Source organism: Amycolatopsis sp. NPDC003861 (assembly GCF_053605405.1).
The window spans coordinates 1-113870 of record NZ_JBSGJD010000003.1; the positions used below are offsets into that span (position 1 = coordinate 1).

Below are 113870 nucleotides of genomic sequence, written 5' to 3' on the forward strand. Positions count from 1 at the left end.
CGCCCCGGCCGCGGCACCGGCCACCGCGGCACCGGCCACCGCGGCACCGGCCACCGCGGCACCGGCCACCGTGGCCGCCGCCCCCACCGCCGCGCAGCTGCTCGCCAAGACCAACAGCTGCAAGCAGATCTCGAACGGCAAATACAAGACCGACGAAGACGTTTCGAGCAAAACGGTCGCCGTCTGCGATGCCAACGGGGCCGTCTTCTGGAAAGCCGACATGGACATCGACTGCGACGGGCAGCGCACCTCGCAGTGCAACGAGGACACCGACTGCTGCTTCCAGGACGACACCGCGTTCCACCAGTCCGACGGCAAGCCGCTCAACGCCGCGAAGCTGCCCTACATCGTCGTGCCGAGCTCGAGCAGCATCTGGAAGTACTCCTCCTCCGGCCTCAAGGGCGGCGGCTCCTGCGCGGTGATCTACAACGGCAAGGTCGAGTACACCGTCATCGGCGACACCGGCCCGTCGCAGATCATCGGTGAAGCCTCCTACGCCACGGCGAAGGACCTCGGCATCAACCCCGACCCGTCCAACGGCGGCACCGACTCCGGCGTCACCTACATCTGCTTCAAGAACTCGACCGTCTCGCCGATCGAGAACCACGCCAACGCGGTGAGCAAGGGAGAAAGCCTCGCCACCACGTTCGTGAACAACAACTGACGCAACCTATTCACGATCCGGCGGCGAACCGTGGGCGTAGTCCACCGTTCGCCGCCGGATCGAGACGCAATTCTCACTCGGATCCCTTGCGTCTCACCGCCATCTCACGCCGTCCCCCGTTCGCCGCGTCCGCGGTAACGATCCAGGGGCGCCCGCCGACCAACTTGAGGGTCGCGCGGAATAGCGGAGGTTTTGGCGTGGAGATCAGTGTCTTCGGGCTCGGTTACGTCGGCTGTGTCTCCGCCGCGTGCCTGGCGGGGCAGGGACACCGGGTGGTCGGCGTGGACGTCAACCCGGTGAAGATCGACCTGATCACCCAGGGCAACGCCCCGGTGGTCGAGGAGCGGATCGGCGAGCTGACCGCCGAGGTGGTCGCGAGCGGTGCGCTGAGAGCCACCACCGACGTCGCGGAAGCCGTCGCCGACAGCGAGATCTCGCTGGTCTGCGTCGGGACGCCGTCGGCGCCGAACGGCAGCCTCTCCACCGTCTACCTCGAGCGTGTCGCCGAGGAAATCGGGGAAGCGCTCGCCAAGAAGAGCACGCGGCACACCGTCGTCTTCCGCAGCACCATGCTGCCGGGCACCTGCCTCGACCTGCTGGTCCCGATCTTGGAGAAGGCCTCGGGCCGCACGGCAGGGGTCGATTTCGGCGTCGCGGTGAACCCGGAGTTCCTGCGCGAAGGCACCAGCGTCCGCGACTTCTTCGACCCGCCGAAGACGGTCATCGGCGAGATCGACGAAGCCAGCGGCGACGCCGTCGCGGCGTTGTACGAGGGCCTGCCCGGCCCGGTTTTCCGGGTGCCGATCCCGGTCGCGGAAATGACGAAGTACGCCGACAACTCCTTCCACGGCCTGAAGATCGGGTTCGCGAACGAGCTCGGCGCGATCTGCCGGGCGCTGGGCCTCGACTCGCACCAGGTGATCGACGTCTTCCTCGCCGACACCAAGCTCAACATCAGCCCCGCCTACCTCAAGCCCGGGTTCGCCTTCGGCGGCTCGTGCCTGCCGAAGGACCTGCGCGGGCTCGTCTACGCCGCGCACCGGGCCGACGTCAGCGTGCCGATCCTGTCGCACGTGCTCGCGTCGAACGACGAACACCTGCAGCGGGCCTTCGACCTGGTCGCGCGCACCGGCAAGCGCAAGGTCGGGCTGTTCGGCCTGTCGTTCAAGCCGGGCACCGACGACCTGCGCGAGTCGCCGCTGGTGGAGCTGGCCGAGAAGCTGCTCGGCAAGGGCTACGACCTGAAGATCTACGACGCCAACGTCAGCCTCTCCCGGCTGATGGGCGCCAACCGCGAGTACATCGAGAGCCGGCTCCCGCACCTCGGCCAGCTGCTCGCCGGGTCCGTCGACGAGGTCGTGAACCACGCCGACGTCCTGCTCGTGGGCACCAAGGACCCGGACGTGCTGGCGGCCCTGCCGCACGGGGGCGACCGGGCCCTGATCGACCTCGTCCGCCTGCCCGACGCCGCTGAGCGTCGCCTTGAAGAGGGATACGCCGGCCTTGCCTGGTAAAGCGCTCATCCTCGTCGAAAACCTCTCCGTCCCCTTCGACCGGCGGGTCTGGCAGGAGTCCACGACCCTGCGCGACGCCGGGTGGGAAGTCCACGTGATCTGCCCGCAGGGCACGAAACGCGACACCGAGGCCGAAGCCGTCGTCGACGGCGTCCACATCCACCGCTACCCGCTCCGGGCGGCGACCGGCGGCCCCGCCGGCTACCTGCAGGAGTACGGCACCGCGCTGTGGCACACCCTGCGGCTGGCCCGCAAGGTCGGGCCGGTCGACGTCGTGCACGCCTGCAACCCGCCCGACCTGCTCTACCTGGTCGCGAAGGTGCTGAAGCGGCAGGGCGCGAGGTTCATCTTCGACCAGCACGACCTGTGCCCCGAGCTGTACCTGTCACGGTTCGACCGCGGGCAGGACCTGCTCTACCGCGGGGTCTGCGCGCTCGAACGCGCCACCTACCGCGCCGCCGACGTCGTCATCTCGACGAACGAGAGTTACAAGCAGGTCGCCCGGATCCGCGGCGGCAAGAAGCCCGAGGACGTCTTCGTGGTGCGCAGCGCCCCCGTCGTCGAGCGGTTCCACGAGGTGCCGGCCGAGCCCGAGCTGAAGAAGGGCAAGCCGCACCTGCTCGCCTACCTCGGCGTGATGGGCCCGCAGGACGGCGTCGACTACGCCCTGCGCGCGCTCGCGAAGCTGCGTGACGAGGTCGGCCGCACCGACTGGCACGCCGTGTTCGTCGGCTCCGGCGACGCGTTCGACGACATGGTCGCGCTGTCGGCGAAGCTCGGGCTGGCCAACCAGGTCGAGTTCACCGGCCGGATCTCCGACGAGGACCTGGTCCGTTACCTCTCCACCGCCGACGTCTGCCTGTCGCCGGACCCGCTGAACCCGCTCAACGACGTCTCCACGATGAACAAGGTCATGGAGTACATGGCGATGAGCAAGCCGATCGTCTCGTTCGAGCTGCGGGAAGCCCGGGTCTCCGCCGGCGACGCGGCCGTCTACGCCCCGGCGAACGACGAGTCGGCCTTCGCGAAGCTCGTCGCCCAGCTGCTCGACGACCCCGAGGAGCGGGCCCGGATGGGTAAGCTCGGCCAGGCCAGGGTGGCGGGTCCGCTCTCCTGGGAGAACTCCGCGAAGGCTCTGCTCGCCGCGTATGAGCACGCTGTGAAGTCCTGATCGCCGTTCGGTCAAGAAGTCACCCGCACGTGTAACCAATGCTCCCGGTCTTACGACGGTTCGGGTAACCGGCCGATCAACTGAACCCGTTCGGCGTACCCGGCTCAGGAATGGAGACCCCGCCGTTGACTGACGACACGGTGCGCCTGGCCCTGGTCGGGCAGGTCCTGCGACGGCGATGGCGGCTACTGGCCGTTCTCGCCGTCTTGGGCGCGCTGGTCGGCGCGGGAGCGTCGATCCTCTTCTCGCCCGGCTACAAGACCACCTCGGGCGTCCTGCTCCAGGGCCCCCGCCAAGCGGACGAGCTGCTCACCCAGGCCGACATCGCGAAGGCTTCGGTCGTGCTCGACCGCACCGCGGCCATGCTGCCGTGGCACCCCAGCGGTGCCGACCTGAAGGACCAGGTCAGCACGTCGGTGGCGCAGAGCAACGTCGTGACGATCACCGTCTCCGCCGACACCGCCGAGCACGCCCAGCAGCTCGCCGACCAGGTCGCCCAGCAGTACGTCAAGTTCTCCACGCAGCTGGCGACCAACTCCGCCGACGCCTCGGTGCAGCTCGCCCAGGAACAACGCGAGTCGCTGCGCCAGCAGGTGAAGCTGACGACCGAGCGGATCAGCGACCTCGCCAAGAACGTCGGCGGCGACCTGACCGTGGAGAGCGTGCAGGTCCGCACGCAGCTCGAGGGGCTGAAGACGTCGCTCGAGCAGGCGATCAACGACCTCAACCAGGCCGACCTGGCCACCGGCGTCGGCAACACCGTGGTGCTCGGGCCGTCCCAGCGCCCGACCTCGCCGGCCGCCCCGACGATGACGCAGCTCGTCGCCGGGGGCGCGGTGCTGTTCTTCCTCTTCGGGGTGTTCGGCCACCTGTTCACCGCCCGCACCGACCGGCGGCTGCGGGGCGAGCCGCAGATCGCGTCCGCGCTCGGCGCGCCGATCCTGGCCGGCGTCGACGTCGCCACCCCGGAGGGCGACCGCGTCCCGGCCACCGGCTTCCTCGGCAAGGTGCGGCACCTGCTCGGCGGGGACCGCCCGTGGGTGCAGCCCCCGGTCGCGACCTCGGCCGACGAGGTCAACCGCGACATCCGCTTCCGCCGGGTGCTGGCCCGGCTGGCCACCGGCCCGGCCGACATCCTGCTGCTGGTGGCCGACGACGACGAGACCGGCCGCCGGGCCGCCGCCCAGCTCGCCGAGCTGGCCGACCGGCAGTCCCTGCCGCTGCGGGTCTTCGAGTTCTCGCCCGACCGGCCCACCGTGCCGGACGCCACGGCGAGTTCCGGGGTCCTGGTCGTGCTCGGCGCCGGCACGCGCACCGCGTGGCAGCTCGTCCGGCTCGCCGAGGCCTGCGCCGACGGGGGCCAGGAGATCGTCGGGGCCGTCCTCACCCACCCCGTCCGGCCGAGCGCGCCGGAGAAACCCGGACCCGCGGCGGAAGCCCCCGAGAAAGCCCTGGCAGGTTCGGCGTGACGACTCCTCCCGAAACCCCCGCCGCGCCGCTCGTCGACCTCCAGCGGCTGTTCATCGCGATCCGCCGCCGCAAGCGCATCTGGCTGGCCACGGCGCTGCTCGGGCTCATCGCCGGGGCGGCGCTCGCGGTCGTGCTGCCCGCGCCGCCGACCGCGGTCGCCAAGGTGATCGTGGTCCACCAGGACGACTCGCCGACCGACAGCGGCACGCTGATGCGCACCGACGTCGCCGTGCTGCAGACGGCCCCGATCGCCACGGGCGCGCTGAAGAAGGTCGGCAGCACCGACTCGCCCGAAGACTTCATGAAGAACTACGCGGGTCTCGGCCTCACGAACAACATCCTGCAGATCACCGTCAAGGCCAAGAGCAACGAAGACGCCGTGGCGAAGGCCCAGGCGCTGGCCGAAACGTTCATCGCCGACCACGTCAAGCGCAGCCAGGCGGCCGCGGCCGCCCAGTCGCAGGCCATCCTCGACCAGCGGAAGAACGCCCAGGACGAGCTGGGCAAGGTTGAGCAGCAGATCGTCGAGGAGGAGGGCAAGGGCCGCCAGGCCAGCCAGCCCACCCTCGAGAACCTCTACAGCCGCCGCGCCGCGCTGACCGCGCAGATCTCGGACTTCACCTCGCGCGCCCAGCAGGCCGGCATCGGCAGCCCGCAGGTCGCCGCGGGCACCCAGGTCGTCGACGCGGCCCGCGCGCTGCCCAAGGCGTTCCTCAAAACCACCGCGACCAACGCCGGCATCGGCTTCGCGCTCGGCCTGGCCCTCGGGCTCGCGCTGGTCGCCATCGGCGCCGTCTCACGCGACAAGCCGGTCTTGCGCCGCGAGATCTCGACGCACCTGGGTGCGTCCGTGATCGCGCAGTTGCCGTCGAAGCTACGCGGGCCGGCCCGGCTATGGCGGCGCTCGCGGGCGGTTTCGGAACGCCGGCGCGTCGCCACGACGCTGGCCAGGCTGATCAAGAAGGACCCGCGCACGGTGTCGCTGCTGGAGCTCGGCGCGCCGAAGGTCGCGGCCGCGCTCAGCCTGGACGTCGCCGCCGAGCTCGCCGAGGACGGTGCCGCGAGCGTCGTCGACGACCTCCCGCGCGAAGACGTCCGCAAGCTCGCGCAGGAGACCAAGAGCGACATCTCGGTGGTCGGGGCCGGCGACCCGCCCGGGAAGCCGGAGGAGCGCCGCGTCGGCGTCGGCACGGTGTCGCCGGGCACGGCGTGGACCGACCTGGAGCACCTCGGCAAGGAGACCGTACTGGTCGTGAAGGCCGGGCACGCGAACACGCTGTGGCTGCACACGGTCGCGCGGCAGCTGGCCGATCAGGAGATCCCGATCCTCGGCGTCGTGCTGGTCGACCCGGACCCGCGCGACAAGTCCGACGGCACGCTGTGGGACGGCCTGCACACGGCCCTGCGCGGCCGCGGCCGCCCGGCAGCGCCCGCCGCGGCTCCGGCCACGGCTTCGGCTTCGGCCGAGCGGGAGGACCGCCTCGACGAACTGGTCGCCCGCGTCGCCGAGCGCGTCGCCACAGAGCAGCCGACGCGCCGGTTCTCCCCGGTCCGGCCGGTGCTCCAGCCGCCGCACACCGCCTCGCGGCCCCCGGCGTCGCCGCTGCCGCCGCCGGGCGGGGTGAGCGTCCCGGACCACCTGAACGCGCCGACGAAGAAGTTCGCCCCGGTCAAGCCCCAGAAGCGGCCGACACCGTTCAAGCGCGACCACGGAGAACCGAACCACAAGGGCGATCTCGAACCCGACCTCGAACCCGAAAAGAGCACTGTGACAACCGGGGCTTCGCCCCAGGCCGGGGGCTCCGCCACCCAGACCCCCGAAAAGAGTGCGTGAGTCTCCTGACCCGCGCCGCGACCGAAGGGGAACGCACCCGATGTGCGGCATCGCAGGCACCTACCTCTGGCCGGACGGCGGGCCGCTCACCGACCGGCTGACCAAGACGCTGGCCCACCGCGGCCCGGACGGCTCCGGCCGCTACGAGCACCGGGCCGGGCCCGGCCAAGTCCACTTGGGACACCGGCGGCTCTCGATCATCGACCTGTCCGAGACCGGCGCGCAGCCGATGGTCCTCGACGGGCTCGCGCTGAGCTACAACGGCGAGCTGTACAACGCGCCCGAGCTGCGGGCCGAGCTGGCCGCGGCCGGCGTGCGGTTCCGCGGGACGTCGGACACCGAGGTGCTGCTGCAGGCGTGGCGGCGCTGGGGCACCGACTGCCTGCCCAAGCTGCGCGGCATGTTCGCCTTCGCGCTGTTCGAAGAGGGCACCGGCGAGCTGTTCCTGGTCCGCGACCAGCTGGGCATCAAGCCGCTGTTCTTCGTCCAGCGCAACGGCGGGGTCGCGTTCGCCTCGGAACTCAAGGCGCTCGCGGGTGAGCTCGGCGGGTCGCTGCAGGTCGACAACGCGGCCCTGATCGCGTCGCTGCTCTACTACTGGGTGCCGGACAGCCGGTGCGCCTACCAGGGCGCGGAGAAGCTGCAGCCGGGCACGTGGCTGCGCTGCCGCCCGGACGGCCAGGTCGATCGCGGCCGGTTCTGGTCGCTGCGGGAGGTCGCCGAGGAGGGCGCGGCCTTCGACGGCGAGGTCGACCTGCACGAGGTGATCGCCGAGTCGACGGCCAAGCACCTGCTCTCGGACGTCCCGGTGGCGACCTTCCTGTCGGGCGGGCTGGACTCCAGCTACCTGACGGCGCTCGCCGCGCGGTCCCAGCCCGGGATTTCGGCCTACACCATCGGGTTCCGGGCCGAGGACGCCAAGTTCGAGGCCATGCCGGACGACCTGAAGTACGCCCGGATCGTCGCGGAGCAGTTCGGCGTCGACCTGCACGAGATCGAGATCGCGCCGCAGGTGCTCGACCTGCTGCCGAAGATGACCTACCACCTCGACGAGCCGATCGGCGACCCGGCGGCGATCAACTCGTTCCTGATCTGCTCGGCCGCGCGCGAGGCCGGCGTCAAGGTGATGCTGTCCGGGATGGGCGCCGACGAGCTGTTCGCCGGCTACCGCAAGCACCTCGCGAACCTGATCGCGCTGCGCTACCACAAGGTGCCGAGCGCGGTCCGGCGCCCGGTCGAGTCCATTGTGGACAGGCTGCCGGTGGCGTCGGCCAAGCGCGGCTACCGGTCGGTGCGGTTCGCCAAGCGGTTCCTGTCCTTCGCGGGCCTGCCCGAGGAAACGGCGTTCCGGCGCAGCTACACGATGTACGACCGCGCCGAGCTGCTCGGGCTGGTCAACCCGGACCTGGCGGCTTCCGTCGACGACGTCCTGACCGAGCACGCGGACACGTACCACGACCAGGCCTTGGACGACTTCGTCAACCGGATGTGCCTGGCCGATTCGCGGATGTTCCTGCCCGGGCTGAACCTGACCTACACCGACCGTTCGACGATGGCGGCGTCCACCGAGGTGCGGACCCCGTTCGTCGACGTCGAGGTCGTGCGGGCGGCGTTCAAGATCCCGGGGAACCGGAAGATCGTCGGCCGCGCCGGGAAGATGGCGCTGAAGAAGGCCGCCGAGAACATCCTGCCCGGCGAGATCGTGCACCGGCCGAAGGGCCTGTTCAGCGCGCCGCTGCGGGCCTGGATGAGCCGCGACCTGGCGCCGCTGGTGCGCGAAGTCGTCAACGAAGGCGTGCTCGTTTCGTCGGGCTTCCTGCAGCGGGAGGCGTTGCAGCGCATGGTCGCCGAGGACGCCGCCGGTCAGGAAGACCGCGGCAAGCACCTCTGGCACGTCTTGACCCTCGAGTATTGGTACCGGAACGCGATGTCTGGAGCGGGAGCGAAGTGAAGCAGGTAGTCCAGAACTACAAGAGCGGGGAACTGGCGCTCCTCGACGTGCCCGAGCCGGCCTGCAAGCCGGGCGGTGTGCTGGTGCGGACGGTGTACTCGCTGATCTCGACCGGCACCGAGATGATGAAGGTGTCCGAGGCCAGCATGTCCCTGGTGGGCAAGGCGAAGGCCCGCCCCGACCAGGTCGCGAAGGTCATGCAGAGCGTGGCCACCAACGGCCTTTCGGCGACCTACCGCAAGGTGACGTCCAAACTGGACTCCTACACCCCGCTCGGCTACTCGCTGTGCGGTGTCGTCGAGCAGGTCGGCGACGGCATCACCGACGTGAAGGTCGGCGACCTGGTGGCCTGCGCGGGCAACGAGCACGCCCTGCACGCCGAGCTGAACTGGGTGCCCAAGAACCTCTACTCGCCGGTGCCCGCCGGCGTCGACCCGCGGCACGCGGCGTTCGGCACCGTCGGATCGATCGCCATGCAGGGCGTCCGCCGCGGCGAGCCGCAGATCGGCGACGTCGCCCTGGTCATCGGCCTCGGCCTGATCGGCCAGCTGGTCGTGCAGCTGCTGGCGTCGTCCGGCGTGCGCGTGGTCGGCGTGGACCCGGACCCGGAGCGCTGCAAGCTCGCCGAGAGCCTCGGCGCGCTGACCTGCGCGCACCCGGCGTCCGGCATCGTGGACACGGCGGTGGACGAGCTGACCCACGGCGCGGGCGTCGACCAGACGTACCTCGCGGCGGGCGGCAACACGAACGACCCGGTGGAGCTGGCCGCGAAGCTGTCGCGCGACCGCGGCCGCGTGATCGACATCGGCAAATGCAAGCTCGACCTGCCGTGGAACGCCTACTACGAGAAGGAACTGGACGTCCGGTTCTCGCGGTCGTACGGGCCGGGCCGCTACGACCCGTCCTACGAACTGGAGGGGCGTGACTACCCGATCGGCCAGGTCCGCTGGACCGAGCGCCGCAACCTCGAGTGCGTCCTCGACCTGATCGCGCGTGACCGGCTGGACGTCGAGCCGCTGATCACGCACGTCTCGGACTTCTCCGACGCCGTCTCGACGTACCAGTCGCTGAACGAGGGCGCGTTGAAGGCCGTGGCGGTGCTGTTCCGCTATCCGGACGGGGTCGCCCGGACGGACCCGGTCGTGACGTCGGCGCGCGTCGGCGTGGCATCGGCGCCGGCGGCTGCGTTGCCGGCCGGCCAGCCGGTGCGCCTAGGCTTCATCGGGGCGGGCAACTACGCGTCGTCGATGCTCCTGCCGCACCTGGTCGAGCGCCCGGACGTGCAGCTCAAGCACGTCGCGACGACGTCCGCGCTTTCGGGCGCCAACGCCCGCCGCAAGTTCGGCTTCGCGGCGGCGTCGACGGACATCGACGACGTCCTCGGCGACTCGTCGATCGACGCGGTGTTCGTCGTGACCCGGCACAGCTCGCACGCGGAGCTGACCCGCCAGGCGCTGCTGGCGGGCAAGACGGTGTTCGTCGAGAAGCCGCTGGCGCTGTCTCCCGAAGAGTTGCAGAAGGTCCTCGACGCGATCGAGGAGTCCGGCAACGACCGCCTCCAGGTGGGCTTCAACCGCCGGTTCGCCCCGCTGCTGCACGAGGCCCGCGACCAGTTCGGTCCGCGCGTCGGCCCGGCGAGCGTCCGCTACCTGGTGAACGCGGGCCGCCTCGACCACGGCAGCTGGTACAACCAGACGGATTCGGAAGGATCCCGCTTCGCCGGCGAGGGCGGCCACTTCATCGACACGGTGAGCTGGCTCCTCGACGCCGACCCGGTCTCGGTGTACGCCACGGGAGACCTCCAGGTGACCCTCGGCTACGCGGACGGCTCGACGGCGGTGATCACATACGCCGAGACGGGCTCGTCGGGCTTCCCGAAGGAGACCCTGGACCTGGTCGCGGACGGCAAGGTCCTGAAGTTCGACGACTTCGTGCGAGCGTCGGTGTACTCGCGCAAGAAGTGGGCCAGTTCCCGCATCCCGAAGGGCCGCGACAAGGGCCAGGCCGCGGAGGTCGAGGCGTTCCTGACGGCGGTCCGGACGGGCGCGCCGATGCCGATCTCGATCGCCTCGCTGGCGGCAACGACCCTGGCGACGCTGGCGGCCCAGACGAGCGCGGCGAACGCGGCACCGGTGCGGATCGAGCTGCCGCAGAAGACAGGCGCCCCGGCATGACGAGCGACGCCCTGATCCGGGAAGTGGCGCGGTCGACCAGGTCGGATGTCGCCTCGGGCCGGACCGTGGCCCTGCCCGAAGCAGGTGTCCGCCGGTGATGGGGCCTGGCTGGTACCTGCGCCGGCTCTCGCGGATGGGGCCGGCGGAGGTCGTCGGCCGTGCGCGGCATGCCGTTGTCCAGCGGCAGTGGCGGTCCGCGCTGCCCACTCCGCCGGACTGGCCGTCGCACCCGCGCTTCACCGCGACGCTGCCCGCCGGGGTGCTCGGCAAGGTGTCCGGCGAAGCCGTCGCGCGACTGGTGGCCACCGCCGACGAGATGATGGCGGGCCGCGCGGAGTACTTCGGCGTCGAACGGGCGGATTTCGAGGCACCCGACTGGTTCCTCGACCCCAAGACCGGGCGTCGCGCGCCCTCGGACGTGTACGCGTTCGATGTGCCGTACCGGTCGGAAGACACGGTCGGCGACATCAAGCAGATCTGGGAACCGTCGCGGCACCAGCACCTCACCGTGCTGGCCGCGGCGTACGCCCTGACCGGGTCCTCCGCCTACGCCGAGCGCGCGGCGGAGCACCTGCGTTCGTGGTGGGCCGCCAACCCGCCGTTGCGCGGGCCGCATTGGGTGAGCGGGATCGAGCTGGGCATCCGGCTGCTGTCGTGGGTCTGGACGCGTCGGCTGCTCGACGGCTGGCCGGGCGCCGCAGAGCTGTTCGAGCAGAACCCGGACTTCCAGCTCCAGCTGTGGCACCACCAGAACTGGCTCGCGACCCTGCGCAGCCACGGTTCGTCGGCGAACAACCACGTGATCGCCGAGGACGCCGGGCTGCTGGCCGCCGCCTGCGCGTTCGGCTGGTTCCCGGAGTCGGCGAGCTGGCGAACCGCGGCGATGCGCTCGCTGGACGTCCACCTGGGGCGCAACACCTTCGCGTCCGGCCTCAACGCGGAACTGGCCTCCGAGTACCACGGCTTGGTGCTGGAGCTCGGCCTGGCGGCGGCGGTCGAGGCCGACGCCGCCGGCACGCCGGTGCCGGATTCGACCTGGGACGTCCTGCTCCGGATGACCGACGCCTTGGCGTCCATTGTGGACACCACGCTGCGCCCGCCCCGCCAGGGCGACGCCGACGACGGCTTCGGCCTGATCGTCGACGGCACGGCGACCGACCGCTGGGCGTCGCTGCTGGCTTCCGGCGAGGCGTTGTTCGGCCGTCTCGCTTGGTGGCCGGCGGTCCCCGGCGACGACGTCCGCACGGCGCTGCTCGCCTCTCTCGCTTCGCGCACTCCGCGCGCTTCGGGCGTCCGCCCGGGCAGGCGTCCGGCGCACCTGCGGGACGCGGGCATGACGATCCTGCGCTCGGGCCCGGTGTGGGTCCGCTGCGACGGAGGCCCCCACGGGTTCCTGTCGATCGCGGCCCACGCCCACGCCGACGCGCTGTCGCTGGAAGTCCGCCACGACGGTGTCGACGTGCTCGCCGACCCGGGCACGTTCTGCTACCACGGCGAGCCGCAGTGGCGGTCGTACTTCCGGTCGACGCTCGGCCACAACACGCTCGAGCTGGCCGGCCGCGACCAGTCGGTGTCGGGCGGGCCGTTCCTGTGGACCCGGCACGCGGTGACGAAGGTCCTCGACGTCCAAACCCCGGACGACGGGCCCTCCCGCTGGTCGGCCGCCCACGACGGCTACGCCCCGGCGCTCCACCGGCGCACGGTCGAGCTGGACGGCGACGTGCTCAAGATCGACGACGAGGTGCTGGGCGAGGGCGCCCCCGGACCCGCGCGGCTGGCGTTCCACTTCGGGCCGTCGGTGACGGTCATGCTCGACGGCACCACCGCTCGCCTCCGCTGGACGGCGGAGGACGCGAGGGCGTCCGATGCCGCCGCCGATCCGCTGGTCGGGCGGGTCTCCGGTTCCCTCGGCGGTGCCGTGCGCATCGCCGTGATGGAGTTGCCGACCGAACTTGCGTGGACCGTGCACCGGGGTGATGCCGAGCCGCCGCTCGGGTGGTACTCCGCGGGGTTCGGACGCAAGGAACCCGCCACCACCCTCGTCGGCTCCGGGTCGCCCGGACACCTCACCACCCTGCTCCGCTTCAGTTAGGACCCGCCCGTGACAGCCCGCCGCTTCCGACTCCGCCGTGCCGCTCCGCTGCTCGGTGTCCTGCTCACGGTCGCGGCGTGCTCGGGCGGGCCGGACACCGACGGCGGCCCGGCCCAGGCCACCGCGGCTCCCAGCGGGTCGGTCGCCGCGGTGTGCGACAAGCAGCCGGCCGGCCCCGCGGCCGCCCCGGCCGGGGCCGTCGTCGTCGACCCCGCCGTGCCGGGGGACCTGGCGGCGAAGACCCGCTCGGCCGGCTCCGGCACGACGTTCTGGCTCAAGCCCGGCAAGCACATCCTCGGCGACGACAAGTACGACCAGGTGTCGCCCAAGGACGGGGACGTCTACCTCGGCGCCCCCGGCGCTGTGCTCGACGGCCGGAAGATCAACCAGTACGCCTTCACAGGGCACGCCACCAATGTCAAGATCAACTACCTGACCGTGCAGGGCTTCGTCGCTCCGCACGACGAAGGCGTCGTCAACCACGACTCCGGCGACGGCTGGGTGATTGAGCACTCGACCATCCAGGACAACGACGGCGCCGGGCTCATGGCGGGCGCGCGCCAGCAGGTGCGCGGCAACTGCCTGCGCCGCAACGGCCAGTACGGCATGAACGCCTACTCCGGCGGCACGCCGCTCACCGCGCTGGTCGTCGAGGGCAACGAGATCGCCGGCAACAACACCGGCGACTGGGAAGCGAAGATCGAAGGCTGCGGCTGCAGCGGCGGGGTCAAGTTCTGGGACGTCAACGGCGCCGACGTGCGCGGCAACTGGGTGCACGACAACCACGGCACCGGGCTGTGGGCCGACACGAACAACAACGACTTCCTGATCGAGGGCAACCTCATCGAGAACAACGACAGCGCCGCGCTCATCTACGAGATCAGCTACAACGCCGTCATCCGGGACAACACGATCCGCAAGAACAACTGGGCCGACGGCCGCCGGTACGCCGACAAGAGCGACAACTTCCCGACGTCGGCGATCTACATCTCCGAGTCCGGCGGCGAGCCGCGGATCAAGGCACGCACCGCGAAGATCGAGATCTCCCGCAACTACCTGGAGAACAACTGGTCCGGGATCACGCTGTGGGAGAACGCCGACCGGTTCTGCAACAGCCCGGCCAACACCTCCTCGGGCGACTGCACCAAGCTGGTGCCGGCGGTCAAGCAGTGCGCGGCCCCGGCGATCACCAGCGGCGCGCTGCTGGCCGACTGCCGCTGGAAGACCCAGCACGTCGACATCCACGACAACAAGTTCGTCCTCGACCAGGCGGTCGTGGGCTGCCAGGCCTCGTGCGGCCGGATGGGCCTGCTGTCGAACTTCGGCAGCTACCCGGACTGGTCGCCGTACCGCGGCGACGACGTCCAGGAAGCGATCACGTTCAAGCAGGACAACCGCTGGCACGACAACAGCTACGCCGGCCCCTGGACGTTCATCGCCTACTCCGCCGACCGCGTCCTCGAGATCGGCGAGTGGGAAGGTGCGCCGTACTCGCAGGACAGCGGGAGCACCTTCACCGCCCAGGGCGGAGGCTGACATGACCGCGCACACCGGACTGTCCGGCCTCCGCGGCGACACCGCGCCCGAACCCGCGTCCTCGACGCCGAAGTGGGCGGGCCTCGCGTGGGCGCTCCTGATCCTCAACACGCTCGGCTCGACCGGCGCCAAGACGGTCCTCCCGCTGCCGCGGTCGGTCAGCCAGCTGGTCACCATGGGCTCGCTGATGACGGCCTTCGTGATCGCGCTGGCCCTGAACAAGCACCTGCGGATCCGCCCGAGCGCGTACCTGACGCTGCTGACGGCCCTGCTGGGCGCCAGCATCCTCTCCAGCGCCGACCTGCAGGAGGGCTTCGGCGCGCTGTTCCGGTGCTTCCGGCTCACCGTGTTCGTCTCCACGCTCTGGTTGCTGACCCGCTGGTGGGACGGCGGGTTCAGCTTCGTCCGGTACCACATCCGCACGTACGCGGTCGTGCTCGCGTCGGTGGCGATCGGCCTGGTGATCTCGCCCGGCAACGCGATGCCGGAGGAGTACGGCGGCCGGCTTTCGGGCGCGGTCTGGCCGCTGACCCCGCCGCAGATCGGCCAGTACGCGGCGGTCATCTCCGGGCTCACGCTCCTCCTCTGGTTCGGGCGCCGCACAACCTGGCGCAGCGCGCTGATGATCGTGGTGCCGGTGCTGGGCCTGCTGATGCTCACCCACACCCGCACGGCGACGCTCGGTCTCGTCGCCGGTCTCGCGGTGGCCTTCCTGTCGATGGTGCTGACCAGTGCCCGCGCGAGGAAGGTGTTCGCGTGGACGGTCGGCGTTGGCGGGGTGGCCGGCGTGGTGCTCGCGGGCGCGCTGCAGACGTGGTTCCTCCGCGGGCAGAGTGCGGACAACTTCTCCAGCCTGACCGGCCGCGCGAAGGTGTGGGACGCGCTGCTGGAGGCCCCGCGGACGACGGCCGAGTACATCTTCGGCGTCGGCCTGACCGACAAGTCCTACGACGGCCTCCCGATCGACAACAGCTGGCTCGCGATCTACCACGAGCAGGGTTTCGTCGGGATCGCGCTGGTGGCGGGCTTCCTCCTCACCTTGGTCGTGGTGGCCGTGCTGCGGCCACCGTCGCTGGCTCGCGCATGCGCGATCTTCCTGATCACCTATTGCATTTCGGCCTCCTACACCGAAGCGGGTCTCGGCGACGCGTCGCCGTACTTGCTGCACTTGGCGGTCGCCGCGTCGCTGCTGGTCCGCGGGGTGCCGCAGTCCGACGAACAAGCATTCATCCCGGCGAAGGGGGCAGACGTGCGAGGTGCAGGCGCGTGAAGGTGCTCGTGGTGCACAACCGGTACCGCTCCGAGCAGCCGAGCGGGGAGAACAACGTCGTCGACGCCGAGGTGACGCTGCTCGCCGAGGGCGGGCACCAGGTGTCGCTGTTCGAACGCCGCAGCGACGACATCGCGGCGATGCCGTTGCCCCGCAAGGCCGCGGTGCCGCTGATGGTGCCGTGGAACCCGGCCGTGCGGAAGGAGCTCGCCGCCCGGCTGCGGGCCTCGCGCCCGGACGTCGTGCACATCCACAACACGTTCCCGCTGCTGTCGCCGTCGGTGTTCGCCGCGTGCGCGGACGCGGGGGTGCCCGCGGTCGCGACGCTGCACAACTACACGATGGTCTGCCCACCCGGCACGCTCCACCGCGACGGCCGCATCTGCACCGAGTGCGTCGGCGGCTCACCGCTGCCGGCGGTCAAGCACGGCTGCTACCGCGGTTCGACCGCGGCCACGCTCCCGATGGCGGCGAGCATGGTCGCGAACCGGCGCCGGTGGTGGACGGGCATCTCCCGGTTCTTCTGCATTTCGGCGGCTCAACGTGACCTCCTGGTGTCGGCCGGGATGCCCGGCGAGCGGATGGCGGTGAAGCACAACTTCGTCACCGACCCCGGCGTCCGCCGCACCGGCGCCGGCCAGCACGTGCTGTTCCTCGGCCGCGTCACCGAGGAAAAGGGGGTCGGCCTGTTGATGCGGGCCTGGGAGCGTCTCGACGGCGCCCTTGGTGTCCCGCTGGTCATCGCAGGCACCGGCCCGATGCAGGACGAGGTCGCGGCCTGGGCGGCCGGCCGCCCCGACGTCTCCTACGTCGGCCTCCAGAACAAGGCGGAATGCCGTGCCCTGACCGCCGACGCGGTCGCGGTGGTCGCGCCCTCGACGTGGCTCGAGGCCTTCGGCCTGGTCGTGGTCGAGGCGATGGCCGCCGGCGTGCCGACGGTCGCTGCCGCGCACGGGGCGTTCCCCGAGCTGGTCGACGACGGCGTGACCGGCCTCCTGCACGTCCCGAACGACGCAGCCTCCCTCGCGGACCGCCTGCGCGCCGTCGCCGGCGACCGCAACGCAGACATGGGCGACGCGGCCCGCGTCCGGTACGAGAAGGACTTCACGCCCGCGGTCGGGCTCGACCGCTTGATCGCCGGGTACGAGGCGGCGATCGAGGCGTGAGGCAGCTGGTCCGGACGGCGCCCGCGGCCCTGCCGGCCGTGCTGCGCACCCCGCTGGCGATGACGGCTGCCTTGGCGACGGCGGTGCTCGTCGCGCTCGGCATCCTCCACTTCCACGATTCCGGCCTGACCGGCATCGACGCGGCCGTTCTGCCGTCGCTCTACCCGGTCCAGCCGCCGTGGCGGTACGTCGCCCTGGCCGTCGACTTCGGGGGCGAGCCGGTGGGATCGGTGATCCTGATCGGTCTCCTTTCGGTGGTGTGCTGGCTGGTCCGCCGGGTCCGGACGGCCGTGCTGACGGTGGTGGGTGTCGTGGTCACGGTGGCGGTGACGACGGTGCTGAAGCCGGTGGTCGGCCGCACCATCCACGGCGAGTTCCTGTCGTACCCGAGCGGGCACACGGCCTTGGCGACGGCACTCGCGCTCGTCATAGCGCTGTTGCTCACCGAGCGACTGGGACTGGGGCGCGCGGCCGGGCTCGCGCTTGTGCTGGGCCTGGCGCTGGTGGCCGGCCTGGTGATGGGGTGGGCCGAGGTCGCGTTGGGCGCGCACTACCCCACGGACGCCCTCGGGGGGTTCTGTGCCGCGTTGGCCGCGGTTCCGGCGACGGCTTGGGTGCTGGACCGGGTGGCCGACCGGCTCTGAGAACAAGGTCGGCTGCTTCTTTGACGCGCGCTGAGGACGTGCGCTCGCGGGGAGGCTGATCCGGGGAACAGCGAGTGGTGTTCACCGTGCTGGTAAGGGTGGGCTGAGGAATTCGTCCACTGTGGACGCGGTGTTCGGCTGAGGCGGTCATGTCTCCGACGGTACCGAACAGGCGTGCGAACGCCAGTCGCTGAAACGGGTGAACCGACGCGTCCGAAATTCTCCGCTCGCGACTTTTCCCTTGTGGCACAGGGGAAAAGTCGGTCCGCGGCGCAAGGCGTTGTGGAAATTGTCGGACCCGGTCGGCAAGCTCGTGATCAGCAGCCGGCGGGCCCACCGCCGAACGAAGAGCACCCGTCCTGCGAGTAGGGCTTTGCCTGCCAGCCCGCAGCGTCGACCGTCCTGGAGGTGTCATGTGCCACGAAAGTCCACGGCCCGGAGTACACATTGTCGTGCCACCGGTTGGCCTGCCGGAAGGTGATGGCCTCTTCGATCACCGTTCCCTTGTAGGGCGACCAGTCCGGGAATGTCCCGAAGTTCGACAACAGGGCCATCCGCCCGCACAGGCTCGTGCAGCCGACGCGGCCGGCGTCGAACTCGAAGGTGTTGCCGTGGATCTCCACCCGCTGCGTCTTCCAGCGGCAGTCGTCGTAGGCCGGGGCCTTCTCGATCGTGCCCGCGGCGCACGAAGACTTTGCCGCCGGCTTGGTGCAGTAGCCCGTGGACGTGTTCGCCGGGCTGTTGCAGAAGCGGTCGGCGTTCTCCCACAACGTGATCCCGGCCCAGTTGTCCTCGAACGTGTTGCCGCTGATGTCGACGGCGGACGTCCGGGCCGGCACGCGTGGATCGCCGCCCGATTCCGACAGGTACACCGTCGCCACCGGGAAGTTGTCGCCGCGCGCCGCGAACGCGCGGCCCTGCACCAGGGTGTTGCGGCGGAACGTGTTGCCGCGCAGCACCAGGTTGTAGCTGGTCTCGTAGAACAGCGCCTCGGCGTCGTTGGCCTCGAACAAGTTGTCCTCGACGAGGAAGTCGTTGTTGTTCGTGTCCGCCCACAGCCCGGCGCCGTGGTTGCCGTGGACCCAGTTGCCGCGGATGTCGGCGCCGTTCACGGCCCAGAACTTGGCGCCGCCGCTGCAGCCGCAGCCCGGCACCTTGGCCTCCCAGTCGCCGGTGTTGTTGCCGGTGATCTCGTTGCCCTCCAGCACGAGTCCGGTGATGCCGTCGCCCGCCTGGTAGGCGTTGAGCCCGTACTGGCCGTTGTTGCGCAGGCAGCTGTGCCGCACGACCTGTCCGGCGCCGGCCATCAGCCCCGCGCCCGCGTTGGCCTCGATGGTGGTGTTCTCGATGAGCCAGCCGTCGCCGGAGTCGTGGTTGACCACGCCCTGGTCCTGCAGCGCGGCGAACCCGCGGATGGTGAGGCTGCGGAGCTGGACGTCGCGGGCCCGCTGGGTGAAGGCCGCCCGGTTGACGCCGCGGCCGTCCACGACCGCGCCCGGTGCGCCGAGGTACACGTCGCCGTCCTTGGGAGCGACCTGGCCGAACTCGTCCTTGCCGAGCGTGTGGGTGCCGGGCCGGAGCCAGAACGTCGTGCCCGCCGGGTGCGCCGCCGTCTTGGCCGCGAGGTCACCGTCGACGGCCGGGTCGACGGGGATGGCCCCGGAGGGTGGCCGGCCGTACTCGGCGGGTTGGTGGTCGCACACTGGCTGCGGTCCGTCGGCGGCTCCCGCGATCGCCGGGCACGCCACGGCGATCAGGAGCGAGCAAGCAGCGACGAAAACCGCACGAGATCTGCCCATGGCAGGAAGTTACGCACGAACGGGCCGGAAAACAGTCACCCTCAAGTGTCCTCATCGGACCCAACGGGTGAATCCGGCCCGTCCGTGCGGCAATCAGGCGAACTTGCGGAACACGGGCTGCACCGGGCGCCCGCCCATCCACGGCGCCGGGTCGTTCGCGTCGAGGGCCTTCCGGTACACCGTGCAGGCCTGGGCGACGACGTCGATGGTCTTGTCGATGTCGGCTTCGGTGAGCGCGGCGCTGACCACGAAGGACGGTCCGAGCACGCCGCCGCCGATCAGCTCGCGCAGGAACAGCGTCCGGTACGGCTGGGACGGCTTGCCCTGCTCGTCGAGCGTGCCGAAGACCAGGTTGCTGGCCCGGCCGCGGACGACCACGTGGTCTTCGACGCCGATGCCGGCCGCCACCTCGCGGACGCCGGCGGCGAGCCGGTCGCCGAGGGCGTGCAGGCGGCCGATGACGTCTTCGTCGCGGTAGACGTCCATGACCGCCATCGCGGCGGCCAGCGAGTGGGTCTCGGCGCCGTGCGTGGTGGAGAGCAGGAACACCCGCTCCTGGTCGGTGCGCAGGCCGCCGATCTCCATCAGCTCGCGCTTGCCCGCCAGCGCCGACACCGCGAAGCCGTTGCCGAGCGCCTTGCCGAACGTCGAGAGGTCGGGCGTGACGCCGTAGAGGCCCTGCGCGCCCTGGGCGGACCACCGGAAGCCGGTGATCATCTCGTCGAAGACCAGGACGACGCCGTGCCGGGTGGTGAGTTCGCGCAGGCCCTGCAGGTACCCCGGCGGCGGTTCGACCGCCGCGGCCGCCTCCAGGATCATGCACGCGATCTCGCCCTCGTGGCGCTGCAGCAGCTCCTCCGCGGCCTGCAGGTCGCCGTACGGAAAGGACACCACCGCTTCCGTCGTCTCGTCCGGGATGCCCGCGTTCATCGGCGTGGTGCCGATGAACCAGTCGTCGGTGGAGAAGAAGGCGTGGTCGGCGCACTTGGCGACGAGCTTGCGGCCGGTGGCCGCGCGGGCCAGCCGGACCGCCGCGGTCGTCGCGTCCGAGCCGTTCTTGGTGAACTTCACCATGTCGGCCGTCGGCACGTTCTCGAGGAACCGCTCGGCGGCCTCGGCCTCGATGATCGACGGCCGGATGAAGTTGCTGCCCTTCTCCAGCTCGCCGCGCACCGCTTCGATCACCCGCGGGTGGGCGTGGCCCAGGCTGACCGCTCTCAGCCCGGCGCCGTACTCGATGTAGGAGTTGCCGTCGACGTCCCAGACGTGACCGCCGCGGCCGTGCGAGATGACCGGGGCCATCCCTTCGGGATACTGGTCCGAGCCCTTGGCGTAAGTGTGCGCACCGCCCGGGATGACCCGGTGCAGCCGCTCGTTCGCCGACGTGGAGCGGGGCAGGTTCGTTCCCATGTCGTGGTTCACCTCGTTGGTTTCAACGCCTCTCCGAGAGAGGGCGCCCGTTCATCCCGGTCACTGACCATTGTGACCGACAGTGGCCACGAAATGTCCAATTCAGGGTCTTTGTACGAAATCGTAATGTCCTCTTCAGGATCGTGCGCCCGATCGATACGGTACGAAACGTCAGAGGGATCGGTGAGTGACTGGAATCCGTGCGCGCAGCCCGCGGGGATGTACAAAGAAACCTGGGTATCACCGGAGAGTTCGAAGGTTTTCACATTCCGGAACGTCGGCGAATCCGGTCGGAGATCCACGACGACGTCGAAGATGGCGCCGTGTGAACACCGCACCAGCTTCGCCTCGCCGGCCCCACCACGCAGGTGCATTCCGCGGACCACGCCCTTGCGCGAACGGGAAAGACTGTCCTGGACGAAGCCGTCCGGGTCGATTCCCACCGACGCGACGACGTCGCGGTCGAACGTCCGGCTGAAGAAGCCGCGCTGGTCCGCGTGCGGGGTGGGCTCGAACAGGTACGCACCGTCGATCTCGGGCACCGGAATCGCCTTCATCGCGCACCCCCGAAGAGGGCCGCCGAAAGGGCGGCGAACTGGTCCTTGAGCCGCTGGGCGTTCATCTCGTTCCGTTCCTGGAGCGTCTGGCGCAGTTCGGCCGAGCGGTTCTCGAGTTCGGTGAACTGCTCGACGAGCCGGTCGAAGGCGACGGTCTTCGCCCGCTGGGTGAAGCCGTCGAGGCCCATCTCCGCCATGAGGACGTCGTTCTTCGGTGCGTAGCCGATCGCCACGGTCGGTTTCGCGACCTTCAGGGCGCAGAGCACGTTGTGGTAGCGCGTGGCCACCACGCTGTCCACCGCGGCCATCTCGTGCATCAGCTCGTCCAGGGTCTCCGCCGGAGCCGCCGTCACCAGCGGGGAAGCGGTCTTCTCGATGATCTCGTCGACGACCTGCCGGTCGATCTGATCACCGATGAACAGCCGGACGGGTCTGCCCTGGTCAACGAGCCAGGCGACGAAACGGTTCATCGTGTCCACGTAGTGGCGGTAGATGCGGTCGGCCTCGGCGCGGTCGTCGTTGCCGCCGTAGTAGGCCATCACCCCGACGCCGACGGTGCCCGGCTTGCCGCCGGCGGCCGGGGTGGGGAGGGAGAACGCTAGGTCGGGGTAGACCTGGTCGGCACTCGTGTCGACGCCCATGGCGCGCATGGCGTCGCGGGAGATGTCGTCGCGGTAGGAGCGGTACGCGGCCAGCCGGCCGGACCAGCGGACCAGCGTCCGGGTCGCCCGCGCGCTGATGTGGTTCGCGCCCACGCAGACGAGGGCCACCTTGGTGCCGAAGAGGCGCCCGGTGGCGGAGAGGAGGAAGAGCGAATACGGGAAACCCCACGGACGCAGCGGAAGCGTCGCTTCGAGGACACCCATGCCGGGCACGATGACGACGTCCTGCTTGCGGACCCAGGCGGCCGTGCGGCCGATGTCGACCAGCTTGCCGAGTCCCTTGAGGACGATCGACCGGAGGCCGGACGCCGTCTCGTACTCGGCCTGGTTCCAGTGCAGCGGCGTGGTGTCGACGCCGTACCGCGCGCGGACGATGTCCGGGCCGCCCACCAGGCCGGTCAGGACCGCGTCCGGGTACTCGGCGCGCAGGTAGCCGAGCACGGCTTCGAGGGAACCGTCGTTGCCGAGGTTCCCCGAGCCGAGCAGGCCGAACACGCCGACGCGGGGCGGACGCTTCACGCGAGCCTGCCTTCCCGGCCGGCCACGATCTCGTTGACCGTGGCGACGTCCGAGGCGGTCGGCGCGCGGTCCTCGACGCGCTCGCCGTGGCCGGAGCGGGCCCGGTTGGTCAGCCAGGCGCCGAGGTGGCCGAAGCACTCGCGCTTGTCGGCCGCCGAGATCGGCGCGCGGCGGATCAGGTCCGCGAACCCGTACACGTACTCGCCGAGCAGGCGGACGGTGGGATTCCGGAGCCGGTTCGCGCGCCGCGGGTCCAGATTCGCGCACCGGCTCCGGATGGTCGGGTTGGCCCGTTCCGCGCGGCCGGGGTGGTCGCGGCGGAAGTAGAGCAGCTCGGGCACCTGGTGGAACGGGCCGTGCAGGGCCATCTCGGCCGAGTACGTCCGGTCGGCGTGGTGGTAGCTGTCGAGCGGCTTGACGCGGCGGAGGACGTCGGCGCGGATGACGCCGTAGAAGTCGTCGCCACCCGGCTCGAACAGGATGCTGCGGAAGCGGTCCGGCGCGTGCGGGGACGCCGTGTTCAGCGTGTACTGCAGCGGCTGGACGATGCGGCCGTCGCCGTCGATGATCGCCTGGTCGCAGTGGGCCAGGATGATGTCCGGGCGCTCGTCGAGGGCCTCGATGCACCGCTTGAGCAGGTCGCGGGCATACAGGTCGTCGTGGGAGACCCACTTGAAGAGCTCGGTGCGGGAGACGTCGAACACGAAGTTGTGGTTCGGTGTCGCGCCGATGTTCTTCGGCTGGCGGACGTAGCGGATCCGCGAGTCCTTCTCGGCGTAGCGGCGGCAGATCTCGTCGGTGCCGTCGGTGGAGGCGTTGTCCGAGATGATCAGCTCGAAGTCTTCGTAGGTCTGGCCGAGCAGGGCGTCCAGCGACTCGGCGAGGTACTCCTCGCCGTTGTACACCGGGAGGCCGAGGCTCAGCCGCGGGACGGTGGTCATGGAGTCCTCATTCCTTGATCGGCTCTTTGATCGGCTCGAACACCACGGTGGGCTCGTCGGCGCCCGGCGGCACGTACTCGCGCAGCCCGGCCCGCAGCTGGAACCACCAGATGACGGATCCGCTGAGGGTGGCCGTCGCGACGCCCCACGCGGACCCGGACGCGCCGCCGAGGAACGCGCCGGCGATGCCGAAGGTGACGTAGAACAGGGACGCGACCAGCTGCGAGCGCAGGCTCCGCTTGGCCGCGCCGAGGGCGCGCAGGCCGGCGGCCGCGCCCGTGGCGAAGCTCGCGCCGACGACGGCGAGGGTCACCGGGAGGATCAGCGGGGACGAGGAGTCCCAGACCGAGCCCATCACCCAGCGGCCGGCGTTGTCGGGCACGAGGAGGAGCAGGCCGAGGCCCCAGCACAGGGCGGCGCCTGCTTGGCCGCCGCCGAGGATCATGCAGAAGTGCTTCAGCCGGTGCGGCGCCCGCTGAAGCACCCGCGCGCCCTCGGCGACGGTGACCAGGGACAGCCCCATGAGCAGGGCCAGGAACGGGCCGAGGAGCTGCTCGGCGCCGCGGACCGCGCCGACGGCCGTGATCCCGGCGATGGCGCCGAGGCCGTACGCGCGCAGCTGCGACGCACCGCTGTTGCTGACGTTCTCGACGAGGTACCGGACGCTGAGGTCGCGCTGCGTCCGGAGCCAGCCGAGCATCTCGCGCGGGTGCGGGAGGATCCTCGTCTGGAACCCGCCGTACAGGGCCGCGACCGCGCCGGACAGGCCCCAGGCCAGCACGAACGCGACCACCGTGTGGATCTGGGCAGCGACGTAGAGCGCCGGGATCAGGGCGACGCCCCACACGCAGTCGTTGACGAACGCTTTCTTGCCCGCGCCGCGGGCGAAGAACGCGAAGCGCCAGGCGTCCTGCAGGAGCAGGCCGGGCAGGACCACGGCGAGGGCGACGAACGCGTTGCCGAGCGGGCCGCCCGCGGCCAGGCCGGCCACGAGACTTACCAGGCCGGTCGCGCAGCCGACGCCGATCGCGGTGCCGGACGCGCTCGCCACTCCGACCCGCCACCGGTCCCCCGGGACGGCGCTGAAGCGCACCATCAGGGGGTCGGTGGCCAGGCCGCGGGAGACGTTGAGCACCACGCCGTAGGTGACCCAGGCGAGGCTGAAGATGCCGAACGCGAACGTGCCGAGCGAGCGGGCCACGTACAGCCCGACGGCGAAGTTGGTCAGGCTGGACACGGCCTGGTCGCCGAGGCCCCAGCTCAACCGTCCGGCCATCGCGCGAACCGCGCCCGACCGGAAGATCGAGCGCGGGGTGCGGCGATGGTTGGCCACGTCGCTCACTCCTTGACGAGGCCGGCGTCGTGGAGCGCCCGGGCCGCGACGTCGACGATGTCGAAGGGCAGGCCGGCGCGCTCGGCGATGTCGAGCAGGCTGTGCGAACCGTCGGAGAGGTTGAGCACCCACAGCATCGCCATCTGGGCCTGCTTGGCGTCGCTGCGGCCGCCGAGCGAGTCGTACAGCCCGCGCTTGCCGAGCTGGGGCTCGCCGTACGGGCTCAGATTCACGTACCGGCGGTTGCGGTCCAGGACGCCGAAGGCGTCGAGAAGCGCGCCGAGCGTGTCCTCCATAGCCGCAGGCGACACGAAGCTCGGGTCGTCGGCCGAGGTGTGGTACTCCGGGTAGCCCGCGTACGGCGTGCGCGTCAGGGAGCCGACGCCGAGGTTGAAGCCCGGCGAGCAGAACTGGCGCTCGTCGTAGCCGTACGGCGAGAAGTCGACGACCCGGTGCTCCCGCGACCGGAGCACGTGCTGCATGACGCGGTCGATCTCGGCGTCGTCGCGGCGGGACTTCTTGTACGTCAGCGATCCCGGGTCGCCCGCGCACGCCAGCACGAGGCCGTGACGGACCTTGTCGATCCGGGAAGCGTTGCGCGCCAGCCAGGTGATCGAGCCGATCGTGCCCGGCATGAACAGGAACCGGTAGGTGTAGTGGGGCTGGGCGAGCGCCAGCTGCTGGGCCAGCGAGATGGCCACCGCGATGCCGGCCAGGTTGTCGTTCGCCAGCGACGGGTGGCACACGTGGCAGGACACGATGACCTCGTCGGTGACGCGGCCGGGCACGACGTGCTCGGCGTAGGTCAGCGAACCATCGGCCAGCGTCGAGTCGATGACGACGTCGTACTCGCCGTCGGGGAGCGCGTCGAGCTTCTCCTGCGCGAGGCAGAATCCCCAGGCCGGAGCGTAGTAGCTGGTCCGGTAGGGCACCCACGACGGCTGGTCGGGCAGCGTGTGCAGGTGCTCCCGCAGCTCGCTCAGCGGCATCCGCCGGGACACCGGGACGCTGTACCCGACGACGTGCAGGTTCAGCTCCTGGAAGTCGATCACGCGCTCGCCCGAAGGCGCGGCGACGTAAGCGTCCCGGATGTTCCACTCCTGCGGGATCGTCCAGTCCAGCACCGCGGTGCCGGTCGGGACCTCGTGCCGCTCCAGGGCGATGTGCTCGCCGATGACGTCCAGGGTCTGCCGCACGCCGTCGCCGGTGATGCTGCGGCAGATCGGGTACAGCCGCTCGACCAGGGCGTGCAGCTCTGCCCCGGTCCGCAGCTGCGGGCCCGCCACTACTTCCGCCGCAGGGTGGTGTCGACGCGGCCGGCTTCGCCCTCGCTCTTCAGCCAGGCCAGCCGGGTGAACAGCTGCTGGAACGACTCGCGGGTCAGCCCGAACTTGCGGTAGGCCTCGATGAGCTCGACGGCGCCGTCCTTGACCGACCAGTCGCAGGCGAAGCCGGGGATCGCCGCGCGGAAGCGCGAGAAGTCGACCCGGTAGGAGCGCGGGTCGGCGCCGGCCTCGCCGGTGATGTTCAGCGTCGAGCCCGGCACGGCCTCGACGACCTCCTGGGCGATCTCGGCGACCGTGACGTTGTTCTCCTCGGTGCCGATGTTGAACGCCTTGTTGTGCACGGCCTCCTTCGGCGCCGTCAGGGCCGCCGTGAACGCGCGGGCGATGTCCTGGGCGTGCACCAGCGGGCGCCACGGCGTGCCGTCCGAGAGCACCAGCACCTCACCGGACAGGTGGGCGTGCGCGGTCAGGTTGTTCAGCACGATGTCGCCGCGCAGGCGGGGCGAGTAGCCGAACGCGGTCGCGTTGCGCATGTACACCGGCGTGAAGTCGTCGTCGGCGAGCTCGTGGACGTCGGCCTCGACGCGCACCTTCGACTCCGCGTACGGCGTCACCGGGCGCAGCGGGGCGTCCTCGTCGACGAGGTTGTCGCCGCCCGCGCCGTACACCGAGCAGGTCGACGCGTAGAGGTACCGCTTGACGCCCGCGTCCTTCGCCAGCTTCGCGAGCTTCACCGACGCGTGGTGGTTGATGTCGTAGGTCAGCTCCGGTGCGAGCGAGCCCAGCGGGTCGTTCGACAGCGCGGCCAGGTGGATGACCGCGTCGAACCCGGTGACGTGCTCAAGCGTGACGTCCCGCAGGTCGACGACGTGCCCGGCCGGGTCGGCGGGGGCGGGCCCGAGCAGGCAGTCCTCGAACAGCCCGGAGTCCAGGCCGGTGACTTCGTGGCCGGCGGCGGCGAGCACCGGGGCCATCACCGTCCCCAGGTAGCCCTTGTGCCCCGTCAGCAACACCCGCATCGGATTCAGCCCTTCAGATCGAGAGTGAGTTTCTTGACGAAAAACGCTTCGGCGTACTTCGCGGCGGCTTCGATCCCGCGGATCCGGGCCAGCCCGAGGAACGCCTCGCGGTCGTACCAGGGCCGGTGCCGCTGCGAGGCGTAGTGCGCCTGCAGCAGCCGGACCTTCTCTTCCGCGAGCTCGTCGGTCAGCGGCTGGTACACCGACGGGCGGCCGAGGTCGCCGTCCCACTTGACGATCTCGTAACCGAGCGTCAGGTGATCGCGGAACGCCGTCGGCACCAGCTTCGCCAGCCCGCGGTGGTCCTGGTGCGCGTCGTCGGTGCGCGGCGCCAGGATGACGTCCGGGTCGGTCCGCCGCCGCAGGTCTTCGAGGGCGTTCTTGGCCTCTTCCCAGTGGGCCGGGAAGCGCCCGTCCCGCAGCTTCAGCACCGTGACGTCGACGTCCGCGCCGGGGCAGAACGCCGCCAGCGCGGCCCGCTCCTCGTCCTCGCGGTCGGTGCCGCCGCCGGAGAGGACCAGGGCGTCGACCCGCAGGCCGGGCCGGGTGGAACACAACGTCAGCAGCGTGCCGCCGGCGCCGATCGCGATGTCGTCGCAGTGCGCACCGAGGGCGACGACGCTGCCGAGCCGATCCGGTCGGAGCCCGATCACGCGGTGCTCGCGGCCGGGCGCTCCCACAGCGCCCAGGGACGGTCGCCGTGGCTGTAGGCGTAGTCCAGCGCCGCCCGCTCCTTGACCGTGTCGGTCGGCTTCCAGAACCCGCGGTACGGGTAGGCGAGCAGGCGGCCTTGCTTGGCCAGCTCGGCGCAGCCGTCGGCGACCAGGTCGCCGTTCTCGGGAATGTGGTCGAACACGTCCTGCCGCAGCACGAAGTAGCCGCCGTTCTCCCACAGCGGCATTTCGCTCACCGCGGTGATCGAGCCGACCATGCCGCCTTCGTCCATTTCGACGCAGTGGAACGACGACTGCGGCGGGACGACCATCATCGACGCGCCCGCGTCCGACTTCTCGAAGCGCTCGATCATCTCGGGCAGCGGCACGTCGGACAGGACGTCGGCGTAGTTCGCGAGGAACATCTCGTCGCCGTCGAGGTGTTCCCGCACCCGCCGCAGCCGCTCGCCGATCGGCGACTCGATCCCGGTCTGCACGAAGGTGATCGTCCAGTCCGCGATGTCGGTCGAGAGCAGCTCGGCCTTGCCGCCCCGGAGGACGAAATCGTTCGAAATCGTTTCCTCGTAGGACAGGAAGAAGTTCTTGATGTGCGCCGCGCCGTAGCCGAGGCACAGGATGAATTCGGTGTGGCCGAAATGCGCGTAGTACCGCATGACGTGCCAGATGAGCGGTCTCGGACCGACCATCGCCATCGGCTTCGGGACGTCGTCGGCAGCGCCGTTGCGCATCCGCATCCCGTAACCACCGCAGAAGAGGACGACCTTCACTTCACTGCACCTCGACGATTTCCAGGTGGGGGATCGGGAACACGAGCTTGCCGCCCCAGGACCCGATGTGGGAGAGCTGTTCGGTCAGTTCCTCCCGGAGGTTCCACGGGAGGACGAGCACGTAGTCCGGCCGGTCCGCGTCGATCCGCTCCGGGGGCAGCACCGGGATGCGCGTGCCCGGGGTGAACCGCCCGTGCTTGTACGGGTTGCGGTCGACCGTGTACTGCAGCAGGTCCGTCCGGATGCCGCAGTGGTTCAGCAGGGTGTTGCCCTTGCCCGGGGCGCCGTAGCCGACGACGGTCTTCCCGTCGTTGCGCGCCTCGATGAGGAACTTCAGCAGGTCCAGCCGCACGCGGGTGACGCGCTCGGCGAACTCGGTGTACCCGGACAGCTCGTGCAGCCCGGCGGCCTTTTCGCGCTCCAGCACGTCGGTCATCCGCTCGCTGGGCTCGCCCGCGACACCGTCGGGACGCGCCCACAGCCGGATCGACCCGCCGTGCGTCGGCAGCAGCTCGACGTCGACCACGGTCAGCCCGCCGGTCGCGAGGGCGCGGCGCGCGGATTCGACCGTGTAGTACTGGAAGTGCTCGTGGTAGATCGTGTCGTACTGGTTCTTTTCGATCAGCGTGAGCAGGTGCTGGACCTCGATGGAGACCCAGCCGTCGTCGGCGACGAGCGCCCGCAGGCCCTTCGTGAAGCCGAGGACGTCGGGGATGTGCGCGTAGACGTTGTTCGCGGCGACGAGGTCGGCCGGCCCGTGCTCCTCGCGCACCTTCAGGCCGGTTTCCTCGGAGAGGAAGGCCGTCAGGGTGGGCACGCCGGCGTCGCGCGCCGCCTGCCCGACGTTCACCGAAGGTTCCACGCCCAGACACCGGATCCCGTGCCCGACGACGTGCTGGAGCAGGTACCCGTCGTTGCTCGCCACCTCGACGACGAACGACTTCTCGCCGAGCCCGAGCCGCTCGACCGCGCCGTCGACGAACCGCTTCGCGTGCTCGACCCACGACGTCGAGAAGGACGAGAAGTACGCGTACTCGGTGAAGGTGTCGTCGGGGTCGATCAGCGGCGGGATCTGGGCGAGCCAGCAGTCGGTGCAGACCTTCAGGTGCAGCGGGAAGGTGGCTTCCGGTTCGTCGAGCTGCTCCGCCGGCAAAAATCGCTCACACGGGGGAGTCGCGCCGAGGTCGACGACACTGGCCGTGTTTGTCGAACCGCAGAGTCGACATGTGGTCATCTACCAGGCTCCTTGGCTCGCGGTCGCGATGTGCACCCAACACGTCGACCGGCGCCGGGAGGTCGTTACAGCGACGCGGGAGCCGCTGGTGGACCGATTCGGAACCGCAACCTGAACGGCCGGACTGTGGCCGGAATCACGAACCGTACCCGGCCGGACCCGTAACGTCCACAGTGGACGTGCTCCTAGGCTGGCCGGATGACATCGGAGTCCACCCCGCGCCTGAGCGGGTTCACGGGCGTGGTGCTGACGGCCCGCTTCCTCACCGAGCTGATGCTGCTGGGCGGGCTGGCCCTGGCGGGCACGCAGCTCGGGAGCGGGGTGGCACTGGCGATCGTCGACGCCGTGCTGCTGCCGGTGGCGGCCGCCGCGCTCTGGGGTCTCTTCCTGGCGCCACGGGCGCGCCGCCGCCTGCCGGAACCGGCCCGGTTCCTGCTGGAATTCGCCCTCTTCGGGGTCACCGGCGTGGTGCTCGCGCTGGTGGGCTGGCTGATCACCGGGATCGTGGTCGCGGTGGCCGGGATCGGCGTCGCGGCCCTCACCCGGGTCGTCGCCAAGGACGGCTGAGCCCTCCCCGCCGGGTGGCGGAGAGGGCTCCGGACGACGTTCAGGAGATCTTCGCCGCCGCCGGGATGACGTCGGTGGCGAACTTCTCCAGGATCGCCGGCTTGTGGACGTGCGGGACCATGCCCAGCGCCACGTGGATGCCCAGGCCGTTCAGCCGTTCCAGCTCGGCCAGCAGCTCGCCGGATTTCTCACCGTTCTCGCCGATGTCGAGGATGTGGTAGACGGTCTTGGTGATCGAGTCGTAGTCGCGGCCCTCGTTCTCGCAGTGCTGCCGCAGCACGTCGAGCTTGCGCTCCAGCTCCGGCCCGTTGAACAGGTTGCACTGGTCGGCGTACTTGGCGACCAGCCGCAGCGTCTTCTTCTCCCCGCCGCCGCCGATCATGATCGGCGGCCGCGGCTCCGACAGCACCTGGGGCACGTTCAGCAGCCGTTCGGCGTCGAAGTGCTTGCTCTTGAACGGCGCGTCACCGTCGGCCCACATCTGCAGCACGTACTGGAGGTTCTCCTCCAGCAGCTCGAAGCGCTCGGCCACGGACGGGAACGGGAAGCCGAGCCCGCGGGACTCCTCCTCGTTCCAGCCCGCGCCGATGCCGAGGATCGCGCGGCCGCCGGAGAGCACGTCCAGCGTCGTGATCGCCTTGGCGAGCAGGCCGGGGTGCCGGTAGAGGACCCCGGTGACGACGGTGAGCAACTTGGCGCGCTCGGTGTGCGCCGCGATGAAGCCGAGGGTCGTGTACGCCTCGAGCATGTCGTTTTCGGTCGGGCCGACGCCGCCGATCTGGAAGAAGTGGTCCATCACCGCGATGGAGCCGAAGCCGGCCCGGTCGGCGGCGCGGACGACGGCGGCCAGATCGGCGCCCAGCGCGGACGCCCCGTTCGGCCAGGTGAAGTCGGGGATCTGCAGTCCGAGTTCCATGTCCGCCGACCGTATACCTGGAGTTGCCCCAGGTGGCGGTCAGAAGTCGCGGACCAGGAAGAGGCGCCCGTGCAGGGGGTCGGTGACCCACACGGTGCGTGACCGCTGGTCGACCGCGACGTCGCCGGGGTTGACGCCCAGTGACAGCTCGCCGCTCAGCGTGCCCGCCGTGCCGTCGACGCGGGTGAGCCCGTTCTGGCCGCCGTTCGTGTACACCGTGTTCGTGCCCTGGTGCACGGCCAGCGCGGAGGATTCGCTGCGCAGCAGCACGGTCTTGCGCTCGGTGCGCGTCGCTGCGTCCACAATGGACATGTGGTGGATGCCGGAGTTCGCGACGTAGACCGTGCCGCTCGCCTGGTGCACGGCGACGCCGGTCGGGTTGCGCCCGACTTTCACCGAGGCGACGAACCGCCCGCTGTCGATCGAGAAGACCTCGACGGAATCGGAGGCGGTGCTCGCGCAGTAGGCCAGCTTGCGGCCGGAGTCGACGCCGATCCCGGCGAAGCCCGGCTTCGGGCCCGGCACCAGCGCGGCGAGCGTGCAGCTGACGCCGTCGAGCACGGCGAGCGTGCCGGTGGTGCCGCTGGCCGCGTAGACGCGGTTGGCCTCCTCGTCGACCGCCAGCGCCGACGCACCGGCGCCCGCGCCGATCACGCTCACCAGGTCGTGCGTCCGGCCGTCCAGCACCACGACCGTGCCCGCCGGCGGGTTCGCGACGTAAATCCTTCCCGCCTCCGGATCGGCCGCGACGTCGCCGGGCTCGCCGCCGACGTGGATCACGTCGACGACCGACACCCGCCGCGGATCCACCACGGAGACCGTCCCGGCCTGGGCGTCGGTGACGTACCCGAGGCCGGTGACCGGGTTCACCGCGACCCCGGCCGGCGCCCCGCCGAGGTCGAGCGACCGGACGTCCTCCGCGCGGGCCGTCCCGGGCAGCACGAGGGCGCCGGCACCCGCCGTGACCAGGGCGAACAGGGTTCGCCGGGATAGCCGCGCACCGCCCATCGGCGCCTCCGCTCCTGATCATCTCGCCGTGCGAGCGTAACCCGCGAGATCGCCACGTGAAGGAACTTCGCGTCCCCCGATCGCGTTGTTTCCACTGGGTAACCCACTTCCACAGCGGACGGAGGCGAGCGGACGTGCACGGGCACCAGAACGGACTCAAGACGGCAATGCTGCTCGGCCTGCTGTCGGCGATCATCGTCGCGCTCAGCGGGTTCTTCGGCCGGGGCGCGCTGGTCATCGGGCTGGTCGTGGCCCTCGGGATGAACGCGTTCGCCTACTTCAGCTCCGACAAGCTGGCGCTGCGCGCGATGCGGGCGCGGCCGGTGTCCGAGGTCGAGCAGCCCGCGATGTACCGGATCGTGCGCGAGCTCGCGCAGGTCGCCCGGCAGCCGATGCCGCAGCTCTACATCAGCCCGACGGTCGCGCCGAACGCGTTCGCGACCGGCCGCAACCCCCGGCACGCGGCGGTGTGCTGCACCACCGGCATCCTCGAGCTGCTCGACGAGCGCGAGCTGCGGGCGGTGCTCGGCCACGAGCTCTCGCACGTCTACAACCGCGACATCCTGATCTCGTGCGTGGCCGGCGCGCTGGCCAGCGTGATCAGCGTGCTCGCGAACATCGCGCTGTTCTTCGGCGGCAACAACCGCGACGGGAACCCCCTGCTCAGCCTCCTGCTGATCTTCGTCGGCCCGATCGCGGCGGCCGTCATACGGATGGGTGTCAGCCGGTCGAGGGAATACCAGGCCGACGCGTCCGGCGCCCGGCTGACCGGTGACCCGCTGGGCCTGGCCTCGGCGCTGCGGAAGCTGGACGCCGGCACCCGGGCGCGGCCGCTGGTGGCCGAGCCGCAGCTGGTGTCGCAGTCGCACCTGATGATCGCCAACCCGTTCCGCCCGGGCGAGGGGCTGAGCAAGCTGTTCTCGACGCACCCGCCGATCGCCGACCGGATCGCGCGGCTGGAGGAGATGGCGCGCCGCCCGTTCTGAGCCCTCCGTCCTTTATAGACTGAAGACGGCGAGTAGCGCTTCGGCTCACCAGCAATCGCGACGGTGCTTCGGTGGTGCGAGCCCGGCTAGACCGACGCTCCCGCCGCTACGGCGACTGCCTTGACGTAGTCGCCGTAGCCGGACTTCGCCAGCTTCGCCCCCAGCGCGTAGCACTCGTCGGCGTCGATGAAGCCCATGCGCAGCGCGATCTCCTCGAGGCAGGCGATGCGCACGCCCGTCCGGTGCTCCAGCACCTGCACGAACTGGCCGGCTTCGAGCAGCGAGTCGTGCGTGCCGGTGTCGAGCCAGGCGAAGCCGCGGCTGAGCTCGACCAGCGTGGCGCGGTCCTTCCGCAGGTAGGTCAGGTTGACGTCGGTGATTTCGAGCTCACCGCGCGCCGACGGCTTGAGCGCGCGGGCGATGTCGACGACCTCGTTGTCGTAGAAGTACAGGCCGGTGATCGCCTGGTTGGAGCGCGGCTTCAGCGGCTTCTCCTCGATGGTGATCAGCTTGCCCGCGTCGTCGACTTCGCCGACGCCGTAGCGCTCGGGGTCCTTGACCGGGTAGCCGAACAGGACGCAGCCGTCGAGCTCGCGCACGGCCTGCTGCAGGCGGCTGGAGAAGCCCTGGCCGTAGAAGATGTTGTCGCCGAGGACCAGCGCCACGTCGTCGTCGCCGATGAAGTCCGCGCCGATCACGAAGGCCTCGGCCAGGCCGTTCGGGCTCGGCTGCTCGGCGTAGGAGAAGGAGACGCCGAACTGGTCGCCGTTGCCCAGCAGCCTGCGGAACATCGGCAGGTCGGTGGGGGTGGAGATGACGAGGATCTCGCGGATCCCGGCCAGCATCAGCACCGAGATGGGGTAGTAGACCATCGGCTTGTCGTAGACCGGCAGCAGCTGCTTGGACACCGCCTGGGTGATCGGGTGCAGACGTGTCCCGCTGCCTCCGGCCAGCACGATCCCCTTCATGGACTGCCTCCCTTTCCCCGTGGCCGCGACCCGACCACCCTACGGGCCGTCGCTAGAAGGCGGATCCTTTACCGAAGTAGGCCTTGCAGCCGGCGTTGTCCTCGGTGGCGATTTCCAGCACGTTCCGGTCGTCGTCGACCGGCAGCAGCGTCGAGGAGTAGTTGGGGCAGAAGTTGTTCCAGATCCTGCTGATGTGCACGGGAGCGGGCAGTTCGTACCAGTGACCAGCGCCGAAGTCGTCGTTGGCCAGCAGGACCTGGCCGTTCTGCGGCTGCGGCACGCCCTTGGCGTTCGTGTAGATCTGCCCGACCATGACGATCCTCACGCCGTTCGGGCCGCCGGGGAACAGCGTGATGGTTTGCGCATGCTGGAAGTAATTGCCGGTGGCGGTGTCGACGCGGGTGCCCGGATCGGCGGGGTCGCCCCAGTTGGCGCCGTCGGCGGAGATCTTGAAGTACGGGTCGCAGTAGCGGTCGCGGAAGTTGCAGATCTCGTAGGCGAAGTAGTAGCGGCCGTCGGGCAGCCGCCGGATGATCGGCATGCCCGGGCGGACGCGGTCGGGCGGGATCGCCATGGTGAGCTGCTTGGTGCCCCAGTTCACGCCGTCGGTCGAGGCGACCCGGTTGAGCACCTGGGCGTACTTCGGCGCCTGCGTCTCGTCGGCGAAGTGGAGCCAGAGCGTGCCGCCGGCGTCGACGGTGAACTCGGGCTCCCAGATGCCGTCGATGTTGTGCGAGCGCGCGGCCTCGGACAGGAAGCTCCACGAGCGGCCGCCGTCCTTGCTGGCCCAGACGCGGATCCCGATCCGGCGCTGCGGCCCGGCGTCCTGCCGGTAGGAGGCGGCCCACAGCAGCGTGCCCGCGCGGAGCCGGCCGACGCGCTCGGGCAGTTCGTAGACGGTGCCGCAGCACATGCCGGACCGGCCGTCGGGGTCGTGGATGGCGCCGATCTCGTGGAACGACTCGCCCTCGTCGGTGCTCTCCAGCACGGGCGTGTACTTGCCGTCGGCGTCTTCGCTGGTCAGGGTGGCGATGATGTGCCCGTTCCCGAGCCGGATCAGCCGCGGGTAGGCGCCGAAGCCGGGGACGAGCTGCCGGCGTTCGGCGGCGCTCGCGGGCGTCAGCAGCGAGGCGACGGCGGCGAGCGTCAGCAGGAAGACCAGCGAACGGCGCAACTCGACCCCCTCCACGCGGTGACCGCGCGATTACAACACGGGTGGGCGACGGTCACCCGGCGCATTCACGCGATCGGGTAACGCTCCCGTGCCCGGGGCCGAAAGATCACCGGAGGGGGAAACATGAAGATCCGGCTGGGTGTGCTGCTGTTGTTGGCGCTGACGTCGGCGTGCGCGCCGGCGACCGGCTACGGCGAGATCGTCGATCCGGCGGCTTCCGCGCCGTCTCCTGCGCCGTCGTCCACTGCGCCCGCGGAGCCGCGTGACGTGCCGCCGGAGACGCACACGGGCACCGAGAGCGGCGAGTTCGAGACGACGTGGCCGGCGGACCAGGTGGGCTTCTTCACGTTCGAGTGCCCGAAGTGCACGTCCAACGTGATCGTCGACACCGACGGCGGCGACCACGGCCTGGTCAACGCGATCGGCGCGTACAAAGGCACGAAGTGGATGAACACGGACCCGCGCACCCCGGTGAAGCGCGTGACGGTCCACGCGAACGCCCCCTGGACGGCGACGATCGCGGACCACCGGAGCGTGCCGACGGCGGAGGCGGGCAAGGAGACACCGGGCAAGGGCGACGCGGTGGTCCGCTTGCCGGCGGGCGTGGCTCACGTGCGGTTCACGGCGAAGACGCGCGGCGCCATCGGGCTGTGGGTGATGTCGCCGGAGGACCGCGACCTGATCTTGAACCAGATCGGCGACCTGCAGGTGGAGCGCGACGTCCGCGGGCCGGCGTACCTGCAGGTGGAGGGCTACGAGGCGAGCTGGACGCTGACGCCGTCCTGAGCGGGCACCCGGCGACCGGGTGCCCGCGGCGGCGTCACCGGTAGTTGGTGAACTGCAGCGCGATCTCGAAGTCCTTGCCCTTCAGCAAGGCGATCACGTCCTGCAGCTGGTCCTTCTTCTTGCCCGACACCCGCAACTGGTCGCCCTGGATCTGGGCCTGGACGCCCTTGGGGCCTTCGTCGCGGATGAACTTGGCGATCTGCTTCGCTTTGTCCGAGGCAATGCCCTGGAGGATCTTGCCGGAGATCTTGTAGATCTTGCCCGACAGCGCCGGCTCGCCGGCTTCGAAGGCCTTCAGGGAGATGCTGCGCTTGATCAGCTTCTCCTTGAACACCTCGACCGCGGCCAGGGCGCGCTCCTCGGTCTCGGACTCGATCGTGAGCGCCTCCTCGCCGGCCCAGTTGATCGTCGTGCCGGTGCCGCGGAAGTCGAACCGGGTGCCCAGCTCCTTGCTCGCCTGGTTGAGCGCGTTGTCCACCTCCTGGCGGTCGACCTTGCTCACGACGTCGAAAGAGGGATCCGCCACGTGTCCTCACACCTCGTACTCGCTTGTCAGGGGCCACCCAGCCTAGCCCCTGTCACCCGACGGGTATCCCGGTTGACCCCTGCTCGGAGGCGTTCGGTAAGCTTTCCCCCGGCCGGTGCGACCGGCCTGGGCGGGTTACCCGAGTGGCCAAAGGGGACTGGCTGTAAACCAGTTGGCATTGCCTACGGGGGTTCGAATCCCTCACCCGCCACACCAGCGAAGAAGCCCCGTGACCACGGCGTATGCCGGGCGCGGGGCTTCTTCGCGTGTGCGGCCGTGTGCAGCCATCCGTGGGCAGCGCGTGGGACGTGCCGCTTGCTGAGTGCGCCGGGCAACGGCCCGAAGTCGCGTTCGATGGCGTCTCGTCACGGATAAACGCCCCGATCTGGTCGACCTGGACCTGATGCACCAGGGTGGTTGGTTCGCGGCACCGTCCGTGCGGCATGCGGGCTGATGATCACGTTCGTGCAGTTCCACAATGGATGGTCATCCGGTAGCGGTTCGGGCTCGGTGACATTCGAAGCGGCGCGCAGGCGGTCCGATTGCAGCTCCGCCACAAGCGCGTCCGTGACCACAATTTGCCCGCGACCGGCGTTTACGAGAAGGGCCCCATCGTCCATTGCGGCAAGGAAATCCTTATCGACAAGGCCATGCGTCTTGTCGATAATAGGTGCAGTGACGATCTCCAATTCATGACTTGATTTAACCCAGGTGTGCGCATCCTGAAAGCGCACCAAGGGGGCGCTCGCCAATGTGACATCCGATGGCACCTCGGCAATCCACTTGTCGACGCCCGCGGACGGTAGCTGAACCATCTTCAGGTTGGGAAGCTGCGGGATAAGAGGTAGGCCGCGATGTGTTCCCCGATGCCCGTGGTTGGGGACGTGACAGCGCGGCAGCAGCAGACGGGCTACGCGATGCCGCCGCCTCTCGCCGCCGCCGTCCTGAAAGATGTCATGTGCAGGCTGCCGAAGTTCACGCTCAGGATTTCTGCGGTCTTGTTCGCCGGTATCGGAACCACTGTACGACTGACGACAGCGCCAGAATGGCAGCCATCGGCCACATCTCCCATGCCCACCGGCTCGACGTCATGGCAGCGAGAGCGCAGATGGCGGCTCCGATACCCCCGACGATCACCGATGTCAGAACGAACGCTCTCTGGCCTTTGGTCAGTACTTCTGGACGGCCGTTTCCCCCGTGATTCACGCGCTCAGTCTGCCACCCCACCGGACACCGCACCTACGTCCGAACGGAGTCACCGATCATGACCACGCCCCGGCCGCTGGCCGCCGTGCCGACACGCCCGCCCGCCGCACCCGGTGGACCGACGCGGAGCTGATGCGAGAGGAGTCCCGCCGCCGAAGTGGGCCGTTCCCGGCCTCCTGGCGGAAGGGCTGAACCTGCTGGCCGGTGCGCCGAAGCCGGGCAAGTCGTGGTTTTCGCTCGGCACGGGCGCCGCGATCGCCAACGGAGACCGGTGTTGGGGTCGATCGAGGTGGAGCGCGGCCCGGTCCCGTACTGCGCGCTGGAGGACACCGGCCGGCGGCCGCGCCCCTGCTCGCCCTCGAGACCGCGTGCCCCACCATGACCGCCGGCGGGACGCCGTACTGGTCGGGTGGCCGGAGGAGAACCCGCACGCCTGGCTGGTCATCATCGACACCTTCGAGAAGATGCGCGGCACCGACGCGGCCGGGTCGTCGGCCTACAGCGCCGACTACGCCGCGGCCGGGCGGTTCAAGCAGCTGGCCGACCACTACAGCGTCCCGTTCTTGCTCATCCCCCACGTCCGCAAGCAGTCTGGGACAGCTGCACAAGACGCCCGGCGGCACCTACAGCGCCCGAGGCGCCGGGGACAACGGGGACACCCCCGAGGAGCTGGTCCGGGTACAGTACGCCGAACCCGCGCTCGACACGCGGCCCGGCGACTTCCGGATCACCGCGTGCGACCAGTCGCCGGCCATGGTCGACGCCGTCGGGGCTCGGGCGGGCGGCGAAGTCGAACTCTCCGTCGGGGACATCCAGGAGATGCCGTTCGCCGATCGGTGGTTCGACGTCGTTCTCGCGATGGGCGTGCTCGAGTACACCGATGCCGCCCGGGCTCTGCGCGAAGTCGCCCGGGTGACCCGGCCCGGCGGGCCCTCCTGCCGCATCCTCGGCGCGCTGGAACGCGCCGTCGGCGTCCCGCCGTCGAGACGGCACGGCGCCCGCCGGACCGGGATCGTCGCCCTCACGCCGAGGCGGGTCCGGGAGGTGCTATGGCGGGCCGGCCTGCAGCCCGGCGACGTCATCGCCTACGACGTCACCGCGTCGGTGCCGCCGGTCGATCGGCTGGTCCGGCGGCGGGACCGGTCGTGGCGGGACCGTCCGGAAACGACGGTCCCGCGTGAAGCGAAGCGCTGGCTACCTCGTCGCCGCGCGGAAGGGCGCCGCGTAGGGGAACGGCCGGTTTCCCTTGGGGGAGAGGGAAACCGGCCGTCCGGGGGTGGCGGCGCTCGGGGTTACGCCGCCTGGGAAACCGGCGTCGAAGCCGGGGTCAGGGCGAGGTCGAGGACCTCGCGGACGTTCGCCACCGCGTGCACGTCGAGCTGCGAGAGCACCTCGGCCGGGACGTCGTCCAGGTCCGGCTCGTTGCGCTGGGGGATGATCACCGTCTTCATCCCGGCCCGGTGTGCGGCCAGCAGCTTCTGCTTCACGCCGCCGATCGGCAGGACGCGCCCGGTCAGGGACACCTCGCCGGTCATCGCCACGTCCGCGCGGACCACGCGACCCGAGAGCAGCGAGGCCAGGGCCGTCGTCATCGTGATGCCCGCCGACGGGCCGTCCTTCGGCACCGCGCCCGCCGGGACGTGGACGTGGATGCCGCGGTTGCGGAGGTCGCCCACCGGCAGCTCCAGCTCCGCGCCGTGCGAGCGGAGGTAGGACAGTGCGATCTGCACCGACTCCTTCATCACGTCGCCGAGCTGACCGGTCAGCTGCAGCCCGGACGCGCCGGACTCCTGGTCCGCCAGCGACGCCTCGATGTACAGGACGTCACCGCCGGCGCCGGTCACCGCCAGGCCGGTCGCCACGCCCGGGGTTGCCGTGCGCTGGGTCGACGCCGGGAGCGACGACTCCGGGATGTGCCGCGGGCGGCCCAGGTAGGTCTCCAGGTCGGACGCGTCCAGGGAAACCGGCAGCGCGACCTCGTCCAGGGCCACCTTGGTCGCGATTTTCCGCAGCACCTTGGCGATCGTCCGGTTCGCGTCGCGCACGCCCGCCTCGCGGGTGTACTCGGCGGCGATCCGGCTGAACGCGGCGTCCGTCAGCGTGACGTCCGCGGTGCCCAGGCCGGCCCGCTCCAGCTCGCGCGGGAGCAGGTGGTCGCGGGCGATGGTGACCTTCTCGTGCTCGGTGTAGCCGTCCAGCGTGACGAGCTCCATGCGGTCCAGCAGCGGGCCGGGGATGGTCTCCAGCGCGTTGGCCGTGGCCAGGAACACGACGTCGGACAGGTCCAGCTCGACCTCGAGGTAGTGGTCGCGGAACGTGTGGTTCTGCTCCGGGTCCAGCACTTCGAGCAGGGCCGCGGTCGGGTCGCCGCGGTAGTCGGCGCCGACCTTGTCGATCTCGTCGAGCAGCACGACCGGGTTCATCGAGCCGGCTTCCTTGATGGCGCGGACGATCCGGCCGGGCAGTGCGCCGACGTAGGTGCGGCGGTGGCCGCGGATCTCCGCCTCGTCCCGGATGCCGCCGAGCGCCACGCGGACGAACTTGCGGCCCATGGCCTTCGCCACGGACTCGCCCAGCGACGTCTTGCCGACCCCGGGAGGGCCCGCGAGGGCGAGCACCGCGCCCGAACGACGACCGCCGACCGGGCCGAGACCCGATTCCGCGCGCCGCTTGCGGACGGCCAAGTACTCGATGATGCGTTCCTTGACGTCGTCGAGGCCCGCGTGGTCGGCGTCGAGCACCGCACGCGCGGCCGCGATGTCGTAGACGTCGTCGGTGCGCTCGTTCCAGGGCAGCTCCAGGACGGTGTCCAGCCAGGTGCGGATCCACCCGCCCTCGGGGGACTGCTCGGACGTGCGGTCCAGCTTGTCCACTTCGGCCAGTGCGGCCTTCTTGACGGCGTCGGGCAGCTCGGCACCTTCGACGCGGGCGCGGTAGTCCGTCTCGTCGGCGGTGCCGTCGAGCTCGCCGAGTTCCTTGCGGATCGCTTCGAGCTGGCGGCGCAGCAGGAATTCCTTCTGCTGCTTCTCCATGCCCTCGGCGACGTCCTTGCGGATCGTATCGGTCACCTCGAGCTCGGCCAGGTGCTCCTTGCTCCACTCGAGGGCCTTCTCCAGGCGCGCGGTGACGTCCAAAGTGGACAGCAGCTCGAGCTTCTGCTCGGTGGACAGGTACGGCGCGTTCCCGGACAGGTCGGCGACCGCGGAGGCGTCCTCGACCTGCTGGACGGCGTCGATCAGCTGCCAGCCGCCGCGCTGCTGGAGGATCGAGATGACGACGGCCTTGTACTCGGCCGCGAGCTTGGCGGTCTGGTCGGTCGTGGTCTCGGGGGCGTCCTCGGCGTGCACCCAGCGGGCGGCGCCGGGACCGTCGGCGATCCGGCCGACGACCGCGCGGGCCGTGCCGCGCAGCAGGACGGCGGCCTTGCCGCCGGGCACGCGGCCGATGCGCTCGACCGTCGCGACGGTGCCGAATTCGGCGTATTCGCCGTGGACGCGCGGGACGATGAGGACTTCGGCCTTGGCGGGCGCGGCCGAGCGGATGCCGGGGAAGGACGCCTGGCTCGGCGTCTTGGCCTGGGCGGACTCCACCGCGGCCCGCGTCTCGGTGTCGGTCAGGTCGAGCGGGACGACCATGCCCGGCAGCACGACGTCGTCATCGAGCGGGAGCACGGGCAGGAGGCGGGTGTCGGACATGTGCACTCCTCGGATAGTTGAGTCTGCCTAGCTCAACTCTCCGATGGGTGTGTTTGTTTCCGATGGTGCGTTCGCCCACAGCGATCGCGGAAACCGCAGGTCAGCGGCCTGGCTTCGCCGCCACGGCGCACCAAGCGAAGGGCCGGGCCTCCGCTTCCAGGGCATTGATCTTCCGGTCCGGCCGCCAGTCCGGCAGGTGCACGATGCCCGGCTCCAGCAGCGGCCAGCCGCCGAACAGGGGCTCGATCTCGTCGCGGTTGCGCAACCAGACCGGGTTGCTCGTCTTGCGGTACTGCTCGACGAACCAGCGCAGCCCCTCCAGGTACGGGCCGTCGCCATCGCCTTCGCTCATCTGGGAGATCGCCAGCCAGCTGCCCGGCGCGAGCGCGTCGCGGTACGCCGCCAGGAGCCCCTCCGGGTCGTCGTCCGGGCCGACGAAGTGCAGCACCGCCGCCATGATCAGGCAGACCGGCTGCGAAAAGTCGATCAGCCGGCGCGTCTCTTCGGAGCGCAGGACGGACTTCGCGTTCCGCATGTCGGCCTGGACGATGCCGGCCCAGTCGGTCGCCATGCCCTCTTCGAGGATCAGCGTCGCGTGGGCGACGGCGACCGGCTCGTAATCGACGTACACGACCTTCGCGTCGTGGTCCTCCGGCAGCTCCGCCTCGACGACCTCGTGCACGTTGCCCGCCGTCGGCACGCCCGAGCCGAGGTCGATGAACTGCCGGATGCCGGCCCGCAGCGCCGCCCGGACCGCGCGGTTCATGAACTCGCGGTTCTGCTTCGACCCCGGGCGCACCAGCGGCCACTGCTGCTCCATGCGCCGGCCGAACTCGCGGTCCACGGCCCAGTTCTGGGTACCGCCCAGGTACCAGTCGTAGATCCGGGCCGCGGACGGCTTCTCGGTGTCGACACCCTCGGGCGCTCTCGGCGCGGAATCCCGCTGGTCGGTCACTTCAGGCTCCCCTCGCTGGCGGCGAGGGCAAGCCTATAAGCCCCGGCCGGCCCGGGTAATCCACCAGTAGTTCACCGAACAGCCGGTCGACGCTGCCAGTACGTCCACAGCGGGCGGTAGCCCTGCGCGTACCAGAACGGCGTCGACAGCGGGTTGGCCGCGGCGTGGTGCAGCAGGACGACGTCGGCGCCTTCCTCGTCCAGGACGTGGTGGGCGTGCGTCGCCAGCGCCGTGCCGACGCCGGACGACCGCGCGGCCTCCGCCACGGCCAGGGAGGACAGGTAGCCGACCCGGGACGCGGCGACCCGGCCGCTGATCCAGCCGGTCTCGCCCGGGTGCTGGACGCTCACCATGCCGAGCGGACGGCCGTACAGCTCGGCGATCCACAACGGCGGCTCCGGCCGCTTCAGCTGCTCGGCGAGGTCCTTGGCCAGGATCTCCTCGACTCCCGTACGCCAGTTCACCGTGCCGTACTGGGCGTCGTAGGAGTGCAGCTCCATGCCGAGCGCGACGGCGGTCTCGAGGTCGTCGGGCTCGGCGCGGCGGATCTTGACCCCGGGCGTCCCGAGCGGCGTCGCCGGGACCAGCCGCTGCGAGGGGCGGACCGCGATCACCCGCAGCGGGGCGAACCCGTGGTGCAGCATCTCCCGGGCGCCGGCGGCGTCGCGGCTCGCGCGCGGGACGATCGCCGCCGTCTCGGTGTCGCCGCGCTCGGCGACCGCGCGCAGATGTTCATCCCATCGGGTGAGCAGGGCGTCGAGGACGGCCGCCGGCTGAGGGCCGGCCAGCTGGAGGTCGAGGCGGTGTTCGGTCAGCGCGCGCCAGGGGGCGTTCGGGGCGTCGCGGTCGACCTGGACGCGGGACGCCAGCCCGGACGCGGCGGAGCCGCCCGTCGCCACCTCCAGGACCACCGCGTTTTCCGCTGCTTCGAAGGGGGTCGAGCCGGGGAGGAGGGGATCCACCGCCGCGAGCCGCGCCGCGTGCTCGGTGGCAATCACATCGCTGTGCATGGAGCCATTGAAGCGCTCCCCGGCTTTTGGTGCGTAGGGAACTGGGCAGAGTTCGGACATCCGGCGTTTCACCCTCTGGTCCACGCAGGTCAGCGCGTTCGAGGCATTGTTAACCCTGGGGTGATCTCTTACTGTCTCGAAAGGGACACGGGTACGCCCTACGGGGTACGGTATGGCCCTTGTCCACACCCGAAGTCACGGATCAGCACCGGTGGACAAGCCGGGAGGGAAGGTCGGATGCCGGACACCAACGCCCACGGTGACGCCGTCGCGCAGGCGCAGCCCGGGCCGGGAGCCGCTTCCGGGACACCACCCGTCTCCGCCGAAGCCCGCACCGACGAACGCCGGTTCCGCGTCTACACCTTCGCCGTCCTGAGCCTCGGGCTCGTCGCCGCGTTCGCGGTCGGCTCGTGGCTGCCGTTCGAGTGGAACGACCGGCTGCTGTGGATCGCGCCGGTGCTCGCGGTCGCCTTCCTGCTCGCCGAACAGCTCGGCATCAACGTCGACGTCCGCAGCGGCATCTCCTGGACGATCTCGTTCACCGAGATCCCGCTCGTCATCGGGTTCTTCGTCGCGCCCTTCGAAGTCGTGCTGGCCGCGCACCTCGTCGCCGGCATCGGCACGCTGCTCGCGCGCAAGGTCGCCGGCCGCGTCCTCTACAACGCGGGCGCCTTCCTGCTCGAGATCACCGGCGCCTTCGCGGTCGCCGGGCTGGTCAAGCACGCCGTCGGCACCGGCGACAAGATCCCGTGGGTCGCCGCGCTGGCGGGCACGCTGACCGCGCCGCTGGTGAGCACGCTGCTCGCCCTGGCCGCGGTCCGCGTGCTGCGGCGCCGCATGCGGGTCAGCACCGCCGTCCGGCTCACCGGGCGGATCCTGGTCGTCGGCTTCGTCAACGCGTCCGTCGGCCTCTCCGGCTACCTCGTCATCTCCAGCACGCCCCAGGCGTGGCCGCTGGTGCTCGCCGTCTTCCTCGGCCTGACCGCGCTGTACTGGGCGTACTCCGACCTGCTGCGCGAGCAGCGGGACATGGAGGCGCTCTCCGACGTCAGCCTGATGGTGGCCCGCTCGGGCCAGCAGGCCGCTGCGCGCCCGGCCAGCCGCGCCGACGAGCTCGTCGGCGGCGTCGACGTCCGCGAGTGGGCGACCATCGCCGAGCGCATCAAGGACCAGCTCGCCGCCGGCCGCGTCGTGCTGCGGCTGCGGCTGGAACCGAAGGACACCATGCGGGTCGTGGTCGCGGGCGACGACCTGCCGGCCGCCGACCCCGCCGCCGACGACCCGCTGCTGCGCCTGCCCGGCGCGCACGTCCGGCACTTCCGGATCACCGAGGCCAACCCCGACGTCCGCGCGGCGCTGCTCGACCGCGGCGCGCAGGAGGCACTGGTCGTCCCGCTGCGCAGCGCGAACCGGCTGCTCGGGGTCGTCGAGGCGCACGACCGGCTGTCCCGCTGGCGCGGCTTCGGCAAGTACGACGTCCAGCTGCTCGGCACGATGGCCAGCCACCTCGCGACGTCGCTGGACAACCGGCGCCTGCTGGCGACGCTGCGCCACGACGCCTACCACGACCCGCTCACCGGGCACCTCAACCGGCCGGGCTTCCGGCAGGTGGCCAAGGAACCGTTGCGGGACTTCGCCAACGCCGTGGTGCTGCGGATCGACCTCGACGTCTTCTCCACGGTCAGCGACGCGCTCGGCTACGCCTGGGCCGATCGGATGGTCGTCGCCGCGGGCCGCCGCATCCGCGACGCGCTCGGCCCCGACGTCCCGCTCGCCCGGCTCGAAGGCGCGTCCTTCGCGGCGCTGCTCGTCGGTTGCCCGCCGGAAGACGCCCACCACGCGGCGGAACGGCTGCGCGAAGAGCTGTCGGCGCCGTACCCGGTCGACCGGCTTTCGGTCGAGGCGAACGCGATGATCGGCTACGCGACGACGTCCGCGGAGGAGCCGGGTGACGTCGTCGACATCGAAGGCCTGCTGCAGCGGGCGGACGTGGCGGTCCGCGCGACGAAGGGCGGCGAAGAGGTCCGCGGCTACGTGCCGAGCATGGGCCAGATCTTCCTGCGCCGCTTCCAGATGGTCACGCAGTTCCGGCAGTCCCTCGAGGACGGCCAGGTCAGCGTCCACTACCAGCCGAAGATCACCCTGCCGAACCGGCAGGTGCAGGGCGTCGAGGCGCTGGTCCGCTGGGTGCACCCGGAGTTCGGCCGGCTCGGCCCGGACGAGTTCGTCCCGGCCATCGAGGCGGCCGGCCTGATCGGCGTCCTGACCGGTTTCGTGCTCGGCGAGGCGCTCAAGCGCTGCCGCAAGTGGCTCGACGAGGGCCTGCGGATCTCGGTGGCGGTCAACTTGTCGGTGCGCAACCTGGCCGACGAGGACTTCCCGAACAAGGTCGCCCGCGAGCTGGAGCACCACGGCATCCCGCCCGAGCTGCTGACGTTCGAGCTGACCGAGTCCGGCGTGATGTCCGACCCGCAGAAGGCGCTGCCGATCCTGCGCGAGCTGCACTCGCTGGGCATCACGCTCGCCGTGGACGACTTCGGGACCGGGTACTCGTCGCTGGCGTACCTGCGGCAGCTGCCGGTCGACCAGGTGAAGATCGACAAGAGCTTCGTCCTCGGGATGGGGACCGACCTGGGCGACCTCGCGGTGGTCCGGTCGATCGTCGAGCTGGGGCACTCGCTCGGGCTGACGGTGGTGGCCGAGGGCGTCGAGGAGGACGTGGCGCGCGACCAGCTCGAGGCGATGGGCTGTGACGTCGCCCAGGGCTACCTGATCTCGCGGCCGCTGCCGGAGGACCGCCTGGAGGCATGGCTGCAGGCCCGGACCGCGCGCTCGCCGGGGCGGCACTCGGAGACCGTGCTGACCCTGCTGACCTGAGGTTTTGCGGTTTGGGGACCCCGGTTGCACGGCCGGGTGACGGGGGTTGCTAATCTTTCCAAGTCCTCGCGAGAGGCCAGGCCCCTTTAGCTCAGTCGGCAGAGCGTCTCCATGGTAAGGAGAAGGTCTACGGTTCGATTCCGTAAAGGGGCTCCGCGAGTGGGCGAGCTATGCTCGGGAAAAACCCGAGCCTAGCTCGCTTCGCGGTGTCCTTTGGGGGCCGAGCCCCCAAACCCCCGCCGGGGGCATGCCCCCGCACCCCCGGGGTGGGCACGATAGGGCGGTGTAGCTCAGTTGGCAGAGCAAGCGGCTCATAATCGCTGTGTCGCCGGTTCAAGTCCGGCCACCGCTACGCGGTAACGACGGGGCTGGCCCCCGGACCTGAGAGAGAAGGAAACGCTGTGGCTGCCACCGACGTGCGACCCAAGATCACGCTGGCGTGCGAAGAGTGCAAGCACCGCAACTACATCACCAAGAAGAACCGGCGCAACAACCCGGATCGCCTGGAGATGAAGAAGTTCTGCCCGAACTGCGGTACGCACCGGACGCACAAGGAAACCCGCTGACGCGTACGCGTTCACCAGCTTCGAAGAGCCGCCCTGGATCCCCCGGGGCGGCTCTTTGCTGTTGGTAGCCTCTCCGGGTGCCCTTGGACCAGTCGTTCACCGGGCGGAGCTATCCGCCGCAGACCAGTTACGAAGTGAGCCGGGAGAAGATCCGGGAGTTCGCCGACGCGATCGGTGACGCGAACCCGGTCTACCGCGACCCGGAGGCGGCCCGCGAGGCCGGTCACCCCGACGTGATCGCCCCGCCGACGTTCCTCACGATCATCAACCTCGCCTCGATCAACGCGATCGTCGCCGACCCCGAGCTCGGCCTCGACTACTCGCGGATGGTGCACGGCGACCAGGGCTTCACCTACACGCGCCCGGTGTTCGCCGGTGACGTGCTCGAGGTGACCACCCACATCGACGCCATCATGGCCCGTGCCGGCAACGACTTCATCAACCTGCGTGCCGACATCACCGACGCCGCCGGCCAGAAGGTCTGCACCACCCGCGCTCAGCTGGTGGTCCGAGGGGAGAGCGCGTGAACACCGGCGACGAACTGCCCGCCCTCGAAGTCCGGATCACCCGCGAGCAGCTGGTGCGCTACGCCGGCGCGGCGCTGGACTTCAACCCGATCCACTGGAACGAGGCGTTCGCGAAGGACGTCGGCCTGCCGGACGTGATCGCGCACGGGATGCTGACGATGGCGATCGCGGGCCGCGTGGTCACGGACTGGCTCGGCGACCCGGCACGGCTGATCGACTTCAGCGCCCGCTTCACGCGGCCGGTCGTGGTGCCGAACACCCCCGAGGGGGCGGTGGTCGAGGTGACCGGGAAGGTCGCGGACGTCAAGGACGACGGGATCGCCCGGATCGACCTCGTGGTGAAGTTCGACGGCAAGACCGTGCTCGGGAAGCCGCAGGCCCTGGTCCGCCGCTAAGGCAGCTTCAGGACCGAAAGGACCGCGTCGGCCATGCCCTGCTCACCCCGCGCGTTGGGGTGCAGCGGGGCGGCCGGCGAGGCGGGCAGCAGCCCCTCGATCCAGCGCTTGTCCGACGCCGCGCACACGTCGTGGCCCTTGCCCGGGGTCGCCGTGTCGGCGTAGCCCGCGCGGTGGGCGTCCGCCTGGTCCTCCAGCATCTTGTTCAGCTTGCCCAGCGCGCCGCGGAAGTACTCGATGTCGCCCGCGCCGAACGGCAGGGACGGCCAGCAGCCGTTGCCGTCCGGCAGCACCGCCGGGTAGCCGACCACCACCACCTTGGCCTTCGGGGCCTTCTGGTGGATGCGGTCGAGCACCGCGGCGACCTTCGGGGCGGTGGCGTCGATCCGCTCGGCCAGCTCGTCGCGGCCGCCGGCGGTCAGGCGGTCGCGGCACGGGGACGCGTTCTCGTTCGTCGTCGCGCAGCCCGAGGCGTAGGAGAAGAACCCCACGTCGTTGCCGCCGATGCCGACCGTGACCAGCGTCGTCTCCGCCGTCACCGCGTCCAGCTGCGGCGGGTTCGTGCCGTTGCCGGTCTTCTGCGCCGCGCTGAGGTTCGCCGTCGTCGCGCCGCTGCAGCTGGCGTCGACGAACTGGGCCGGCTTCAGCTTCGCCGAGACCAGGTGCGGGTAGTTGCCGACCGACCGGTCGCAGCCCGCCGGAGTGCCCGCCTGGCGGCCGGTCCGCGGCGCGGACGTGTACGAATCCCCGAGGGCGACGTAGCGGCCGGAGCCGCCGCCGGTGTCCACGCCTTCCGGTGGCGCCGACGACGAACCGTGCTGCCACTTGTAGTACCCGAAGGCCAGCAACCCGACCACGAGCACGACCACCAGGCAGCCACCGCCGCCGCTCTTCTTCGCCACTTATTCGTTTCTACCCAAGCGGCCGCGCCGGCGGCCTAGTCAATCCGGGTGATCCGTTGCGCGAGCAGGTCGTTGACCAGCCCGGCCCCGGTTTCCGGGTCGTCCACGCTCACCAGCACCGTCCGGCCGTTCTCCAGGGCGAGCGCCAGCGCCGGCCCGCCGCGGACCTTGTACGCCGTCGTGCCGGTGACCGGGTTGAAGCGCAGGCCCAGCCCGCCGTCGCCGAACGTCGACAGCTCGCGCGCGGTCGCTTCCCGGATGCTCGCCAGCGCCAGGTGCCGCCACGGGACGCCGAGGAGGCCGAAGCGGATCGTCACGCCCTTGGCGTCCACGGACGCCGAGAGCCGGTACGTCAGCGCCGTCACGACCAGGCCGACCAGGGCGATCCAGGCGGCCGTCGCCCACGGCAGCCCGGTGGGCACGAGGGCGATCGCCACCGGGATCAGCGCCAGCGCCCAGAGCATCCCCGGGTTCGCCGCCCGGCCCGACCAGAACGCGCGCTGCCCGGGCCGCAGGCCGACGCTCGGCAGGCGCGCGGTCTCCTCCTGCACCGGCGCCGACGGCAGCCCGCCGACCAGCGCCGCCACGACGCCGACGGCCGCCGCGCCCAGCATGAAGAGCACGATGCCGGCGCCGCCGCGGGCCGCCTGCCAGTCCGGGACGTCGAGGTTCGCCACGAGCACCGAGAGCAGGACCGCGGCCGGCAGCGCGGCGAACCCGGCGCCCACCCCGACGGTCGGGCGTGGCAGCGGCCGCCCGCGGCGCAGCGCGGTGACCGCCGAAGCGGCCAGGAGCAGGACGGCGACGGTGCCGAGCCCCAGCGTCACGCCGGTGAACGTGCTGAGTGGCGTGTGTCCGTTCGGCGCGCTGCTCCAGTGCGTCGCGACCGGGTCGGGCAGCCGGCCCGCCCACACGTTCTCCAGCGCACCCGCGACGGCGAGCGCGGCGCCCGGCAGCACGGCCGTGGCGACCAGGACCCGGATCAGCTTGGTCATGAGTACTTCTCCTTCAACACCCCGGTGAGCTCGTCGAGGCCGACGCCCGCGCGCTTCGCCTCGCGGACCAGGTCCTCGGCCAGCTCGGCCAGCCGCGCCCGGGAGGACGCGCCGCCGATGACGACGGCGCCCCGGCGTCGCCGCAGGTCGATGAGGCCTTCGTCGCGAAGCAGCGCGTACGCCCGCAGCACGGTGTGGACGTTGATCTCCAGCGCCGCGGCCAGTTCCCGGGCGGGCGGCAGCTGCTGCCCGGGCGGCGGGTGACCGTCGGCCAGCGACCGGCGCAGCGACGCGGCCACCTGCTCGAAGAGCGGGTCCGTGGAGCTCGGATCGATTTGAACGAGCATAGTTCTAACTATAATAGAACAATGACGCCGTGCGCGAGACGTGCGTCACACTGAGGGTGGCTCAGTCGGAGATCAGTTCGCCGGCCAGCTCCAGGGCGTGGTCGACGTCCTTGGCCACGTAGTGCAGGTCGACGAGCACCTCGGAGATGCCCAGCTCGCGGGCGACGTCGAGGCAGGGGTGGACGTCGGCGGCCGTCTCGACGGCGGTGCCCTGGCGCGGGTTGATCCGCAGCACGCGCCGCAGGGTGTCCGGGTCGCGCCCGGCCTTTTCGGCCGCTTCCCGGGCCACCGACCAGAGCCCGGTGAGGTACTGCTCCGGCATCCAGCCGGCGAGCCAGCCGTCCGCGCGGCGGCCGATCCGGGCCAGCGCCGGCGGCGAGAACCCGCCGAGCAGCACCGGCGGGCGCGGCTCCTGCGCCGGGCGCAGCCCGACCGTCGACGGCGCGATCCGCCACTGCGGGCCCGTGTGCTCGGCCGGTTCGCCGGTCCAGAGCGCGTCGAGGGCGTCGAGGAGGTCGTCGAGCCGCTTGCCCCGGCCCTCCCACGGCACGCCGGTGGCGAAGTACTCCTCGCGCAGCCAGCCGAGCCCGAAGCCGACGTCGAGGCGGCCTTCGCTGGCCAGGTCGAGCGAGGTCAGCGCCCGGGCCAGCAGGACCGGGGAATAGACCGGGCCGGTCAGCGCGCTCATCCCGAGGCGGGCCGTGCGGGTCACCGCCGCCGCGGCCGCCAGCGTGGTGAACGGGTCGGCGAAGGTCTCGAACTCCCTGGGGTACGGGTGTTCCGGCGTCCCGCCGCCCGGGTAGAGGTCCGAAGGTGCCAGCGGCGTCAGGATCCGGTCGCCGACCCAGAGCGAGGCGAAGCCGAGGTCCTCCGCGGCCGTCGCGAAGCGCGGCACGGCGGCGGGGTCGGCGAGGGCGCCGTACTGGGGGAGCGCGAGGCCGAGCCGCATCGGAGCCCCCGCCGGACGGGGGGTGGTCGTCATGGCGGACATCCTGGCATGATCAGGAGGTCTGCGGGGAGTTTTCCGCAGGCCGGCCGGGGTACGGCGGTCGATCGGGGGGCGCGGTTGCGGGCTCCCGCGAGGCTTGCCGTAGACTTCGGGACTTGGAACGCACTACGGTCATCCCCGCCTGGATGGTGGGGACGATGGAATGCGTCCACCGGGGCTCCGAGCGATCGGGGCTCCACAGGGGTGTAGCTCAATTGGCAGAGCAGCGGTCTCCAAAACCGCAGGTTGCAGGTTCAAGTCCTGTCACCCCTGCGTAACGGAACTGGTGGAGCGGAGGAGTGGTCGTGAGCGACAGCGACGCCAGCGGCGGCGAGCAGGAGCAGGACGGCACCGGGCAGAAGCCCGAGAGCCCGTCCCGTCCCGTCACAGCCGCTGCCCGGCGTGAGCGCCGTGCGACCGCTCGTCCGGCGGGGAAGTCCGCGGCACGTGCGGACGACAAGACCCGCCCGGCCGGGAAGTCGGGGGAGAAGACCGCCCCCGACGCGAAGGGCGCTCCGACTCCGAAGCGCGACCAGAAGCCGAAGAAGGCCTCCGTGTTCGCGCGGCTGGTGCGCTTCATCCGCGAGGTCTGGGCGGAACTGCGCAAGGTCATCTGGCCCAACCGCAAGCAGATGGTCACCTACACCATCGTCGTGCTGGCGTTCGTGGTGTTCATGGTGGGCCTGGTGAGCGTGCTCGACCTGGCATTCAAGTGGGGCATCGGCAAGATCTTCGGCTGACGCGCCCCCGGCGCGCGCCGATGGGGCCCAGGTCCCGGCCTTGGCCCGCAATGATCAACTGAGAGGACGGAACGTGACCTCCGACAACGGCACAGCAGCCGGTCACGACCTGACCGAGCTTTCCGACGAGCAGGTGCACGCGGCACTCGGTGACGAGGAGTCCGCGCACCTCGAGCCCGTCGACGTGCCGGACGCCGAGGCCGACGACGACGCCGCTGCCGACGAGGCCGCCGCCTCCGGCGATGACGACGACGCTTCCGCCGACGACGTGATCGACGAGACCGGCGCCGAGCCCGCCGCGGACGACGAGGACCCGGTCGCCAAGCTGCGTTCCGAGCTGCTCGCCGCGCCCGGCGAGTGGTACGTCGTGCACTCCTACGCCGGGTACGAGAACAAGGTCAAGACCAACCTCGAGACCCGCACCCAGACCCTGGACGTCGAGGACTACATCTTCCAGATCGAGGTCCCGACCGAAGAGGTCACCGAGATCAAGAACGGCCAGCGCAAGCAGGTGCAGCGCAAGGTGCTGCCCGGCTACATCCTGGTCCGGATGGACCTGAACGACGCCTCGTGGAGCGCGGTGCGCAACACGCCGGGTGTCACCGGGTTCGTCGGCGCCACTTCGCGGCCGTCGCCGCTGACCGTGGACGAGGTGCTGAAGTTCCTCGCCCCGCAGGTCGAGAAGGAAGCCCCGGCCAAGGCCAGCAAGGGCGAGACCGCCGCGGCGGCGCCGCTCGGCGGCCCGGCCGTCGAGGTCGACTTCGAGGTCGGCGAGTCGGTCACCGTCATGGACGGCCCGTTCGCGACGCTGCCGGCGACGATTTCCGAGGTCAACGTCGACGGGCAGAAGCTGAAGGTCCTGGTGTCGATCTTCGGCCGGGAGACCCCGGTCGAGCTGTCGTTCAACCAGGTCTCCAAGATCTGACGGCCGGCCTTTTCGGCCGCAGTCCCCGCGTCCACGGCAGGTACGCGGGGAACGTAGTACAGGACAGGAAAAGAAATGCCACCCAAGAAGAAGAAGCTTGCGGCGATCATCAAGCTGCAGATCAAGGCGGGTGCGGCCAACCCCGCGCCGCCGGTCGGCCCCGCGCTGGGTCAGCACGGCGTCAACATCATGGAGTTCTGCAAGGCCTACAACGCCGCGACCGAGTCGCAGCGCGGGGACGTCGTCCCGGTCGAGATCTCCGTGTACGAGGACCGGTCGTTCGACTTCAAGCTGAAGACGCCGCCGGCCGCGAAGCTGCTGCTGAAGGCCGCGGGCGTGGAGAAGGGCTCCGGCGAGCCGCACAAGACCAAGGTCGCCAAGGTCACCTGGGACCAGGTCCGCGAGATCGCCAAGACCAAGGAGACCGACCTCAACGCGCACGACATCGACCAGGCCGCGAAGATCATCGCCGGCACTGCTCGTTCGATGGGCATCACGGTCGTCGACGCCTGACGTTTGCCGCTCTACCCGTGGGAGAGCCGAGTGCTGGCTCGTCACCACACTGATCCATTCTCGAAGTTAGGGACAGAAGCATGACCAAGCACAGCAAGGCTTACCGCCAGGCTGCGGAGCTCATCGACAAGGCGCGCCTGTACGCGCCGCTCGAGGCCGCGAAGCTGGCGAAGGAGACCTCCAAGACCAAGATGGACGCGACCGTCGAGGTCGCGATGCGTCTCGGTGTGGACCCCCGCAAGGCCGACCAGATGGTCCGCGGCACCGTGAACCTGCCGCACGGCACCGGTAAGACCGCCCGCGTCATCGTCTTCGCCCTCGGCGACAAGGCCGCCGAGGCCGAAGCCGCCGGCGCGGACGCGGTCGGCACCGACGAACTGATCGAGCGCATCCAGGGTGGCTGGCTCGACTTCGACGCCGCGATCGCGACGCCGGACCAGATGGCCAAGGTGGGCCGCATCGCCCGCATCCTCGGCCCGCGTGGCCTGATGCCGAACCCGAAGACCGGCACGGTGACCCCCGCGGTCGAGAAGGCCGTGAAGGACATCAAGGGCGGTAAGATCAACTTCCGCGTCGACAAGCAGGCCAACCTGCACCTGGTGATCGGCAAGGCTTCCTTCGACACCGAGAAGCTGGTCGAGAACTACGCGGCGGCGCTGGACGAGATCCTCCGCGCCAAGCCGTCGTCGGCGAAGGGCCGCTACCTGAAGAAGGTCACCTTCACCACCACGATGGGCCCGGGCATCCCGGTCGACCCGCTGCGGACCCGCAACCTCCTCTCGGAGGAAGCGGCCGTCTGAGAACCTTATTCTGGTCAGGACGGCGCTACGGCACGCGACTTGCCCACATGAGGCGAACCTCGCGCCGGCCGACGGCTGAATAAGGTTCTGAGGCTGAGATCACCAGAAAGGGCGTCCCCGCTTGCTGCGGGGGCGCCCTTTCTTCGTGTCTGATGGACGGCATGCCGACTTTCGCGTCGTTCGACGGCCTCCGGTTGAACTACACGGTGTGGGAGGGCGACGGCGTCCACCGCCCGGTGCTGCTGCAGCACGGGTTCGCCGCGGACACGAACGCGAACTGGATCTCCACGGGCGTCGTCGCGGCCCTGCGCTCGGCGGGCTTCACGGTGATTTCCCTGGACGCGCGCGGCCACGGCCGCTCCGAGAAGCCGCACGACGAGTCCTGTTACGCCGACGACGCGATGGCCCGGGACGTCTCGGCGTTGCTCGACGAGCTGGGCCTCGACGAAGTCTCGATGGTCGGCTACTCGATGGGCGCGATCATCGCGCTGACGGCGACGGCGACGGACAAGCGCATCCGCTGCTTGGCCACGGGCGGCGTGGGCTCGGGCATCGTCGACTTCGGCGGCGTCGACCTGCGGGTGGTGAAGCCGGTCGAGATCGCTTCGGCGTTGCTGGCCGAGGACCCCGCCTTGGTCCCGCGGTCGGGCGTCCCGTTCCGCCTGCTGGCCGACGCGGTGGGCGGCGATCGCCGGGCGCTGGCGGCGGTGGCACTGGCGTCGCGGGAGGGGCACTTGGAGCTGTCGGCGATCGGGGTGCCGACGCTGGTGCTGGCGGGCGAGCAGGACCAGCTGGCGGCGGAGCCGGAGCGACTGGCGGCGGCGATCGCGGGGGCCCGGCTGGTGCGGATTCCGGGCGACCACATGACGGCGGTGATGTCACCGGCGTTCGCGGAGGCCCTGGTGTCGTTCTTGTCGGCGCCGCACCCGCGCTAACGGCTCGTCGGCGCCACGGTCGGGGCGCCGCTGCACTTGGCGGGCCCGATCGCGTGGCCGGTGATGAGCCACTGTCCCTTCTCGACCTTCGACACCGTGAACACGCCCAGTGCCGGCCCGCCGGTGACGGGGAAGGTGCAGGAATCGATCGTCACGGTGTCGCCGGGCAGCGGCTCCGAGATGCTCGACGGCAGGGATTCGGCGTAGTCGTTCTTGTTCGTCACCTGGGTGGCGAGGAATTCGACGGCCTTCTTGCAGTCGGCCTGGGCCGCGCTCTGCCGGAACGTCTGGGCGATGTCCTGCGCGAACTGGGTCTGGACGTCGCGCTGGCCCTCGTTCTGGAACCGGCCGCAGGCGTCGGCGACCCGGCCCTGGGCGATGTTGTGGTAGACCATCCGCACCGCTTCGTACGGGTTCGTCGAGAACACGTGGTTCGTGTGGTACTTCCCGCCGCCCTCTTGGGCGAGCTGGGCGGAGGTCTTGCCGGAGTCGTTGGGGAAGAAGTGGTTGTACAGCCACGTGCCCGCGACGCCGAGGATGATCAACGCCAGCACCCAGGCGAGGACCTTCTTGCCCAGCCAGGTCACCCACTTCGGCGCCCGGCGGCGCTCGACCGGGACCAGCTGGTAGCCCTCGGGGATCATCGGGGGCCGGCCGCCCTGGTGCGGCGCCGGCTGGGACGGTGGTGCCTGGACGACACCCGCGTCCGAGGTGGGGGCCGGTTGGGTGCCCTGCTGGGCCTGGGTGAAGCGCAGGTAGTCCTGGAACTGCTGGAACTGGCGGAACTGCGCCAGCTCGGCCGGGTCGGTCGGCGGCTGCGCGGACGTGCCGGACGGCTGCGGGAGCGCCGGGGCGCCCTGGACCGGGACGGGAGCGTTGCTGGGCGGCGGCACGGCCGGTGGCACGTTCGAGCCCGCCGGTTCGATTTCCGAGCCCGGCTTTCCGTCATCGCGCTGCTCCGCCACGTGACCATGATGCCTCACGTCGCCGGGAAGGTGGGGGTCGGCGAAGGCCTGTCGGCTTGACAAGGTATTCTCGATGACGGTTCTACCGAAGACCGCTGGTTTTCCCCGCCAACACGGGGAACGAAGGTCCCGCACTCGCCGGGCGGCCCGCGCAGGAGGAACGAGGCCGGGCACCCTGGTGCCCGATGACGCCCCGCGCCTGTCTGCGCGAGGGCGTTTCGTCGTTTGAGGGCTCCTCGAAAGCCAGTGGAAACACTAGCCAAGAGAGGAGGCGACCCATGGCGAAGCCCGACAAGGTGGCGGCCGTCGCCGAGATCGCGGAGAGCTTCCGCACCAGCTCGGCCACCGTCGTTACCCAGTACACCGGCCTCTCCGTGTCACAGCTGTCCCAGCTGCGCCGCGCTCTCGGCACCAGTGCCAAGTACCGGGTCGCGAAGAACACCCTGGTCAAGCGGGCGGCCGAGGACGCCGGCATCCAGGGTCTCGAGGACCTGTTCGTCGGCGCGACAGCCATCGCCTTCGTCGAGGGTGAAGCTGTCGACGCCGCCAAGGCGCTTCGCGACTTCGCGAAGGACAACAACGCGCTTGTGATCAAGGGCGGCTACATGGACGGCAAAGCGCTGTCCGTGGACGAGATCAACCGGATCGCCGATCTCGACAGCCGTGAGGTCCTGCTCGCCAAGGCGGCGGGCGCGTTCAAGGCGAAGCTGTCCCAGGCCGCCGCGCTGTTCCAGGCGCCGGCGTCCCAGGTCGCCCGCCTGGCTGCCGCGCTGGAGGAGAAGCAGCGCAACGCCGCCGGTACCGAAGCAGCCGAAGCACCCGCCGAGAGCTGAACCACCCCCACCCCGAACGTCTAGTTCGTTTTTCTGAGAGGAAGCCATCATGGCGAAGCTGAGCACCGCCGAGCTGATCGACGCCTTCAAGGAGCTGACCCTCCTCGAGCTGTCCGAGTTCGTGAAGGAGTTCGAAGAGGTCTTCGACGTCACCGCCGCCGCGCCGGTCGCCGTCGCCGCTGCCGCCCCGGGTGCCGCCGCTGCCCCGGCCGCCGAGGAGCAGGACGAGTTCGACGTCGTCCTCGAGGGCGCCGGCGACAAGAAGATCCAGGTCATCAAGGTCGTCCGCGAGGTCGTCTCGGGCCTGGGCCTGAAGGAGGCCAAGGAGCTGGTCGAGGCCGCTCCCAAGGCCCTCCTGGAGAAGGTCGACAAGGAGGCCGCCGAGGCCGCCAAGGAGAAGCTCGAGGCCGCGGGCGCCAAGATCTCCATCAAGTGATTTCCGGCGCGCAAGCGCCTCCGCGAACGGGCGGGCACCCACTCGGGTGCCCGCCCGTTCCGTTTTGCCGGGAAAGTCCGGATGTTGCGCCGGCCGCCCCGGCCGCGACTGATGACCATGACCGACCCCGAGCACCTCGAGCTCCTCGCCCAGCAGTTGACCGACCGCCAACTCTGCACGCTCTCGCTGCCGGCCGTGGTCGCGCCCGTGGTGTTCCTGCTGGTCGTCGCCGCTCTCACCGTCATCCCCTAGGACCTGTGTCCGATTGGCCCCGGGCCCCCGAATCGTGGGTTCAGGGGCCTGAAGAACTGCGTGGTTGGCCCGAATGGACTACCGTGCTGCCCATTGGCGATCACGGCGGGATGACGATGAACCCGGGGCTGGCCAGAAAAGAAAACTGGTGAGTAACCTAATCGCACTCAGCTCGTTGCACCTGGTTGACGCGGGTTCGTGGGCGCCACCGGCCCACATCCGCCGCCGGCGTGGGTGGCAGGGTGTGGCAGCGGGCGCAATGACGCGGAACAGCTCCTGGAGGTGCGATGGGTGCCGAGGTGGTCATCGAAGGTCTGACGAAGTCCTTCGGTAAGCAGACCATCTGGCGGGACGTCACGTTGACGCTCCCCCCGGGCGAAGTGTCGGCCATGCTCGGCCCGTCAGGGACCGGCAAGTCGGTTTTCCTCAAGTCGATGATCGGGCTGCTCAAGCCCGACCGCGGCCGCTGCGTGATCAACGGTGTCGACATCGTCACCTGCTCCGAGCACAAGCTCTACGAGATCCGGAAGCTCTTCGGCGTCCTCTTCCAGGACGGCGCGCTATTCGGCTCGATGAACCTCTACGACAACGTCGCCTTCCCGCTGCGCGAGCACACGAAGAAGTCCGAGACGGAGATCCGCCGGATCGTCCTCGAGAAGCTCGACATGACCGGTCTGAACGGCGCCGACAAGAAGCTCCCGGGCGAGATCTCCGGCGGGATGCGCAAGCGCGCCGGCCTGGCCCGCGCCCTGGTGCTCGACCCCGAGATCATCCTGGTCGACGAGCCGGACTCGGGCCTCGACCCGGTCCGCACCACCTACATCTCGCAGCTGTTCCTCGACGTCAACGCCCAGATCGACGCGACCTTCCTGATCGTCACGCACAACATCAACCTGGCCCGCACGGTTCCGGACAACCTGGGCATGCTCTTCCGCAAGGAACTGGTCATGTTCGGCCCGCGCGAGGTGCTGCTGACCAGCGAAGAGCCGGTCGTCAAGCAGTTCCTCAACGGCAAGATGCAGGGCCCGATCGGCATGTCCGAGGAGAAGGACTCCGCCCAGATGGCCGCCGAGCAGGCGATGTTCGACGCCGGCCACCACGCGGGCGGGGTCGAGGACATCAGCGGGGTGCCGCCGCAGATGCAGACGACGCCGGGCGTGGCGACCCGGATGGGCGCGGTCCGCCGCAAGGACCGGGTCATGGAGATCATGCACCGGCTGCCGCCGGCCGCGCAGGAAAGCATCATCGAGTCGCTGAGCCCGGAGGAGCAGCGCCACTACGGCGTGCGCCCGCACCGCGGCCAGCCGCAGCAGGTCGGGGCGCGCCCGCAGGGTGACGGCGTCCCGAACCAGCACCACGGGCAGTTGCCCGCCGACCAGGTGGCCCGGATCCCGGGCGGCGGCCAGCCGCCGAGACCCGGCACGCACCGGATGCCACCGCCACGCGACAACGGGCCAGGTGGCCGGTGAGTTCTCCCGCAACACAGGCGAAGATCCCCGGGATCGGCATGCTCCGCGAGACCGGGAACCTGTTCGCTCTCGGCCTGGACATCGTCCGCGGCCTGTTCCAGAGGCCCTTCCAGCTGCGGGAGTTCATCCAGCAGTCCTGGTTCATCGCGAGCGTGACCATCCTGCCGACGGCCCTGGTGGCCATCCCGTTCGGCGCGGTCATCTCGCTGCAGTTCGGCTCGCTCGCCCGCCAGCTGGGCGCGCAGTCCTACACCGGCGCGGGCTCCGTGCTCGCCACCGTGCAGCAGGCCAGTCCGCTGGTCACCGCGCTGCTGGTGGCGGGCGCGGGCGGCTCGGCCGTCTGCGCCGACATCGGCGCCCGGACCATCCGCGAAGAGATCGCCGCGATGGAGGTGCTCGGCGTCTCCGCGGTCCAGCGGCTGATCGTCCCGCGCACCCTCGCCATGATGCTGGTCGCGCTCCTGCTCAACGGCATGGTCAGCGTCATCGGCGTGCTCGGCGGCTACTTCTTCAATGTCGTGCTGCAGGGCGGGACGCCGGGCGCATACCTGGCGAGCTTCTCCGCCCTCGCGCAGCTTCCCGACCTGTGGGTCGGTGAGATCAAGGCGCTGATCTTCGGGTTCATCGCCGCCGTCGTCGCGTCCTACCGGGGCCTGAACCCCTCCGGCGGCCCGAAGGGCGTCGGGGACGCGGTGAACCAGTCGGTGGTCATCACGTTCCTGCTGCTGTTCGTCGTGAACTTCGTGATCACCCTGATCTACCTGCAGATCGTGCCCGGAAAGCTGGACTAGCGCCATGACGTTCCTCCAGGGCGCGAAACGCGTCGCCAACCGTCCCCTGCAGACGCTGGACACCCTCGGTGACCAGATGTCGTTCTACGGCCGCGCGCTCCTGTGGACGCCGCGGACCATCCGCCGCTACACCAAAGAGGTGCTGCGGCTGCTGGCCGAGGTGAGCTTCGGTTCCGGCTCCCTCGCCGTCATCGGCGGCACGGTCGGCGTGATGGTCGGCCTGACGCTGTTCACCGGTGTCCTCGTCGGCCTCCAGGGCTACTCGGCGCTGAACTCGATCGGGACGTCGGCGTTCACCGGCTTCCTGACCGCGTTCTTCAACACCCGTGAGATCGCGCCGCTGGTGGCCGGGCTCGCGCTGTCCGCCACGGTCGGCGCCGGGTTCACCGCCCAGCTGGGCGCGATGCGGATCTCCGAGGAGATCGACGCCCTCGAAGTCATGGGTGTGCCGAGCCTGCCGTACCTGGTGACGACGCGGATCATCGCCGGGTTCGTCGCGGTCATCCCGCTCTACATCATCGGCCTGCTGAGCTCGTACCTCGCGTCGAGACTGGTCGTCATCTACATCTACGGCCAATCCGCGGGTACGTACGACCACTACTTCGACCTCTTCCTGCCACCGCAGGACGTGCTCTATTCGTTCATCAAGGTGCTGCTGTTCAGCGTCCTGATCATCCTGTCGCACTGCTACTTCGGGTACCGGGCGACCGGTGGCCCGGCCGGCGTCGGCGTCGCGGTCGGCAAGGCCGTGCGGCTGTCCATCGTCACGGTGTCGATCATGAACTTCTTCATCGGGTTCGCCATCTGGGGAACCGACGTCACGGTAAGGATCGCGGGATGAGGACGCTTCGACGCAGGCTGCTCGGCCTGCTGCTCATCGCCGTGATGGTCGGCGGGGTGGCGCTGTCCATCGCCCTCTACGACAAGGCGTTCACGCCGGTCGTCACGGTCAAACTGCAGGCCGACAAGATCGGCAACCAGCTGATCAAGCAGTCCGACGTCAAGGTGCGCGGGCTGATCGTCGGGTCCGTCCAGGACATCGTGGCGACGGACAAGGGCGCCGAGCTCACGCTGGCGCTCAAGCCCGAGTCGGCGAAGCTGATCCCGGAGAACGTCTCGGCGCGGTTCCTGCCCAAGACGCTCTTCGGCGAACGGTTCGTGTCGCTGGAGATCCCGAAGGACCCGTCGGCGAAGACCCTGGCCAACGGGGACGTCATCCCGCAGGACCGCACGTCGAACGCCGTCGAGCTGGAGCAGGCGTTCTCCCACCTGATGCCGGTGCTGCAGGCGGTCCAGCCGCAGAAGCTGTCGGCGACGCTCACGGCGATCTCGACCGCGCTGCAGGGCCGCGGCGACCAGCTCGGCGACACGCTGTCGCAGCTGGGCACCTACATCGGCGAGCTGAACCCGCACGAGCCCGAGCTGCAGCACAACCTCAAGGCGCTCGCGGAGTTCTCCGACCACCTGAAGGACGCGGCCCCGGACCTGGTGCAGAGCCTGGACAACCTGAGCACGACGACCCGGACCGTGGTCGACGAGCGGCAGAACCTGTCGAACCTCTACGGCAGCCTGACCCAGGCCTCGGTGGACCTGCAGACGTTCCTGCAGAACAACAAGGACAACATCATCTCCCTCGTCGACACCGCCCGGCCGACGGCCGAGCTGCTGGCGAAGTACGCGCCGGAGTACCCCTGCGTGATCTCGCAGATGGCCAAGAACGTGCCGCTGATCGACCAGGCGCTGGGCAAGGGCACCGACAAGCCCGGCCTGCACGCGACCATCGAGATCATCGTGCCGCGCGCGCCCTACCAAGCAGGCAAGGAAGAGCCGCGGTTCGACGACAAGCGCGGGCCGCGCTGCTACGACATCAAGGACATCCCCAAGCCGTTCCCGTCCGAGCCGCCGGACGGCGCGTTCAAGGACGGCACCCTGCACCAGGCCGCGCCGAAGAGCGTGGGCGAGGGCCTCAACCCGGCCAAGTTCAAGGCCGACGCGGCCGGTGGAGGCAGCGGAGGCGGTGACAGCGCTGATCAACTTGCCTACTCGACGGCGGAGCAGGGCTTCCTGGCCGATCTGCTCGGCCCGCAGCTGGGCCTGAACGCCGCCGACGTCCCGGGCTGGAGCTCGCTGCTCGTCGGCCCGCTGTACCGGGGAGCGGAGGTGACGGTCAAGTGAGGGGCCTGCTCGCACCGCTGATCAAGCTCGGCGTCTTCGTGGTCGTCACCGTGCTGTTCACGACGATCCTCGGGATCAGCATCGCCAACATCAACACCACCAGCACCAACGCCTACAAGGCGCGCTTCACCGACGCGACGCTGTTGCTGCCCAACGACGACGTCCGCATCGCCGGCGTCCGGGTCGGGCAGGTCAAGGACGTCAAGATCGTCGACAAGCGCCAGGCCGAGGTCGAGTTCGAAGTGGACGCCGGCCGCACGCTGCCGGCCGGGGTGACCGCGCAGATCAAGTTCCGCAACCTGGTCGGCCAGCGGTACGTCTCGCTCGGTGAGGGCGAGAACTCCGGCGGCAAGACGCTGCAACCCGGCGGCACCATCCCGCTGGACCGCACCACGCCGGCGCTGGACCTGACCGAGCTGTTCAACGGCTTCAAGCCGCTGTTCACCGCGCTCAACCCGGACGACGTCAACAAGCTGTCCTACGAGGTCATCCAGGTCCTGCAGGGCGAGGGCGGCACCGTCGAAAGCCTGCTGTCGCACACGGCGTCGCTGGCCACCACCATCGCCGACAAGGACCAGGTGATCGGCGAGGTGATCGACAACCTCAACTCGGTGCTCGACACGGTCAACGCGCACACCCCGCAGCTCAACGACCTGATCGTCAAGCTGCAGCAGCTGGTGTCCGGCCTCGCCGCCGACCGCAAGCCCATCGGTGACGCGATCGAGAGCCTCGGCAACCTGGCCGAGACGACGTCCGGGCTGCTCGGCGAAGTCCGCGAGCCGCTGAAGAACGACATCGGCGCGCTGGGCACCCTGACCCAGCAGCTGAACAAGAACGAGCCGGAGCTGGAGCACTTCATCCAGTTCCTGCCGACCAAGGTGAGCACGCTGACCCGCACCGCGGACTACGGCTCCTGGTTCAACTTCTACGCCTGCGAGTTCTCCGGGACGGTCAGCTTGCCCCCATTGATTCCACCGGTCGAACTGCCGCTGATCCCGGCCAACCGGTCGAGGTGCCAGGGATGAAGTCCTTCCAGAAGCGCAACCCCGTGCCGATCGCGCTGGTCGGGATCGTCGTGCTGGCGCTCGGCTTCATCGCCGCGCTCAACTCCGACGACCTCCCGGTGATCGGCGGCGGCACCACGTACTCCGCCGAGTTCAGCGAGGCTTCCGGGCTGCAGAAGGACAACGACGTCCGGATCGCCGGAGTCAAGGTCGGCAAGGTCAGCGACATCGAGCTCGACGGCGCGTCGGTGAAGGTGTCGTTCAAGGTCAAGGACGCCTGGCTGGGCGACCGGACCAGTGCGGCGATCAAGATCAAGACGCTGCTCGGGCAGAAGTACCTGTCGCTGGACCCGCAGGGCGAGAACGCGCTGAACCCGGGCACCGGGATCCCGCGGGACCGCACGATGGCCCCCTACGACGTGCTCGACGCCTTCCGCGGGCTGTCCCAGACGGTCGACGACATCGACACCAAGCAGCTGGCGCAGAGCTTCGACACGATCTCGCAGACCTTCGCCAACACCCCGGAGGACGTCCGGGGCGCGCTGTCCGGGCTGTCGAAGCTGTCGGACACGATCGCCTCGCGCGACCAGCAGCTGTCGAACCTGCTGGCCAACACCCGCGAGGTGTCGCAGACGCTGGTCGACCGCGACGCCGAAGTGCAGAAGCTCCTAGAAGACGGCAACGACCTGCTCGGCGAGCTGGCCAAGCGCGAGGACGCGATCACCGCGCTGCTCAACGGCTCCCGCGAGCTCGCCACCCAGCTGCAAGGCCTGATCGATGACAACTCCCACCAGCTCGACCCGGTGCTGACCCAGCTCGACCAGCTGACGTCGATGTTGCAGCGCAACCAGGACTCCCTGGCCGAGGGGCTCAAGAAGTTCGCGCCCTTCATCCGCGTCTTCACCAACACCATCGGCAACGGCCGCTGGTTCGACAACTACATCTGCGGCCTGCTGCTGCCGTCGTTCGGCCCGATCAACGAAGAGGGGTGCTACACGAAATGAGTGACACCCGCTTCGGCCAGGCTCTGACCCGGGGCTTCACCATCGCGATCGTGCTCGCGCTCGTCGTCGCCGGCGGGATCTGGTGGACCCTCAAAGACGCCGGCCGCAACCACCTGACCGCGTACTTCGCCGGCGCCGTCGGCCTGTACGAGGGCAACAGCGTGCGGATGCTCGGCGTCGACATGGGCACGGTCACCAAGATCCAGCCCATGGGCGACCGGGTGAAGGTCGACTTCGAGTACGACCGCTCGGTCGCCGTCCCGGCCGACGCGAAGGCGCTCATCGTGGCGCCGTCGCTGGTGTCCGACCGGTACGTCCAGCTCGCCCCGGCCTACACCGGCGGCCCGCGCATCACCGACGGCGCGGTGATCGGCCTCGACCGCACCGAGGTGCCCCTGGAGGTCGACCAGCTGGCCGCCAGCCTGGCCCGGGTCAGCGAGACCCTCGGCCCGAACGGCGCCAACAAGCAGGGGTCGCTGTCGAACCTGCTGAACACCGCGGCGGCCAACGTCGACGGCAACGGCCAGGCCCTGCACGACACGATCACCAAGCTCGGCCAGGCGGCCGGCACGCTGTCGGGCAACAAGGACGACCTGTTCTCCACGGTGGAGAACCTCGGCAAGTTCTCGCAGACGCTGGCCGACTCCGACAAGCAGGTCCGCACCTTCGAGTCCCGGCTCGCCGACGTCAGCGGCTACCTGGCGTCCGAAAAGGACAACCTGGCCGCGACCGTGCAGCAGCTGGGCACGACGCTCACCGCGGTGCAGGCGTTCATCGACCAGAACCACGACCGGCTGAAGTCCAATGTGGACAAGCTGGCCGGCATCACGAAGGTGCTCGTCGACCAGCGCAGCTCGCTCGCCGAGATCCTCGACGTCGCCCCGGTCGGCCTGAGCAACCTGGTCAACACCTACAACGGCGCGGCGGGCACGCTCGACGCCCGGCCGAACCTCAACGAACTGACCCAGCCGCCGCTGGTGATGATCTGCCGGCTGCTCAAGCAAGTCGGCACCAACGGCATCCCGGACGTGCTCGGCAACGCCTGCGAGAGCATCGCCGCCGTGGTCGACAAGGCGATCCCGCTGCCGTCCGTGGCGCAGACCGTGCAGGCCCTGCAGTCCGGCCAGCTGCCGCCGCTGCCGCTGCCCATCGCCGGGCAGCTCTACGGAGGTGGCCAGTGAAGAAGCTCCTGACCGTCGGAACGCTGGCCACCGCGTCCGCGCTGGTGCTGTCCGGCTGTGCCTTCAAGGGCATCTACGACCTGCCGCTGCCCGGGGGCGCCGACCTCGGCGACCACCCGTACACGGTGAACGTCGAGTTCCGGGACGTGCTCGACCTGACCCCGCAGGCCGGGGTGAAGGTCGACGAGGTGCCGGTCGGCCGGGTCGAGAACGTCGGGCTCACCAAGGACGGCTGGCACGCGCTGGTGACGTTGAAGGTCAACGGCGACATCAAGCTGCCGGCCAACGCGATCGCCAACGTCAAGCAGTCCAGCCTGCTCGGCGAGAAGTACGTCGAACTGGCCTCGCCGGGGGACGACCAGGCCCACGGGAAGCTCACCGACAACGCGACCATCCCGCTCGCCCGCACCAACCGCAGCGTCGAGGTCGAAGAACTGCTCGGCGCGCTGTCGCTGCTCCTCAACGGCGGTGGGGTCGACCAGCTCAACACCATCACCAAGGAGCTCAACAACGCCACGTCCGGCCGCGAGCCGGACATCAAGGCGCTGCTGGACAACGCGAACCAGCTGGTGACGAACCTCGACCGGCAGTCGCAGAACATCACCCGGGCCATCGACGGGCTCAACCGGCTCTCCTCGACCCTCAACGGCCAGAAGGACAAGCTGGTCGGCGCGGTCGACAACCTCGCGCCCGGGCTCGGCGTGCTGGAGCAGCAGCGCGGCCAGCTGGTCACCATGCTGCAGGCCCTGGACAACCTCTCCGGCGTCGCCACCGACACGGTCAACAAGTCGCAGAAGGACCTCGTCGCCGACCTCAAGGCGCTGACGCCGACGCTGCAGAAGCTCGGCGAGGCGGGCAACGACCTGCCGAAGGCCCTGGAGATCCTGCTGACGTTCCCGTTCAGCGACCAGGCCGTCAACGACGTCAAGGGCGACTACTTCAACCTGTTCGCGAAGGTGGACCTGAACCTGAAGACCGTCGTCGAGAACCTGGGCAACAGCCGGCAGAACGCGCTCTCCGGGCAGCTGCCGCTGGCCGGCCTGACCGGCGGGGTCCAGGGCACGCAGGCCAACCAGCCGCCGCCGCTGCCCATCCCCGGGGCCGGCACCCAGTCCGCGCAGTCGAAGCCGGGCCTGGGCAACCTCTTCGGGCTGCTGGGAGGTGCGGGCTGATGCTGATCCGCCGGACGAAGATCCAGCTGGTGGCCTTCGCGGTCATCTCCGTCGTCGCGATCGTGTACGCGCTGATCCGGTTCGCCGGGCTCGGCAGCGTCTTCGGCAACGACGGCTACACGGTCAAGCTGCAGCTCGACGAATCGGGCGGCATCTTCACCAACGCCGAAGTCACCTACCGCGGCTTCAACATCGGCCGGGTCGGCGAAATGCGGCTGACGCCGACCGGGCTCGAGGCCGACCTGAACATCGACCCGTCGGCCCCGAAGGTGCCCGCGGACCTCGACGCCGTCGTCGCCAACCGCTCGGCGGTCGGCGAGCAGTACGTCGACCTGCGCCCCAAAGCCGACCAGGGCCCGTACCTCGCCGGCGGCTCGGTGATCCCGGCGACCAAGACGACCACCCCGGTCAGCACCGACCGCCTGATCGGCGACCTCGACTCGCTCGCCGCGTCGGTCCCGGTCGACTCGCTGCGCACGGTCGTCGACGAGTCCTACGACGCCTTCCGCGGCACCGGCGGCGACCTGCAGAAGCTGCTGGACACCGCGCGCAGCTTCACCACGACGGCGCAGCAGTACCTGCCGCAGACGATCCAGCTCCTGGACGCCGGCGGCCAGGTGCTCGACACGCAGAACGACGAGGCGCAGAACTTCGCGTCGTTCAGCAAGAGCCTCAACGAACTCACCGGCACGCTGAAGAACTCCGACGGCGACCTGCGCAAGCTGATCGGCATCACGCCGCAGGTGGCCGCGCAGGTCAGCCAGGTGCTGCAGGAGTCCGGTCCCGGGCTCGGCGCGCTGACGGCGAACCTGCTCACCACGGCCAACCTGACCGTCACCCGGCTCGACGGCATCGAGCAGGGCCTGGTCACGTACCCGGCGCTGGCCGGGGCGGCCAGCAGCGTGGCGCCCGGCGACGGCACCGCCCACCTCGGCCTGGTGCTCAACCTGTTCAACCCGCCGTCGTGCACCAAGGGTTACCTGCCGTACTCGCAGTACCGCACCGGGAACGACCTCTCGGCGAAGCCGGCGAAGGAAGACGCGTACTGTGCCGAACCGAAGGGCAGCCCGATCAACGTCCGCGGTTCGCAGAACGCGCCGTACGGCGGGGTGCCGGTCGCGCCGTCGGACAGCGACGTCGCGGCCAACAAGAACCGGCCGGCCGAAGAACTGGCCGAGGAGCGGGACACCCGGGGCGTTCCGGGCATCGTCGGCAGCCCCGGCGTCAGCCTGAACAGCCTGGGCTCGCTGCTCGGCCTGTCCTGACGGGGATTTGATGACCGTTACCTACTCTGGAGTGTCATGAGCACGGACGAGCCGGCCCCCTCGGCGGAGGTCTCCGAGAAGCCGGCGAAGGACCCTTCGCGGACCCTGGTGCTCGGCGCCGGGGCGCTGGCGCTGGCCGCCCTGATCGCCGCGGCGTTCTTCGGCATCCAGTGGTGGGCGGCCGCGGCCGACGACAACGCCGGTCTGGCGGCCTCGCGCGAGGCCGTCGTCAAGGCGGGCACGAACGCGCTGAAGGCCTACACCGAGGTCGACTACACCGACCTCGACGGCTTCTTCGCCCGGCAGAAGGCGGTGTCGGACGACAAGATGGCGCAGCAGATCGACCAGTCCGCGCCGACCTTCCGCAAGGCGCTCTCCGACGCCAAGACGAAGGTCACCACCGACGTCCAGGACATCGCCGTCGAGGAGCTCGACGACCACGAAGGCAAGGCCAGCTTCCTCGCCGCCATCGCCACCACCGTCACCCAGGGGGGCAAGAGCAGCGCGAAGCCGCTGCGCCTCGAGGTGTCGATGACCCGGGTGGGCGAGGAGTGGAAGCTGTCCGGCATCGACAGTGTTCCGCTCGTTGCGGCCGGCCAGTGAGGCTTATTCTGGCTAGCCCGGCGCAACCCACCCGCAGCCGCCTGAGCAGCAGTTACCTAGCGCCGGGCGACGGCTGAATAAGCCTCACCAGCGTCACGTCTAAGGAGCTTGTAGTGCCTCCCTCCCGCCGCCAGCCGCCGCGCAGCACTCCGACGCCGTCGCGGCGTCCCCGCGTGGCCGGGCTGCGCAAGCCCGCGACGGACGAGTCCGCCGCCGAGCGGACCGGCCAGCAGCCCGCCGTCCCGTCCGCCGAAACGCGCAAGCCGAGGCCGAGGCCGGCGCCGCGGCCGATGCCCCGGCCGGTCGCCAAGCCGGCCGAACCGGTGGAGCCGGCCGGCGGGCAGCTCGACACCGCGGCCGCCGAGGACACGCAGGTGTTCGCGGCCGTCGAGGCCGAACCCCAGGTCGACGCGCTCACGGGGGAGCCCGCGGCCGAGGAGGAGGTCGCGGAGCGGCCGGCGCCGCGGCGGAAGAAGCGGGACACCGGGATCGCGAAGCCGACCGAGGAAGCCGAGGTCGTCGCTGCGGAAGACGAGCCGGCGAAGCCCGCGGGCTCGAAGGTGCCGAAGCCGTACCTGGTCGCCGGCGCGCTGGTGCTGGTCGCGCTGATCCTGGGCGGGCTCGCGTTCTGGTTCAAGTCCGAAGAGGTCAAGGTCTCCTCGGCGACGAGCAACACGGCGCTCCTGGACGTCGCGAAGACGGCCCAGGTCAAGGACGCGGTGTCGAAGGCGGCCGAGGCGCTGTTCTCCTACGACTTCAGCAACATCAAGAAGACCGAGGACGCGGCGAACGACCTGCTCGCCAACGACGACGTCAAGAACAAGTACAACTCGCTGATGGGCGAGGTGAAGCGGCTGGCGCCGCAGCAGAAGATGATCGTGACGTGCAAGGTGACGCGCGCGGCGGTGATCATGCTGAACGGCGACCTGGCGAAGGTGATGGTCTTCGTGGACCAGACCTCCACCCGCACGGACACGAAGAAGACGACGGCGGGCACCGCCCAGCTCCACCTGAACGCCCAGCTCCAGGGCGACAAGTGGAAGATCACCGACATGGACACCTACAACGCCCCGAAGATCCCGGCGGCGTCGCCGGCCCCCTCGTCGGCCCCGGCTTCCCCGTCGCCGACGAAGTAGCCGGGAGCGGCACTTTCCCGTGAAAGTGCCGCCGTTCCACCGGCTTCGGGGCTCAGGTCTCGCGCAGCTTGAACCGGGCCTTGCGGGCCTGCTTGGCGAGCTTGGCGTCCGGGTGCTCCTGCGCGATCACGTCCAGCAGGTGGAGCCGGGCCGGATGGTCCGCCGCGGCGATCACCCCGACGACGGAGCCCGGGTCGTCCAGTTCGTCCAGGTCGTCGAACAGGACCCCCAGTTCGTCCATCGCCGCCCAGTGATCGGTCATGCCGAGGCACATCTCGCCGGCGGTCAGGGTTTCGGCCGTCGTCTCGCCGCGTTCGACCAGCCATGCCGCCGTGACCGCACCCGGGATGCCACCTTTTTCGCGGACGGTTCGGCCGACCGCGAGGCCGGCATCGCCGGTCTCGCCGAGCGCCAGCAACGCGAACAGCCGCTGCGCCGGGCTTTCCGCTTCCTGGAGGAAATCCGCGGCTTCCGCGGCGGCGTCGGCCGGGGATCGGTGAGCCACCCAGGCGGCCACTTCGGCTTCGGCGATCTCCGGCGACGCGTCCGCGACGTGCGCACAGAGGACTTCGAGCGGGGCGGTGGCCAGTTCGCCGAGGATCGGCGCGTCGGCACCCTCGTCGCGGAGCATCCGGTTCAGAGTCCACAGGGCGAGGGGAGTCAAGCTCACGAGGGTGGCGTCGGGTTCGGGACGGCCGGTGAGCTCGGAAATCTCGGCGAGCTCTTCCGCGTCGGCCTCGCTCCGCTCGATCGCCCCGAGGCGGTCCAGCACCTCCAGGGTCGCCCGGAGGGCGTGGCGCCACCGTGAGTTCTCCCGGATTTCGAGCCCCACCGCCAAGGCCGGCATCTGGTCGGCCAGTCCGTACAGCAGCTCCAGCGGCATCGGCGTGCCGCCCGCCGAGTACAGCGTCATCTGCAACGCGCCGAGGAAGTCCGGGCACAGCATCCCGAACTCGATCGGCATCTCTTCGTCCTCGACGGCGAGGCCGTAACCGGCTTCCCCCAGTGTTTCGAATGCGCGGGCCCACAGCTCCAGCGGTTGCTTGAGCAGCTTCGCGTTCTTCTTCACCGGCACGTGCGCGCCCTTCAGGATCCGCACGAGCCCGCACGCTTCGGCCCACCGTGGGATCAGCGTGAGCCTCGGTTCGGTGGTGCCGTCCAGGTCCGTGACGTAGCGCCGCAGGTCGGCCAGCGCTGCGCTGCGCTCGGCAGCGGCCTGTGCTTCGGCCGGAGACGGCAGCCGCACGGGCGGCAGGGCTGGCAGGTCGGCTTCGAGTTCGCATGCCTCGCACATGCCGGCCAGTGTGGCAGCGCGAACTACCCACGTTGGTAATGGCTCCCACCGGGCGGTGTGGGCGAGTCTCGGTGGGTGAAGACATCGCGGCCGCTCGAGGTGGCTCTGATCGGTGCGGGGCTGATCGCCCGGCTGCACCTGGAAGCGTGGCTCGGTGCCGGGGCCGTCGTGCGGGTCCACTCCGACGACGGCCGGGGTGCCGAGCTCGCGCGGGAGTTCGGCGCGAAGTCCGCCGGGTCCCTGGCCGAGGCGCTCGACGGGGCTGATGCCGTCGACATCTGCACGCCGACCGCGAGCCACCACCAGATCGCCATGACCGCCATCGCCGCCGGGGTCGGCGTCGTGTGCGAGAAGCCGCTGGCCGCCAGTGCCGAAGAGGCCGAGGAGATCGTCGACGCCGCCGAGAAGGCCGGCGTGCGGCTCTACGCCGCCCACGACGTGCGGTTCGCCGCTCCCTACGCCCGGCTTCACGAGCTCGTCGCGAGCGGGCGGCTGGGCGAAGGCGCGATCGGCCGGTTCTCCTTCTCCGCCTACCACCCGCGGCCCTGGACCGGGACCGCCTCCGCGCGGTCGGGCGGCATCCTCACCGACCAGCTGCTGCACGGCGCCGACCTCGCCCACTGGGTCTTCGGGGACGTCGTCCGCGTGCACGCCTGCTACCAGGGCGACATCGCCACGCCGGCCCCCGAAGGAGCCGTCGCCACCGGGACCGCCGTGCTCACCCACGCCACCGGGGCCATCAGCCAGGTCGTCAGCCGGTGGACCGCGACGCCGCGGCCGCCGGTGCGGGTGGCCTTCCACGTGTCGGGCACCGGCGGGACGGTCAGCTACGACTCCGAGTGGCCCCAGGAAGTCCGGGTGGTCGACGGCGGGGCCGAGAACTTCGGCTACGGCGGGCCGTCGGTGTTCGCCACCGAAATGCGGGAGTTCGCCACGGCGTTCGCGGGCGGGCCCGAACCGCGGATCGGGGCGACGGACGCGCTGGCCGCCGTGCGGATCATCCACGCCGCCGCCGAGTCCGCGTGGACCGGGCGGGCCGTCGAACTTCCGGTGAGGGGAGCAGCGTGAAGGTCGCCATCCTGTCGTCCGCGCCCGAACACCACGCCAAGGCGTTGCGCAGCATGCCGGACGTCGAAGTCGTCGCCACCGCGAGCTGGGACGCGTTCGAGCCGGTCCGGCTGGCGGCCGAGGCCGGCGCGCGCGTGCTGTGCGAACACCCGACGGCCGCGAAGGAAGCGGACCTGAAAGCCATGGTCGACGCCGGGGGCGACCGGCTCACCTTCGCGTCCCCGGCTTGCCACGGCGAGGCGTTCGCGGTGGTGCGCAAGGGAATCGCCGACGGCGGCATCGGCGAGCCGACGACCGTGCTCGGGTCGTTGACCACCAGTGCGGACGGGGTGCTGGGGGCCGCCGCGCCGTACCTGCTCGACCTGGCCGACGCCGTCCTCGGCGGTGAGCCCGCGCAGCAGGTGTACGCCCAGACCAACATCGTCCTCAGTGGACGGACCGGGGAAAGCGCTGCCGTGCTCACCGTGCGGTACCGCAGCGGGCAGGTGGCGTCGTTCGACTGCCGCCGCAGCGGGTCCGCGACGGGCCGCCCCGCCGTCACCTTCATCGGGGACAAGGGGAGCGTGCAGTACGACGCCGGTCCGCGGCTGCTCGACGGCGAGCGGCCCGAGCTGGGCGGCGAGGACCTGCATGCCTTGCTGCTCAACGACTTCCTCGCCGGCACCGGCCCCGCGCCGGACGGCCCGTCCGCGCTCAGGACGTTCCGGATCGTTCAGGCGGCCTACGAATCGGCGCACACCGGGCAGCCCGTGGACCTGCCGCCCGCCGGCTGACGCAACTCCGTCCGGAAGGGGCTTTCTCCTGTGCCACAGGGGAAAGCCCCTTTTCGGTGGGTGCGGGTGGCTCGCCCGGAGGGCCCTACCAGAGTGAGGGATGTCGCCTTGCGGTGGCTCGCCTAGCCTGAATCGAGAATGAAAATACTGCTCTGTGCTGGGAGATTCCCGAAATAGGTGGAGGCCGCGATGAGTGCTACGCAGGTGAAAATCGCGTTGAGCGGGGGACCGGCCGAACTGGCGCTGGCGCACCGGAGCGTCGACGCCGCCGCGCTGGAGAACACGCTCAAGATCCGCCACGGCGCCGGGTACGAGCATTTCGTGCACGGCGGCGAATTCCAGGCCGTCGACGGCTGCGACATCGCGGTGTTCCGCTGGTCGCACCGCACGAAGATCGCCGAATAGAACCCACGGGAAAGGTTTCCATGACCGACGCAATCTCCTTCGAGGTGCCGTGGGATCGGACCGACAAGTTCGATCCGCCCGCGATTTTCGACGCGCTGCGCGAAGAACGTCCGCTCGCGAAGATGGTCTACCCGGATGGGCACGTCGGCTGGATCGTCTCCAGCTACGAGCTGGTCCGCGAGGTCCTCAGCGACCTGCGGTTCAGCCACAGCTGCGAGGTCGGCCACTTCCCGGTCACCCACCAGGGCCAGGTCATCCCGACCCACCCGCTGATCCCCGGCATGTTCATCCACATGGACCCGCCCGAGCACACCCGCTACCGCAAGCTGCTGACCGGCGAGTTCACCGTCCGCCGTACCAGCCGGCTGATCCCGCGCGTCGAGGCCGTGGCCGCCGAGCAGATCGAGGTCATGCGGGCCAAGGGCGGGACCGCCGACATCGTCATGGACTTCGCCAAGCCGCTCGTCCTGCGCATGCTGGGCGAACTCGTCGGCCTGCCCTACGAGGAACGTGACCGGTACGTGCCCGCGGTGACGCTCCTGCACGACGCGGAAGCGGACCCGGCCGAGGCCGCGGCCGCCTACGAGGTGGCCGGGAAGTTCTTCGACGAGGTCATCGAGCGGCGGCGGCAGCAGCCCCAGGACGACCTGATCAGCTCGCTGGTCACCGAGGACCTGACCCAGGAGGAACTGCGCAACATCGTCACCCTGCTGCTGTTCGCCGGGTACGAAACCACCGAAGGCGCGCTCGCCACCGGCGTCTTCGCGCTGCTGCACCACACCGGCCAGCTGGCGAAGCTGCGGGCGGAGCCGGAGAAGCTCGACGCCGCGATCGAGGAGCTGCTGCGCTACCTGACCGTCAACCAGTACCACACCTACCGCACCGCGCTGGAGGACGTGAAGCTGGAGGGCGAGCTGATCAAGAAGGGCGACACGGTGACGGTGTCGCTGCCCGCGGCCAACCGCGACCCGGCGAAGTTCGGCTGTCCCGCGGAGCTGGACATCGAGCGCGACACCTCCGGGCACGTGGCGTTCGGCTTCGGCATCCACCAGTGCCTGGGCCAGAACCTGGCGCGCATCGAGCTGCGCGCCGGCTTCACCGCGCTCCTGCGGGCGTTCCCCGGCCTGAAGCTGGCCGTCCCGGCCGACGAGGTTCCGCTGCGGCTGAAGGGTTCCGTCTTCTCGGTGAAGAAGCTCCCCGTCTCCTGGTGAGCGTTCTTCCCCACGTATAGCCGAAAGGATCTGCGGCACAGTGCGCACCGATCTCATCAAGCCACTTCACGTCGCACTCCTGGAGAACGCGACCCGCTTCGCCGGCAAAACCGCCTTCGCCGACGACCACCGGGCCGTCACCTACGGCGACCTCGAGGCGCGGACGCGGCGGCTGGCCGGGCACCTGGCCGGCCTCGGCGTCCGGCACGGGGACCGGGTGGCGATCTGCCTCGGCAACCGGGTGTCCACTGTGGAGAGTTACTACGCGGTCCTGCGGGCGGGCGGCGTCGGCGTGCCGCTCAACCCCGGGGCGGCGACCGCCGAGCTCGAGCACCCGCTGGTCGACAGCGGCGCCACGGTCGTCATCACCGACGCGACCCAGGCGGCCCGGCTGCCGTTCGCGCCGCACGTCCAGGTGCTGGTGACCGGCGATGACGTCCCGGCGGGCGCGCACTCGTACGACGAACTCGCCGGCACCGAACCGGCCGAGCCCGCCGCGGACGACCTCGGCCTCGACGAACCGGCGTGGATGTTCTACACCTCCGGGACGACCGGACGGCCCAAGGGCGTCGTGTCGACCCAGCGCAACTGCCTGTGGTCCGTCGCGTCCTGCTACGTCCCGATCCCCGGGCTGAGCGACGAAGACCGGGTGCTCTGGCCGCTCCCGCTGTTCCACAGCCTTTCGCACATCGCCTGCGTCCTGTCCGCCACCGTGGTCGGCGCGACCGTCCGGATCGCCGACGGCAGCTCCGCCGACGACGTCATGCGGCTGCTGCAGGCCGAGGGCACGACGTTCCTGGCCGGCGTGCCGACCACCTACCACCACCTCGTGCGGGCCGCCCGCCAGAGCGGGTTCTCCGCCCCGAGCCTGCGCATCGGCCTGGCCGGGGGCGCGGTCCTCGGCGCCGGGCTGCGCAGCGACTTCGAAGAAACCTTCGGCGTCCCGCTGATCGACGCCTACGGCAGCACCGAGACCTGCGGGGCCATCACCATGAACCCGCCGGACGGCGCCCGGGTCGACGGCTCGTGCGGCCGGCCCGTGCCCGGCGTCGGCGTGCGCGTCGTCGACCCCGAGACCGGGCTCGAGGTCCCGGCCGGCCAGGAGGGCGAGGTCTGGGTCAGCGGGCCGAATGTCATGCTCGGCTACCACAACAGCCCGGAGGCGACCGCCGCGGCGATGCGCGACGGCTGGTTCCGCACCGGCGACCTGGCCCGCCGCGACGACGCCGGCTACTTCACCATCTGCGGCCGGATCAAGGAACTCGTCATCCGGGGCGGCGCGAACATCCACCCCGGCGAGATCGAAGCCGTCCTGCGCACGGCCGAGGGCGTCGCGGACGCGGCGGTCGGCGGCGTCCCGCACGACACGCTCGGCGAGGTGCCGGTCGCCTACGTGATCCCCGGGCCGGACGGGTTCGACGCGGGCGAGCTGATCGCGAAGTGCCGCGAACAGCTGTCCGCGTACAAGGTGCCCGAGCGGATCATCGAGGTCGCCCACATCCCGCGGACCGCGTCGGGCAAGGTCCGGCGGAACCTCCTGGCCGACGAGCCCGGTGCGCTGCGGTACGCCGCGGCCGAACACGAGGAGCAGTCCCGCTCCGCCGACGAGGCGGTCGCGACGGCGCTGCGGACGCGACTGTCCGGTTTGGACGAACGCGCGCAGGGCGAGCTCCTGGAAGACCTCGTCCGCACCCAGGCGGCCGACGTGCTGGGGCAGCCGGTCCCGGCCGGGCGCGCGTTCCGCGACCTCGGCTTCACCTCGCTGGCCATCGTCGAGCTGCGCAACCGGCTGACCGAGCACACCGGCCTCTGGCTGCCTGCCAGCGCCGTCTTCGACCACCCGACGCCGGCGGCGCTGGCCACCCGCGTCCGGGCCGAGCTGCTCGGGCTCACCCAGGACCTCGCCGAGCCGGTGGTGGCGGCCGCCCCGGACGAGCCGATCGCGATCGTCGGCATGGCGTGCCGGCTGCCGGGCGGTGTGACCTCCCCGGACGAGCTGTGGCGGCTGGTGGCCGAGCGCGTCGACGCCGTCTCGGCGTTCCCCGAGGACCGCGGCTGGGACCTCGACACCCTGATCGACCCGGACCGGGAACGCGCCGGGACGTCGTACGTCGGCCAGGGCGGCTTCCTGCACGACGCCGGCCAGTTCGACGCGGGCTTTTTCGGGATCTCGCCCCGTGAGGCCGTCGCGATGGACCCGCAGCAGCGGCTGCTGCTGGAGACGTCGTGGGAGGCCCTCGAGCACGCCGGCGTCGACCCGATCGCGTTGAAGGGCACCGACACCGGGGTGTTCTCCGGCCTGATGGGCCAGGGCTACGGAGCCGGTGCGGTGTCGCCGGAACTCGAAGGCTTCGTCACCACCGGGGTCGCGTCGAGCGTGGCCTCGGGCCGGGTGTCGTACGTGCTGGGCCTGGAGGGCCCGGCGGTCACCGTGGACACGGCGTGCTCGTCGTCGCTGGTCGCGATGCACCTCGCCGCGCAGGCGCTGCGACAGGGCGAGTGCTCGATGGCGCTGGCCGGCGGGGTCACCGTGATGGCGACGCCGGGGTCGTTCGTCGAGTTCTCCCGCCAGCGCGCGCTGGCCCCCGACGGGCGGTGCAAGGCCTTCGCGGCGGCGGCCGACGGCACCGGCTGGTCCGAAGGCGTCGGCGTGGTCGTCCTCGAGCGGCTTTCGGTGGCGCGGGAGCGCGGCCACCGGGTCCTCGCCGTGCTGCGCGGCAGCGCGGTCAACCAGGACGGCGCCTCGAACGGGCTCACCGCGCCGAACGGCCTCTCGCAGCAGCGGGTCATCCGCCGCGCGCTGGCCGCCGCGGGACTGGGACCGTCCGATGTGGACGTCGTCGAGGCGCACGGCACCGGGACGACCCTGGGTGACCCGATCGAGGCGCAGGCCCTGCTGGCCACCTACGGCCAGGAGCGCGAGACGCCGTTGTGGCTGGGGTCGCTGAAGTCGAACATCGGGCACGCGCAGGCGGCCGCGGGCGTCGCGGGCGTGATCAAGATGGTGCAGGCGCTGCGGCACGAGGTTCTGCCGCCGACACTGCATGTCGACAAACCGACTCTCGAGGTGGACTGGGCCGCCGGGGCCGTCGAACTGCTGACGGAAGCCCGCGAGTGGCCGCGCCACGGCCGGCCGCGCCGGGCCGGGGTGTCGTCGTTCGGCGTCAGCGGCACGAACGCGCACCTGATCATCGAGGAAGCCCCTGCCGAAGAGGCGGTCTCCACCTTGGAAGCCCCGGTGGTGCCGCTGGTGGTGTCGGCGCGCAGCAAGGAGGCGCTGTCCGGGCAGGCCGAACGGCTGGCGACGTTCCTCGAAGGAGACGCCTCGCTGACCGAGGTCGCTGCCGCGCTGGTGTCGCGGCGCGCGGTGCTGGACGAGCGCGCGGTCGTCGTGGCCGGTTCCCGCGAGGAAGCCGTGACCGGCCTGCGGAACCTGGTCCGCCGCGAAACCGGGACGCCGGGCAAGGTCGTGTGGGTCTTCCCCGGCCAGGGGACGCAGTGGGCCGGGATGGGCCGCGAGCTCCTCGACGCCTCGCCGGTGTTCGCCGAGCGGATCGCCGAGTGCGCGGCCGCGCTGGAGCCGTGGATCGACTGGTCGCTGCTGGACGTCCTCCGTGGCGAGGGTGACCTGGACCGGGTCGATGTGCTGCAGCCCGCGTGTTTCGCGGTGATGGTGGGTTTGGCCGCCGTGTGGGAGTCCGTGGGGGTGCGCCCGGACGCCGTCGTCGGCCACTCGCAGGGCGAGATCGCGGCCGCGTGTGTGTCGGGTGCGCTGTCGCTGGAAGACGCGGCCAAGGTGGTGGCCCTGCGCAGCCAGGCCATCGCGGCGGAACTCTCCGGCCGCGGCGGGATGGCTTCGGTCGCCCTGAGCGAGGATGACGTCGTCTCGCGGCTGGCGGACGGGGTCGAGGTGGCCGCCGTCAACGGGCCCACCTCGGTCGTGATCGCCGGGGACGCCCAGGCCCTCGACGAAACCCTGGACGTCCTGTCCGGCGAAGGAATCCGCGTGCGGCGGGTGGCCGTGGACTACGCGTCCCACACCCGGCACGTCGAAGACATCGAGGACACCCTGGCCGAGACCCTGGCCGGGATCCGCGCGCAGGCGCCGGTGGTGCCGTTCTACTCGACCGTCACGAGCGAGTGGATTCGCGACGCCGGTGTCCTGGACGGCGGCTACTGGTACCGGAACCTGCGCAACCAGGTCCGGTTCGGCGCGGCCGCGGCGGCGCTGCTCGACCACGGCCACACGGTGTTCGTCGAGGTCAGCGCGCACCCGGTGACGGTCCAGCCGCTGAGCGAGCTCACCGACGCGGTGGTCGTCGGGACCTTGCGGAGGGACGACGGCGGCCTGCGGCGCCTGCTGACCTCGATGGGCGAGGTGTTCACCGGCGGCGTCGATGTGGACTGGACCGCGGTGGTGCCCGCCGCCGGCTGGGTGGACCTGCCGGCCTACGCCTTCGACCACCGGCACTACTGGCTCGAACCGGCCGCCCCCGAGTCGGCCGGCGACCCCCTCCTGGGCACGATCGTCAGCTCGCCCGGCTCGGACCGCCTCACCGCCGTGGCCCGGTGGACGCGCCGGACGCAGCCCTGGGCGGCGGACGGCTTGGTGCCGAACGCGGCGCTGGTCGAGGCGGCCATCCGGCTCGGCGACCTGGCCGCCACCCCCTTCCTCGCCGACCTGACCATCGACACGCCGGTGGTGCTGCCGCAGCGCGGCGGCCGGGACGTCCAGCTGATCGTCGGCGAGCCCGGCGAGCAGCGGCGGCGGCCGATCGAGGTCTTCTCCCGCGAGGCGGACGAACCGTGGACGCGGCACGCCCACGGCACCCTTGCCCCTCCCGCCGCCGCCGAGGTGCCTGACCCGGCGGCGGCGGGAGTCGCCACCGACGTCACCGTCGACGGCCTGCGGGACGCCGACCGCTTCGGCATCCACCCCGCGCTGCTCGACGCGGCTGTCCGCACGGTCGTCGGCGACGACCTGCTGCCGTCCGTCTGGACCGGCGTGTCCCTGCTGGCTTCCGGGGCCACCGCGGTGACCGTGACGCCGACGGCGACCGGCCTGCGGCTGACCGACCCGGCCGGGCAGCCCGTCCTGACCGTCGACGCGGTGCACGGCACGTCGTTCGCGCGGGAACCGGGGACCACCGACGCGCTCTTCCGCGTCGACTGGACCGAAATCCCGCTTCCCGCGGGCGAAGCCGACTTCGTCACCCACGAAGCCACGTCGGTCGAGGGCACCCTCTCCGCGCTGCAGGCCTGGCTGGCGGACCCGGCGGAAACCCGGCTGGCCGTCGTCACCGGGGACGGCACCGAACCCGGCGCGGCCGCGATCTGGGGCCTGGTGCGCTCGGCGCAGTCGGAACACCCTGGCCGGATCGTCCTGGCCGACCTCGACGACCACGCCGCGCTGCCCGCCGTGGTGGCGAGCGGCGAACCCCAGGTCAGGGTGCGTGACGGCGTCGCTTCGGTGCCGCGGCTGGCCCGGGTGGCCCCGCTCCCGCAAGCGCGGCCGCTCGACCCCGAGGGCACCGTCCTGATCACCGGCGGTACCGGCACGCTCGGCGCGCTGACCGCCCGGCACCTCGTCACCGCGCACGGCGTCCGGCACCTGGTGCTGGTCAGCCGCCGCGGCGAGGCCCCCGAACTGCACGCCGAGCTGACCGCGCTCGGGGCGTCCGTCACCATCGCCGCCTGCGACGTGGCCGACCGGGCGCAACTCGAGGCCGTCCTGCGGGCGATCCCGGCCGAGCACCCGCTCACCGCCGTGATCCACACCGCCGGCGTGCTGGCCGACGGTGTCATCACCGAGCTGACCCCCGACCGGCTCGAAACCGTGCGGCGCCCGAAGGTCGACGCCGCCCGGCACCTGGACGAACTCACCCGAGACGCCGACCTCGCCGCGTTCGTGCTGTTCTCCTCGGCCGCGGGCGTGCTCGGCAACCCCGGCCAGGCCGGCTACGCGGCCGCCAACGCCGAGCTGGACGCGTTGGCGCATCAGCGAACCAGCCGGGGTCTGCCGGCCGTGTCCATCGCCTGGGGCTACTGGTCGGCGGTCAGCGGCATGACCGAGCACCTGGGGGCCGCCGACCTGCGGCGCAACCAGCGGATCGGCATGTCCGGCCTCCCCGCCGACGAAGGCATGGCCCTGCTGGACGCGGCCATCGGCACCGGCGGTGCGCTGGTCGCGGCCCAGTTCGACGTCGCCGCCCTGCGGGCGACGGCGAAGGCCGGCGGCCCGGTGCCGCCGCTGCTGCGCGGCCTGGCCCCGCTGCCGCGCCGGACCGCGGCCAAGACCGCGTCGCTGACCGAGCGGCTGGCCGGGCTGGCCGGGGCCGAGCAGGCCGCAACCCTGCTCGACCTGGTCCGGCGGCACGCCGCCGAGGTCCTCGGCCACTCCGGGGCCGAGTCCGTCCACTCCGGACGGACGTTCAAGGACGCCGGCTTCGACTCGCTGACCGCGGTCGAGCTGCGGAACCGCCTCGCGGCCGCGACCGGGCTCACCCTGTCCCCGGCGCTGATCTTCGACTACCCGAAGCCCCCGGCGCTCGCGGAACACCTGCGCACCAAGCTGTTCGGCGAAACCGCGCGGCGGCCGGCCGAGATCGGCACCGCCGTCGTGGACGAGCCGATCGCGATCGTGGCGATGGCCTGCCGGTTCCCCGGCGGCGTGCGCAGCCCCGAGGACCTGTGGCGGCTGGTCGCCGACGGCGTCGACGCGGTCACCGAGTTCCCCGCCGACCGCGGCTGGGACACCGACCGGCTCTACCACGAAGACCCCGACCACGAGGGCACCACGTACGTCCGGCACGGCGCCTTCCTCGACGACGCCGCCGGGTTCGACGCCGCCTTCTTCGGCATCTCGCCGAACGAGGCGCTCGCCATGGACCCGCAGCAGCGGCTGCTGCTGGAGACGTCCTGGGAACTGTTCGAGCGGGCCGCGATCGACCCGACCACCCTGGCCGGGCAGGACATCGGTGTCTTCGCCGGCGTCAACAGCCACGACTACAGCGTGCGGATGCACCGGGCCACCGGGGTCGAGGGCTTCCGGCTCACCGGCGGCTCGGCGAGCGTGCTCTCCGGCCGCGTCGCCTACCACTACGGCGTCGAAGGCCCGGCCGTCACGGTCGACACCGCGTGCTCGTCTTCGCTGGTCGCGCTGCACCTGGCGGTGCAGGCGCTGCAGCGCGGCGAGTGCTCGATGGCGCTGGCCGGCGGCGTGATGGTGATGGGCACGGTCGAGACGTTCGTCGAGTTCTCGCGGCAGCGCGGCCTGGCGCCGGACGGCCGGTGCAAGGCGTTCGCCGACGCCGCCGACGGCACCGGCTGGTCCGAGGGCGTCGGCCTGCTCCTGGTGGAGCGGCTGTCCGAGGCGAGGCGAAAGGGCCACCAGGTCCTGGCCGTGGTCCGCGGCTCGGCGGTCAACTCCGACGGCGCGTCCAACGGCCTGACCGCCCCGAACGGCCCGTCCCAGCAGCGCGTGATCCGCAAGGCCCTGGCCGCCGCCGGACTGTCCACTTCGGACGTCGACGCGGTGGAGGCGCACGGCACCGGGACCACCCTGGGCGACCCGATCGAGGCCGAGGCGCTGCTCGCCACCTACGGGCAGGATCGCGAGCAGCCGCTGTGGCTCGGGTCGGTGAAGTCGAACCTCGGGCACACGCAGGCCGCGGCCGGGGTCGCGGGCGTGATCAAGATGGTCATGGCCATGCGCCACGGCGTCCTGCCCAAGACGCTGCACGTCGACCGGCCGTCGTCCCACGTGGACTGGTCGGCCGGGGCGGTGGAGCTGCTCACCGAGGCCCGCGACTGGCCGGCCGGCGGCCACCCGCGCCGGGCGGGCGTGTCCTCGTTCGGCATCGGCGGCACCAACGCGCACGTCGTCCTCGAAGAGGTGCCGCAACCGGCCGGGACCGCGGTCCCGGAGCCGGCCGGGTTCCTGGTGCCGGTGCTGCTCTCCGCGCGTTCGGCGGCCGGACTGCGCGGACAGGCCGCGCGGCTCGCCGACTTCCTCGGCACCGAGGTGCGCGTCCCCGACGTCGCCCACGCGCTCGCCACCACGCGCGCCCAGTTCGACCACCGGGCCGTCGTCCTGGCCTCCGACCGGGACCAGCTCCGCGGCGACCTGGCCGCCTTCGGCCCCGGTGTGGTGTCCGGGACGCCGGTGGACGGCAAGCTGGCCGTCCTCTTCACCGGCCAGGGCAGCCAGTGGGTGGGCATGGGCCGCGAACTCGCCGAGACGTTCCCGGTCTTCCGCGACGCCTTCGAGGCCGCCTGCGCCGCCGTGGACGCGCACCTGGGCGGACGTCCGCTGCGCGAGGTCGTCTTCACCGACCGCGAGCTGCTCGACCGGACGATGTACACCCAGGGCGCGCTGTTCGCCGTGGAAACCGCGCTGTTCCGGCTCTTCGAGTCCTGGGGCGTCCGGCCGGACCTCCTGGCCGGCCACTCGATCGGCGAGCTCGCCGCCGCGCACGTGTCCGGCGTGCTGGACCTGGCCGAGGCGGGCGAACTGGTCGCCGCGCGCGGCCGCCTGATGCAGGCCCTGCCCGCGGGTGGCGCGATGGTGGCCGTCCAGGCGACCGAGGACGAGGTCGCGCCCCTGCTCGGCGCCGACGTCTGCGTCGCCGCGGTCAACGGCCCGGACTCGGTCGTGCTCTCCGGCGCCGAGGCCGCCGTGCTCGCCGCCGCGGCCGACCTGGCGGGCCGCGGCCGCAAGACGAAGCGGCTGACCGTCAGCCACGCCTTCCACTCGCCGCTGATGGAGCCGATGCTCGACGAGTTCCGGGCGGTCGCGGAACGCCTGACCTACCGGCCGGGGGCGCTGCCCGTCGTCTCGACGCTGACCGGGGAGATCGCGGCGCTCGACACCCCGGACTACTGGGTCCGCCAGGTGCGCGAGGCCGTGCGGTTCAGCGACGCCGTCACCGCGCTGAGCGGCCAGGGCGCGACGACGTACCTCGAACTCGGCCCGGGCGGGGCGCTCGCCGCCATGGCGCTCGGCACGCTCGGCGGGTCCGAGCAGAGCTGCGTCGCCACCCTGCGCAAGAACGGCGTGGAGGTCCCGGACGTCCTGACCGCGCTCGCCGAACTGCACGTCCGCGGCGTGACCGTGGACTGGACGGCCGTCATCGACCGGCCGGCGACGGCGGTCGGAACCGTTCTGCCCACCTACGCCTTCCAGCACCAGCGCTTCTGGGTCGACACCGACGACACCCCGGAAGTCGCCCCGCCTGCGGAGGCGGTCGCCGTTCGACCGGTGACCGACGTCCTCGAGCTGGTCCGGGAAAGCGCCGCGGTGGTGCTCGGGCACCGGGACGCCGACGCGTTCGACCTCGACCGGTCCTTCAAGGACCACGGGTTCGACTCCCTGAGCGCGATCAAGCTGCGCAACCGCCTGCGCGACTTCACCGGCGTCGACCTGCCCAGCACGCTGATCTTCGACTACCCGAACCCGGCCGTCCTCGCCGGCCACCTGCGGGCCGAGCTCGCGGGCGAGCGCCCGGCCGCGCCGGTCGTGGTGACGCGGGAGGTCTCCGACGAGCCGATCGCGATCGTCGGCATGAGCACCCGCCTGCCGGGCGGCGCGGACAGCCCCGAAGAGCTGTGGAACCTCGTCGCCGAAGGCCGGGACGCGATCACCGGCTTCCCCGTCGACCGCGGCTGGGACCTCGACGGCCTCTACCATCCCGACCCGGCCCACGCCGGGACGAGCTACACGCGCTCGGGCGGCTTCCTGCACGACGCGGCCCAGTTCGACGCCGGCCTCTTCGGCATTTCGCCGCGCGAAGCCCTCGCCATGGACCCGCAGCAGCGGCTGCTCCTGGAGACGTCGTGGGAGGCCCTCGAACGCGCGGGCGTCGACCCGCTCTCCGCGCGCGGCAGCGACGTCGGCGTCTTCACCGGGATCGTCCACCACGACTACGTGACGCGGCTGCGCGAAGTCCCCGAGGACGTCCAGGGCTACACGATGACCGGCACGGCTTCGAGCGTCGCGTCCGGCCGGGTGGCCTACGTCTTCGGCTTCGAGGGCCCGGCGGTCACCGTGGACACCGCGTGCTCGTCGTCGCTGGTCGCCATCCACCTCGCGGCGCAGGCGCTGCGGCAGGGCGAGTGCTCGATGGCGCTGGCCGGCGGCGCGACCGTGATGGCCAGCCCGGACGCCTTCCTGGAGTTCTCCCGCCAGCGCGGCCTGTCCGCCGACGGCCGGTGCAAGGCCTACGCGGAGGGCGCGGACGGCACGGGCTGGGCCGAGGGCGTCGGCGTGGTCGTGCTGGAACGGCTTTCGGTGGCGCAGGAACGCGGGCACCGGGTCCTGGCCGTGCTGCGCGGCAGTGCGGTGAACCAGGACGGCGCGTCCAACGGCCTGACCGCCCCGAACGGGCCGTCGCAGCAGCGGGTGATCCGCGGCGCGCTGGCTTCGGCCGGACTCGCCCCGTCCGATGTGGACGTCGTCGAAGGCCACGGCACCGGCACGGCGCTGGGTGACCCGATCGAGGTTCAGGCGCTGCTGGCCACCTACGGGCAGGACCGGGAAACGCCGCTGTGGCTCGGCTCGCTGAAGTCGAACATCGGGCACACGCAGGCCGCCGCCGGGGTGGTCGGCGTGATCAAGATGGTCATGGCCATGCGCAATGGCGTCATGCCGGCCACGCTGCACGCCGGCGAGCGCACGAGCCAGGTCGACTGGTCCGCGGGCGCGATCGAAGTCCTCACCGAGGCCCGGGAGTGGCCGCGCCCCGGGCGTCCGCGCCGGGCCGGCGTGTCCTCCTTCGGCGCCAGCGGCACGAACGCGCACCTGATCATCGAGGAAGGCCCGGATGCCGGTCTGCCGCGGCTTGTCGTGAGTGGTAAGGCGGGTTCTAACCCGCCTTACCACTCACGAGCGCCGCGGCAGGGCGCTCGTCCGGACCGGCCGGCGCTACCGGGTCGTGTACGTCAGGCAGTTCGCCGCGTGGCCGCCGTCGCCGGGGCCGACGCGGATGTTGTCCGCCGTGCACTCCAGTGACGAGTTGTGCCGGCAGTCCGTCCTCGAACACGCGCCGACCTGGGCCACTACCCGGTCCAAGCCGCCCTTCGTGTTCAGCGGGACGAAGGTTCCGCAGTCCGCCGACCCGTTGCCGCCGCCGACCGTGATGGCGAAGGCGTGGCAGCCGTCGTGGTTGTAGGAACAGCCGCTGACCGTGCACTCGTGCACGGCCGGCATCTCGGTGGTGGTCATCCGCTCTCCTGGTTCCGTGGTGGGAAAACAGTCGGTTCCCCGACGCTCCCACCCGGAACCGGGGCTCGCAACGCACGCGGCCCCGGCCGGGTGACAAACGCCCCCGATCGAGCGCCCGTTCCTCAGTCGGTGAGCGTGTTCGGGTCGCTCGTGCTCGGCCGCCCCGTCTCGACGTGCCCGGCCAGGCGGCGCAGGAAGCGCGGGTCGCGGTCCGACACGATCGAAACGTCGTACCAGTTGCCGCTGCGCCGGGTGTCCACCACCTCGACCACCCGCGCGCCCGGCCGCAGCAGCCGGGACGTCGAACGGCGGGTGTACGCGTCGGTCAGGGTGAGCCGCACCGGTGTCGGGCCGCTGTTGGTCAGGACCAGCGCCAGGTTGCCGCTGCGCCCCTCCGGGCGCGCGCTCACCTCGGGCCCGGCCAGGCCGCCGCGGAACTGCCGGACGAACCCGTTCGGACCGTGCGCGGTGTAGTCGTAACCCCCGGTCACCGGCAGCTTGGCGGCCAGCGAGCAGCCGGCGCCCGCGGTGTACGTCCGCGGGTCGCCCCCGGGCGAGGTGACGTAGAACGTCGCGCCCGCCCGGCCCTGGTTGACGAACGTCAGGTTCAAAGACGCCCCGACGTGCGCGTCGGCGGCGAGGTCGTACGGCAGCGCCCGCGCCGGCCGCACCCCGCGCTCCTGCTTCGGCAGCACCGCGTGCGCCGGGACGGCGGGCACGTAGTCCGGGTGCCGCAGGCGGTCCGGCGGCTCGTAGCCCGCGGTGTCCGGCAGGGCGGGCACCCGCGCGTCAGTTCGGGCGAAGTCGAACGCCGACGTCAGGTCGCCGCACACCGAGCGGCGCCAGGCCGTGATGTTGGGCTCGTGCACGCCGAAGCGCCGTTCGATGAACCGGATGATCGAGGTGTGGTCGAACGTCTCCGAACAGACGTAGCCGCCCTTGCTCCACGGCGACACCACCAGCATCGGCACGCGCTGGCCGAGCCCGTACGGGCCGGCCGGGTTCGCCGCCGAACCCGCGAAGATCTCCCCCGTGGTATCCACAGTGGACTGTCCGGCCGTCGCGTACGGCGGGACGACGTGGTCGAAGAAGCCGTCGTTCTCGTCGTAGGTGATGAACAGCGCGGTCTTGCTCCACACGTCCGGGTTCGCGGTGAGCGCGTCGAGGACCTGCGCGATGTACCAGGCGCCGTAGTTCACCGGCCAGTTCGGGTGTTCGCAGAACGCCTCGGGCGCGGTGATCCAGGAGACCTGCGGCAGCTTGCCGGCCTTGACGTCCGCGCGCAGCCGGTCGAAGTAGCCTTCGCCCGCCTTGGCGTTCGTGCCGGTGCGGGCCTTTTCGTACAGGGCGTCGCCGGGCTTCGCGTTGCGGTAGGAGTTGAAGTACAGCAACGAGTTGTCGCCGTAGTTGCCGCGGTAGGCGTCCTCGATCCAGCCCCAGCCGCCGGCGGCGTCGAGGCCGTCGCCGATGTCCTGGTAGATCTTCCAGGACACCCCGGCCTGTTCCAGGCGCTCGGGGTAGGTCGTCCAGGAGTAGCCCTTTTCGTCGTTGCCGAGGACCGGGCCGCCGCCCTTGCCGTCGTTGCCGGTGTACCCGGTCCACATGTAGTAGCGGTTCGGGTCGGTCGAGCCCATGAACGAGCAGTGGTAGGCGTCGCAGATGGTGAACGAGTCGGCGAGGGCGTAGTGGAACGGGATGTCCTCGCGGGTCAGGTACGCCATGGTGGTCGACCCCTTCGCGGGCACCCACTTGTCGTAGTGGCCCGCGTTCCACGCCGCGTGCGTGTCGTTCCAGCCGTGCGGGAGGTCCTGGATGAACTGCAGGCCCAGGTTGTCCGCTTCGGGGCGGAACGGCAGGATGTCGCGCTTGCCGTCCGACTGCGCCCAGACCGACTTGCCGTTCGCCAGGGTCACCGGCCGTGGGTCGCCGAAGCCGCGGACCCCGCGCAGCGTGCCGAAGTAGTGGTCGAACGACCGGTTTTCCTGCATCAGCACCACGATGTGCTCGACGTCGCGCAACGTCCCGGTCCGGTGGAAGGCGGGGATCTCCGCCGCGCGGGCGATGCTGGTGGACAGCGCGGAAAGGGCGGCGGTACCGCCGGCGAGCTGCAGAAAACGTCGTCGGTTGACGTCCGTCATGGGGACTCCGGGGGTGTCGTGGTGGCGAGCCGGGTCAGTATGGGCGGCGAAGAGCGAACCTGTCCCGGGACCGAGGCTAACGGCGGGCGAAAGCCTGGTTAACGCCTGCGAGCGGACAGGCTGTTGACAGAGATACGGAAGCAGGTACTAATGTAGCTATTCACTATGAATGACGTACCCAACCTGGCCCGGGACGAAGACGACCGGCTCTACTCCCCCGAGGTCCGCGGTGCACTGGCCGGATTCACGCTCGGCGAAGACACCGGCGTGCTCGAAGCCGCGGCCGCCGTCCGCACGGCCGCGCGGAGCCTCGAGGCGCTGCGCTCCCGGGGCACCGACAGCCGTGGCCTCAGCCCCGGCGCCCTCGACATCCTGATCCGGCTCGCCACCGGCGGCGCGCAGATCAAGGACCTCGCCGCGTCCGCCGCGGTGAGCTCCCGGAACGTGACGGGTCTGGTCGACACCCTCGAACGCGCCGGGCTCGCCGAGCGCGTGCCCGACTCGCGCGACCGGCGGGCGGTGCAAGTCCGGATCACCGCGGAGGGCCGGACGTGGCTGGAGGAGTTCCGTCGGCCGTCCCAGCTCGCCATGGCCGCGCTCTTCCGGGGTTTCACCGCCGCCGAGACGGCCCAGCTGCGGCACCTGTGCCTGCGGCTGGCCGAGAACCAATACCACCTCGCCCGCCACCTGGAGGACCGATGACCACGCAGACAAGGGAAACCGTGCGGGCCTACCACCGCGCCCGCTTCGACGGCGATGTTTCCGCGGCGGCCGCGCAATTGGCGTCCACCTTCACCTTCCGCAGCCCGCTGATCGAATCCGCCGACGCCCGCGGCCACCTGGCCGGGCTGGCGGGATTCGTCGGGATCGTCACGGGTGTCGACCTGATCAGCGAGCTCTACGGCGACACCGAAGCCACGCTCGTCTACGACGTGCACACCGCGACCCCGGTCGGCACGCAGCACACGGCGGAGCACTTCCGGTTGCGCGACGGGAAGATCGAAGCCATCACGCTGATTTTCGACGCCACGCGCTGGCACCCGCTGCTGGCGGCGATGACCCGCCCGGGCGCCCGGGTGGTGGAGACCACGGGCTGAGCTCGAACACCGGGCGGGCACCGCCGGGACCGGTGTACCCGGCGCCGGGGGCGGCAAACGCGGGGGGTTTCAGGCCCGTCTCCGCCCAGCGGAGGTCCGAGGGGGGTCGACCTGCGAGCGGAGACGGGAGTTCGGGGCCGGTACGGGGGCCGCCTCGCGGCGGAAGGCTCAACACGGCTCCAGCCGGACTGGTATTCCGTGAAGGCAAGGGGTGAGGCCCGGGGGCACCGCCGTACCGACACCCTGTACAACGTCCTGTCCCCGCTGGTGTTCCGGACTTCGAGCGTGACGTGCGTCGCTCAGCGGGCCACCACGGGCTGCCGCGTCCGGACCGCCCAGCGGGTCAACGCCGGCACGGGCGCGACGGCCGCGAGGAACACCAGCGCGACCAGCAGCCACCCCGGGCCGCCGAGCCCGCCGACGGCGAGGGTGAACACGCCGGGCCCGACCATCTGCACGGTGGCCGTGGCCGCTTCGGTCGCGCCTTGGTAGGCGCCCTTGGCGTCTTCGCGCATCAGCCGCACCGACAGGCCCCAATTGGCGGCCACGTACGCCAGCTCGCCGACGACGTGCAGCACCGCGGCCAGCCCGACCACCGCTACCGCGGCTGCGCCCGAGCCGCCGGACGTCGTGGCGAGCAGCACGCAGCTCGCCGCGAGCACCACACCGGACACCACCGCCGTCCGCGCGGCCTGGCCGGCCGTGCGGGCGAACCGGGCGAAGGGCACCTGGAACACCGCGATCCCCACCGAACTGACCACGACCACGACCCCGCCGAGGGCCGGCGGCAGGTGCGTCCGGCCGGACAGCCAGAGCGGCAGGCCGGCCGACAACATGGCCCAGCACAGCGAAAGCACGGCCGTGGCCGCGGTGACGCACAGGTACGGCCGGTCCTTCAGCACCGCCCGCGTCGCCGTCCGGACCGGGGTCCGGGCGGGTGCGGGCACGAGCAGGGTCGCGCCGGCGAGCACCAGGAAGCTGACGGCGTTCCCGGCGATGGCCAGGGTGTAGGCCCACCGCGCGTCGGCGGTGAGCACCAGGGCGCCGAGCCCGGCGCCGGCGGCGTACCCGACGTGCTGGGCCACCCGTTGCTGCGCCAGCAGGCGCACCCGTTCGGCGGGCTCGGTGACGAGCGCCGTGACGAGCGCGGTCCGCACCGCCGTGCCGCCGGTGGCCAAGGCGGTGAACGGCACCGTCACGGCCAGGAACGACCAGGTGCCGTCCACCGCGAGGTAGCCGGCCATCGCGGCGGCCCGCACGAGGGTGAGCACGACCAGCACCGGCCGCGCGCCCGCCCGGTCGGCGAAGGCGCCCAGCGGCACCGCGGCGGCCATGCCGACGGCGCTCGCCACGGAGAGTCCGGCGCCGACCGTGACCGGCGGGAGCCCGGCGATCCGGGTGAGGTACAGCGCCCAGATCGTGAACCAGAGGCCGTCGCCGAGCGCGGAAACCCCGCGGCCCCAGAGGAGACTTCGCATGCATCCACCCTTCACGAGGATGTGAAGGGTAGTTCCCGGTCGGCGCCGTCGGCAATCATCATTCACGTACTCGTGAAGCGTGCTAGGCTCGCGCGCGTCGGAAGGAACGGTGATGGGCGGACTGGTCGATGCGGGCAACGCGGTCCAGGGCGCGATCGTCGAGCTGACGCGCGAGCTGGCCGACCCGGTGCGGCTCACGGCCCTGCAGGTGCTGGCGGCGGAAGGCCCGCACACGATGGTGCAGCTGGCCGACGCGCTCGGGGTGACCGCACCCCGGCTGGGCAACCACTTGGCCCGCCTGCGGGCGGCCGGGCTGGTGACGGTCGAGCACACCGGGCGGCACGCGATGTACCGCGTCGGCCGCGAAGACCTCCTGGGCGTGCTCACCGCTCTCGCGCACTACGCCGGCAACGAGAGCATCGCGCCACCGGATCGGACGGAGTCGGGCGCGGACATCGCGCACACGTGTTACGACCACGCGGCGGGACGGCTCGGGGTGGCGGTGTTCGCCTTGCTCGTCTCGCGGGGAGCGCTGCGGCCACCGGACGGTTCCGCGGCGGACGTCGTCCTCGGCGACGACCTGTCGGCGTTCCGGGACCTCGGGGTCACCCCGGCGGAGGTGGCCCCGGGCCGCCGCCGCCCGGCGACGGCGTGTCTGGACCGGACCCACCGCGTCCCCCACCTCGGTGGCGTCCTCGGCCACGAAGTCCTGGAGGCGTTCCTGGCCGACGGTTTGGTCCGCCGGGGTACGGGAGACCGCGAGCTGCGGATCACCCCGCGGGGCCGCCGCCGGTTCGGCGCCCTGCTGCCTGGCTTCTGAGGGCCGTCAGCGGCGCCCGGAGCGCGACGCGGCGAGGTACTCCCGGTTCAGCGTCGCGATGCTCGCGAACGGAATCCCCTTCGGGCACGACGCCACGCACTCGCCCGTGTTCGTGCAGCCGCCGAAACCCTCGGCGTCCATCGTCTCCACCATGCCGAGAACCCGGCTCGCGCGTTCCGGGCCACCCTGCGGCAGCAGGCTCAGATGCGTCACCTTGGCCGCCGTGAACAGGGTCGCCGAGCCGTTGGGGCAGGCCGCCACGCAGGCGCCGCAGCCGATGCACGTGGCGTTGTCGAACGCCAGGTCCGCGTCCGGCTTGGGAACCGGTGTCGCGTGCGCGTCCGGGGCGCTTCCCGTCGGCGCGCTGACGTACCCGCCCGCCTGGACGATCCGGTCGAGCGCCGACCGGTCGACCACCAGGTCCTTGATGATCGGGAAACCCGCCGCGCGCCACGGTTCCACGTCGATCACGTCGCCGTCGGCGAAGGAGCGCAGGTGGAGCTGGCACGACGTCGTGCGCTCGGGGCCGTGGGCCCGGCCGTTGATCACCACGCCGCACGAGCCGCAGATGCCCTCGCGGCAGTCGTGGTCGAACGCCACCGGTTCGTCGCCCTCCTCGATCAGCCGCTGGTTCAGGACGTCCAGCAGCTCGAGGAACGACATCTCGGGGCTGACGTCGTCGACCGGGTAGGCGACCAGCCGCCCTTCCGCGGCCGGGCCGGCCTGCCGCCAGACGCGGACGGTGAGTTTCATGTGTAGCTCCGCTGGGTCGGGTGGACGTGCTCGAAAACCAGTTCTTCGCGGTGCAGCACCGGCTCGGCGCCGTACTCCCACGCGGCGACGTGCGCGAAGTTCTCGTCGTCCCGCAACGCCTCCCCCGAGGACGTCTGGTGTTCTTCGCGGAAGTGCCCGCCGCACGATTCCTCGCGCGCGAGGGCGTCGACGAGCATCAGTTCGGCCAGCTCCAGGAAGTCCGCGACGCGGTTGGCCTTCTCCAGCTCCTGGTTGAGTTCCGCGCCGCCGCCCGGGATGCGGACGTCCCGCCAGAACTCCGCCCGGAGCCCGGGCACCCGGTCGAGGGCCTTGCGCAGACCTTCGCGGGTGCGGGACATCCCGCAGTGGTCCCACATCAGCAGGCCCAGCTCGCGGTGGAACGAGTCGACCGACCGCGTCCCCCGGACCGCCAGGAGCCGGGAAATCCGTGCGCGCACCTCGGTCTCCACTTCGAGAGCCGCGGATTCGGGGACGTCGTCGAGCCGGGTGCTGCCGAGGTAGTCGTTCACCGTCGCCGGGAGCACGAAGTAGCCGTCGGCGAGGCCCTGCATCAGCGCCGACGCGCCGAGCCGGTTGGCGCCGTGGTCGGAGAAGTTCGCCTCGCCGATCACGAACAGCCCGGGGATGGTGCTCTGCAGGTCGTAGTCCACCCACAGCCCGCCCATCGTGTAGTGGATGGCCGGGTAGATCCGCATCGGCACCGCGTACGGGTCTTCCGCGGTGATGCGCTGGTACATGTCGAAGAGGTTGCCGTAGCGGGCTTCGATCGCGGGGCGGCCCAGCCGCGCGATCGCGTCGGCGAAGTCGAGGTAGACGCCGAGGCCGCCGGGACCGACGCCGAAGCCGGCGTCGCACACGTTCTTCGCCGCTCGCGAGGCGATGTCCCGCGGCACGAGGTTGCCGAAGCTCGGGTATAGGCGTTCGAGGTAGTAGTCGCGCTCGTCCTCGGGGATCTCCGCCGGCGGCCGGGTGTCCCCGGCCTGCTTCGGGACCCAGATGCGGCCGTCGTTGCGCAGCGACTCGCTCATCAGCGTCAGCTTCGACTGGTGCTCGCCCGACCGCGGGATGCACGTCGGATGGATCTGGGTGAAACACGGGTTCGCGAAGTACGCACCGCGTTTGTGCGCCCGCCAGATCGCGGTGGCGTTGGAGCCCTTCGCGTTCGTCGAGAGGGAGAAGACGTTGCCGTACCCACCGGTGGCGAGCACGACGGCGTCCGCGAGGTGCGTGGTGATCTCGCCGGTGACCAGGTCGCGCGCGACGATGCCGCGGGCCCGGCCGCCGGACACGACGAGGTCGAGCATCTCGGTGCGCGCGTGCAGCTCGACGTTTCCGGCGTCGATCTGCCGGGACAGCGCCTGGTACGCGCCGATCAGCAGCTGCTGGCCGGTCTGGCCGCGGGCGTAGAACGTCCGCTGCACCTGCACGCCGCCGAACGAGCGCGTGTCCAGCAGGCCGCCGTACTCGCGGGCGAACGGGACGCCCTGGGCCACGGCCTGGTCGATGATCTGCGCCGACACCTGGGCCAGCCGGTACACATTGGACTCCCGGGCCCGGAAGTCGCCGCCCTTGACCGTGTCGTGGAAGAGCCGGTACACCGAGTCGCCGTCGTTGCGGTAGTTCTTCGCCGCGTTGATGCCGCCCTGGGCGGCGACGGAGTGTGCGCGCCGCGGGGAATCCTGGAAGCAGAACTGGACGACGTGGTAGCCCTGCTCGGCCAGCGTCGCGCCGGCCGAGCCGCCGGCCAGGCCGGTGCCCACCACGATCACCCGGTGCCGGCGCCGGTTCGCCGGGTTCACCAGCTTCGCGGCGAACTTCCGTTCGTCCCAGCGCTGTTCCAGTGGAACGCGCGGCGTCTTGGTGTCGGCGATCGGGTCGCCCACGCGGTAGTCGGCCATCAGTGCACCAGTCCCGTCATGATCGCGACCGGGACGAGTGCGTAGCCGCCCGCGACCACGACCGCCGTCGTGCTGCCGAAGATCCGGATCGCGCGCTCCCGCCGCGGGCGGGTGACGCCGAGCGTGCGCGCGGCGCTCGCGAAGCCGTGGTGGATGTGCAGGCCCAGCATGGCCAGGGCGACGAGGTAGATCAGGTTGACCCACCAGACCTGGAAGTCCGCGACGAGGTTGTGGTACGGGTCGCCCGGGACGAAGTCCCGGTTCACCGTGCCGACGGTGAAGTCGAGGAGGTGCCAGACGACGAACACCGCGAGCGTGGCGCCGCCCCAGCGCATCGTCCGCACCGCGAAGGTCCCGTGCGACGGCGGCCGGTGGGCGTACCGCACCGGCCGGGCGCGGCGGTCGCGGCGGGCCAGTTGCACGGCCGCGGTGACGTGCAGGACCAGCGCGGCGAGCAGGACCGCGCGCTGGAGCCAGAGGAACCACTCTCGGCGCAGCACCGGTTCGCCGATCGTGCGCAGCCAGCCCGCGTAGTGGTTGAGGTCGCCGGCACCCAGGAACGTCTTGAGGTTGCCGACCATGTGCGCGAACACGAAGGCGAGCAGGAGCAGGCCGCTCACCGCCATGACGGCTTTCTTGCCGATCGTCGAGGCCCAGAAGCGCCGGACGGCGGAGCGCCGGTGCGGGGCGAGGGTGTTCACCACCCGATCGACGGTAAGAGCGCTTCGACCAGAGGTCAAAGACATGATAGCTCTCTTGTCGATAGGATGTGGCTATGCAGTTCCAGCAGCTCGCGTACTTCGTCGCCGTCGCGGAGCACCGCCACTTCACCCGCGCCGCCGAACAGGTGCGGGTGGCCCAGCCGTCGCTGTCCCAGCAGATCCGTGCGCTCGAACACGACCTCGGCGCCCCGCTGTTCCACCGGATCCGCGGCAACGTCACGCTCACCGAGGCCGGCGAGACGCTGCTGCCGATCGCGCGGCGGATCCTCGCCGACACCGAAACGGCGCGGCTGGCCATCCGCGAGCTGGCCGAGCTCGACCGCGGCCGGGTGCGGCTGGGGGCGCCGCCGAGCCTGTGCACCGGCCTGCTGCCCGCGATGCTCGCGGCGTTCCGCCGCCGGTACCCGGGCATCCAGCTGGAACTGCACGAAAGCGGGTCGGGCGACCTGCGGCAGCGGCTGGCCGAGGGCGCGCTGGACCTGGCGCTGCTGGCGGGCGCCCGGATCACCGCCGACGCCGGCCTGACGGCGACCCCGCTGCTGCTGGAGGAGCTGGTGGTGATCTCCGCCCCGGACGCGCCGGTCGCCGGCGACCGCCTCGGCATCGGGCAGCTCGCCGACGTCCCGCTGGTCATGTTCCGCCGCGGCTACGACGTCCGGGAGGCGACGGTCAACGCCTGCCGCGCGGCCGGGTTCGAGCCGTCGTTCGCGATCGAGGGTGGCGAGATGGACGCGGTGCTGGAACTGGTCCGCGCCGGGGTCGGCGCGGCGGTGGTGCCGAGCACGGTGGCCGGCGACCGGTTCCGGATGACCCGGTTCACGCCCGACGCGGGGATGACACGCGTGGTGCAGCTGGCCCACCGCGCCGATCTGGAACCGACCCGGGCGGTGCGCGCGCTGCGGGCGGCGATCGCGGGGTTCGTCGCCGACCGGGCCCGGCGGGCGAGCCTGCCGCCGGGCATCGAGTCCCTGGTGGACGAGGTCAGCTGAGGCCGAACCGCTCGGCGAACGCCGCCATCTCTTCCCGTCTGGGGCCGGGTTCCGCCGTGCCGGGCGTCACGACGATGCGGCTCACCCCTTGCCGGGCCAGCTCCTCGACGTCCTCCGTGGACATGTCGAGTGCACCCCAGCGCGTGTACTCGATGGTTTCCGGGTTGCGCGCGGTGGCCCGGACGAGCTCGAACTGGCGGCGGCGTTCGTCCGCGGTGAGCGCGCCGCCGGGGAAGTACCCGTCGCCACGGCGGCCGGCCCGGCGGGCCGCGGCCGTGCTCGAACCGCCGACGTGGATCGGCAACGTCCGGACGCCGACCGGCTTCGGGAAGCTGCAGGCGTCCTCGAAGGAGAAGAACTCGCCGGCGAAGGAGACGCCCTCTTCGCCGCCCGCCCAGAGCAGCCGCAGGACGTCGATGGCCTCGTCCGCCCGGCGGCCGCGGGTGGCGAAGTCGACGCCGGCCGCCCGTGCCTCCCCGGGCAGCGCGCCGACGCCGACGGTGAGCAGCCGCATGCGTCCGCCGGAGAGCACGTCGACCGTCGCGAGCCGCTTGGCCAACACGACCGGGTGGTGGTAGGGCAGCAGGATGCGGCTCGTGACGGCGGCAACGAAGCTGAGGCACTCCAAGGGGTCCGCGAACGGCAGCGACGGCGGCAGCGCCATCGCCCCGATCTTCGCGCCCGGGTACAGGGCGACGTGCTCCGGCAGGTACAACGACTCGAACCCGCACTCCTCCGCGTCCCGGGCGAACCCGGCGATCGTTTCCGGGCCGGCGCCGAAGAAGGGGGTGCGGTAACTGATTCCGAACTTCACCCACGGGAAGCTAAACGTTGCCGTGCACGTCAAGGCAACTTCGTCAAGCGGGTCAAAGCGGCGAACCCGTCGTCGGTCCCGGGCCAGTGGGCCCGCACGGCCTCGAGCCCGGCGCGGCGCACGACCGAGCGCAGGACGGCGCCGACGATGATGGCGTCGTCGGCGTACCCGAGCACCGGGATGAAGTCCGGCACCAGGTCGATCGGCAGCGCGAGGTAGGCCAGCAGGAGGCCGAGCCGGATCCGGACCCCGCGTGGCAGCGTCTTGTCGGCGGCCAGCCGGCGCACGAGCCGCAGCACGTCCGGCAGCAGCCGCAGCGCCTCCCGCAGCAGTCCCCCGCGCGGCCGGACGATCACGAGCGCGACGACGAGGGCGGCCCACGCGAACAGGAGGGCGGCCGCGACCCCGATCAGCAGGTCCCACCAGAACGCTCCCGTCACCCGCTCGAGATTACGGCCCCGGTCGTCACCGGCGACGAGTTGGCCGCCCTCGATCGCGCCGGAGCAGAAGCTGCAGGTCGTCGAGTGTTTGCGCGAGGCGGGCCGGATGACGGCGATGGTCGGCGACGGCGCGAACGACGCGGCGGCCATCCGCGCCGCAGACGTCGGCATCGGCGTGCGCGCCCGGGCCTCGACCGCCGCCCGCACCGCGGCCGACGTCGCGCTGACCGGCGATGACCTGACCGTGCTGCTGGAGGCGGTCGCGGAGGGCCGCGCGCTGTGGCGGAGCGTGTCGGACGCGGTGGTGATCCTGGTCGGCGGCGAGATCGGCTTCTCGGTGCTGGGCACCCTGCTCTCGGGCGACTCGCCGCTGGGCACCCGCCAGCTGCTGCTGGTCAACCTGCTGACGGACCTGTTCCCGGCGATGGCGGTCGCCGCCCGGCGTCCCCGGGCCTGAACCGCGCGAGCACCAGCCGCGGCGTGACGACGGGCGTCGGCGCGACGACGGCGTGGCTGATCGGCCGGTTCACCCCGGGCACGGCGCGCCGCACGAGCACGATGGCCCTGTGCGGCCTGGTCGGCACCCAGCCGGCCCAGACCCTGCGCGGCCGCCGCCGCAGCCCCCTGGTGGTCGGGACGGCGGTCGGGTCCGCCCTCGCGCCGCCGGCGATCGTGCAGACGCCGGGGGTGAGCCGGTTCTTCGGCTGCACCCCGCTCGGCCCGCCGGCCTGGGCCGGCGTCGGCGCGGGAGTCGCGACCGGGGCCCTGACGTCGTCGTTGCCGATCCTGCGCCGGGAGGCGGCGACGTCCACAGTGGACACCGCCGCCGGCCGCCGAGGTCAGGCGCCCTCCACCGACCCCGGCGGCAGGAAGTCGACGTCGTGCAGGGCCGACAGCCGGACCACCTCGGCCGGGTCGCTCAGGTCGTGCAGCCGGTCGAACAGCTGCGCCAGCCGCCCGGCCGGGCTCACCCAGAACAGCGCGCGGGTGAGGGCGTCGCTGCGGTTGTAGTAGGCGTGCGGCACGCCTTTCGGCATCCGCACGGTGTCCCCGGGGCCGGCGGTCGTCCATTCGCCGTCGAGGTAGAGGGTGAAGACGCCGTCCAGGACGTAGATGTGCTCGTCCTGGGTGGGGTGTACGTGCGGCGGCACGCCGGTCCCGGGCGGGTCGAGGGTTTCGAAGGCGAAGCTGGACGCACTGGCGGCCTTCATGGCGTAGGTGTGGCCGAGCACGTTCCACACCTTCCCTGCCCCGGCGGGGGTGATGCCCTTGGGCAGGGGGCCGAGCACGATCTCTTCTCCGGTCATGGCACGTCACCTTCCGGTGTTCCGGTCGCGTTGTCCAGGACCTCGGCGGTGAACCCGGCTTCGGCGGCAAGGCGGACGAGCTCGGCGCCGCGGTCGGCGGGCAGGAGCACGAGCGGGTAGCAGTCGGACTCGATGTCGAGCACGGCGAGGGCGGTTCCCGCGCGGTGCAGGCGGGTTCCGGCCTCCTCGAGGAAGTCGTACGTCGGCAGCTCGTTCCCGGCCGGCGTCCAGCCGTCATCGGCGACCGGCGCCGACCGCAGTCCCCGCAACCGGCCGGTGATCTCCTCCGGCGCTTCCTTCCAGTCGACCTCGGCGAGCAGGCCCTGGTCGGTGAGGGCGTCGACGAGGGCGATCCACGGCAGCAGGTCGAAGGGCTCGTCGATCCCGCGCTCGTCGAGCCGCTCGGCGTGCGCCTGCAGGAAAGCCTCTTGATCGTCATGAGCGGCCGCGGCGAGGGTGGCCACCTCGGGGGCGTCCGGCGCGAGCAGGGCGGCGACCGCGAGAAGCGCGTCACGAGCCGTCATCGATGTCCTCCGTGGGGCCGGCGTCCGACCGGCAGATCATGGCAGATCACCCTGGCGGGGGTAGCTCGTTCAGAGGCTGGTGGTGTGTCCGCAGCCGACGTACGGTCCGCCCGGTGGGGACGATGGCCAGGCTGACGCGGCGGATCGCCGCCGGGTTCGCGCATTCCTGGCACCAGCTCACCGACGTCGGCGAGCGCCACACCGACATGCTGCCCGCACTGGTGGCCGTGTCCGCGCTGATCGCGGTCCCGGTCACCGGTCTCGTCCGCGTCCTGCAGATGGTCACCGTCACGAGCCCGCACTGGGTGACGGCGATCCTCGGGGTGCTGCCCGGCGCGCTGCTGGCGCTGGGCAGCCTGAACGCGGTCTTGTGGGCGTTCGGGAACGTCAAGCAGGCCGCGGCCCGCGCGTACGGCGTCGGCCTGCTCGCCTCGGTGCTCGCTCCCCTGCTGGCGGTCGAGGCGACGGCGGGCGTCGTCACCGTCCTCTGGCGGCACGGCGTGCTGTCCGGGCCGCCGGGCAGTGTCCCGGGTCTGTGGGCGAGTGAGCGGTACTTCGTCTGGCACACGCTGGACGCGATCCCGTTCCTGGAGATCGAGGACACGTTCGGCTGGCCCGAGCCGCACGAGCTGTCCGGCACGGCGGCGGGGTCGATCGTGGTCGCCCTCAAGGTGGTCCTGCTGCTGCCGATGGCCAGGCTGCTAACCTCCGCCTACTGGTGGCTGCGCAACCGGCACAGCAGGTTGCCGGGCGGCGACTCCGGCGACGAAGCGGATCTCACGAGTTCCGCCGCGCTCTGGACCCTGCTGCTCACCTTGCCCGTCTACGCCGGCGTCCTGTTCCTCTGGCCGCCGGAGTCCCCGCTGGCCCGCCTGCTCCGCGACCACGTCCCGAAGTCGGTGGACATCGCCGGGGTCGGCATCCCGCTGGGCTGGGTGACGCCGGCGGTGCAGTGGCTGGTGCTGGTGGTCCTGCTGTTCTCGTGCTGCTTCCTCGGGCTCGCCGCGATCGCGGCGGCGTTCGTGCGGCACGACTCGGCCTGGTGGGCGGCGCTCGCCGTCGTGGGGGTGCTGCTGTGGGCGCACGTCGCGGTGGTCCTGACGGCCTCGACGGTGCTGCTGTCGGTCCGGACCGGCTTCGCCACGGCGGTCCCGTCCTTGCCGCCCGGCGCGCCGCTCACGACGGGCGTCGGTGATCAGCTGTGGGGCTTCGCGAACGCGGTGCCCGGCCTCGACATCACGAAGACGACGCACTGGACGCGGAGGTACGTGTTCACCGGCTGGCCGGTCGGCGTGATCTCGCTGGGCTTCCGGCTGGCCGCGGTCTTCGCGGTGCTCGGCCTGGTCTGGCTCGTCGCCCGCCTGCCCGGCCTCATCCGTCCCCGGACCTAACGGACCAGCGCCGCCAGGGCTTGGCGGAGATCGGCCGGGTGGCGGATCCACACGTCCACCGCGGTGCCGTCCGGGGACGTGAGCGTCAGGCACCCCTGGTTTCCCGGGCCCCACAAGGAAACCACCTCCGTCGTCCACGACCGGTCGAACGTCACCGGCCCCACGCCACGGTCGCGGTCCCCCGGCCGCGGCTCCCAGTGCAGCAAACCGTCCCGGAGGGACAGCCGGCCGAACAGCTCGCCCACCTCGTCGACGCGGCGGGCGTGGCGGCCGGGGGCCTTGGCCCCCAGCAGGAGCGCCACCGGTACCGGCAGCTGGGCGGGCCACGACGGCGCCTCCCCCGCCGCCCGGCGCCGGCGCTCGGTGCGTGCGTCGCGCCACATGACCCACCGGAGCACCACCGCCATCAGCACGAGCACGCCGAGCAGGGCTGCGACCGCCGGGAGCCACCCGGTTTTGAGGCCCAGCAACGCCGTCAGCGTCACCAGGTACCCGACGCCGAGCAGCGTCCGGGTGCGCCTCCGGCCTTCCCGGTCCCGGCCGTATCCGGTCATGCCACGTCCATTCGCGTTGCCTCAGCAGACGATCACCCGCCTGCCGCAAGGAGAATACGGGCGCGGCGGTGAGCGGCGCATTCCCGGAAATCCGGGCACCGTTTCTCAGTGCGCGCGGGCGCGCAGGTGCGCGCGTTCGCCGTGCCGGCCGAACAGGATCAGCAGCTCGACCGGGGTGCCGTCGGCGCTGCCGAGCCAGTGCGGGATCGTCGTGTCGAACTCCGCCGCCTCGCCCGGTGGCAGGACCAGGTCGTGCTCGCCGAGGACCAGCCGCAGCCGCCCGTGGAGCACGTAGAGCCATTCGTGCCCCTCGTGGGTCTGGTGGTCCGGCTCCGGCGGCCGGTCCGCGCTCGGGATGATCATCTTGTAGGCCTGCATGCCGCCGGGCCACCGCGACAGCGGCACGAACGTCATGCCGTACCGGTGGATCGGGGTCAGGTGGATCCGGGGGTCGCCGGTGCGGGGTGCGCCGACGAGGTCGTCGAGCGGGACGTCGTAGGCGCGGGCCAGCGGCAGCAGCAGGTCCAGGCCGGCCCGCCGCTGCCCGCTTTCCAGCCGCGACAGCGTGCTTTCCGAGACGCCGGTGGCGGCCGAGACGTCCGCCAGGGTCAGCCCGCGGTGCCGCCGCAGCGCCCGCAGCCGGGGGCCGACGGCGTGCAGGACGTCCTCGAAGTCGTCGCTCACCCGGCCATCTTGCCGGAACCGCAAGAAAGCGTGCCGGAACCGCCAGGGCCGGGTCAGGGTGGGGCCATGACACCGACCACCGAAGCGTCCCGGTTCTGGGACGGTCACTACACGGCCCACCTCCCCGGCGGCGTGCCGCGGCCCAACGTCCGGCTCGCCGAGGTCGTACCCCCGCTGTCCCCCGGCCGGGCCCTCGACCTCGGGGCGGGTGCCGGCGGGGACGCGCTCTGGCTGGCCCGGCGCGGCTGGCGCGTGACCGCGGCCGACATCTCCGCCGTCGCCCTCGCCCACCTGGACCGCCTCGCCGGGGAACTCGGGCTCGCGGACCGGATCACCACCGAGCGGCACGACCTGGCCGCGACCTTCCCGGCGGGCCCGTTCGACCTCGTTTCGGCGCACTACCTGCACACGTCGTTCCCGTTGCCCCGCAACCGGGTGCTGCGGCGGGCGGCGGAGGCCCTCTCCCCCGGTGGCCGGCTGCTGGTCGTGGAGCACGGCTCGGTCGCGCCGTGGTCGTGGAACCAGGACCCGGCCGCACTCCCCGCACTGGAGGCGCCGCCGCTCGACCCCGCGGAGTGGACCGTCGAGCGCGCCGAGGCCCTGGCCCGCCGCGCCACCGGACCCGGCGGGCGGATCGCCGACGTCGTCGACCACCTGCTGCTCATCCGCCGCACCGCCGGAAGGGACCCCCGATGACCCGCCGACGGCGGGACACCCCGCCCCCGCGCACCGGTCCGGCCGAGAAGGACGTGCTGCGCGGCTTCCTCGACCACCTGCGGGCCGCGATCGTCGCCAAGGCCGAGGAGGTGCCCGAACCGCAGGTCCGGACGCCCGGAGTCCCGTCGGGTACCTCGCTGCTCGGCCTGATCCGGCACCTGGCCCACGTCGAGCGGTTCACCTTCCTCGGCGAGGAGGTCGCCGACTGGCCCGGCACGTTCCGGCCGCGGCCGGACGAGACCGTCGCCTCGGTCGTGGCGGACTACCGCGCCGCGTGCTCGCAGGCGAACGCGGTCATCGACGCCTGCACCGACCTGACCCGGCCGGTGGCCCGCCCGGGCCGCGCGGCGCCGTCGATGCGCTGGGCCCTCGTCCACCTGATCGAGGAGACCGGCCGCCACGCCGGGCACGCCGACATCCTCCGCGAGCTGATCGACGGCAGCACCGGCCGGTGACGTCCATCCTGCTCGCCATTCCGATGTGGACGGTCAGCTGTTCCACATCCGGGCGGTCAGGCGCAGGAACTCACGGCCGTCGCCGACGCTCAGTGCAGCGCAGCGATCCGGGTAGACGTCCAGCACGCGGTCCGCCCCGGTCAGCCGCAACGCGCGGCTCACCAGGGGGTTGCCGCCGGTGACGACGCGGAGCCGGGCGTTCTGGGCGGCGGCGTGGTCGGTCACCGCGCTCAGCACGCGGACGCCCGCCGCCCCCAGGAAGTGCAGCTGCGCCAAGTCCAGCACGATCACCCGCGGTTCCGGGCTGCTCGCCAGCGCCGCGGCGACCGCCCCGACGACGACCAGCACCGTGCCGGCGTCGAGCTCGCCGGACAAGGTCAGGAGCACCGGCTCGCCGTGCGAGCACGAAATCCGCAACCGCCCCGCCGGGGACCCGAAGGACGCCACGCGAAAACACTCCATCCACCACGAAACCGGCACGAACAGGCGTTGCGGCTCCTGCACGACCCGCTCGCGCGTCAGGTTAATAACCGTCTCCGGCTGATCACAAGGTGTGACCACCCGAGTCGACCCGATCGTGTTTCACCAGGAGAAGACGGGGGAAGCCACGCGGGGCGATCTGCTCTCAAGGAGGTTGTCATGGCGGCAACACCCGATCCGGCGTCCGCCGGGGTGCGCACGCTCATCCCGGCCCGCATCGACCGGTTGCCCTGGTCCCCGTTCCACACCCGGATGGTGGTCGCCCTCGGGGTGGCCTGGATCCTCGACGGCCTCGAGATCACGGTCGCCAGCGCGGTCGCCGACACGCTGACCAAGCCCGAGACGCTGCACATGTCGTCGGCCGCCGTCGGGCTGCTGGCGACGATCTACCTGGCCGGCGAAGTGGTCGGGGCGCTGTTCTTCGGCAGTCTTTCGGACAAGCTCGGCCGGCGGAACCTGTTCATGCTGACGCTGGCCGTCTACCTCGTCGGCAGCGGCCTGACCGCGCTGACCCTGGGCAACGGCGCGGGCTGGGTCGTCTTCCTGTACGCCACCCGGTTCATCGCCGGCATGGGCATCGGCGGCGAATACGCGGCCATCAACTCGGCGATCGACGAGCTGATCCCCGCCCGCTACCGGGGCCGGGTGGACATCGCCGTCAACGGCACCTACTGGGCCGGCGCCGTGCTGGGCACGATCGGCACCTACATCCTGCTCAACCGGATGGACCTGTCGCTGGGCTGGCGGCTGGGCTTCCTCATCGGGCCGGTGCTCGGCCTGGTGATCCTGCTGGTGCGGCGGCACCTGCCGGAGAGTCCGCGGTGGCAGATCATGCACGGCAAGGCCGACGCGGCCGAGCAGTCGATCAAGCAGATCGAGGACGAGGTCGAGCACGGCGGCCGCAGCCTGCCGCCGGTCGACGAGACGAAGGCGATCGAGGTGACGCCGGCCGAGCGGATCGGGTACGTCGCGCTGGCCAGGGTGCTGTTCCGCGAATACCCGTCGCGGGCGGTGCTGGGTGCGTCGCTGATGATCAGCCAGTCGTTCCTCTACAACGCGATCTTCTTCACCTACACGCTGGTGCTCGGCAAGTTCTACGGCGTCTCGTCCGAGGCGACGCCGATCTACCTGATCGCGTTCGCGGTGGGCAACCTGGTCGGCCCGTTCACGATCGGCCACCTGTTCGACACCCTCGGGCGGCGCAAGATGATCTCCGGGACGTACGTCGTTTCGGGCGTGCTGCTGGCGATCACCGCGGTGCTGTTCTACGCGGGCGCGCTCAACGCGATCACCCAGACGATCGCGTGGTGCGTCATCTTCTTCTTCGCCTCCGCGGGCGCGAGCGCGGGCTACCTGACGGTGAGCGAGATCTTCCCCCTGGAGGTCCGGGCCAAGGCGATCGCGGTGTTCTTCGCCATCGCGCAGTGCTTCGGCGCGCTGGGCCCGGTGATCTACGGCGCGCTGATCGGCACGGGTGAGCACCCGGTCCGCCTGTTCATCGGCTACCTGCTGGGCGCGGCGGTGATGATCGCGGGCGGCCTGATCGCCCGGTTCCTGGCCGTGGACGCCGAAGGCAAGTCCCTGGAGGACATCGCCCAGCCGCTGGCGGCCGCGGGACGCCGGGGCCGCACGCGCGCGGAAGGGGCGTCATCGCCCTTCTCGACCTGACGGGACGCACCGGCCCGGACGTCGCCGGCAGGCGCCCGGGACCCGACCGGTTTAGGCTCGGCAGGGCCCGGGTAGTCGCCCCAGCGGGAACGTCGCGGTCGGGAGGTGGGCGTGGGACCACGGAAGTGGCTGGAATCCTGGCCGGTCTACCGCCAGCTGACCGGTCCCGACCCGCTCGGCCGGGGCAAGGCCGCCGAGTCCCCGCACTCCGAAGCCCTCGCCTCGCGCACGACGAGCGCCGACCGGGTCGCCAAGTCCGTCTGCCCGTATTGCGCCGTCGGGTGCGGGCAGGAGGTCTTCGTCAAGGACGGGAAAGTCGTCCAGATCGAGGGCGACCCGCACAGCCCGATCTCCCGCGGCCGGCTCTGCCCCAAGGGCTCGGCCAGCAAGCAGCTGGTCACCGGTCCGCAGCGGGAACAGAAGGTCCGCTACCGCGCGCCCTACACCACCGAGTGGACCGAGCTCGACCTCGGGACGGCCATGGAGATGGTCGCCGACCGCGTGCTCGACGCCCGCCGCAAAGGCTGGCAGGACACCGACGAGGACGGGAAGCCGCTGCGCCGCACCATGGGCCTCGCCAGCCTCGGCGGGGCCACCCTCGACAACGAAGAGAACTACCTGATCAAGAAGCTCTTCACCGCCCTCGGCGCGATCCAGATCGAGAACCAGGCCCGGATTTGACACTCCGCCACGGTTCCCGGTCTGGGGACTTCCTTCGGTCGCGGTGGCGCGACGGACTACCAGCAGGACCTGCAGAACTCCGACTGCGTCGTGATCATGGGCTCGAACATGGCCGAGGCGCACCCGGTGGGGTTCCAGTGGGTGCTGGAGGCGAAGGCCCGCGGGGCCGAGGTGTTCCACATCGACCCGCGCTTCACCCGCACGAGCGCGCTGGCCGACGCCCATGTCCCGCTGCGGGCCGGCACCGACATCGCGTTCCTCGGCGGGGTGATCAACCACATCCTGAGCAACGACCTGGACTTCCGCGAGTACGTGGTCGCCTACACCAACGCCTCGTTCCTGGTGTCCGAGGACTACCGCGACACCGAGGACCTCGACGGCCTGTTCAGCGGCTACGACGAGGCCAAGGCCGCCTACGACCCGGCGACCTGGCACTACGAGAGCGTCCGGCCGAAGGAGACCTCGCACGGCAAGGAGACGTCGGCGTCCGACCAGCACGGCTCGGGCGGCCCGGTGCTCGAAGGCGGCAGCGACGAGATCGCCGCCGATCCGACGCTGCAGCACCCGCGTTGCGTGTTCCAGATCCTCAAGCGCCACTTCGCCCGCTACACCCCGGAGATGGTCGAGACCACCTGCGGGACGCCGAAGGAGCTCTTCCAGCGGGTGTGTGACGCCTGGGCGCGCAACTCCGGCCGCGAACGCACCGCCGCGCTCGTCTACAGCGTCGGCTGGACGCAGCACAGCGTCGGCGCCCAGTACATCCGGGCCGGCTCGATCATCCAGCTGCTGCTCGGCAACATCGGCCGTCCCGGCGGCGGGGTGTTCGCGTTGCGCGGGCACGCCAGCATCCAGGGCTCGACCGACATCCCGACGCTGTTCAACCTGCTGCCGGGCTACCTGCCGATGCCGACCCCCGAGCAGGCCACGTTGAACGACTACCTCGACAGCGTCCGCGGCGACAAGCAGAAGGGCTTCTGGCGCAACGCCGACGCCTACACCGTGTCGCTGCTCAAGGAGTATTGGGGCGAAAAAGCCGATCCGGACAACGACTTCTGCTACGGCTACCTGCCGCGGATCAACGGCGACCACGGCACCTACCGCACGGTCATGGACATGGTCGACGGCAAGGTGTCCGGCTACTTCCTGCTCGGGCAGAACCCCGCGGTCGGGTCCGCGCACGGGCGCCTGCAGCGGCTCGGCATGGCCAACCTCGACTGGGTCGTCGTCCGGGACCTGACGATGATCGAGAGCGCCACCTTCTGGAAGGACGCGCCGGAGATCGAGACCGGCGAGATCGTGCCGGAGCAGTGCCGCACCGAGGTGTTCTTCTTCCCGGCCGCCTCGCACGTCGAGAAGGAAGGGACGTTCACCCAGACCCAGCGCATGGTGCAGTGGCGGGAAAAGGCCGTCGAACCGGCCGAGGACCAGCGCTCGGAGCTGTGGTTCTTCTACCACCTCGGCCGGCTGGTCCGGGAGCGGCTGGCGGGCTCGGAAGACGAGCGGGACCGGCCGGTGCTCGACCTCGCCTGGGACTACGAAGTCCACGGCGACGAGCCGTCGGCCGAGGACGTGCTCCGCCGGATCAGCGGCCAGGACCTGACCACCGGCGAGCAGGTCGGCGGCTACCTCGAGCTCAAGGCCGACGGCAGCACCTCCTGCGGCTGCTGGATCTACAGCGGCGTCTACGCCGACGGCGTCAACCAGGCCGCCCGCCGCAAGTCCCGCTTCGAGCAGGACCTGTACGCGCGGGAATGGGGCTGGGTGTGGCCGCTGAACCGGCGGGTGCTCTACAACCGCGCGTCCGCCGATCCGCAGGGCCGGCCGTGGAGCGAGCGCAAGGCCCTGGTGTGGTGGGACGCCGAGCGCGGCGAGTGGACCGGCCACGACGTCCCCGACTTCGAGAAGACCAAGCCGCCGGACCACGTCCCGCCGCCGGACGCCGTGGGGCCGGCCGCCCTGCGCGGCGACGACCCGTTCGTCATGCAGTCGGACGGCAAGGCGTGGCTGTTCGCGCCGTCGGGGCTGGCCGACGGCCCGCTGCCGACGCACTACGAGCCGCACGAATCGCCGTTCCGGAACCTCTTCTACACCCAGCAGGGGAACCCGGCGCGGAAGGTCTACGGCCGCCGGGACAACCCGTCGCACCCGTCGCCGCCCGAGGCCGGGGGCGAGGTGTTCCCGTTCGTGTTCACCGCCGCGCGGCTGACCGAGCACCACACCGCGGGCGGGATGAGCCGGACGCTGCCGTACCTGGCGGAGCTGCAGCCGGACCTGTTCGTCGAGGTCTCCCCCGAGCTCGCGAAGCTGCGCGGGCTCGCGCACCTGGGCTGGGCGCACGTCGTCACGGCGCGGGCGGCGGTCGAGGCGCGGGTGTTCGTGACCGACCGGATGGCGCCGCTGCGGGTGCAGGACCGGGTCGTGCACCAGGTGTGGATGCCCTACCACTGGGGCAGCTCGGGGCTGGTGTCCCGCGACGTCGTCAACGACCTGTTCGGCGTGGTGGTGGACCCGAACGTGTTCATCCAGGAGAGCAAGGTCGCCACCTGCGACGTCCGGCCCGGGCGGCGGCCGCGCGGCGCCGAACTGCTCGCGTTGCTGGCGGAGTACCGCGCGCGGGCGGGCATCACGCCGGAGACGGGTACCCGGGTGGCGACCGCGCACGGCACCGAGCACGTCGAACCCGGCCACCCGACGGAGGACCGACCATGACGACCGAGAACCGGCTCTCCGGGCCGCTGCCGGACGTGGCCGGCGAGGCCGGGCACACCGGGCACCCGCCGCGCGTCGGGTTCTTCACCGACACGTCGGTGTGCATCGGCTGCAAGGCCTGCGAAGTCGCCTGCAAGGAGTGGAACAACGTCCCCGAGGACGGGCTCGACCTGCTCGGGATGTCGTTCGACAACACCGGCGCCCTCGGCGCGAACTCCTGGCGGCACGTGGCCTTCATCGAGCAGCAGCGCCCGCTCGGCGCGCAGTCGCCGGGCCTCGAGGGGCTGCCGACCGGGCCGTCGGCGATCGACGTGACGACCGCGTTCGTCGCCGGCGAGCTGCGCGACGCCCCGCTCGGCACCGCTCCCGCCCCGCGGGCGCCGGAGGACCTCGGGATGCCGTCGTTCGACCTGCCGGGCGCGCGGACCGGCACCGAGGGCCGGACGGACTTCCGCTGGCTGATGGCCTCGGACGTCTGCAAGCACTGCACGCACGCGGGCTGCCTCGACGTCTGCCCGACGGGCGCGCTGTTCCGCACCGAGTTCGGCACGGTGGTGGTGCAGCAGGACATCTGCAACGGCTGCGGGTACTGCGTTTCGGGCTGCCCGTACGGCGTGATCGACCGCCGCCCGGACGACGGCCGCGCCCAGAAGTGCACACTCTGCTACGACCGCCTGCACGACGGCCTCGAGCCGGCCTGCGCCAAGGCCTGCCCGACCGACTCGATCCAGTTCGGCGAGCTCGACGAGCTGCGCGAGCGGGCCGCCCGCCGGGTCTCGGACCTGCACGCGCGGGGCGTGCCGGAAGCCCGCCTGTACGGCCACGACCCGGAGGACGGCGTCGGCGGCGCCGGCGCGTTCTTCCTGCTGCTGGACGAACCGGAGGTCTACGGACTCCCACCGGACCCGGTGGTGCCGACCCGCGAGCTGCCCGCGATGTGGAAGTACGCGGGGGTGGCGGCCTCGGCCCTGCTGGCTGCGGCGGTGGCGTCGTTCGGTCCGTTCGGAAGGCGGCGCCGGTGACCCCACGCGAACCCCGCAGCGACGCCGGAGCCGCGGACACCCGCGCGCGCATGTTCGGCGGCCACCGCCGCAAACGGGGCGGCTCCGGTGAAGAACTCATGGTCCCCCGCGCCGAATTTCAGTCTTACTACGGGCGGCCCGTCCTCAAACCGCCCGTGTGGGAGTGGAAAGTTCCCGCCTACCTGTTCACCGGCGGGCTCGCCGCGGGCACCTCGCTGCTCGCCGCCGGCGCGGACCTGACCGGGCGGCCCGCTCTGCGCCGGGTGGGCCGGACCGGATCTTTGGGCGCCCTGGTGGCCAGCGTCTCCCTGCTGGTCGCCGACCTCGGGCGGCCGGCTCGCTTCCACCACATGCTGCGGGTCGCGAAACCGACGTCGCCGATGAGCGTCGGGACCTGGGTCCTGAGCGCGTTCGGGCCCGGCATGGGCGTGGCCGCGGCCGCCGAAGTGGTGCCCTGGCGGCTGGTGGCCGCCGTGGCGCGGCCGGCCGGGCTCGTTTCGGCCGGGTTCGCTCCGGCCGTCGCCTCCTACACGGCGGTCCTGCTGTCCCAGACGGCCGTCCCGGCCTGGCACGAGGCCCACGCGGAACTGCCCTTCGTCTTCACCGGCTCGGCGGCGGCGAGTTCCGGCGGCTTCGCGATGGCACTGGTGCCCGTCGAGGAGGCGGGCCCGGCGCGGGCGCTGGCGGCCATCGGCGCGGCGACCGAGCTGGTCGCCTCGAAGGTGCTGGAGAAGCGGCTCGGCCTCACCGCGGAGGCGTACACGACCGGCAAGGCCCACCGGCTGCGCAAGTGGTCGGAGCGCCTGACGGCGGCCGGGCTGCTCGGGGCGCTGGCCGGGCACCGCAGCCGCGCGGTCTCCGTGGCGGCCGGGGCGGCGCTGTTCGCCGGGAGCGCCCTGCAGCGCTTCGGGGTGTTCGAAGCGGGCGTGGCGTCCACAAAGGACCCTAAGTACGTCGTCGTGCCGCAGCGGCAGCGCGTGCGACCGCGGTGACCACCGCGATCCCCGCCGCGGCGATCCCCGCGTAGCCGAACGTCCAGCCGAGCCCCGCGGCGTCGGCGATCGGCTGGGCGAGCAGCGGCGAGGCGAACTGGCCGAGGAACAACGCCGAGGTCAGCAGCCCGAGCGCCTTGGTGCGCGCGCCCGGCTCGACCGAGGCCACCACCCAGCCGTTGACCGTGGGGTTGAGCAGGCCGATCCCGAACCCGACGACGACCATGCCGAGCGCGGCGACGCCGAGGGAGCCGGCCGAGCCGAGCAGGGCCAGCCCGGCCGCGAACGCCGCGAACACCGCGATCGCCAGCGCCGGGAAGTCCCAGCGCGCCCGCAGCCGCCGGAAGTTCAGGCCCACCACGGTCATCACCAGGTTGACCGCGGCGATGAGCGCGCCGGCCACGGCCGGGCCCGCGCCGCCGACGTGGTCCAGCCAGAACGGCGCCTGCGTCGGCACGGTGTAGAAGACCACGATCCCGAGGAACATCAACGCATAGAGGCCGAACAGCCGCGGCTGCCACGGCGATCCGGCCGGGGTGTCTCCCCCCGTCTGGTGCCCTTCCGCTTCGGGGACGTACCGGAGCACGAGGACGACCAGCGGCACCGCGAGCAGGTAGACGGCGAACGGGCCGCGCCAGCTCGCCGCGGCCAGCAGGCCGCCCAGCAGCAGGGCGACGACGCCGCCGAAGCCCATCGCCGCGCCCTGCAGCCCCAGCACCCGGCCGTGCTCGCCGGCGGAGTGGTGGTCGGCGAGCAGGGCGGTCGAGGTGGTCATCACGCCGGCGATCCCGACGCCGAGCAGGGCACGCCCGGCGAGCAGCCAGGGCAGGGAGTCCAGAACCAGGCCGGAGCCGCCGCCGACGATGTAGAGCAGCAGGCACCCGGCGAGCACCGGGACGCGCCCGGTCCGGCCGCTGAGCCGCGCGAGCAGCGGCGCGGCGATCATGATGGCCAGCCCGGGCAGGGTGAGCACCAGGCGCACCAGCAGCTGGGCGTGCGGCTCGGCGGCGAAGTGCCGTTCCATGCCGGGCAGCGCGGGGGTGATGGTGGCGCTGGCCATGATGGTCATGGTGCTGACGCCGAGCAGCGTCATGAGCACCGCTTTCGGCGGCCGCCGCACGTCGGCGAGTGTCGTCCCGGTCATGGTGGCGACGCTAGGACCTCGACTTCGGTCGAGGTCAAGCGGAAGCGGGCGCGCTCCCCCGCAACCGGGGCAGCACCGCGAGCCAGTCCGACGCCGCCTCGACGCTCCTGTGGATCGGCAGCAGCCGCTCGAGGCCCAGCACCCGGATCGGCCGCAGCACCGCCCGCGCCTCGGTCGCGATCGCGAACGGCACACCGCTCACGTGCGCCTCCGAAGCCGCGACCAGCAGCTCGGTGATCCCTCCCGTGCCGCAGAACGAAACTTCCGACAGGTCCAGCACGAGCGCCCGCGGCGCCAGGTCGATCTCCTCGCCCAGCCGGGTGCGCAGCCGGCTCAGCACCGGCAGGTCGATCTCGCCGCGGACCGCGACGGTCGTCGCCTCCGCCGTGGCCGTCACCCGCAAGGTCATCGCGGCCGGGACGTCGACGCGGAATTGCGGAGCGGCGATCTGGTCGAGCACAGGGCCTCCCACGGACGGGGACGGACGCGCAGGGGGGCGGCTGCCGGCTGAACCGCGTTGCCCCACACCGTACGCCGTCGCGGCCGGGACTTCCGCGTCGGCGCCGAATCCGTCGAAGGGGGACGCCGGCTCCCGAATTCCGGGAATGCGCCGCGGGTGATCCGGATAACGGTTCGGAGCTCCAGTCGGTCCCGAACCCCCACCGAACGCCTTTCTTCTGCTAAAAAGTGCATCGTTTCGTCGACCGGCGCAGGGGTGTGGGTGGCTTTCGAGGAACAGCTCGTCAACGGGCGGTACCGGCTCCTGGGCCACCTCGGCCGCGGCGCGATGAGCCTGGTGTGGCGGGCCAAGGACGAGCGCCTGGACCGCGTCGTGGCCGTCAAGCAGTTCCTGCACGAGCCGGGCGCGGGCGGCGACGTCTGCGAACGCGCGCTCCGGGAGGCGCGGCTGGCGTCCCGGCTGCGGCACCCGCACGCCGTCGCGGTGTTCGACGTCTTCGAGGACGCCGGCTCGATGTACCTGGTCATGGAGTACGTGCCCGCGCGTTCGCTGACCGAGCTGCTCGTCGCGCGCGGGCCGCTGCCCCGGTGCGACGTGCTGCGGCTCGGGCGCCAGGTCGGCGCCGCGCTGGCCGCGGCGCACGGCGACTGGATCCTGCACCGGGACGTCACGCCGAACAACGTGCTCGTCTCCGACGACGGCACCGCCCGGATCACCGACTTCGGCGTCTCGCGCGCGCTCGGCGAGCACCCGGCCGCCGACGAGGGTGTCGTCGTCGGCACGCTCCCCTACCTGGCTCCGGAAGTCGCCCGCGGCGGCGAAGCGGGCCTGCCGTCCGACGTCTACTCGCTCGGCGCCACGCTCTACACGGCGCTGGAGGGCACGCCGCCGTTCGGCACCAGCGACGATCCGATCACCCTGCTCCGGCGGATCACCGAAAACCAGCTCACCCCGCCGGTCCACGGCGGCCCGCTGACCGCCGTGCTGATGCGGATGCTCGAACGCGATCCCGCCGCCCGGCCGTCGATGCAGGAAGCGGTCGACCTGCTGGCCGCGGTCGGCAAGCCGGGCCCGGACGCCGCACCCCGCCGCTCCCGGTTCCGCCGCGTCGCCGTGACCGGGGCCGCCGCGTGCCTGACGTCGGTCAGCGTGGCCGCCGGCCTCGCCCTCGCCGACCGGCCCGCGACCACCACGGCGGCCCCCATCGAGCACCCGCCGGCGACGATCACCACCTCCCGCACCGTCAGCAGCACCACCACGGCACCCGCGCCGGCGTCGGCTCGCGTGTCCGACGGACCGGCGCTGCGCTCCACCCCGCCCGCGCCGCTCGGCGCCACCGCCGGGTGCACCGCGCGCTACGAGATCACGAACTCCTGGCCGGGTGGTTCCCAGGCGCAGGTGACCGTGCACAACGACCGGCCGGGACGGCTCACCGGCTGGACGGTGACCTGGGTGCAGCCCGGCGGGGCCGGCATCCGGGACCTCTGGAACGGCACCCTGACCCAGGTCGGCTCGGCGGTGACCGTCACCGACGCGGGCTGGAACGCCCTCGTCGAGCCGGACGGTTCGGCTTCGTTCGGGCTCAACCAGGACGTCACGTCCGGCCACCCGGCCGTCCCGGTCCTCGACTGCCGGCCGAACTGAGAACGTTATCGTTCCGTCACAACCGGATCGCCGATTCTTCCGTAGCGGCCTGTTTCATTTCCGGCATCCGGAACGAATACGTCGAACGCAATTTCGTACCCCCACCCAGGTGAGTGAATTGCTCCGACGAGCCGAACTGCGCCGGGGAACGGGCCGTGTTCCCTCTCGACGGAGACGACAGAGGGGAGCGTGCCCGTGCACGACGGGGCAGTGATCGCCGGCCGGTACCGCGTGCTCGGCCGGGCGGGTCACGGCGCGATGGGGGCCGTGTGGCGGGCGAAGGACGAGCGGCTCGACCGCCTGGTCGCGATCAAGCAGCTGTTCCCCGACTCCCCCGCCGACCCGGCGGCGGCCGAGCGCACGCGCGACCGGACGATCCGCGAAGCCCGGGTCACCGCCCGGCTGCGCCACCCGCACGCCGTCGTCGTGTACGACGTCGTCGAGCAGGGAACCGCGGCCTACATCGCCATGGAGTACCTGCCGGCCCGGACGCTGACCGAACTGCTGGAGGAACACGGCCCGCTGGTGCCGGAGTACGTGGCCGAACTGGGCGCCCAGCTCGCCTCGGCACTGGCCGCCGCGCACGCGGAAGGCGTGGTGCACCGCGACATCAGCCCCAACAACGTCCTGGTCACCACCGACGGCTCGGCGAAGATCACCGACTTCGGGGTGGCCCACGCGCGCGGGGAGGGCACCGCGACCGGCCGCGGGCTGGTCGTCGGCACGCCCGCCTACCTCGCCCCGGAGGTCGCCGACGGCGAGGAACCCGGCTTCCCGTCCGACGTCTACTCGCTCGGCGCGACCCTCTACACCGCACTCGAAGGGCGGCCGCCGTTCGGCACCGACGCAAACCAGCTGGCCCTGCTCAAGCGGGTCGGCGCCGGCGCCGTCACCCCACCCGCCACCAGCGGCCCGGTCACCGACGCCGTCCTCCGGCTGCTCGCCCGGGATCCGGCCGCCCGGCCCGCGATGGCCGGGGCGGTCCGGCTGCTGACCCGCGCCACCGCGCCCGGCGT

Annotated in this window: 98 protein-coding genes, 4 tRNA genes and 3 pseudogenes (1 of these 105 running past the window's edge); 64 read left to right on the forward strand and 41 right to left on the reverse strand. The window is 71.3% G+C overall.

Annotation, left to right across the window (positions count from 1 at the left end; all coding sequences use genetic code 11):
• The 12 genes from ACWEVN_RS01395 to ACWEVN_RS01450 form a co-directional block, all read left to right on the forward strand.
• A partial coding sequence (locus ACWEVN_RS01395) for a glycoside hydrolase family 75 protein (RefSeq protein ID WP_452049815.1) occupies positions 1-664 on the forward strand: 664 nt, incomplete at its 5' end.
• A gap of 197 nt (positions 665-861) precedes the next feature.
• Positions 862-2178, forward strand: coding sequence for a nucleotide sugar dehydrogenase (locus ACWEVN_RS01400; RefSeq protein WP_449682185.1), 1317 nt, complete (start codon positions 862-864; stop codon positions 2176-2178).
• A complete protein-coding gene (locus tag ACWEVN_RS01405; RefSeq protein ID WP_449682184.1) occupies positions 2168-3349 on the forward strand; it encodes a glycosyltransferase family 4 protein in 1182 nt (393 codons plus the stop codon). Before ACWEVN_RS01400 ends, ACWEVN_RS01405 begins: the two co-directional genes overlap by 11 nt.
• Positions 3350-3459: 110 nt before the next feature.
• Positions 3460-4818 (forward strand): exopolysaccharide biosynthesis protein, encoded by a 1359-nt coding sequence (locus tag ACWEVN_RS01410; protein ID WP_449682183.1) that lies wholly within the window; start codon positions 3460-3462, stop codon positions 4816-4818.
• Positions 4815-6653: a Wzz/FepE/Etk N-terminal domain-containing protein gene (locus ACWEVN_RS01415; RefSeq protein WP_452049816.1), complete on the forward strand. Its 1839-nt coding sequence runs from the start codon at positions 4815-4817 to the stop codon at positions 6651-6653. Before ACWEVN_RS01410 ends, ACWEVN_RS01415 begins: the two co-directional genes overlap by 4 nt.
• 40 nt (positions 6654-6693) lie before the next feature.
• The gene (asnB, locus tag ACWEVN_RS01420) at positions 6694-8604 is read left to right on the forward strand and encodes an asparagine synthase (glutamine-hydrolyzing) (RefSeq protein ID WP_449682181.1); all 1911 of its coding nucleotides are present in this window, start codon (positions 6694-6696) and stop codon (positions 8602-8604) included.
• A complete protein-coding gene (locus tag ACWEVN_RS01425) occupies positions 8601-10778 on the forward strand; it encodes a bi-domain-containing oxidoreductase (RefSeq protein ID WP_452049817.1) in 2178 nt (725 codons plus the stop codon). Before asnB ends, ACWEVN_RS01425 begins: the two co-directional genes overlap by 4 nt.
• 97 nt (positions 10779-10875) lie before the next feature.
• On the forward strand, positions 10876-12870 hold the full coding sequence (locus ACWEVN_RS01430) for an alginate lyase family protein (protein WP_452049818.1): 1995 nt from the start codon (positions 10876-10878) through the stop codon (positions 12868-12870).
• A 9-nt stretch (positions 12871-12879) separates the two neighbouring features.
• On the forward strand, positions 12880-14406 hold the full coding sequence (locus tag ACWEVN_RS01435) for a right-handed parallel beta-helix repeat-containing protein (RefSeq protein WP_449675948.1): 1527 nt from the start codon (positions 12880-12882) through the stop codon (positions 14404-14406).
• Between the two features lies 1 nt (position 14407).
• On the forward strand, positions 14408-15676 hold the full coding sequence (locus ACWEVN_RS01440; protein ID WP_449682177.1) for an O-antigen ligase domain-containing protein: 1269 nt from the start codon (positions 14408-14410) through the stop codon (positions 15674-15676).
• Positions 15673-16842: a glycosyltransferase family 4 protein gene (locus ACWEVN_RS01445; protein ID WP_452049819.1), complete on the forward strand. Its 1170-nt coding sequence runs from the start codon at positions 15673-15675 to the stop codon at positions 16840-16842. Before ACWEVN_RS01440 ends, ACWEVN_RS01445 begins: the two co-directional genes overlap by 4 nt.
• On the forward strand, positions 16839-17486 hold the full coding sequence (locus ACWEVN_RS01450) for a phosphatase PAP2 family protein (protein ID WP_452049820.1): 648 nt from the start codon (positions 16839-16841) through the stop codon (positions 17484-17486). The genes ACWEVN_RS01445 and ACWEVN_RS01450 overlap by 4 nt, the downstream gene beginning before the upstream one ends.
• A 317-nt stretch (positions 17487-17803) precedes the next feature.
• On the opposite strand, the gene ACWEVN_RS01455 is transcribed toward ACWEVN_RS01450, so the two are convergent.
• The 11 genes from ACWEVN_RS01455 to ACWEVN_RS01505 all read right to left on the reverse strand — a co-directional run bounded on the left by ACWEVN_RS01455 (position 17804) and on the right by ACWEVN_RS01505 (position 29687).
• A complete protein-coding gene (locus tag ACWEVN_RS01455; protein WP_452049821.1) occupies positions 17804-19285 on the reverse strand; it encodes a right-handed parallel beta-helix repeat-containing protein in 1482 nt (493 codons plus the stop codon).
• Between the two features lie 93 nt (positions 19286-19378).
• The gene (locus ACWEVN_RS01460) at positions 19379-20695 is read right to left on the reverse strand and encodes a glutamate-1-semialdehyde 2,1-aminomutase (protein WP_452049822.1); all 1317 of its coding nucleotides are present in this window, start codon (positions 20693-20695) and stop codon (positions 19379-19381) included.
• Positions 20696-20703: 8 nt separating this feature from the next.
• Positions 20704-21252 (reverse strand): dTDP-4-dehydrorhamnose 3,5-epimerase, encoded by a 549-nt coding sequence (gene rfbC, locus ACWEVN_RS01465; protein ID WP_310967840.1) that lies wholly within the window; start codon positions 21250-21252, stop codon positions 20704-20706.
• Entirely contained in the window at positions 21249-22433 is a 1185-nt protein-coding gene (locus ACWEVN_RS01470; RefSeq protein ID WP_452049823.1) for a polysaccharide pyruvyl transferase family protein, read from the reverse strand. The genes rfbC and ACWEVN_RS01470 overlap by 4 nt, the downstream gene beginning before the upstream one ends.
• Positions 22430-23374 (reverse strand): glycosyltransferase family 2 protein, encoded by a 945-nt coding sequence (locus ACWEVN_RS01475; RefSeq protein ID WP_452049824.1) that lies wholly within the window; start codon positions 23372-23374, stop codon positions 22430-22432. Before ACWEVN_RS01475 ends, ACWEVN_RS01470 begins: the two co-directional genes overlap by 4 nt.
• Positions 23375-23381: 7 nt before the next feature.
• The gene (locus ACWEVN_RS01480) at positions 23382-24707 is read right to left on the reverse strand and encodes a hypothetical protein (RefSeq protein ID WP_452049825.1); all 1326 of its coding nucleotides are present in this window, start codon (positions 24705-24707) and stop codon (positions 23382-23384) included.
• A 5-nt stretch (positions 24708-24712) separates the two neighbouring features.
• Positions 24713-25993 (reverse strand): DUF4910 domain-containing protein, encoded by a 1281-nt coding sequence (locus ACWEVN_RS01485; RefSeq protein WP_452049826.1) that lies wholly within the window; start codon positions 25991-25993, stop codon positions 24713-24715.
• A complete protein-coding gene (locus ACWEVN_RS01490; protein ID WP_449682169.1) occupies positions 25993-27012 on the reverse strand; it encodes an NAD-dependent epimerase/dehydratase family protein in 1020 nt (339 codons plus the stop codon). The genes ACWEVN_RS01485 and ACWEVN_RS01490 overlap by 1 nt, the downstream gene beginning before the upstream one ends.
• Positions 27013-27017: 5 nt before the next feature.
• Positions 27018-27665 (reverse strand): PIG-L deacetylase family protein, encoded by a 648-nt coding sequence (locus tag ACWEVN_RS01495; RefSeq protein WP_449682168.1) that lies wholly within the window; start codon positions 27663-27665, stop codon positions 27018-27020.
• Entirely contained in the window at positions 27662-28453 is a 792-nt protein-coding gene (locus ACWEVN_RS01500; RefSeq protein WP_449682167.1) for a glucose-1-phosphate cytidylyltransferase, read from the reverse strand. Before ACWEVN_RS01500 ends, ACWEVN_RS01495 begins: the two co-directional genes overlap by 4 nt.
• A 1-nt stretch (position 28454) precedes the next feature.
• Positions 28455-29687 carry a class I SAM-dependent methyltransferase gene (locus ACWEVN_RS01505; RefSeq protein ID WP_310967832.1) on the reverse strand — a complete coding sequence of 411 codons (1233 nt, stop codon included), beginning with the start codon at positions 29685-29687 and terminating at the stop codon, positions 28455-28457.
• Between the two features lie 198 nt (positions 29688-29885).
• On the opposite strand from ACWEVN_RS01505, the gene ACWEVN_RS01510 reads away from it, so the two are divergent.
• Entirely contained in the window at positions 29886-30254 is a 369-nt protein-coding gene (locus ACWEVN_RS01510) for a YrdB family protein (protein ID WP_449682166.1), read from the forward strand.
• Between the two features lie 40 nt (positions 30255-30294).
• On the opposite strand, the gene ACWEVN_RS01515 is transcribed toward ACWEVN_RS01510, so the two are convergent.
• Entirely contained in the window at positions 30295-31170 is an 876-nt protein-coding gene (locus tag ACWEVN_RS01515) for an LLM class F420-dependent oxidoreductase (protein WP_452049827.1), read from the reverse strand.
• Between the two features lie 39 nt (positions 31171-31209).
• The gene (locus ACWEVN_RS01520; protein ID WP_452049828.1) at positions 31210-32178 is read right to left on the reverse strand and encodes a YncE family protein; all 969 of its coding nucleotides are present in this window, start codon (positions 32176-32178) and stop codon (positions 31210-31212) included.
• A 134-nt stretch (positions 32179-32312) separates the two neighbouring features.
• Here ACWEVN_RS01520 and htpX point away from each other — a divergent pair, with 134 nt between their 5' ends.
• A complete protein-coding gene (gene htpX, locus ACWEVN_RS01525; protein ID WP_449682163.1) occupies positions 32313-33164 on the forward strand; it encodes a zinc metalloprotease HtpX in 852 nt (283 codons plus the stop codon).
• Between the two features lie 86 nt (positions 33165-33250).
• On the opposite strand, the gene rfbA is transcribed toward htpX, so the two are convergent.
• Both rfbA and ACWEVN_RS01535 read right to left on the reverse strand, forming a co-directional pair.
• Positions 33251-34132, reverse strand: coding sequence for a glucose-1-phosphate thymidylyltransferase RfbA (gene rfbA, locus ACWEVN_RS01530; RefSeq protein WP_449682162.1), 882 nt, complete (start codon positions 34130-34132; stop codon positions 33251-33253).
• A 52-nt stretch (positions 34133-34184) separates the two neighbouring features.
• Positions 34185-35321, reverse strand: a complete 1137-nt coding sequence (locus ACWEVN_RS01535) for a sialidase family protein (protein WP_452049829.1) — start codon at positions 35319-35321, stop codon at positions 34185-34187.
• Between the two features lie 108 nt (positions 35322-35429).
• Here ACWEVN_RS01535 and ACWEVN_RS01540 point away from each other — a divergent pair, with 108 nt between their 5' ends.
• Entirely contained in the window at positions 35430-36092 is a 663-nt protein-coding gene (locus tag ACWEVN_RS01540) for a hypothetical protein (protein ID WP_452049830.1), read from the forward strand.
• Positions 36093-36126: 34 nt separating this feature from the next.
• Here the strand turns inward: ACWEVN_RS01540 and ACWEVN_RS01545 are convergent, their stop codons facing one another.
• Entirely contained in the window at positions 36127-36618 is a 492-nt protein-coding gene (locus ACWEVN_RS01545) for a YajQ family cyclic di-GMP-binding protein (protein ID WP_103337374.1), read from the reverse strand.
• Positions 36619-36747: 129 nt separating this feature from the next.
• Between ACWEVN_RS01545 and ACWEVN_RS01550 the strand changes: the two genes are divergently transcribed.
• A tRNA-Tyr gene (locus ACWEVN_RS01550) sits at positions 36748-36829 on the forward strand.
• Between the two features lie 154 nt (positions 36830-36983).
• Here ACWEVN_RS01550 and ACWEVN_RS01555 read toward each other — a convergent pair.
• Entirely contained in the window at positions 36984-37433 is a 450-nt protein-coding gene (locus ACWEVN_RS01555) for an NAD(P)-dependent oxidoreductase (RefSeq protein WP_452049831.1), read from the reverse strand.
• A gap of 504 nt (positions 37434-37937) precedes the next feature.
• Between ACWEVN_RS01555 and ACWEVN_RS01560 the strand changes: the two are divergent.
• Together ACWEVN_RS01560 and ACWEVN_RS01565 are read left to right on the forward strand one after the other, a co-directional pair.
• Positions 37938-38357: pseudogene (locus tag ACWEVN_RS01560) on the forward strand (AAA family ATPase); the annotation flags it as partial.
• A gap of 220 nt (positions 38358-38577) precedes the next feature.
• Positions 38578-38694, forward strand: a pseudogene (locus tag ACWEVN_RS01565) (class I SAM-dependent methyltransferase); the annotation flags it as partial.
• A gap of 422 nt (positions 38695-39116) precedes the next feature.
• Here ACWEVN_RS01565 and lon read toward each other — a convergent pair.
• The 3 genes from lon to ACWEVN_RS01580 all read right to left on the reverse strand — a co-directional run bounded on the left by lon (position 39117) and on the right by ACWEVN_RS01580 (position 43484).
• Complete coding sequence (lon, locus tag ACWEVN_RS01570) at positions 39117-41519, reverse strand: endopeptidase La (protein ID WP_452049832.1); 2403 nt, start codon at positions 41517-41519, stop codon at positions 39117-39119.
• Between the two features lie 100 nt (positions 41520-41619).
• The gene (locus ACWEVN_RS01575; protein WP_449682157.1) at positions 41620-42474 is read right to left on the reverse strand and encodes an SAM-dependent methyltransferase; all 855 of its coding nucleotides are present in this window, start codon (positions 42472-42474) and stop codon (positions 41620-41622) included.
• Between the two features lie 71 nt (positions 42475-42545).
• A complete protein-coding gene (locus ACWEVN_RS01580; protein WP_449682156.1) occupies positions 42546-43484 on the reverse strand; it encodes a GNAT family N-acetyltransferase in 939 nt (312 codons plus the stop codon).
• Between the two features lie 237 nt (positions 43485-43721).
• Between ACWEVN_RS01580 and ACWEVN_RS01585 the strand changes: the two genes are divergently transcribed.
• The 6 genes from ACWEVN_RS01585 (at position 43722) to ACWEVN_RS01610 (ending at position 47849) form a co-directional block, all read left to right on the forward strand.
• Positions 43722-46361, forward strand: coding sequence for a putative bifunctional diguanylate cyclase/phosphodiesterase (locus tag ACWEVN_RS01585; protein WP_452049833.1), 2640 nt, complete (start codon positions 43722-43724; stop codon positions 46359-46361).
• Between the two features lie 80 nt (positions 46362-46441).
• Positions 46442-46514, forward strand: a tRNA-Thr gene (locus ACWEVN_RS01590).
• A 126-nt stretch (positions 46515-46640) separates the two neighbouring features.
• Positions 46641-46713, forward strand: a tRNA-Met gene (locus ACWEVN_RS01595).
• Positions 46714-46762: 49 nt separating this feature from the next.
• Positions 46763-46927 (forward strand): 50S ribosomal protein L33, encoded by a 165-nt coding sequence (gene rpmG / locus ACWEVN_RS01600; RefSeq protein WP_005152047.1) that lies wholly within the window; start codon positions 46763-46765, stop codon positions 46925-46927.
• Positions 46928-47004: 77 nt separating this feature from the next.
• The gene (locus tag ACWEVN_RS01605; RefSeq protein WP_449682154.1) at positions 47005-47454 is read left to right on the forward strand and encodes a MaoC family dehydratase N-terminal domain-containing protein; all 450 of its coding nucleotides are present in this window, start codon (positions 47005-47007) and stop codon (positions 47452-47454) included.
• Positions 47451-47849 carry a MaoC family dehydratase gene (locus tag ACWEVN_RS01610; protein ID WP_449682153.1) on the forward strand — a complete coding sequence of 133 codons (399 nt, stop codon included), beginning with the start codon at positions 47451-47453 and terminating at the stop codon, positions 47847-47849. The genes ACWEVN_RS01605 and ACWEVN_RS01610 overlap by 4 nt, the downstream gene beginning before the upstream one ends.
• Here ACWEVN_RS01610 and ACWEVN_RS01615 read toward each other — a convergent pair.
• The 4 genes from ACWEVN_RS01615 to ACWEVN_RS01630 form a co-directional block, all read right to left on the reverse strand.
• Positions 47846-48751, reverse strand: coding sequence for an SGNH/GDSL hydrolase family protein (locus ACWEVN_RS01615; RefSeq protein WP_452049834.1), 906 nt, complete (start codon positions 48749-48751; stop codon positions 47846-47848). The two genes, ACWEVN_RS01610 and ACWEVN_RS01615, sit on opposite strands and share 4 nt — an antisense overlap.
• Positions 48752-48786: 35 nt before the next feature.
• On the reverse strand, positions 48787-49746 hold the full coding sequence (locus ACWEVN_RS01620) for a hypothetical protein (protein WP_452049835.1): 960 nt from the start codon (positions 49744-49746) through the stop codon (positions 48787-48789).
• Positions 49743-50093: a GntR family transcriptional regulator gene (locus ACWEVN_RS01625; protein ID WP_449675922.1), complete on the reverse strand. Its 351-nt coding sequence runs from the start codon at positions 50091-50093 to the stop codon at positions 49743-49745. Before ACWEVN_RS01625 ends, ACWEVN_RS01620 begins: the two co-directional genes overlap by 4 nt.
• 61 nt (positions 50094-50154) lie before the next feature.
• The gene (locus tag ACWEVN_RS01630) at positions 50155-51075 is read right to left on the reverse strand and encodes a TIGR03619 family F420-dependent LLM class oxidoreductase (RefSeq protein WP_452049836.1); all 921 of its coding nucleotides are present in this window, start codon (positions 51073-51075) and stop codon (positions 50155-50157) included.
• A 206-nt stretch (positions 51076-51281) separates the two neighbouring features.
• On the opposite strand from ACWEVN_RS01630, the gene ACWEVN_RS01635 reads away from it, so the two are divergent.
• The 6 genes from ACWEVN_RS01635 (at position 51282) to ACWEVN_RS01660 (ending at position 54994) form a co-directional block, all read left to right on the forward strand.
• Positions 51282-51354 (forward strand) — tRNA-Trp (locus tag ACWEVN_RS01635).
• A 26-nt stretch (positions 51355-51380) separates the two neighbouring features.
• A complete protein-coding gene (gene secE / locus ACWEVN_RS01640; RefSeq protein ID WP_449682149.1) occupies positions 51381-51821 on the forward strand; it encodes a preprotein translocase subunit SecE in 441 nt (146 codons plus the stop codon).
• A gap of 73 nt (positions 51822-51894) precedes the next feature.
• The gene (gene nusG / locus ACWEVN_RS01645; protein ID WP_449682148.1) at positions 51895-52746 is read left to right on the forward strand and encodes a transcription termination/antitermination protein NusG; all 852 of its coding nucleotides are present in this window, start codon (positions 51895-51897) and stop codon (positions 52744-52746) included.
• Between the two features lie 75 nt (positions 52747-52821).
• On the forward strand, positions 52822-53259 hold the full coding sequence (gene rplK, locus ACWEVN_RS01650; protein ID WP_043781763.1) for a 50S ribosomal protein L11: 438 nt from the start codon (positions 52822-52824) through the stop codon (positions 53257-53259).
• An 80-nt stretch (positions 53260-53339) separates the two neighbouring features.
• The gene (gene rplA, locus ACWEVN_RS01655; protein WP_452049837.1) at positions 53340-54059 is read left to right on the forward strand and encodes a 50S ribosomal protein L1; all 720 of its coding nucleotides are present in this window, start codon (positions 53340-53342) and stop codon (positions 54057-54059) included.
• Between the two features lie 161 nt (positions 54060-54220).
• On the forward strand, positions 54221-54994 hold the full coding sequence (locus tag ACWEVN_RS01660) for an alpha/beta fold hydrolase (protein ID WP_452049838.1): 774 nt from the start codon (positions 54221-54223) through the stop codon (positions 54992-54994).
• Here the strand turns inward: ACWEVN_RS01660 and ACWEVN_RS01665 are convergent.
• Entirely contained in the window at positions 54991-55959 is a 969-nt protein-coding gene (locus ACWEVN_RS01665) for a hypothetical protein (RefSeq protein ID WP_452049839.1), read from the reverse strand. The genes ACWEVN_RS01660 and ACWEVN_RS01665 overlap by 4 nt on opposite strands.
• Positions 55960-56237: 278 nt before the next feature.
• Here ACWEVN_RS01665 and rplJ point away from each other — a divergent pair, with 278 nt between their 5' ends.
• From rplJ to ACWEVN_RS01735, 14 genes are all read left to right on the forward strand, one after another.
• Complete coding sequence (gene rplJ, locus ACWEVN_RS01670; protein ID WP_091303982.1) at positions 56238-56792, forward strand: 50S ribosomal protein L10; 555 nt, start codon at positions 56238-56240, stop codon at positions 56790-56792.
• A gap of 49 nt (positions 56793-56841) precedes the next feature.
• Complete coding sequence (gene rplL / locus ACWEVN_RS01675) at positions 56842-57228, forward strand: 50S ribosomal protein L7/L12 (protein WP_310967803.1); 387 nt, start codon at positions 56842-56844, stop codon at positions 57226-57228.
• Positions 57229-57345: 117 nt separating this feature from the next.
• A complete protein-coding gene (locus ACWEVN_RS01680) occupies positions 57346-57480 on the forward strand; it encodes a hypothetical protein (protein ID WP_310967802.1) in 135 nt (44 codons plus the stop codon).
• Positions 57481-57767: 287 nt separating this feature from the next.
• Complete coding sequence (locus tag ACWEVN_RS01685; protein WP_086842345.1) at positions 57768-58949, forward strand: ABC transporter ATP-binding protein; 1182 nt, start codon at positions 57768-57770, stop codon at positions 58947-58949.
• A 38-nt stretch (positions 58950-58987) separates the two neighbouring features.
• On the forward strand, positions 58988-59740 hold the full coding sequence (locus ACWEVN_RS01690) for an MlaE family ABC transporter permease (RefSeq protein ID WP_003060268.1): 753 nt from the start codon (positions 58988-58990) through the stop codon (positions 59738-59740).
• A gap of 4 nt (positions 59741-59744) precedes the next feature.
• Positions 59745-60581, forward strand: a complete 837-nt coding sequence (locus ACWEVN_RS01695) for an MlaE family ABC transporter permease (protein WP_072474798.1) — start codon at positions 59745-59747, stop codon at positions 60579-60581.
• Entirely contained in the window at positions 60578-61915 is a 1338-nt protein-coding gene (locus ACWEVN_RS01700; RefSeq protein ID WP_452049840.1) for an MCE family protein, read from the forward strand. Before ACWEVN_RS01695 ends, ACWEVN_RS01700 begins: the two co-directional genes overlap by 4 nt.
• Positions 61912-62940, forward strand: a complete 1029-nt coding sequence (locus ACWEVN_RS01705) for an MCE family protein (RefSeq protein ID WP_449682143.1) — start codon at positions 61912-61914, stop codon at positions 62938-62940. Before ACWEVN_RS01700 ends, ACWEVN_RS01705 begins: the two co-directional genes overlap by 4 nt.
• The gene (locus ACWEVN_RS01710) at positions 62937-63923 is read left to right on the forward strand and encodes an MCE family protein (protein WP_449682142.1); all 987 of its coding nucleotides are present in this window, start codon (positions 62937-62939) and stop codon (positions 63921-63923) included. The genes ACWEVN_RS01705 and ACWEVN_RS01710 overlap by 4 nt, the downstream gene beginning before the upstream one ends.
• Positions 63920-65104 (forward strand): MCE family protein, encoded by a 1185-nt coding sequence (locus ACWEVN_RS01715; protein WP_452049841.1) that lies wholly within the window; start codon positions 63920-63922, stop codon positions 65102-65104. Before ACWEVN_RS01710 ends, ACWEVN_RS01715 begins: the two co-directional genes overlap by 4 nt.
• A complete protein-coding gene (locus ACWEVN_RS01720; RefSeq protein ID WP_449682140.1) occupies positions 65101-66276 on the forward strand; it encodes an MCE family protein in 1176 nt (391 codons plus the stop codon). Before ACWEVN_RS01715 ends, ACWEVN_RS01720 begins: the two co-directional genes overlap by 4 nt.
• Complete coding sequence (locus ACWEVN_RS01725; RefSeq protein WP_449682139.1) at positions 66276-67541, forward strand: MCE family protein; 1266 nt, start codon at positions 66276-66278, stop codon at positions 67539-67541. The genes ACWEVN_RS01720 and ACWEVN_RS01725 overlap by 1 nt, the downstream gene beginning before the upstream one ends.
• A gap of 36 nt (positions 67542-67577) precedes the next feature.
• Positions 67578-68144 (forward strand): hypothetical protein, encoded by a 567-nt coding sequence (locus ACWEVN_RS01730; RefSeq protein ID WP_452049842.1) that lies wholly within the window; start codon positions 67578-67580, stop codon positions 68142-68144.
• A 173-nt stretch (positions 68145-68317) separates the two neighbouring features.
• Complete coding sequence (locus tag ACWEVN_RS01735) at positions 68318-69280, forward strand: hypothetical protein (RefSeq protein WP_449682210.1); 963 nt, start codon at positions 68318-68320, stop codon at positions 69278-69280.
• A 52-nt stretch (positions 69281-69332) separates the two neighbouring features.
• Here ACWEVN_RS01735 and ACWEVN_RS01740 read toward each other — a convergent pair whose 3' ends face one another.
• Complete coding sequence (locus ACWEVN_RS01740) at positions 69333-70574, reverse strand: hypothetical protein (RefSeq protein WP_452049843.1); 1242 nt, start codon at positions 70572-70574, stop codon at positions 69333-69335.
• 75 nt (positions 70575-70649) lie between these two features.
• On the opposite strand from ACWEVN_RS01740, the gene ACWEVN_RS01745 reads away from it, so the two are divergent.
• From ACWEVN_RS01745 to ACWEVN_RS01765, 5 genes are all read left to right on the forward strand, one after another.
• Positions 70650-71642, forward strand: a complete 993-nt coding sequence (locus ACWEVN_RS01745; RefSeq protein WP_449682137.1) for a Gfo/Idh/MocA family protein — start codon at positions 70650-70652, stop codon at positions 71640-71642.
• Complete coding sequence (locus ACWEVN_RS01750) at positions 71639-72415, forward strand: Gfo/Idh/MocA family protein (RefSeq protein ID WP_449682136.1); 777 nt, start codon at positions 71639-71641, stop codon at positions 72413-72415. Before ACWEVN_RS01745 ends, ACWEVN_RS01750 begins: the two co-directional genes overlap by 4 nt.
• A gap of 189 nt (positions 72416-72604) precedes the next feature.
• A complete protein-coding gene (locus ACWEVN_RS01755) occupies positions 72605-72820 on the forward strand; it encodes a DUF5988 family protein (RefSeq protein ID WP_449678008.1) in 216 nt (71 codons plus the stop codon).
• A 20-nt stretch (positions 72821-72840) separates the two neighbouring features.
• Positions 72841-74031 (forward strand): cytochrome P450, encoded by a 1191-nt coding sequence (locus tag ACWEVN_RS01760; protein WP_449682135.1) that lies wholly within the window; start codon positions 72841-72843, stop codon positions 74029-74031.
• 40 nt (positions 74032-74071) lie between these two features.
• On the forward strand, positions 74072-85039 hold the full coding sequence (locus tag ACWEVN_RS01765; RefSeq protein ID WP_452049844.1) for an SDR family NAD(P)-dependent oxidoreductase: 10968 nt from the start codon (positions 74072-74074) through the stop codon (positions 85037-85039).
• Here the strand turns inward: ACWEVN_RS01765 and ACWEVN_RS01770 are convergent.
• Positions 84953-85252 (reverse strand): DUF1540 domain-containing protein, encoded by a 300-nt coding sequence (locus ACWEVN_RS01770; protein WP_191316165.1) that lies wholly within the window; start codon positions 85250-85252, stop codon positions 84953-84955. The genes ACWEVN_RS01765 and ACWEVN_RS01770 overlap by 87 nt on opposite strands.
• A gap of 122 nt (positions 85253-85374) precedes the next feature.
• Positions 85375-87390, reverse strand: coding sequence for a phosphocholine-specific phospholipase C (locus tag ACWEVN_RS01775; protein WP_452049845.1), 2016 nt, complete (start codon positions 87388-87390; stop codon positions 85375-85377).
• 165 nt (positions 87391-87555) lie between these two features.
• Here ACWEVN_RS01775 and ACWEVN_RS01780 point away from each other — a divergent pair, with 165 nt between their 5' ends.
• On the forward strand, positions 87556-88092 hold the full coding sequence (locus ACWEVN_RS01780; RefSeq protein WP_452049846.1) for a MarR family winged helix-turn-helix transcriptional regulator: 537 nt from the start codon (positions 87556-87558) through the stop codon (positions 88090-88092).
• Entirely contained in the window at positions 88089-88487 is a 399-nt protein-coding gene (locus ACWEVN_RS01785) for a hypothetical protein (protein WP_452049847.1), read from the forward strand. The genes ACWEVN_RS01780 and ACWEVN_RS01785 overlap by 4 nt, the downstream gene beginning before the upstream one ends.
• Positions 88488-88786: 299 nt before the next feature.
• Here ACWEVN_RS01785 and ACWEVN_RS01790 read toward each other — a convergent pair whose 3' ends face one another.
• The gene (locus ACWEVN_RS01790; protein WP_452049848.1) at positions 88787-89965 is read right to left on the reverse strand and encodes an MFS transporter; all 1179 of its coding nucleotides are present in this window, start codon (positions 89963-89965) and stop codon (positions 88787-88789) included.
• Positions 89966-90077: 112 nt separating this feature from the next.
• Here ACWEVN_RS01790 and ACWEVN_RS01795 point away from each other — a divergent pair, with 112 nt between their 5' ends.
• Positions 90078-90785: an ArsR/SmtB family transcription factor gene (locus ACWEVN_RS01795; RefSeq protein ID WP_452049849.1), complete on the forward strand. Its 708-nt coding sequence runs from the start codon at positions 90078-90080 to the stop codon at positions 90783-90785.
• Positions 90786-90791: 6 nt separating this feature from the next.
• Here ACWEVN_RS01795 and ACWEVN_RS01800 read toward each other — a convergent pair whose 3' ends face one another.
• The 3 genes from ACWEVN_RS01800 to ACWEVN_RS01810 are packed head-to-tail and all read right to left on the reverse strand — an operon-like array spanning position 90792 to position 94161.
• Entirely contained in the window at positions 90792-91538 is a 747-nt protein-coding gene (locus ACWEVN_RS01800) for a succinate dehydrogenase/fumarate reductase iron-sulfur subunit (protein WP_452049850.1), read from the reverse strand.
• Positions 91535-93457, reverse strand: a complete 1923-nt coding sequence (locus tag ACWEVN_RS01805; RefSeq protein ID WP_452049851.1) for a fumarate reductase/succinate dehydrogenase flavoprotein subunit — start codon at positions 93455-93457, stop codon at positions 91535-91537. Before ACWEVN_RS01805 ends, ACWEVN_RS01800 begins: the two co-directional genes overlap by 4 nt.
• Positions 93457-94161 (reverse strand): succinate dehydrogenase cytochrome b subunit, encoded by a 705-nt coding sequence (locus ACWEVN_RS01810; protein WP_452049852.1) that lies wholly within the window; start codon positions 94159-94161, stop codon positions 93457-93459. The genes ACWEVN_RS01805 and ACWEVN_RS01810 overlap by 1 nt, the downstream gene beginning before the upstream one ends.
• A gap of 71 nt (positions 94162-94232) precedes the next feature.
• Between ACWEVN_RS01810 and ACWEVN_RS01815 the strand changes: the two genes are divergently transcribed.
• Positions 94233-95168, forward strand: coding sequence for a LysR family transcriptional regulator (locus tag ACWEVN_RS01815; protein WP_452049853.1), 936 nt, complete (start codon positions 94233-94235; stop codon positions 95166-95168).
• On the opposite strand, the gene ACWEVN_RS01820 is transcribed toward ACWEVN_RS01815, so the two are convergent.
• Positions 95161-95982, reverse strand: coding sequence for a TIGR03619 family F420-dependent LLM class oxidoreductase (locus tag ACWEVN_RS01820; protein WP_452049854.1), 822 nt, complete (start codon positions 95980-95982; stop codon positions 95161-95163). The two genes, ACWEVN_RS01815 and ACWEVN_RS01820, sit on opposite strands and share 8 nt — an antisense overlap.
• A 29-nt stretch (positions 95983-96011) precedes the next feature.
• On the reverse strand, positions 96012-96422 hold the full coding sequence (locus ACWEVN_RS01825) for a YkvA family protein (protein WP_452049855.1): 411 nt from the start codon (positions 96420-96422) through the stop codon (positions 96012-96014).
• A 106-nt stretch (positions 96423-96528) separates the two neighbouring features.
• On the opposite strand from ACWEVN_RS01825, the gene ACWEVN_RS01830 reads away from it, so the two are divergent.
• Together ACWEVN_RS01830 and ACWEVN_RS01835 are read left to right on the forward strand one after the other, a co-directional pair.
• Entirely contained in the window at positions 96529-96879 is a 351-nt protein-coding gene (locus ACWEVN_RS01830; RefSeq protein ID WP_452049856.1) for a hypothetical protein, read from the forward strand.
• 23 nt (positions 96880-96902) lie between these two features.
• Positions 96903-97106, forward strand: a pseudogene (locus ACWEVN_RS01835) (hypothetical protein); the annotation flags it as partial.
• A 155-nt stretch (positions 97107-97261) separates the two neighbouring features.
• Here the strand turns inward: ACWEVN_RS01835 and ACWEVN_RS01840 are convergent.
• Both ACWEVN_RS01840 and ACWEVN_RS01845 read right to left on the reverse strand, forming a co-directional pair.
• On the reverse strand, positions 97262-97729 hold the full coding sequence (locus ACWEVN_RS01840; protein ID WP_452049857.1) for a cupin domain-containing protein: 468 nt from the start codon (positions 97727-97729) through the stop codon (positions 97262-97264).
• Positions 97726-98253 carry a DUF6630 family protein gene (locus tag ACWEVN_RS01845; protein WP_452049858.1) on the reverse strand — a complete coding sequence of 176 codons (528 nt, stop codon included), beginning with the start codon at positions 98251-98253 and terminating at the stop codon, positions 97726-97728. The genes ACWEVN_RS01840 and ACWEVN_RS01845 overlap by 4 nt, the downstream gene beginning before the upstream one ends.
• A gap of 122 nt (positions 98254-98375) precedes the next feature.
• Here ACWEVN_RS01845 and ACWEVN_RS01850 point away from each other — a divergent pair, with 122 nt between their 5' ends.
• Positions 98376-99644 carry a hypothetical protein gene (locus tag ACWEVN_RS01850; RefSeq protein ID WP_452049859.1) on the forward strand — a complete coding sequence of 423 codons (1269 nt, stop codon included), beginning with the start codon at positions 98376-98378 and terminating at the stop codon, positions 99642-99644.
• On the opposite strand, the gene ACWEVN_RS01855 is transcribed toward ACWEVN_RS01850, so the two are convergent.
• Both ACWEVN_RS01855 and ACWEVN_RS01860 read right to left on the reverse strand, forming a co-directional pair.
• Positions 99641-100198, reverse strand: a complete 558-nt coding sequence (locus ACWEVN_RS01855; protein WP_452049860.1) for a hypothetical protein — start codon at positions 100196-100198, stop codon at positions 99641-99643. The two genes, ACWEVN_RS01850 and ACWEVN_RS01855, sit on opposite strands and share 4 nt — an antisense overlap.
• Positions 100199-100303: 105 nt before the next feature.
• Positions 100304-100882 (reverse strand): helix-turn-helix domain-containing protein, encoded by a 579-nt coding sequence (locus ACWEVN_RS01860; RefSeq protein ID WP_452049861.1) that lies wholly within the window; start codon positions 100880-100882, stop codon positions 100304-100306.
• A gap of 66 nt (positions 100883-100948) precedes the next feature.
• Here ACWEVN_RS01860 and ACWEVN_RS01865 point away from each other — a divergent pair, with 66 nt between their 5' ends.
• Entirely contained in the window at positions 100949-101578 is a 630-nt protein-coding gene (locus ACWEVN_RS01865; protein ID WP_452049862.1) for an SAM-dependent methyltransferase, read from the forward strand.
• Positions 101575-102054, forward strand: coding sequence for a DinB family protein (locus tag ACWEVN_RS01870; RefSeq protein ID WP_452049863.1), 480 nt, complete (start codon positions 101575-101577; stop codon positions 102052-102054). The genes ACWEVN_RS01865 and ACWEVN_RS01870 overlap by 4 nt, the downstream gene beginning before the upstream one ends.
• Positions 102055-102087: 33 nt before the next feature.
• Here ACWEVN_RS01870 and ACWEVN_RS01875 read toward each other — a convergent pair whose 3' ends face one another.
• Positions 102088-102501 carry an STAS domain-containing protein gene (locus ACWEVN_RS01875; RefSeq protein ID WP_452049864.1) on the reverse strand — a complete coding sequence of 138 codons (414 nt, stop codon included), beginning with the start codon at positions 102499-102501 and terminating at the stop codon, positions 102088-102090.
• A 192-nt stretch (positions 102502-102693) separates the two neighbouring features.
• On the opposite strand from ACWEVN_RS01875, the gene ACWEVN_RS01880 reads away from it, so the two are divergent.
• From ACWEVN_RS01880 to nrfD, 4 genes are all read left to right on the forward strand, one after another.
• Positions 102694-104202, forward strand: coding sequence for an MFS transporter (locus ACWEVN_RS01880; protein WP_452049865.1), 1509 nt, complete (start codon positions 102694-102696; stop codon positions 104200-104202).
• A gap of 111 nt (positions 104203-104313) precedes the next feature.
• Positions 104314-107592: a formate dehydrogenase gene (fdh, locus tag ACWEVN_RS01885; protein ID WP_452049866.1), complete on the forward strand. Its 3279-nt coding sequence runs from the start codon at positions 104314-104316 to the stop codon at positions 107590-107592.
• A complete protein-coding gene (locus tag ACWEVN_RS01890) occupies positions 107589-108614 on the forward strand; it encodes a 4Fe-4S dicluster domain-containing protein (protein WP_452049867.1) in 1026 nt (341 codons plus the stop codon). Before fdh ends, ACWEVN_RS01890 begins: the two co-directional genes overlap by 4 nt.
• Positions 108611-109606: an NrfD/PsrC family molybdoenzyme membrane anchor subunit gene (gene nrfD, locus ACWEVN_RS01895; protein WP_452049868.1), complete on the forward strand. Its 996-nt coding sequence runs from the start codon at positions 108611-108613 to the stop codon at positions 109604-109606. Before ACWEVN_RS01890 ends, nrfD begins: the two co-directional genes overlap by 4 nt.
• On the opposite strand, the gene ACWEVN_RS01900 is transcribed toward nrfD, so the two are convergent.
• Both ACWEVN_RS01900 and ACWEVN_RS01905 read right to left on the reverse strand, forming a co-directional pair.
• A complete protein-coding gene (locus ACWEVN_RS01900) occupies positions 109560-110750 on the reverse strand; it encodes an MFS transporter (protein ID WP_452049869.1) in 1191 nt (396 codons plus the stop codon). The two genes, nrfD and ACWEVN_RS01900, sit on opposite strands and share 47 nt — an antisense overlap.
• A gap of 34 nt (positions 110751-110784) precedes the next feature.
• Complete coding sequence (locus tag ACWEVN_RS01905; protein WP_452049870.1) at positions 110785-111210, reverse strand: STAS domain-containing protein; 426 nt, start codon at positions 111208-111210, stop codon at positions 110785-110787.
• Positions 111211-111471: 261 nt separating this feature from the next.
• Between ACWEVN_RS01905 and ACWEVN_RS01910 the strand changes: the two genes are divergently transcribed.
• The gene (locus ACWEVN_RS01910; protein WP_452049871.1) at positions 111472-112854 is read left to right on the forward strand and encodes a protein kinase domain-containing protein; all 1383 of its coding nucleotides are present in this window, start codon (positions 111472-111474) and stop codon (positions 112852-112854) included.
• A gap of 195 nt (positions 112855-113049) precedes the next feature.
• Positions 113050-113870, forward strand: the 5' portion of a protein-coding gene (locus tag ACWEVN_RS01915; RefSeq protein ID WP_452049872.1) for a serine/threonine-protein kinase. The gene runs 532 nt beyond the window's last position; the window shows 821 of its 1353 coding nt (coding positions 1-821); its start codon is at positions 113050-113052; its stop codon lies beyond the right edge, outside the window.

Excerpts from the sequence above, each read along its gene's own strand:
- ACWEVN_RS01410 (WP_449682183.1), top strand. The coding sequence starts at position 3,460 with ATGGAGACCCCGCCGTTGACTGACGACACGGTGCGCCTGGCCCTGGTC.
- asnB (WP_449682181.1), top strand. The coding sequence starts at position 6,694 with ATGTGCGGCATCGCAGGCACCTACCTCTGGCCGGACGGCGGGCCGCTC.
- ACWEVN_RS01430 (WP_452049818.1), top strand. The coding sequence starts at position 10,876 with ATGGGGCCTGGCTGGTACCTGCGCCGGCTCTCGCGGATGGGGCCGGCG.
- ACWEVN_RS01440 (WP_449682177.1), top strand. The coding sequence starts at position 14,408 with ATGACCGCGCACACCGGACTGTCCGGCCTCCGCGGCGACACCGCGCCC.
- ACWEVN_RS01455 (WP_452049821.1), bottom strand. The coding sequence starts at position 19,285 with ATGGGCAGATCTCGTGCGGTTTTCGTCGCTGCTTGCTCGCTCCTGATC.
- ACWEVN_RS01460 (WP_452049822.1), bottom strand. The coding sequence starts at position 20,695 with ATGGGAACGAACCTGCCCCGCTCCACGTCGGCGAACGAGCGGCTGCAC.
- rfbC (WP_310967840.1), bottom strand. The coding sequence starts at position 21,252 with ATGAAGGCGATTCCGGTGCCCGAGATCGACGGTGCGTACCTGTTCGAG.
- ACWEVN_RS01475 (WP_452049824.1), bottom strand. The coding sequence starts at position 23,374 with ATGACCACCGTCCCGCGGCTGAGCCTCGGCCTCCCGGTGTACAACGGC.
- ACWEVN_RS01490 (WP_449682169.1), bottom strand. The coding sequence starts at position 27,012 with ATGCGGGTGTTGCTGACGGGGCACAAGGGCTACCTGGGGACGGTGATG.
- ACWEVN_RS01505 (WP_310967832.1), bottom strand. The coding sequence starts at position 29,687 with ATGACCACATGTCGACTCTGCGGTTCGACAAACACGGCCAGTGTCGTC.
- ACWEVN_RS01510 (WP_449682166.1), top strand. The coding sequence starts at position 29,886 with ATGACATCGGAGTCCACCCCGCGCCTGAGCGGGTTCACGGGCGTGGTG.
- ACWEVN_RS01515 (WP_452049827.1), bottom strand. The coding sequence starts at position 31,170 with ATGGAACTCGGACTGCAGATCCCCGACTTCACCTGGCCGAACGGGGCG.
- ACWEVN_RS01520 (WP_452049828.1), bottom strand. The coding sequence starts at position 32,178 with ATGGGCGGTGCGCGGCTATCCCGGCGAACCCTGTTCGCCCTGGTCACG.
- rfbA (WP_449682162.1), bottom strand. The coding sequence starts at position 34,132 with ATGAAGGGGATCGTGCTGGCCGGAGGCAGCGGGACACGTCTGCACCCG.
- ACWEVN_RS01540 (WP_452049830.1), top strand. The coding sequence starts at position 35,430 with ATGAAGATCCGGCTGGGTGTGCTGCTGTTGTTGGCGCTGACGTCGGCG.
- ACWEVN_RS01555 (WP_452049831.1), bottom strand. The coding sequence starts at position 37,433 with ATGGTTCAGCTACCGTCCGCGGGCGTCGACAAGTGGATTGCCGAGGTG.
- lon (WP_452049832.1), bottom strand. The coding sequence starts at position 41,519 with ATGTCCGACACCCGCCTCCTGCCCGTGCTCCCGCTCGATGACGACGTC.
- ACWEVN_RS01580 (WP_449682156.1), bottom strand. The coding sequence starts at position 43,484 with ATGCACAGCGATGTGATTGCCACCGAGCACGCGGCGCGGCTCGCGGCG.
- ACWEVN_RS01585 (WP_452049833.1), top strand. The coding sequence starts at position 43,722 with ATGCCGGACACCAACGCCCACGGTGACGCCGTCGCGCAGGCGCAGCCC.
- ACWEVN_RS01620 (WP_452049835.1), bottom strand. The coding sequence starts at position 49,746 with ATGACCAAGCTGATCCGGGTCCTGGTCGCCACGGCCGTGCTGCCGGGC.
- ACWEVN_RS01625 (WP_449675922.1), bottom strand. The coding sequence starts at position 50,093 with ATGCTCGTTCAAATCGATCCGAGCTCCACGGACCCGCTCTTCGAGCAG.
- ACWEVN_RS01630 (WP_452049836.1), bottom strand. The coding sequence starts at position 51,075 with ATGACGACCACCCCCCGTCCGGCGGGGGCTCCGATGCGGCTCGGCCTC.
- rplK (WP_043781763.1), top strand. The coding sequence starts at position 52,822 with ATGCCACCCAAGAAGAAGAAGCTTGCGGCGATCATCAAGCTGCAGATC.
- rplA (WP_452049837.1), top strand. The coding sequence starts at position 53,340 with ATGACCAAGCACAGCAAGGCTTACCGCCAGGCTGCGGAGCTCATCGAC.
- ACWEVN_RS01660 (WP_452049838.1), top strand. The coding sequence starts at position 54,221 with ATGCCGACTTTCGCGTCGTTCGACGGCCTCCGGTTGAACTACACGGTG.
- rplJ (WP_091303982.1), top strand. The coding sequence starts at position 56,238 with ATGGCGAAGCCCGACAAGGTGGCGGCCGTCGCCGAGATCGCGGAGAGC.
- rplL (WP_310967803.1), top strand. The coding sequence starts at position 56,842 with ATGGCGAAGCTGAGCACCGCCGAGCTGATCGACGCCTTCAAGGAGCTG.
- ACWEVN_RS01680 (WP_310967802.1), top strand. The coding sequence starts at position 57,346 with ATGACCGACCCCGAGCACCTCGAGCTCCTCGCCCAGCAGTTGACCGAC.
- ACWEVN_RS01685 (WP_086842345.1), top strand. The coding sequence starts at position 57,768 with ATGGGTGCCGAGGTGGTCATCGAAGGTCTGACGAAGTCCTTCGGTAAG.
- ACWEVN_RS01690 (WP_003060268.1), top strand. The coding sequence starts at position 58,988 with ATGCTCCGCGAGACCGGGAACCTGTTCGCTCTCGGCCTGGACATCGTC.
- ACWEVN_RS01695 (WP_072474798.1), top strand. The coding sequence starts at position 59,745 with ATGACGTTCCTCCAGGGCGCGAAACGCGTCGCCAACCGTCCCCTGCAG.
- ACWEVN_RS01700 (WP_452049840.1), top strand. The coding sequence starts at position 60,578 with ATGAGGACGCTTCGACGCAGGCTGCTCGGCCTGCTGCTCATCGCCGTG.
- ACWEVN_RS01710 (WP_449682142.1), top strand. The coding sequence starts at position 62,937 with ATGAAGTCCTTCCAGAAGCGCAACCCCGTGCCGATCGCGCTGGTCGGG.
- ACWEVN_RS01715 (WP_452049841.1), top strand. The coding sequence starts at position 63,920 with ATGAGTGACACCCGCTTCGGCCAGGCTCTGACCCGGGGCTTCACCATC.
- ACWEVN_RS01725 (WP_449682139.1), top strand. The coding sequence starts at position 66,276 with ATGCTGATCCGCCGGACGAAGATCCAGCTGGTGGCCTTCGCGGTCATC.
- ACWEVN_RS01730 (WP_452049842.1), top strand. The coding sequence starts at position 67,578 with ATGAGCACGGACGAGCCGGCCCCCTCGGCGGAGGTCTCCGAGAAGCCG.
- ACWEVN_RS01740 (WP_452049843.1), bottom strand. The coding sequence starts at position 70,574 with ATGTGCGAGGCATGCGAACTCGAAGCCGACCTGCCAGCCCTGCCGCCC.
- ACWEVN_RS01755 (WP_449678008.1), top strand. The coding sequence starts at position 72,605 with ATGAGTGCTACGCAGGTGAAAATCGCGTTGAGCGGGGGACCGGCCGAA.
- ACWEVN_RS01760 (WP_449682135.1), top strand. The coding sequence starts at position 72,841 with ATGACCGACGCAATCTCCTTCGAGGTGCCGTGGGATCGGACCGACAAG.
- ACWEVN_RS01770 (WP_191316165.1), bottom strand. The coding sequence starts at position 85,252 with ATGACCACCACCGAGATGCCGGCCGTGCACGAGTGCACGGTCAGCGGC.
- ACWEVN_RS01775 (WP_452049845.1), bottom strand. The coding sequence starts at position 87,390 with ATGACGGACGTCAACCGACGACGTTTTCTGCAGCTCGCCGGCGGTACC.
- ACWEVN_RS01780 (WP_452049846.1), top strand. The coding sequence starts at position 87,556 with ATGAATGACGTACCCAACCTGGCCCGGGACGAAGACGACCGGCTCTAC.
- ACWEVN_RS01785 (WP_452049847.1), top strand. The coding sequence starts at position 88,089 with ATGACCACGCAGACAAGGGAAACCGTGCGGGCCTACCACCGCGCCCGC.
- ACWEVN_RS01790 (WP_452049848.1), bottom strand. The coding sequence starts at position 89,965 with ATGCGAAGTCTCCTCTGGGGCCGCGGGGTTTCCGCGCTCGGCGACGGC.
- ACWEVN_RS01795 (WP_452049849.1), top strand. The coding sequence starts at position 90,078 with ATGGGCGGACTGGTCGATGCGGGCAACGCGGTCCAGGGCGCGATCGTC.
- ACWEVN_RS01800 (WP_452049850.1), bottom strand. The coding sequence starts at position 91,538 with ATGAAACTCACCGTCCGCGTCTGGCGGCAGGCCGGCCCGGCCGCGGAA.
- ACWEVN_RS01805 (WP_452049851.1), bottom strand. The coding sequence starts at position 93,457 with ATGGCCGACTACCGCGTGGGCGACCCGATCGCCGACACCAAGACGCCG.
- ACWEVN_RS01815 (WP_452049853.1), top strand. The coding sequence starts at position 94,233 with ATGCAGTTCCAGCAGCTCGCGTACTTCGTCGCCGTCGCGGAGCACCGC.
- ACWEVN_RS01830 (WP_452049856.1), top strand. The coding sequence starts at position 96,529 with ATGACGGCGATGGTCGGCGACGGCGCGAACGACGCGGCGGCCATCCGC.
- ACWEVN_RS01840 (WP_452049857.1), bottom strand. The coding sequence starts at position 97,729 with ATGACCGGAGAAGAGATCGTGCTCGGCCCCCTGCCCAAGGGCATCACC.
- ACWEVN_RS01845 (WP_452049858.1), bottom strand. The coding sequence starts at position 98,253 with ATGACGGCTCGTGACGCGCTTCTCGCGGTCGCCGCCCTGCTCGCGCCG.
- ACWEVN_RS01850 (WP_452049859.1), top strand. The coding sequence starts at position 98,376 with ATGGCCAGGCTGACGCGGCGGATCGCCGCCGGGTTCGCGCATTCCTGG.
- ACWEVN_RS01855 (WP_452049860.1), bottom strand. The coding sequence starts at position 100,198 with ATGACCGGATACGGCCGGGACCGGGAAGGCCGGAGGCGCACCCGGACG.
- ACWEVN_RS01865 (WP_452049862.1), top strand. The coding sequence starts at position 100,949 with ATGACACCGACCACCGAAGCGTCCCGGTTCTGGGACGGTCACTACACG.
- ACWEVN_RS01870 (WP_452049863.1), top strand. The coding sequence starts at position 101,575 with ATGACCCGCCGACGGCGGGACACCCCGCCCCCGCGCACCGGTCCGGCC.
- ACWEVN_RS01880 (WP_452049865.1), top strand. The coding sequence starts at position 102,694 with ATGGCGGCAACACCCGATCCGGCGTCCGCCGGGGTGCGCACGCTCATC.
- ACWEVN_RS01890 (WP_452049867.1), top strand. The coding sequence starts at position 107,589 with ATGACGACCGAGAACCGGCTCTCCGGGCCGCTGCCGGACGTGGCCGGC.
- ACWEVN_RS01900 (WP_452049869.1), bottom strand. The coding sequence starts at position 110,750 with ATGACCGGGACGACACTCGCCGACGTGCGGCGGCCGCCGAAAGCGGTG.